99 protein-coding genes and 3 pseudogenes (1 of these 102 cut by a window edge) are annotated in these 114427 nt (G+C 70.8%); 42 read left to right on the top strand and 60 right to left on the bottom strand.

The genetic code is table 11. The annotated features are described in order from the left end of the window. Window positions 1-259: the 3' end of an AbfB domain-containing protein gene (locus ACFYNL_RS37205; RefSeq protein ID WP_388811955.1), read on the top strand. Its footprint begins 560 nt before the window's first position; 259 of the gene's 819 nt are visible here — the last part of the coding sequence; its start codon lies beyond the left edge, outside the window; it ends in the stop codon at window positions 257-259. Window positions 260-314: 55 nt separating this feature from the next. Here the strand turns inward: ACFYNL_RS37205 and ACFYNL_RS37200 are convergent, their stop codons facing one another. The 8 genes from ACFYNL_RS37200 to ACFYNL_RS37165 form a co-directional block, all read right to left on the bottom strand. Beyond that, entirely contained in the window at window positions 315-647 is a 333-nt protein-coding gene (locus tag ACFYNL_RS37200; RefSeq protein WP_004002168.1) for a metal-sulfur cluster assembly factor, read from the bottom strand. After that, window positions 644-1111, bottom strand: a complete 468-nt coding sequence (gene sufU, locus ACFYNL_RS37195; protein WP_388811952.1) for a Fe-S cluster assembly sulfur transfer protein SufU — start codon at window positions 1109-1111, stop codon at window positions 644-646. The genes ACFYNL_RS37200 and sufU overlap by 4 nt, the downstream gene beginning before the upstream one ends. Before the next feature lie 20 nt (window positions 1112-1131). After that, window positions 1132-2388 carry a cysteine desulfurase gene (locus ACFYNL_RS37190; RefSeq protein ID WP_388811949.1) on the bottom strand — a complete coding sequence of 419 codons (1257 nt, stop codon included), beginning with the start codon at window positions 2386-2388 and terminating at the stop codon, window positions 1132-1134. Further along, the gene (gene sufC / locus ACFYNL_RS37185) at window positions 2385-3149 is read right to left on the bottom strand and encodes a Fe-S cluster assembly ATPase SufC (RefSeq protein WP_388811948.1); all 765 of its coding nucleotides are present in this window, start codon (window positions 3147-3149) and stop codon (window positions 2385-2387) included. The genes ACFYNL_RS37190 and sufC overlap by 4 nt, the downstream gene beginning before the upstream one ends. 7 nt (window positions 3150-3156) lie before the next feature. After that, complete coding sequence (locus ACFYNL_RS37180; protein WP_388811946.1) at window positions 3157-3492, bottom strand: non-heme iron oxygenase ferredoxin subunit; 336 nt, start codon at window positions 3490-3492, stop codon at window positions 3157-3159. Further along, the gene (sufD, locus tag ACFYNL_RS37175) at window positions 3489-4673 is read right to left on the bottom strand and encodes a Fe-S cluster assembly protein SufD (protein WP_388811943.1); all 1185 of its coding nucleotides are present in this window, start codon (window positions 4671-4673) and stop codon (window positions 3489-3491) included. The genes ACFYNL_RS37180 and sufD overlap by 4 nt, the downstream gene beginning before the upstream one ends. A 92-nt stretch (window positions 4674-4765) precedes the next feature. Next, window positions 4766-6187, bottom strand: coding sequence for a Fe-S cluster assembly protein SufB (gene sufB, locus ACFYNL_RS37170; RefSeq protein ID WP_388811940.1), 1422 nt, complete (start codon window positions 6185-6187; stop codon window positions 4766-4768). Beyond that, window positions 6184-6954: a helix-turn-helix transcriptional regulator gene (locus ACFYNL_RS37165; protein ID WP_388811937.1), complete on the bottom strand. Its 771-nt coding sequence runs from the start codon at window positions 6952-6954 to the stop codon at window positions 6184-6186. Before ACFYNL_RS37165 ends, sufB begins: the two co-directional genes overlap by 4 nt. A 161-nt stretch (window positions 6955-7115) precedes the next feature. Between ACFYNL_RS37165 and ACFYNL_RS37160 the strand changes: the two genes are divergently transcribed. The 4 genes from ACFYNL_RS37160 to ACFYNL_RS37145 all read left to right on the top strand — a co-directional run bounded on the left by ACFYNL_RS37160 (window position 7116) and on the right by ACFYNL_RS37145 (window position 10774). After that, a complete protein-coding gene (locus ACFYNL_RS37160) occupies window positions 7116-7913 on the top strand; it encodes an aminoglycoside N(3)-acetyltransferase (protein WP_388811935.1) in 798 nt (265 codons plus the stop codon). 68 nt (window positions 7914-7981) lie between these two features. Beyond that, complete coding sequence (locus ACFYNL_RS37155) at window positions 7982-8905, top strand: ABC transporter ATP-binding protein (RefSeq protein ID WP_388811932.1); 924 nt, start codon at window positions 7982-7984, stop codon at window positions 8903-8905. A gap of 50 nt (window positions 8906-8955) precedes the next feature. Next, window positions 8956-9672 (top strand): ABC transporter permease, encoded by a 717-nt coding sequence (locus tag ACFYNL_RS37150; RefSeq protein ID WP_388812356.1) that lies wholly within the window; start codon window positions 8956-8958, stop codon window positions 9670-9672. A gap of 88 nt (window positions 9673-9760) precedes the next feature. Continuing rightward, window positions 9761-10774: a heme A synthase gene (locus ACFYNL_RS37145; protein WP_388811929.1), complete on the top strand. Its 1014-nt coding sequence runs from the start codon at window positions 9761-9763 to the stop codon at window positions 10772-10774. Between the two features lie 149 nt (window positions 10775-10923). Here the strand turns inward: ACFYNL_RS37145 and ACFYNL_RS37140 are convergent, their stop codons facing one another. The 3 genes from ACFYNL_RS37140 to ACFYNL_RS37130 form a co-directional block, all read right to left on the bottom strand. Beyond that, on the bottom strand, window positions 10924-12030 hold the full coding sequence (locus ACFYNL_RS37140) for an amidohydrolase family protein (protein ID WP_388811927.1): 1107 nt from the start codon (window positions 12028-12030) through the stop codon (window positions 10924-10926). Between the two features lie 104 nt (window positions 12031-12134). Beyond that, a complete protein-coding gene (locus tag ACFYNL_RS37135; protein ID WP_388811924.1) occupies window positions 12135-12467 on the bottom strand; it encodes a hypothetical protein in 333 nt (110 codons plus the stop codon). A 79-nt stretch (window positions 12468-12546) separates the two neighbouring features. Beyond that, window positions 12547-13509 (bottom strand): heme o synthase, encoded by a 963-nt coding sequence (locus tag ACFYNL_RS37130; protein ID WP_388811922.1) that lies wholly within the window; start codon window positions 13507-13509, stop codon window positions 12547-12549. Window positions 13510-13862: 353 nt separating this feature from the next. On the opposite strand from ACFYNL_RS37130, the gene tkt reads away from it, so the two are divergent. Genes tkt through pgl form a run of 5 tightly spaced genes read left to right on the top strand, consistent with a single transcriptional unit; the run spans window position 13863 to window position 20582 of the window. Continuing rightward, window positions 13863-15965 carry a transketolase gene (gene tkt / locus ACFYNL_RS37125; protein ID WP_388811920.1) on the top strand — a complete coding sequence of 701 codons (2103 nt, stop codon included), beginning with the start codon at window positions 13863-13865 and terminating at the stop codon, window positions 15963-15965. A gap of 34 nt (window positions 15966-15999) precedes the next feature. Continuing rightward, complete coding sequence (gene tal / locus ACFYNL_RS37120) at window positions 16000-17118, top strand: transaldolase (protein WP_388811917.1); 1119 nt, start codon at window positions 16000-16002, stop codon at window positions 17116-17118. A gap of 4 nt (window positions 17119-17122) precedes the next feature. Further along, complete coding sequence (zwf, locus tag ACFYNL_RS37115) at window positions 17123-18661, top strand: glucose-6-phosphate dehydrogenase (protein WP_388811914.1); 1539 nt, start codon at window positions 17123-17125, stop codon at window positions 18659-18661. Beyond that, window positions 18658-19803, top strand: a complete 1146-nt coding sequence (gene opcA / locus ACFYNL_RS37110; protein WP_388811912.1) for a glucose-6-phosphate dehydrogenase assembly protein OpcA — start codon at window positions 18658-18660, stop codon at window positions 19801-19803. The genes zwf and opcA overlap by 4 nt, the downstream gene beginning before the upstream one ends. Beyond that, window positions 19800-20582 carry a 6-phosphogluconolactonase gene (gene pgl, locus ACFYNL_RS37105; RefSeq protein WP_388811910.1) on the top strand — a complete coding sequence of 261 codons (783 nt, stop codon included), beginning with the start codon at window positions 19800-19802 and terminating at the stop codon, window positions 20580-20582. Before opcA ends, pgl begins: the two co-directional genes overlap by 4 nt. Before the next feature lie 66 nt (window positions 20583-20648). Here the strand turns inward: pgl and ACFYNL_RS37100 are convergent, their stop codons facing one another. From ACFYNL_RS37100 to ACFYNL_RS37075, 6 genes are all read right to left on the bottom strand, one after another. Next, window positions 20649-25532, bottom strand: coding sequence for a DUF3320 domain-containing protein (locus ACFYNL_RS37100; RefSeq protein ID WP_388811907.1), 4884 nt, complete (start codon window positions 25530-25532; stop codon window positions 20649-20651). A 164-nt stretch (window positions 25533-25696) separates the two neighbouring features. Next, window positions 25697-26536: a carbohydrate ABC transporter permease gene (locus ACFYNL_RS37095; RefSeq protein ID WP_388812353.1), complete on the bottom strand. Its 840-nt coding sequence runs from the start codon at window positions 26534-26536 to the stop codon at window positions 25697-25699. Between the two features lie 8 nt (window positions 26537-26544). After that, window positions 26545-27909, bottom strand: a complete 1365-nt coding sequence (locus tag ACFYNL_RS37090; protein WP_388811905.1) for an ABC transporter permease subunit — start codon at window positions 27907-27909, stop codon at window positions 26545-26547. Window positions 27910-27915: 6 nt separating this feature from the next. Further along, window positions 27916-29253, bottom strand: coding sequence for an ABC transporter substrate-binding protein (locus ACFYNL_RS37085; protein WP_388812350.1), 1338 nt, complete (start codon window positions 29251-29253; stop codon window positions 27916-27918). An 86-nt stretch (window positions 29254-29339) separates the two neighbouring features. After that, the gene (locus ACFYNL_RS37080) at window positions 29340-31019 is read right to left on the bottom strand and encodes a glycoside hydrolase family 13 protein (RefSeq protein ID WP_388811902.1); all 1680 of its coding nucleotides are present in this window, start codon (window positions 31017-31019) and stop codon (window positions 29340-29342) included. Between the two features lie 142 nt (window positions 31020-31161). Next, the gene (locus ACFYNL_RS37075; protein WP_388811900.1) at window positions 31162-32430 is read right to left on the bottom strand and encodes an ABC transporter substrate-binding protein; all 1269 of its coding nucleotides are present in this window, start codon (window positions 32428-32430) and stop codon (window positions 31162-31164) included. Window positions 32431-32554: 124 nt separating this feature from the next. Between ACFYNL_RS37075 and ACFYNL_RS37070 the strand changes: the two genes are divergently transcribed. Genes ACFYNL_RS37070 through ACFYNL_RS37060 form a run of 3 tightly spaced genes read left to right on the top strand, consistent with a single transcriptional unit; the run spans window position 32555 to window position 36255 of the window. After that, the gene (locus ACFYNL_RS37070; RefSeq protein ID WP_388811896.1) at window positions 32555-33070 is read left to right on the top strand and encodes a PadR family transcriptional regulator; all 516 of its coding nucleotides are present in this window, start codon (window positions 32555-32557) and stop codon (window positions 33068-33070) included. Between the two features lie 59 nt (window positions 33071-33129). Continuing rightward, a complete protein-coding gene (locus tag ACFYNL_RS37065; RefSeq protein ID WP_388811893.1) occupies window positions 33130-33921 on the top strand; it encodes an ABC transporter ATP-binding protein in 792 nt (263 codons plus the stop codon). A gap of 51 nt (window positions 33922-33972) precedes the next feature. Next, on the top strand, window positions 33973-36255 hold the full coding sequence (locus tag ACFYNL_RS37060; RefSeq protein WP_388811891.1) for an FtsX-like permease family protein: 2283 nt from the start codon (window positions 33973-33975) through the stop codon (window positions 36253-36255). 15 nt (window positions 36256-36270) lie between these two features. Here the strand turns inward: ACFYNL_RS37060 and ACFYNL_RS37055 are convergent, their stop codons facing one another. The 13 genes from ACFYNL_RS37055 to uvrC all read right to left on the bottom strand — a co-directional run bounded on the left by ACFYNL_RS37055 (window position 36271) and on the right by uvrC (window position 53088). Beyond that, window positions 36271-37341, bottom strand: coding sequence for a DUF3824 domain-containing protein (locus ACFYNL_RS37055; RefSeq protein WP_388811888.1), 1071 nt, complete (start codon window positions 37339-37341; stop codon window positions 36271-36273). Window positions 37342-37422: 81 nt separating this feature from the next. After that, window positions 37423-39078, bottom strand: coding sequence for a glucose-6-phosphate isomerase (gene pgi / locus ACFYNL_RS37050; protein ID WP_388811885.1), 1656 nt, complete (start codon window positions 39076-39078; stop codon window positions 37423-37425). A gap of 52 nt (window positions 39079-39130) precedes the next feature. Then, window positions 39131-40414 (bottom strand): MFS transporter, encoded by a 1284-nt coding sequence (locus ACFYNL_RS37045; RefSeq protein WP_388811882.1) that lies wholly within the window; start codon window positions 40412-40414, stop codon window positions 39131-39133. A 149-nt stretch (window positions 40415-40563) separates the two neighbouring features. Next, the gene (locus ACFYNL_RS37040) at window positions 40564-40899 is read right to left on the bottom strand and encodes an RNA polymerase-binding protein RbpA (protein WP_003957010.1); all 336 of its coding nucleotides are present in this window, start codon (window positions 40897-40899) and stop codon (window positions 40564-40566) included. A 201-nt stretch (window positions 40900-41100) separates the two neighbouring features. Continuing rightward, window positions 41101-41331 (bottom strand): preprotein translocase subunit SecG, encoded by a 231-nt coding sequence (secG, locus tag ACFYNL_RS37035; protein WP_009300451.1) that lies wholly within the window; start codon window positions 41329-41331, stop codon window positions 41101-41103. A gap of 104 nt (window positions 41332-41435) precedes the next feature. Beyond that, a complete protein-coding gene (gene tpiA, locus ACFYNL_RS37030) occupies window positions 41436-42212 on the bottom strand; it encodes a triose-phosphate isomerase (protein ID WP_388811880.1) in 777 nt (258 codons plus the stop codon). A 6-nt stretch (window positions 42213-42218) separates the two neighbouring features. After that, window positions 42219-43430: a phosphoglycerate kinase gene (locus ACFYNL_RS37025; RefSeq protein WP_388811877.1), complete on the bottom strand. Its 1212-nt coding sequence runs from the start codon at window positions 43428-43430 to the stop codon at window positions 42219-42221. A gap of 144 nt (window positions 43431-43574) precedes the next feature. Further along, the gene (gene gap, locus ACFYNL_RS37020) at window positions 43575-44582 is read right to left on the bottom strand and encodes a type I glyceraldehyde-3-phosphate dehydrogenase (protein WP_388811874.1); all 1008 of its coding nucleotides are present in this window, start codon (window positions 44580-44582) and stop codon (window positions 43575-43577) included. Between the two features lie 229 nt (window positions 44583-44811). Further along, a complete protein-coding gene (locus ACFYNL_RS37015) occupies window positions 44812-47763 on the bottom strand; it encodes a M14 family zinc carboxypeptidase (RefSeq protein WP_388811872.1) in 2952 nt (983 codons plus the stop codon). 150 nt (window positions 47764-47913) lie between these two features. Then, window positions 47914-48903 carry a DNA-binding protein WhiA gene (gene whiA / locus ACFYNL_RS37010; protein WP_190070616.1) on the bottom strand — a complete coding sequence of 330 codons (990 nt, stop codon included), beginning with the start codon at window positions 48901-48903 and terminating at the stop codon, window positions 47914-47916. Then, window positions 48894-49961, bottom strand: a complete 1068-nt coding sequence (yvcK, locus tag ACFYNL_RS37005; protein WP_388811869.1) for a uridine diphosphate-N-acetylglucosamine-binding protein YvcK — start codon at window positions 49959-49961, stop codon at window positions 48894-48896. The genes whiA and yvcK overlap by 10 nt, the downstream gene beginning before the upstream one ends. Then, window positions 49958-50974 carry an RNase adapter RapZ gene (gene rapZ, locus ACFYNL_RS37000; RefSeq protein ID WP_388811866.1) on the bottom strand — a complete coding sequence of 339 codons (1017 nt, stop codon included), beginning with the start codon at window positions 50972-50974 and terminating at the stop codon, window positions 49958-49960. The genes yvcK and rapZ overlap by 4 nt, the downstream gene beginning before the upstream one ends. Beyond that, window positions 50971-53088, bottom strand: coding sequence for an excinuclease ABC subunit UvrC (uvrC, locus tag ACFYNL_RS36995; RefSeq protein WP_388811864.1), 2118 nt, complete (start codon window positions 53086-53088; stop codon window positions 50971-50973). The genes rapZ and uvrC overlap by 4 nt, the downstream gene beginning before the upstream one ends. Before the next feature lie 579 nt (window positions 53089-53667). On the opposite strand from uvrC, the gene ACFYNL_RS36990 reads away from it, so the two are divergent. The 3 genes from ACFYNL_RS36990 (at window position 53668) to ACFYNL_RS36980 (ending at window position 57067) form a co-directional block, all read left to right on the top strand. Continuing rightward, window positions 53668-54624 carry a hypothetical protein gene (locus tag ACFYNL_RS36990; protein WP_388811861.1) on the top strand — a complete coding sequence of 319 codons (957 nt, stop codon included), beginning with the start codon at window positions 53668-53670 and terminating at the stop codon, window positions 54622-54624. 329 nt (window positions 54625-54953) lie between these two features. Further along, window positions 54954-56156: a LacI family DNA-binding transcriptional regulator gene (locus ACFYNL_RS36985; RefSeq protein ID WP_388811858.1), complete on the top strand. Its 1203-nt coding sequence runs from the start codon at window positions 54954-54956 to the stop codon at window positions 56154-56156. Next, the gene (locus ACFYNL_RS36980; protein ID WP_388811856.1) at window positions 56153-57067 is read left to right on the top strand and encodes a carbohydrate kinase; all 915 of its coding nucleotides are present in this window, start codon (window positions 56153-56155) and stop codon (window positions 57065-57067) included. The genes ACFYNL_RS36985 and ACFYNL_RS36980 overlap by 4 nt, the downstream gene beginning before the upstream one ends. A 137-nt stretch (window positions 57068-57204) precedes the next feature. Here the strand turns inward: ACFYNL_RS36980 and uvrA are convergent, their stop codons facing one another. Next, window positions 57205-60279 carry an excinuclease ABC subunit UvrA gene (uvrA, locus tag ACFYNL_RS36975; protein WP_388811853.1) on the bottom strand — a complete coding sequence of 1025 codons (3075 nt, stop codon included), beginning with the start codon at window positions 60277-60279 and terminating at the stop codon, window positions 57205-57207. A gap of 224 nt (window positions 60280-60503) precedes the next feature. On the opposite strand from uvrA, the gene ACFYNL_RS36970 reads away from it, so the two are divergent. Together ACFYNL_RS36970 and ACFYNL_RS36965 are read left to right on the top strand one after the other, a co-directional pair. Then, window positions 60504-61190, top strand: coding sequence for a maleylpyruvate isomerase family mycothiol-dependent enzyme (locus ACFYNL_RS36970; protein WP_388811850.1), 687 nt, complete (start codon window positions 60504-60506; stop codon window positions 61188-61190). Between the two features lie 66 nt (window positions 61191-61256). Next, a complete protein-coding gene (locus tag ACFYNL_RS36965; protein ID WP_388811848.1) occupies window positions 61257-61913 on the top strand; it encodes an MBL fold metallo-hydrolase in 657 nt (218 codons plus the stop codon). 272 nt (window positions 61914-62185) lie between these two features. Here ACFYNL_RS36965 and aroQ read toward each other — a convergent pair whose 3' ends face one another. Further along, a complete protein-coding gene (gene aroQ / locus ACFYNL_RS36960; RefSeq protein WP_388811845.1) occupies window positions 62186-62659 on the bottom strand; it encodes a type II 3-dehydroquinate dehydratase in 474 nt (157 codons plus the stop codon). 102 nt (window positions 62660-62761) lie between these two features. Here aroQ and ACFYNL_RS36955 point away from each other — a divergent pair, with 102 nt between their 5' ends. Continuing rightward, entirely contained in the window at window positions 62762-63808 is a 1047-nt protein-coding gene (locus tag ACFYNL_RS36955) for a S66 peptidase family protein (protein ID WP_388811842.1), read from the top strand. A gap of 62 nt (window positions 63809-63870) precedes the next feature. After that, window positions 63871-65175 (top strand): MFS transporter, encoded by a 1305-nt coding sequence (locus ACFYNL_RS36950; RefSeq protein ID WP_388811839.1) that lies wholly within the window; start codon window positions 63871-63873, stop codon window positions 65173-65175. Window positions 65176-65267: 92 nt separating this feature from the next. Here ACFYNL_RS36950 and ACFYNL_RS36945 read toward each other — a convergent pair whose 3' ends face one another. The 7 genes from ACFYNL_RS36945 to ACFYNL_RS36915 form a co-directional block, all read right to left on the bottom strand. Next, a complete protein-coding gene (locus tag ACFYNL_RS36945) occupies window positions 65268-66368 on the bottom strand; it encodes a calcium:proton antiporter (RefSeq protein WP_388811836.1) in 1101 nt (366 codons plus the stop codon). A gap of 103 nt (window positions 66369-66471) precedes the next feature. Then, complete coding sequence (locus ACFYNL_RS36940) at window positions 66472-66774, bottom strand: hypothetical protein (protein WP_388812347.1); 303 nt, start codon at window positions 66772-66774, stop codon at window positions 66472-66474. A gap of 139 nt (window positions 66775-66913) precedes the next feature. Further along, window positions 66914-67915 (bottom strand): TerC/Alx family metal homeostasis membrane protein, encoded by a 1002-nt coding sequence (locus ACFYNL_RS36935; RefSeq protein WP_388811833.1) that lies wholly within the window; start codon window positions 67913-67915, stop codon window positions 66914-66916. A gap of 224 nt (window positions 67916-68139) precedes the next feature. Continuing rightward, window positions 68140-70161: a TerD family protein gene (locus ACFYNL_RS36930; protein ID WP_388811827.1), complete on the bottom strand. Its 2022-nt coding sequence runs from the start codon at window positions 70159-70161 to the stop codon at window positions 68140-68142. A gap of 54 nt (window positions 70162-70215) precedes the next feature. Beyond that, window positions 70216-70794 carry a TerD family protein gene (locus ACFYNL_RS36925; RefSeq protein WP_388811824.1) on the bottom strand — a complete coding sequence of 193 codons (579 nt, stop codon included), beginning with the start codon at window positions 70792-70794 and terminating at the stop codon, window positions 70216-70218. 198 nt (window positions 70795-70992) lie between these two features. After that, entirely contained in the window at window positions 70993-73140 is a 2148-nt protein-coding gene (uvrB, locus tag ACFYNL_RS36920) for an excinuclease ABC subunit UvrB (RefSeq protein WP_388811821.1), read from the bottom strand. Between the two features lie 40 nt (window positions 73141-73180). Then, on the bottom strand, window positions 73181-74047 hold the full coding sequence (locus ACFYNL_RS36915) for an MHYT domain-containing protein (protein WP_388811818.1): 867 nt from the start codon (window positions 74045-74047) through the stop codon (window positions 73181-73183). Window positions 74048-74325: 278 nt separating this feature from the next. Between ACFYNL_RS36915 and ACFYNL_RS36910 the strand changes: the two are divergent. The 3 genes and pseudogenes from ACFYNL_RS36910 to ACFYNL_RS36900 form a co-directional block, all read left to right on the top strand. Continuing rightward, window positions 74326-75189: pseudogene (locus tag ACFYNL_RS36910) on the top strand (glycerophosphodiester phosphodiesterase); the annotation flags it as partial. A 71-nt stretch (window positions 75190-75260) separates the two neighbouring features. Beyond that, window positions 75261-75815 (top strand): methylated-DNA--[protein]-cysteine S-methyltransferase, encoded by a 555-nt coding sequence (locus tag ACFYNL_RS36905; RefSeq protein ID WP_388811816.1) that lies wholly within the window; start codon window positions 75261-75263, stop codon window positions 75813-75815. A 148-nt stretch (window positions 75816-75963) separates the two neighbouring features. Continuing rightward, window positions 75964-77253, top strand: a complete 1290-nt coding sequence (locus tag ACFYNL_RS36900) for an MFS transporter (protein ID WP_388812344.1) — start codon at window positions 75964-75966, stop codon at window positions 77251-77253. Between the two features lie 48 nt (window positions 77254-77301). Here ACFYNL_RS36900 and ACFYNL_RS36895 read toward each other — a convergent pair whose 3' ends face one another. Further along, window positions 77302-77730, bottom strand: coding sequence for a VOC family protein (locus ACFYNL_RS36895; protein ID WP_388811813.1), 429 nt, complete (start codon window positions 77728-77730; stop codon window positions 77302-77304). A 100-nt stretch (window positions 77731-77830) separates the two neighbouring features. On the opposite strand from ACFYNL_RS36895, the gene ACFYNL_RS36890 reads away from it, so the two are divergent. After that, window positions 77831-78739 (top strand): pseudouridine-5'-phosphate glycosidase, encoded by a 909-nt coding sequence (locus ACFYNL_RS36890; protein WP_388811811.1) that lies wholly within the window; start codon window positions 77831-77833, stop codon window positions 78737-78739. Window positions 78740-78909: 170 nt separating this feature from the next. Next, on the top strand, window positions 78910-79800 hold the full coding sequence (locus ACFYNL_RS36885; protein WP_388812342.1) for a carbohydrate kinase family protein: 891 nt from the start codon (window positions 78910-78912) through the stop codon (window positions 79798-79800). A gap of 240 nt (window positions 79801-80040) precedes the next feature. Here ACFYNL_RS36885 and ACFYNL_RS36880 read toward each other — a convergent pair whose 3' ends face one another. Continuing rightward, the gene (locus ACFYNL_RS36880; protein ID WP_388811808.1) at window positions 80041-80835 is read right to left on the bottom strand and encodes a methyltransferase domain-containing protein; all 795 of its coding nucleotides are present in this window, start codon (window positions 80833-80835) and stop codon (window positions 80041-80043) included. A 496-nt stretch (window positions 80836-81331) separates the two neighbouring features. On the opposite strand from ACFYNL_RS36880, the gene corA reads away from it, so the two are divergent. Further along, window positions 81332-82459 (top strand): magnesium/cobalt transporter CorA, encoded by a 1128-nt coding sequence (corA, locus tag ACFYNL_RS36875; RefSeq protein ID WP_388811805.1) that lies wholly within the window; start codon window positions 81332-81334, stop codon window positions 82457-82459. Between the two features lie 168 nt (window positions 82460-82627). Here the strand turns inward: corA and ACFYNL_RS36870 are convergent, their stop codons facing one another. Further along, window positions 82628-83065, bottom strand: coding sequence for a CBS domain-containing protein (locus ACFYNL_RS36870; protein ID WP_388811802.1), 438 nt, complete (start codon window positions 83063-83065; stop codon window positions 82628-82630). A 152-nt stretch (window positions 83066-83217) separates the two neighbouring features. Continuing rightward, window positions 83218-83877: a uridine kinase gene (locus tag ACFYNL_RS36865; RefSeq protein WP_388811801.1), complete on the bottom strand. Its 660-nt coding sequence runs from the start codon at window positions 83875-83877 to the stop codon at window positions 83218-83220. A 162-nt stretch (window positions 83878-84039) separates the two neighbouring features. Here ACFYNL_RS36865 and ACFYNL_RS36860 point away from each other — a divergent pair, with 162 nt between their 5' ends. The 3 genes from ACFYNL_RS36860 (at window position 84040) to ACFYNL_RS36850 (ending at window position 87329) form a co-directional block, all read left to right on the top strand. Continuing rightward, window positions 84040-84735, top strand: coding sequence for a DUF2293 domain-containing protein (locus ACFYNL_RS36860; RefSeq protein WP_388811799.1), 696 nt, complete (start codon window positions 84040-84042; stop codon window positions 84733-84735). Between the two features lie 420 nt (window positions 84736-85155). Next, window positions 85156-85635, top strand: a complete 480-nt coding sequence (locus tag ACFYNL_RS36855) for a DUF1772 domain-containing protein (RefSeq protein ID WP_388811798.1) — start codon at window positions 85156-85158, stop codon at window positions 85633-85635. Between the two features lie 206 nt (window positions 85636-85841). Then, the gene (locus ACFYNL_RS36850) at window positions 85842-87329 is read left to right on the top strand and encodes a glutamate synthase subunit beta (RefSeq protein ID WP_388811795.1); all 1488 of its coding nucleotides are present in this window, start codon (window positions 85842-85844) and stop codon (window positions 87327-87329) included. An 18-nt stretch (window positions 87330-87347) separates the two neighbouring features. Here ACFYNL_RS36850 and ACFYNL_RS36845 read toward each other — a convergent pair whose 3' ends face one another. Continuing rightward, window positions 87348-87830, bottom strand: a complete 483-nt coding sequence (locus ACFYNL_RS36845; RefSeq protein ID WP_388812339.1) for a carboxymuconolactone decarboxylase family protein — start codon at window positions 87828-87830, stop codon at window positions 87348-87350. 155 nt (window positions 87831-87985) lie between these two features. On the opposite strand from ACFYNL_RS36845, the gene ACFYNL_RS36840 reads away from it, so the two are divergent. The 4 genes from ACFYNL_RS36840 to ACFYNL_RS36825 all read left to right on the top strand — a co-directional run bounded on the left by ACFYNL_RS36840 (window position 87986) and on the right by ACFYNL_RS36825 (window position 94262). Beyond that, entirely contained in the window at window positions 87986-89464 is a 1479-nt protein-coding gene (locus tag ACFYNL_RS36840; protein ID WP_388811792.1) for a PLP-dependent aminotransferase family protein, read from the top strand. A gap of 409 nt (window positions 89465-89873) precedes the next feature. Next, on the top strand, window positions 89874-92513 hold the full coding sequence (locus ACFYNL_RS36835) for a PEP/pyruvate-binding domain-containing protein (RefSeq protein ID WP_388811789.1): 2640 nt from the start codon (window positions 89874-89876) through the stop codon (window positions 92511-92513). Further along, window positions 92510-93427, top strand: coding sequence for a hypothetical protein (locus ACFYNL_RS36830; protein ID WP_388811786.1), 918 nt, complete (start codon window positions 92510-92512; stop codon window positions 93425-93427). The genes ACFYNL_RS36835 and ACFYNL_RS36830 overlap by 4 nt, the downstream gene beginning before the upstream one ends. Window positions 93428-93557: 130 nt before the next feature. Beyond that, entirely contained in the window at window positions 93558-94262 is a 705-nt protein-coding gene (locus ACFYNL_RS36825) for a dual specificity protein phosphatase family protein (RefSeq protein ID WP_388811783.1), read from the top strand. 62 nt (window positions 94263-94324) lie between these two features. On the opposite strand, the gene ACFYNL_RS36820 is transcribed toward ACFYNL_RS36825, so the two are convergent. The 3 genes from ACFYNL_RS36820 to ACFYNL_RS36810 form a co-directional block, all read right to left on the bottom strand. Further along, window positions 94325-95140, bottom strand: coding sequence for an SAM-dependent methyltransferase (locus tag ACFYNL_RS36820; RefSeq protein ID WP_388811780.1), 816 nt, complete (start codon window positions 95138-95140; stop codon window positions 94325-94327). A gap of 101 nt (window positions 95141-95241) precedes the next feature. Continuing rightward, complete coding sequence (locus tag ACFYNL_RS36815; RefSeq protein ID WP_019757219.1) at window positions 95242-95496, bottom strand: DUF397 domain-containing protein; 255 nt, start codon at window positions 95494-95496, stop codon at window positions 95242-95244. Then, entirely contained in the window at window positions 95497-96357 is an 861-nt protein-coding gene (locus ACFYNL_RS36810; protein WP_388811777.1) for a helix-turn-helix domain-containing protein, read from the bottom strand. 248 nt (window positions 96358-96605) lie between these two features. On the opposite strand from ACFYNL_RS36810, the gene ACFYNL_RS36805 reads away from it, so the two are divergent. From ACFYNL_RS36805 to ACFYNL_RS36795, 3 genes are all read left to right on the top strand, one after another. Then, on the top strand, window positions 96606-97295 hold the full coding sequence (locus tag ACFYNL_RS36805) for an ATP-binding protein (protein WP_388811775.1): 690 nt from the start codon (window positions 96606-96608) through the stop codon (window positions 97293-97295). Further along, a complete protein-coding gene (locus ACFYNL_RS36800; protein ID WP_388811772.1) occupies window positions 97286-97711 on the top strand; it encodes a hypothetical protein in 426 nt (141 codons plus the stop codon). The genes ACFYNL_RS36805 and ACFYNL_RS36800 overlap by 10 nt, the downstream gene beginning before the upstream one ends. A gap of 245 nt (window positions 97712-97956) precedes the next feature. Then, window positions 97957-99819: an ABC transporter ATP-binding protein gene (locus ACFYNL_RS36795; protein ID WP_388812336.1), complete on the top strand. Its 1863-nt coding sequence runs from the start codon at window positions 97957-97959 to the stop codon at window positions 99817-99819. A 46-nt stretch (window positions 99820-99865) separates the two neighbouring features. On the opposite strand, the gene ACFYNL_RS36790 is transcribed toward ACFYNL_RS36795, so the two are convergent. The 3 genes and pseudogenes from ACFYNL_RS36790 to ACFYNL_RS36780 all read right to left on the bottom strand — a co-directional run bounded on the left by ACFYNL_RS36790 (window position 99866) and on the right by ACFYNL_RS36780 (window position 101976). Continuing rightward, entirely contained in the window at window positions 99866-100051 is a 186-nt protein-coding gene (locus ACFYNL_RS36790; RefSeq protein ID WP_388811769.1) for a hypothetical protein, read from the bottom strand. Window positions 100052-100193: 142 nt separating this feature from the next. Next, window positions 100194-100544: pseudogene (locus ACFYNL_RS36785) on the bottom strand (DUF899 family protein); the annotation flags it as partial. 67 nt (window positions 100545-100611) lie between these two features. Beyond that, on the bottom strand, window positions 100612-101976 hold the full coding sequence (locus ACFYNL_RS36780; protein WP_388811767.1) for an amidohydrolase: 1365 nt from the start codon (window positions 101974-101976) through the stop codon (window positions 100612-100614). A 388-nt stretch (window positions 101977-102364) separates the two neighbouring features. On the opposite strand from ACFYNL_RS36780, the gene ACFYNL_RS36775 reads away from it, so the two are divergent. Further along, window positions 102365-102940, top strand: a complete 576-nt coding sequence (locus ACFYNL_RS36775) for an SAM-dependent methyltransferase (protein ID WP_388811764.1) — start codon at window positions 102365-102367, stop codon at window positions 102938-102940. Here ACFYNL_RS36775 and ACFYNL_RS36770 read toward each other — a convergent pair. Next, window positions 102899-104821, bottom strand: a complete 1923-nt coding sequence (locus ACFYNL_RS36770) for an FUSC family protein (protein ID WP_388811761.1) — start codon at window positions 104819-104821, stop codon at window positions 102899-102901. The two genes, ACFYNL_RS36775 and ACFYNL_RS36770, sit on opposite strands and share 42 nt — an antisense overlap. 257 nt (window positions 104822-105078) lie before the next feature. Here ACFYNL_RS36770 and ACFYNL_RS36765 point away from each other — a divergent pair, with 257 nt between their 5' ends. Genes ACFYNL_RS36765 through ACFYNL_RS36755 form a run of 3 tightly spaced genes read left to right on the top strand, consistent with a single transcriptional unit; the run spans window position 105079 to window position 106762 of the window. Further along, window positions 105079-105873: a hypothetical protein gene (locus ACFYNL_RS36765; protein ID WP_388811759.1), complete on the top strand. Its 795-nt coding sequence runs from the start codon at window positions 105079-105081 to the stop codon at window positions 105871-105873. Then, window positions 105870-106307, top strand: coding sequence for a RidA family protein (locus ACFYNL_RS36760; RefSeq protein WP_388811756.1), 438 nt, complete (start codon window positions 105870-105872; stop codon window positions 106305-106307). Before ACFYNL_RS36765 ends, ACFYNL_RS36760 begins: the two co-directional genes overlap by 4 nt. Further along, a complete protein-coding gene (locus ACFYNL_RS36755; protein ID WP_388811753.1) occupies window positions 106304-106762 on the top strand; it encodes a GNAT family N-acetyltransferase in 459 nt (152 codons plus the stop codon). The genes ACFYNL_RS36760 and ACFYNL_RS36755 overlap by 4 nt, the downstream gene beginning before the upstream one ends. 220 nt (window positions 106763-106982) lie before the next feature. On the opposite strand, the gene ACFYNL_RS36750 is transcribed toward ACFYNL_RS36755, so the two are convergent. The 3 genes from ACFYNL_RS36750 to ACFYNL_RS36740 are packed head-to-tail and all read right to left on the bottom strand — an operon-like array spanning window position 106983 to window position 109366. Next, window positions 106983-107645 carry a 1,4-alpha-glucan branching protein gene (locus ACFYNL_RS36750; RefSeq protein ID WP_388811751.1) on the bottom strand — a complete coding sequence of 221 codons (663 nt, stop codon included), beginning with the start codon at window positions 107643-107645 and terminating at the stop codon, window positions 106983-106985. A 17-nt stretch (window positions 107646-107662) separates the two neighbouring features. After that, the gene (gene pip / locus ACFYNL_RS36745) at window positions 107663-108622 is read right to left on the bottom strand and encodes a prolyl aminopeptidase (RefSeq protein ID WP_388811749.1); all 960 of its coding nucleotides are present in this window, start codon (window positions 108620-108622) and stop codon (window positions 107663-107665) included. 18 nt (window positions 108623-108640) lie between these two features. Continuing rightward, window positions 108641-109366: a uracil-DNA glycosylase gene (locus ACFYNL_RS36740; RefSeq protein ID WP_388811748.1), complete on the bottom strand. Its 726-nt coding sequence runs from the start codon at window positions 109364-109366 to the stop codon at window positions 108641-108643. Between the two features lie 50 nt (window positions 109367-109416). On the opposite strand from ACFYNL_RS36740, the gene ACFYNL_RS36735 reads away from it, so the two are divergent. Beyond that, window positions 109417-109965: an RNA-binding S4 domain-containing protein gene (locus ACFYNL_RS36735; protein WP_388811745.1), complete on the top strand. Its 549-nt coding sequence runs from the start codon at window positions 109417-109419 to the stop codon at window positions 109963-109965. 62 nt (window positions 109966-110027) lie between these two features. Here the strand turns inward: ACFYNL_RS36735 and ACFYNL_RS36730 are convergent, their stop codons facing one another. Together ACFYNL_RS36730 and ACFYNL_RS36725 are read right to left on the bottom strand one after the other, a co-directional pair. Then, window positions 110028-110486 carry a DoxX family protein gene (locus tag ACFYNL_RS36730; RefSeq protein WP_388811742.1) on the bottom strand — a complete coding sequence of 153 codons (459 nt, stop codon included), beginning with the start codon at window positions 110484-110486 and terminating at the stop codon, window positions 110028-110030. A 102-nt stretch (window positions 110487-110588) separates the two neighbouring features. Then, window positions 110589-111512, bottom strand: coding sequence for an acyltransferase domain-containing protein (locus ACFYNL_RS36725; protein WP_388811739.1), 924 nt, complete (start codon window positions 111510-111512; stop codon window positions 110589-110591). Between the two features lie 64 nt (window positions 111513-111576). On the opposite strand from ACFYNL_RS36725, the gene ACFYNL_RS36720 reads away from it, so the two are divergent. Further along, window positions 111577-111897 carry a DUF6343 family protein gene (locus tag ACFYNL_RS36720; RefSeq protein WP_388812334.1) on the top strand — a complete coding sequence of 107 codons (321 nt, stop codon included), beginning with the start codon at window positions 111577-111579 and terminating at the stop codon, window positions 111895-111897. Window positions 111898-111929: 32 nt separating this feature from the next. Here ACFYNL_RS36720 and ACFYNL_RS36715 read toward each other — a convergent pair whose 3' ends face one another. The 4 genes and pseudogenes from ACFYNL_RS36715 to rpsA form a co-directional block, all read right to left on the bottom strand. Further along, a complete protein-coding gene (locus ACFYNL_RS36715) occupies window positions 111930-112310 on the bottom strand; it encodes a tetratricopeptide repeat protein (protein ID WP_388811738.1) in 381 nt (126 codons plus the stop codon). A 50-nt stretch (window positions 112311-112360) separates the two neighbouring features. Further along, on the bottom strand, window positions 112361-112996 hold the full coding sequence (coaE, locus tag ACFYNL_RS36710; RefSeq protein ID WP_388811735.1) for a dephospho-CoA kinase: 636 nt from the start codon (window positions 112994-112996) through the stop codon (window positions 112361-112363). 63 nt (window positions 112997-113059) lie between these two features. Continuing rightward, complete coding sequence (locus tag ACFYNL_RS36705) at window positions 113060-113998, bottom strand: PAC2 family protein (RefSeq protein WP_388811732.1); 939 nt, start codon at window positions 113996-113998, stop codon at window positions 113060-113062. Window positions 113999-114178: 180 nt separating this feature from the next. Continuing rightward, window positions 114179-114427, bottom strand: a pseudogene (rpsA, locus tag ACFYNL_RS36700) (30S ribosomal protein S1); the annotation flags it as partial.

Below are 114427 nucleotides of genomic sequence, written 5' to 3'. Positions count from 1 at the left end.
CACGGCCGACGGCAGCTACCTGCGCCACCGCGAGTTCGTCCTGCGCTCCGAACGCGATGACGGCTCCGCCCTGTTCGAGCAGGACGCCACCTTCTGCCCCCGCGGCTCGGGCCATTCGGGCGCGGTGATGCTGGAGTCCGTCAACTACCCGGGACGGTTCCTGCGCCACCAGAACTTCCAGCTGAGGCTGGCTCCGTTCCAGAACAGCTCCCTGTACCGGGCGGACTCCTCGTTCCAGCTGGTCGCGGGGCTGGCCTGAGAACGCGAACGGCGAGGTCCACAGGACCTCGCCGTTCTCATGTGGCTTGTCTGCCTCAGACGTTGAACCCCAGCGCCCGAAGCTGCTCACGGCCGTCGTCCGTGATCTTGTCCGGGCCCCACGGCGGCATCCACACCCAGTTGATGCGCAACTCGCTGACGAGACCGTCCGTGGCGGACTTGGCCTGGTCCTCGATGACGTCCGTCAGCGGACAGGCCGCCGATGTGAGGGTCATGTCGACCGTGGCCACGTTCGAGTCGTCGACGTGGATGCCGTAGATCAGGCCGAGGTTGACGACGTCGATGCCCAGCTCGGGGTCGACGACGTCCATCAGGGCCTCGCGGAGCTCCTCCTCCGAGGCCGGCTTCATCTCCACGGTGTCACTCATGCCGTCTTCCTTTCGGCGTCGGCTCCGCCCAGCACCTGGGCCGTCGCGTCCTTCCACGCCATCCAGCTCAGGAGGGCGCACTTGACCCGGGCCGGGTACTTGGAGACCCCGGCGAACGCGACCGCGTCCTCCAGGACCTCCTCCATCGCGTCGTCGGGCTCGATCTTCCCCTTGGACTGCATCAGCTCCAGGAAGGTCTCCTGGATCCTGCGCGCGTCGGAGAGGTCCTTGCCGACGAGGAGTTCGTTCAGTACGGACGCACTCGCCTGGCTGATGGAGCAGCCCTGGCCCTCGTACGAGACGTCCTCGATCTTCGTGCCGTCGTACTTCACACGCAGGGTGATCTCGTCGCCGCACGTCGGGTTCACATGGTGCACCTCGGCGTCGCCATCCCTCAGACCACGCCCGTGCGGGTTCTTGTAGTGGTCCAGGATGACTTCCTGGTACATCGAATCCAGCTTCATGCGTCGCTCGTCCCGTCCCGTCAGCCGAAGAAGTTCCGTACGTGCTCCAAGCCGTCCACCAGAGCGTCGATCTCGGCCGGCGTGGAGTACAGATAGAACGACGCTCGCGTGGTCGCAGGAATTCCGTACCGCAGGCAGACCGGCCGCGCGCAGTGGTGGCCGACCCGGACGGCGATGCCCTGCTCGTCGAGAACCTGGCCCACGTCGTGCGGGTGGATGTCGCCCAGCGTGAAGGAGATCGCGGCGCCGCGGTCCTCGGCCGTGGCCGGGCCGATGATCCGCAGGTCGGGGACCTCTCCCAGCCGCTTCACCGCGTACTCGGTGAGCGCGTGCTCATGGGCGAGGATCTTGTCCATGCCGATCGAGTTGAGGTAGTCGATCGCCGCGCCCAGACCGATCGCCTGCGAGATCGGGGGCGTGCCCGCCTCGAACTTGTGCGGGGCGGGAGCGTACGTCGACGAATGCATCGACACGGTCTCGATCATCTCGCCGCCGCCGAGGAACGGAGGCAGGTCCTCCAGCAGCTCCTGGCGGCCCCACAGGACGCCGATGCCGGTCGGGCCGCACATCTTGTGGCCGGTGAAGGCCACGAAGTCGGCCTGGAGCGACTGCACGTCCAGCGGCATGTGGGGAGCGGCCTGCGAGGCGTCGACGCACACCAGCGCGCCCACCTCCTGCGCGCGGCGCACGATGGCCTCGACCGGGTTGTGCGTGCCGAGGATGTTCGACACCAGCACGAAGGAGACGATCTTCGTCTTCTCCGTGATGACCTCGTCGATGTTGGACAGGTCCAGGCGGCCGTCGTCGGTGAGACCGAACCACTTCAGCTTCGCGCCCGTGCGCTGCGCGAGCAGCTGCCACGGGACGATGTTGGAGTGGTGCTCCATCTCCGTGATGACGATCTCGGTCTCGGAGTCCACCCGGTAGGGCTCGTCGGCCCAGCCGAGCATGTTGGCCACGAGGTTGAGCGACTCGGAGGCGTTCTTGGTGAAGATCACCTCGTCGCGCGACGGCGCGTTGATGAACTGCGCGACCTTGTCACGCGCGCCCTCGTACAGTGCCGTGGCCTCCTCGGCGAGGACGTGCACGCCACGGTGGACGTTGGCGTTGTGCTGCTCGTAGTACTCGGAGAGCACGTCGAGCACCTGGCGCGGGGTCTGCGAGGTCGCCGCGTTGTCCAGGTACACGAGCTTCTTGCCGTCGTGCAGGACGCGGTCCAGGATCGGGAAGTCCTTGCGGAGCGCCTCGGTGTCGAGGAGGCCCGGCAGCTGTGTCACGCGGATGCGCCACCCTTCGTGTATGCCTCGTAGCCCTCGTTCTCCAGCTTGTCGGCGAGCTCGGCGCCACCGGACTCGACGATGCGGCCGGCGGAGAAGACGTGGACGTAGTCGGGCTTGATGTAGCGCAGGATGCGCGTGTAGTGCGTGATCAGCAGCGTGCCGACCTCGCCGGTCTCGCGAACCCGGTTGACGCCCTCGGAGACGACGCGCAGGGCGTCGACGTCCAGACCGGAGTCGGTCTCGTCGAGGACCGCGATCTTCGGCTTGAGCAGCTCCAGCTGGAGGATCTCGTGGCGCTTCTTCTCACCGCCGGAGAAGCCCTCGTTGACGTTGCGCTCGGCGAAGGAGGGGTCCATGTTGAGGCGCTCCATGGCCTCCTTGACCTCCTTCACCCAGGTGCGCAGCTTGGGGGCCTCGCCGCGGACGGCGGTGGCGGAGGTGCGCAGGAAGTTGGAGACCGAGACGCCGGGGACCTCGACCGGGTACTGCATCGCGAGGAACAGGCCGGCGCGGGCGCGCTCGTCGACGGACATCTCCAGGACGTCCTCACCGTCGAGGGTGACGGAGCCGCCGGTGATCGTGTACTTCGGGTGACCCGCGAGGGAGTAGGCGAGGGTCGACTTGCCGGAGCCGTTGGGGCCCATGATGGCGTGCGTCTCGCCCTGCTTCACGGTGAGGTCGACGCCCTTGAGGATCTCCTTCGTGGCGTTGTCGGCCTCGACGGTGACGTGCAGGTCTCGGATTTCAAGCGTTGCCATGGGTGCCTCAGGACTCCTGGGTGAGGGAGACGAGAACGTCGTCCCCTTCGATGTGTACGGGGTATACGGGGACGGGGCGCGTCGCGGGAAGGCCGGACGGCTTACCGGTGCGGAGGTCGAACGCGGAGCCGTGCAGCCAGCACTCGATCTGGCAGTCCTCCACCTCGCCCTCGGAGAGCGAGACGTTCGCGTGGGAGCAGATGTCGTGGATGGCGAACACCTCCCCCTCGGTACGGACGACCGAGACCGGCGTGCCGTCGAGTTCCACCCGCTTGGGGGTGTCCTCCTCCAGCTCGCTCAGCCCACAGGCCCGGACGAAACGGGCACGGTCGAAGGTCGTCATGCGACCGAGGCCTCCAGCTCCTCTTCGATCTTCGCGATCAGCCGCTCCTCGATGTCCGCGACGCCGATCTGCTGGACCAGCTCGGCGAAGAAGCCACGGACGACGAGGCGGCGGGCCTCGTGCTCCGGGATGCCGCGGGCCATCAGGTAGAAGAGCTGCTCGTCGTCGAAGCGGCCGGTGGCCGAGGCGTGGCCGGCGCCGACGATCTCGCCGGTCTCGATCTCCAGGTTCGGCACGGAGTCGACGCGGGCACCGTCGGTCAGAACCAGGTTGCGGTTCATCTCGTAGGTGTCGGTGCCCTCGGCCTTGGCCTCGATCAGTACGTCGCCGATCCACACGGCGTGCGCGTCGTCGCCCTGGAGCGCGCCCTTGTAGACGACGTTCGACTTGCAGTGCGGGGTGTTGTGGGTGACCAGCAGACGGTGCTCCTGGTGCTGCCCGGCGTCGGTGAAGTACAGGCCGAACAGCTCGGCCTCGCCGCCGGGGCCGGCGTACTCGACGCGCGGGTGCAGGCGGACCACGTCACCTCCGAAGGTGACGACGACCGACTTGAAGGAGGCGTCACGGCCGACGAGGGCGTTGTGCTGGGCCACGTGCACGGCCTTGTCGTCCCAGTCCTGGACGGAGACGACGGTCAACTTGGCGCCGTCGCCCAGGATGTAGTCGACGTTGGCGGCCAGCACGGCGTCACCGGTGTGGTCGATGACGACGACGGCCTCGGCGAAGGCGCCCAGCTCGATCACCTGGTGGGCGAAGGCGGTGCCGCCCTCGCCGTGCACGGCGATGCGGATCGGCTCGGCCAGGACCGTCTCCTTGGGGACGGTGACCACGCCGGCCTTCTCGAACGCCGAGTACGCCTGGGCGGCGACGCGGTCCACCGGGGTGCCCGCCCTGCCGAGCCGCGCGTCGTCGCGGCCGACCGCCTCGACGGTGACGCCCTCGGGGGCCTGCACCTCGACCTTCAGGCCCTCGCCGGTGGCGACGGCGGTGCCGTCGTGCAGGCCGCGCAGGCGCTCCAGCGGGGTGAACCGCCACTCCTCCTCGCGGCCGTGCGGGACGGGGAAGTCCGCGACGTCGAAGGACGGGGGCGCGCTCATGCGCGAGACGACGGTCGACTCCGCGGCGACCGCGATCGAGCCGGCGGTGGTGGAGCCCACCGGGATGTTCTGAGCCTCAGCCATGGCTGTCGTAGTGCTCGCTTTCGTTTACGTGTCTGCGATCTTCGGCCCGCCCCGGAAGGCGGGCCGCCTGCTGCCGGACGGACGAGCGGGTCTCAGCCGACCGCGCCTTCCATCTGCAGCTCGATCAGCCGGTTGAGCTCCAGCGCGTACTCCATCGGCAGTTCCTTGGCGATCGGCTCGACGAAGCCGCGGACGATCATCGCCATCGCCTCGTCCTCGCTCAGACCGCGGCTCATCAGGTAGAAGAGCTGGTCCTCGGAGACCTTGGAGACGGTCGCCTCGTGGCCCATGGAGACATCGTCCTCGCGGACGTCGACGTACGGGTACGTGTCCGAACGCGAGATGGTGTCGACGAGCAGAGCGTCACAGAGCACGTTGGACTTCGCACCCGGGGCGCCTTCGCCGATCTCGATCAGACCGCGGTAGGAGGTACGGCCGCCGCCGCGCGCCACCGACTTGGAGACGATGTTCGAGGACGTGTTCGGGGCCATGTGGACCATCTTGGCGCCGGCGTCCTGGTGCTGGCCCTCGCCCGCGAAGGCGATGGACAGCGTCTCGCCCTTGGCGTGCTCGCCCATCAGGTAGACGGCCGGGTACTTCATCGTCACCTTGGAGCCGATGTTGCCGTCGATCCACTCCATGGTCGCGCCCTCGTAGGCGACGGCGCGCTTGGTGACCAGGTTGTAGACGTTGTTCGACCAGTTCTGGATGGTCGTGTAGCGGCAGCGGGCGTTCTTCTTGACGATGATCTCGACGACCGCGGAGTGCAGCGAGTCCGACTTGTAGATCGGGGCGGTGCAGCCCTCGACGTAGTGCACGTAGGCGCCCTCGTCGACGATGATCAGGGTGCGCTCGAACTGGCCCATGTTCTCGGTGTTGATCCGGAAGTAGGCCTGGAGCGGGATCTCCACGTGCACGCCCTTCGGCACGTAGATGAAGGAGCCGCCGGACCACACGGCGGTGTTCAGCGCGGCGAACTTGTTGTCACCGGCCGGGATGACGGTGCCGAAGTACTCCTTGAAGAGCTCCGGGTGCTCCTTCAGCGCGGTGTCGGTGTCGAGGAAGATGACGCCCTGCTCCTCCAGGTCCTCACGGATCTGGTGGTAGACGACCTCCGACTCGTACTGGGCGGCGACACCGGCGACGAGACGCTGCTTCTCGGCCTCCGGGATGCCCAGCTTGTCGTAGGTGTTCTTGATGTCCTCGGGCAGGTCCTCCCAGGACGCCGCCTGCTTCTCCGTGGAGCGCACGAAGTACTTGATGTTGTCGAAGTCGATGCCCGACAGGTCCGAGCCCCAGTTCGGCATGGGCTTCTTCTCGAAGAGCTTCAGGCCCTTGAGGCGCAGCTTGGTCATCCACTCCGGCTCCGACTTCTTGCCGGAGATGTCGCGGACGACGTCCTCGTTCAGACCGCGCTTCGCTGCGGCACCGGCCTCGTCGGAGTCGGCCCAGCCGTATTCGTACTTGCCCAGGCCCTCGAGCTCAGGGTGGGCAGTCTCCGTGGGGAGAGTCATGCGGGGTTCCTCCCGGCCGTGCTTGCAGATGCGTTGTCGCTGTGAACTTGCGTGTGGGAAATCTTGGGGATGAACGTCGTGCAGACGCCGTCGCCGTGCGCGATGGTCGCCAGCCGCTGGACGTGCGTCCCGAGCAGTTCGGCGAAGATCTCCGTCTCCGCCTCGCACAGCTGCGGGAACTGCTCCGCGACATGGGCGACCGGGCAGTGGTGCTGGCAGAGCTGCTCGCCTTTTTGAGGGAGGGGTGCGCTGCGCGCCGTTGCAGCGTACCCGTCCGCGCTCAGGGCCTTGGCCAGGGCTTCGGTGCGCTGGTCGGGGCTCACGGCCTCGATCGCCTTGCGGTACGCGCGCGCCTGGGCGGTGATCCGGGCGCGGGCGAAGGCGGCGACCGCCTCGCTCCCGCCCTCGCGCTCGGCGATCCACTTGAGGGCGTCCGCGGCGAGCGTGTCGTAGGACTGGTCGAAGGCGTCGCGACCGCAGTCGGTGAGCGCGAAGACCTTGGCGGGACGGCCGCGGGTGCGCGTGCCGTACACCCGCTGCTCCCGGGCCTGAACCACGTCGTCCGCGACGAGCGCGTCCAGATGCCTGCGTACGGCGGCCTGGGTGAGACCCAGCCGACCGGCCAGCTCGGCGACGGTCGAGGGCCCGTGGTCCAGGATGGACCGCGCGACCCGGTTGCGCGTCGAACGATCCGAGCGCATCCCGGCCGCGAGCTCCTCCTGAGGGGCCCCCATGGGGGTCTCCCGAGCCTCGCCGACGTTTTTCACAACGCCATTGTTGCGTAATTCCTCAAAGGCAGGCAAGCGGCGTCCGGCCGGACGGATGGTGCCCTGCGTCACTTAGGCATACCTAATCTGACCTGCGGAAACGATCTTTGATCGATCAAATCGGTGGCATGACAAGGCGGCGTCCTGGACACTCCCGAAACATGTCGACACCCCCTCCCACCGGCCCTCTTGTCACCCGCGAGACCCTCGCCGCACAGTTGCGCGAGCTAGGCGTCCGAAGCGGTGAAACGCTTCTCGTCCACTCCTCCCTCAGCTCCCTCGGATGGGTCTGCGGAGGGGCCGTCACCGTCGTCCGAGGGCTGCTCGACGCCCTCGGCCCGGACGGCACGCTCGTGGTCCCCACCCAGTCCGCAGACCTCTCCGATCCGAGCGTGTGGAGCAATCCGCCGGTGCCCGAGGAGTGGTGGGACACCATCCGGGCCACGATGCCGGAGTACGACCCCCTCGTCACGCCCAGCCTCGGCGTCGGCGTGATCCCCGAGACCGTACGGACCTGGCCGGGCGCCGTGCGCAGCGCCCATCCGCAGACCTCGTTCGCCGCTGTCGGGCCCCGCGCGCGGCACCTGACCGACGGGCACGCGACCGACTGCCGCCTCGGCGAGCGCAGCCCGCTGGCCCGGCTGGAGGCACTCGACGCGCGCGTGCTGCTGCTCGGTGCCGGCTACGACGCGTGCACCTGCTTCCATCTGGCCGAGTACAGGATCCCGTCACCGCTGGTGAAGGTGGGACGCCCGGGGCCCGCGGGATGGGAGGTGGTCACCGAGGTGTCGATCACCTCGGAGCGGTTCGACGAACTGGGCCATGACTTCGAGCGGGACCGTCCCGTCGTACGCGGGACGGCGGGCGCGGCCGACGTACGGCTGTTTCCGCTGGCCGACGCGGTGGCGTACGCGCAGCGGTGGCTGGCGATCCACCGGCCCCGCGCGGAGGAGATCTGACCCGATCGGGCCGGGAGAGGCGCACCCCGCCGTCCGGGTGACCGGCCGCCTACCTAGACTCTGGAGCCATGCGAACTGAGCCCGTGGTCGAAGTCCAGGCCCTGGTGAAGCGGTACGGCACGAAGACCGCGGTGGACGGCCTCGACCTGGTGGCCCGGGCGGGTGTGACCGCGGTGCTCGGCCCCAACGGCGCGGGCAAGACCACGACGGTCGAGGCCTGCGAGGGCTACCGCAAGCCGGACTCCGGCACGGTGCGTGTCCTGGGTCTCGACCCGGTGCGGCAGTCCGGCGAACTGCGGCCGCGCATCGGCGTGATGCTCCAGTCCGGCGGTGTCTACTCGGGAGCGCGGGCGGACGAGATGCTGCGCCATGTCGCCAGGCTGCACGCGCACCCCCTGGACGTCGACGCCCTGATCGAGCGGCTCGGGCTGGGCGATTGCGGCCGCACCACCTACCGCCGCCTCTCCGGCGGCCAGCAGCAGCGGCTCGCCCTCGCCATGGCCGTGGTCGGCCGCCCCGAGCTGGTCTTCCTCGACGAGCCGACCGCCGGTCTCGACCCGCAGGCCCGCCGGGCCACCTGGGACCTGGTCCGGGACCTGCGCGCCGACGGGGTCTCCGTGATCCTGACGACCCACTACATGGACGAGGCCGAGCAGCTCGCCGACGACGTCGCGATCATCGACGCGGGCCGGGTCATCGCCCAGGGCTCCCCCGAGGAGCTGTGCCGGGGCGGCGCCGAGAACACGCTCCGCTTCACCGGCCGCCCCGGCCTGGACGTGGGGTCCCTGCTGAAGGCCCTGCCCGCCGACTGCACGGCGGCCGAGCTGACGCCGGGGTCGTACCGGGTCGTCGGCAAGGTCGACCCGCAGCTGCTCGCGACGGTGACGTCCTGGTGCGCGCAGCACGGGGTGATGCCGGACCGTATCTCGGTGGAGCGGCACACGCTCGAAGACGTCTTCCTGGAGCTCACCGGCAAGGAGCTGCGCTCGTGACGACCACCGGCACCTACACCCCCCGGCCGGGCGCGGCGCCCCTGCCCCGCATGATCGCTGCCCAGGCGGCGCTGGAGACCAAGATGCTGCTGCGCAACGGCGAGCAGCTGCTGCTGACCGTGGTGATCCCCACCCTGCTGCTGGTGCTGTTCAGCTCGGTGGACATCATCGACACCGGTGCCGGAGAGGCCGTCGACTTCCTGGCCCCCGGCATCCTCGCGCTGGCCGTGATGTCGACGGCGTTCACCGGGCAGGCGATCGCGACGGGTTTCGAGCGCCGGTACGGCGTGCTGAAGCGGCTGGCCTCCTCACCGCTTCCCCGCTGGGCCCTGATGACGGCGAAGACGGTGTCCGTGCTGGTCACCGAGGTCCTCCAGATCGCCCTGCTCACGGCGATCGCCTTCGCGCTCGGCTGGTCGCCGCACGGCGGTCCGGCGGCAGTCGTGCTCCTGCTGGTCCTGGGGACGGCCGCCTTCTCGGGCCTGGGCCTGCTGATGGCGGGCACGCTCAAGGCCGAGGCCACGCTCGCCGCCGCCAACCTGGTGTTCCTGCTGCTGCTCGTCGGCGGCGGGGTGATCGTGCCGCTGGACAAGTTCCCGGCCGCCGCCCAGGACGTCCTCGCCCTGCTGCCCGTCTCGGCGCTCTCCGACGGGCTGCGGGACGTGCTCCAGCACGGGAGCGGGATGCCGTGGGGCGACCTGGGGATCCTCGCCGTGTGGGCGGTCCTGGGGCTGACCGCGGCCGGCAGGTTCTTCCGCTGGGAGTAGGGCCCCGGGTCCGGCACGACGGGCGGGAAGCCCCCGGTGCGGGACCCTCGTGAAAGCGTGCACAAGCGGCCCGCCTACGATAGGGCGCGTGCCAAACCTGACCCGCGCCGACGCCCTGGCGGTCGTACGCAACCCGCTCGCCTTCATCGCCGCACGCTGGACCCCGGACCCGCGGACGGTCCGACGCGCTGCCCTCACCGCGCTCGTGATGTCGGTGATCATCGTGGTCACCGGTGGCGCGGTACGGCTCACCGGTTCCGGGCTCGGCTGCCCGACCTGGCCCAAGTGCACCGACGACTCGCTCACCGCCACCCGCGAGATGGGCCTGCACGGCGCCATCGAGTTCGGCAACCGCCTGCTGACGTACGTGCTGTGCGCGGCCGTCGGCTGGGCGATCATCGCCGCCCGCTCGACCGAGCCGCACCGGCGCGGCCTGACCCGGCTGGGCTGGGCCCAGTTCTGGATCGTCATGAGCAACGCCGTGCTCGGCGGCATCGTGGTCCTGGTCGGCCTGAACCCGTACACGGTCGCGGCCCACTTCGTGGCGACGTCCGCCCTCATCGCGGTCGCGACGGTGATGTGGCAGCGCACCCGGGAGGGTGACGCACAGCCGCGTCCCCTGGTCGGCAAGGCCGTGCGGCAGCTGGTGTGGGTGATGGTCGGGGCCTCGGTGCTGCTGATCCTGGTCGGCACCGTGGTGACCGGCGCCGGTCCGCACGCGGGCGACTCCAGCGAGGTCGAGCGGATGCCGGTCGACTGGGAGAACGTCACCAAGCTGCATGCCGTGCTGGCGTGGATCGTGGTCACGCTGACGTTCGCCCTGTGGTTCGTCCTGAAGGCGGTCGACTCCCCGAAGGGGCCGCTGAACCGTACCCGCGACCTCTTCGTGATCCTCCTCGCCCAGGGCGCGATCGGCTACGTCCAGTACTTCACGGACCTTCCCGAGCTCCTGGTCGGCCTGCACATGTTCGGCTCGGCGGTGACGTGGATCGCGGTGCTGCGCGTCCTGCTGGCCCTGCGGGAACGGCCCGAGGAGTCGGTGCCCGACCTGCCGCCTCGGTCGTACGACGCCGCGAGCGCGTCGATGGCCGGGCCCAGGTAGTCCCGCGTCGGCCCGGCCCTGCGCGCCGCCCGCTCCCCGGTGGGCGGCGCGGTGCCGTCGTGGCCGGTCGACCTGTCGAGCGCGGCGTCCGTCGGCGTCCGTCGGCTTTCCGCCCCGTCCGTGCGGGGCGCCACCGCCGGTGAACCCGGTCACTCCAGCCCGTACACCCTTGTGGCGTTGCCCGCCGCGACCATGCCCGCCACGCGCTGCGCGTCCCCCAGCGACCACGCCCCCTCGGCCACCCAGCCCCCGAGCACCCTGGCGAGGGCCTCGCGGAACAGGCCGGCGCCGACGACGTGCAGTTCGGGCAGGCCCTGTGCGCCGCTGGAGAAGAGGATCTTGCCGAAGGGGGCCAGTTCCAGGATCTCGGCGAGGATCGTGGCGGCACGGGCGCCCGTGCGGATGAGCGCGGCGCCCGAGTCGGCGTAGACATGCGGGAAGACCCCGGCCAGGTGGGCGGCGTGGCGGTGGTACGGGTAGCCGTGCAGCAGGATCAGGTCGGTGCCGAGGCCGGCCGTGGCGCGGACGAAGTCGGTGAGCAGCACCGGGTCCGTGCGGTCGATCCGCACGCCGGGCTCGCCCAGCCCCGCGTGCAGCTGGAGCGGCAGCCCCGACGCCACCGCGATCCACAGCAGGTGCCGCAGCAGCACGGGGTCGGTCAGCTCACCGCCGACGCTGCGGGCCGCGAGCCAGCGCCCCGCCGCGCCTCGCACCTCCCCCGGCCCCGGCGGCTCGGGCGCGAGCGCGAGACCGTGCCGCACGCCCGCGACGGACGTGAAGGCGACGGCGTGCACGGCCGCGCCGTGCACCGATTCGGCGAGGTTGGCGAGGAAGGACTCGACGGTGCCGGAGGTGTCGGCGACCTGTTCGGCGAGGAGTTCGAGGCGCACGATCTCACGGGCCTCGGCGGAGGCGGCGGAGGCCAGCTCGGTGGGGCCGGTGAGGTCGCCGGGGACGCCGGAGTCGATCAGATAGGTGGTGATGCCGCTGCCGCGCAGCAGTCGCCGGCCCGCCTCGAACACCCCGAGTTCGCGGCGCCGGGCCAGGTAGCGGGCGGGCGGGCAGTGCGGTTCCAGCCCCAGGAGCGGAGGGCACCAGCGGCGTACGGCGAAGCCGGTCTGCGTGTCGAACAGGGTGGTGCCGGGCGCGGGCGGGCCCTCGGTGCGGGCCAGCTGGGCCTCGAAGGTGCCGAGGCCCAGCTCCGTCCTCAGTACGCCGTGGCAGTACTGGTCCACGAGGGACGGCGTTTCGATCATCCGGAACTCCCCGTTGCTGGACCGTGTAATCCCTACAGGTCCTAACGGGTGAACCGGGCTTCAGGTGTTGGTGTCACACACCCCGTGCGAAAAAACGACCGGTATCAGCCGTTGCTGGGTCCGCCGACCTGGATGCCCGCCATGCGGCTCCACTCGTACGGACCGGTTTTCACCTTCGCCGCGAACTCGCCGTCGAACGCCTCGTGGGCCGTGACCCCGGCCTTCGCGACGGCCTTCTCGGCGATCTCGTACGACGGTGCGACGAGGTCGCCCCAGCCGCCGTCCTCGCCCACGAGCACGATGCGGGCGCCGCGCTGCCCGATGTACGCGACCTGGGCCTCGGCTCCGCCGTGGGACTTGGCGAAGGTGTCGATCTGCTTGGCCAGCTTGGCCACCCTGCGCTCGGCCCGAGCGTCAACCTGCTGCGTGTCTGCCATGGCAGCGATGCTACTCACCAGTAGATCGCCTGGCGAGAGCAGGGCTCTGTGACCTACGTCAGTGCGGGGACGATGTGGCCTACGTCAGTGCGGGGACGAACGGGTCGACCGCCACGGCCACGAAGAGCAGCGAGACGTAGGTGATCGACCAGTGGAACAGGCGCATCTCCTTCAGCTTCGCGCCCGTCACCTCCGCCTTCGCCCGGTTCTGCAGGGCGTGTGCCTCCCACAGCCACCAGCCGCCCGCCGCCAGGGCGACGGCGGTGTAGAACCAGCCCGTGTAGCCGAGGGGGGTGAGCAGCAGGGAGACGGCGACCATCACCCAGCTGTAGATCACGATCTGCTTGGCGACCACTTTGTTGGAGGCGATGACCGGCAGCATCGGGACGCCCACGCGCGCGTAGTCGTCCTTCACCTTCATGGAGAGCGGCCAGTAGTGCGGCGGCGTCCAGAAGAAGATGACCATGAAGAGGATCAGCGGCGCCCAGGTGAGGGAGTTCGTCACGGCCGTCCAGCCGATCAGTACCGGCATGCAGCCCGCGATGCCGCCCCACACGATGTTCTGCGCGGTGCGGCGCTTGAGGATCATCGTGTAGACGACGACATAGAAGAGGAGCGCTCCGAGGGCGAGCCAGGCACTCAGCCAGTTGACGGTCAGCCCGAACAGCAGGGTGGACACGACCGCCAGCGTGATGCCGAAGGCCAGGCACTCGCGCGGGCTGACCATCCCGGTGACCAGCGGGCGCTGCGAGGTGCGGTCCATGAGCGCGTCGATGTCACGGTCGATGTACATGTTCAGCGCGTTGGCGCCGCCTGCCGACAGGTAGCCGCCGACGCAGGTCAGCAGGACCAGCGTCAGGTCGGGCACTCCCTGCTCGGCCAGGAACATCACCGGAACGGTGGTGATGAGCAGCAGCTCGATGATCCGCGGCTTGGTCAGCGCCACGAACGCCTTGACCCGGGCCCCGATCGGCCGCCGGCTCGGGCTCTGGCTCGTCCCGATAATCCCCGCTGGACGGGATTCAACGGCCGTCACGCACACCCCTGACAGAGACTCCCAGCGAGCCCTCCCCTGTGAAGTCCCGGTAAAGGCTCGCGCGTACCACGCCACTGTAGACGTTGCCCAGACCCGGACATTCGCGGGGGTCGGGTCGTGTTGAGGAGGGCCCTCGTCGGAGTCCCGCACGACTCGGTTGAGCACTCGGACGAGCGGCTGCGTATTCAGTTGCCGAATGCGCCTCCCGCCCAGTCGGGAGGCGGACACCGGAGACTCCCGGCAGTCTGGAATGACTCGAAAAGACGCACGTACTTACGGGGGTAGGCTCGACCACGGCCGGGCGCCCGATGCACCGGCATTCGACATGCGTGACATGTGGAGAGGAGCCCTGACCCAGGGTGAGCACCAAGCCGACCACCACAGACCTCGAGTGGACCGAGTTGGACCAGCGGGCCGTCGACACCGCCCGTGTCCTGGCCGCCGATGCCGTACAGAAGGTCGGCAACGGCCATCCGGGTACGGCGATGAGCCTGGCACCTGCCGCCTACACCCTCTTCCAGAAGGTGATGCGGCACGACCCGGCGGACGCCGACTGGGTCGGGCGCGACCGGTTCGTGCTGTCCGCCGGCCACTCGTCCCTGACCCTGTACACCCAGCTGTACCTGGCCGGCTTCGGCCTGGAGCTGGACGACCTGAAGTCGTTCCGCACCTGGGGTTCGAAGACTCCCGGTCACCCCGAGTACGGCCACACCACGGGCGTGGAGACGACGACCGGCCCGCTGGGACAGGGTGTCGCCAACGCCGTGGGCATGGCGATGGCCGCGCGCTACGAGCGTGGCCTGTTCGACCCGGAGGCCCCGGAGGGCACCTCGCCCTTCGACCACTTCGTGTACGTGATCGCCGGTGACGGCTGTCTGCAGGAGGGCATCTCCGCCGAGGCGTCCTCGCTGGCCGGCCACCAGAAGCTGGGCAACCTGGTCCTGCTGTGGGACGACAACCACATCTCGATCGAGGGCGACACCGAGACGGCCGTCTCCGAGGACGTCTGCAAGCGCTACGAGGCGTACGGCTGGCATGTGCAGCGCGTCGAGCCGCAGGCCAACGGCGACCTCGACCCGGCCGCCATCTACGACGCCGTGCAGAAGGCGAAGGCGGTCACCGACAAGCCGTCCTTCATCGCGATGCGCTCGATCATCGCCTGGCCCGCCCCCAACGCGCAGAACACCGAGGCCGCCCACGGCTCCGCGCTCGGTGACGAGGAGGTCGCGGCCACCAAGCGCGTCCTCGGCTTCGACCCGGAGCAGACCTTCGAGGTCGCCGACGAGGTCATCGCCCACACCCGGGGCGCCCTGGAGCGCGGGCAGGCCGCCCGCGCCGTGTGGGAGAAGGCGTTCCAGCAGTGGCGGGACAACAACCCCGAGCGCGCCGCCGAGTACGACCGGATCAGCAAGGGCGAGCTGCCCACCGGCTGGGAGGAGAAGGTCCCGGTCTTCGAGCCCGGCAAGGCGGTGGCGACGCGTGCCGCCTCCGGCAAGGTGCTCCAGGCCCTCGGCGCCGTCATCCCGGAGCTGTGGGGCGGCTCTGCCGACCTGGCCGGCTCCAACAACACCACGATCGACAAGACGTCGTCGTTCCTCCCGGCGGACAACCCGCTGCCGGAGACGGACCCGTACGGCCGCACGATCCACTTCGGCATCCGCGAGCACGCCATGGCCGCGGAGATGAACGGCATCGCGCTGCACGGCAACACCCGTATCTACGGCGGCACCTTCCTCGTCTTCTCCGACTACATGCGCAACGCCGTGCGCCTGTCGGCGCTGATGCACCTTCCGGTGACGTACGTGTGGACGCACGACTCCATCGGACTCGGTGAGGACGGCCCCACCCACCAGCCGATCGAGCACCTCGCGTCCCTGCGCGCCATCCCGGGTCTGAACATCGTCCGTCCGGCGGACGCCAACGAGACGGCGATCGCCTGGCGCGAGATCCTCGGGCGCTACACCAAGGAGTTCGGCAAGGGGCAGCCGCACGGCCTCGCGCTGACGCGTCAGGGTGTGCCGACGTACGAGGCCAACGAGGACGCCGCGCGCGGCGGTTACGTGATGTTCGAGGCCGAAGGGCCCTCCGGGCAGAGCACTGCGCCGCAGGTCGTCCTCATCGCGACCGGTTCCGAGGTGCACGTGGCCGTCGAGGCGCGCGAGCAGCTCCAGGCCGACGGGGTGCCGACGCGGGTCGTGTCCATGCCGTCCGTGGAGTGGTTCGAGGAGCAGGACCAGGGGTACCGGGACAGCGTCCTGCCGCCGTCCGTCAAGGCGCGTGTCGCGGTGGAGGCCGGTATCGGGCTGACCTGGCACAAGTACGTCGGGGAAGCGGGCCGCATCGTTTCCCTGGAGCACTTCGGTGCTTCGGCCGACGGCAAGGTCCTCTTCCGGGAGTACGGCTTCACCGCCGAGAACGTGGCCACCGCCGCCCGGGAATCCCTCGCGGCGGCCCAGCGCTGACGCTGATACACGAGACGTAGGAGTTTGATTTTCCATGACAGACGCACTGAAGCGCCTCTCCGAGGAAGGCGTCGCGATCTGGCTGGACGACCTGTCGCGCCAGCGCATCACGTCCGGCAACCTCGCCGAGCTGATCGACCAGCAGCACGTCGTCGGTGTCACCACCAACCCGACGATCTTCCAGAAGGCGATCAGCAGCGGTGACGGCTACGACCAGCAGGTCGCCGACCTCGCCGCCCGCAAGGTCACCGTCGAAGAGGCGATCCGCATGATCACGACGGCGGACGTCCGGGACGCCGCCGACATCCTGCGCCCGGTCTTCGACGCCACCGACGGCCAGGACGGCCGGGTCTCCATCGAGGTCGACCCGCGGCTCGCGCACAACACCCGCGCGACGGTCGCCGAGGCCAAGCAGCTGGCCTGGCTCGTGGACCGGCCCAACACCCTGATCAAGATCCCGGCCACCAAGGCGGGCCTCCCGGCGATCACCGAGGTCATCGGCCTCGGTATCAGCGTCAACGTCACGCTGATCTTCTCCCTGGAGCGCTACCGCGAGGTCATGGACGCCTACCTGGCGGGCCTGGAGAAGGCCAAGGAACGCGGCCTGGACCTGTCGCTGATCCGCTCGGTGGCGTCCTTCTTCGTGTCCCGGGTGGACACCGAGATCGACAAGCGCCTCGACGCGCTGGGCACCGACGAGGCCAAGGCCGCCCGCGGCAAGGCGGGTGTGGCCAATGCGCGCCTCGCCTACCAGGCGTACGAGGAGGTCTTCTCCTCCGACCGCTGGTCGAGGCTGGAGAACGCGGGCGCCCGCAAGCAGCGTCCGCTGTGGGCCTCCACCGGCGTGAAGGACCCGGCCTACAAGCCGACCCTGTACGTCGACGACCTGGTCGCGCCGAACACGGTCAACACGATGCCGGAGGCCACCCTCGTGGCCACCGAGGAGCAGGGCGAGATCACCGGCAACACCGTCGCCGGCACCTACGAGCAGGCCCGCGCCGACCTGGACGCCGTGGAGAAGCTCGGCATCTCCTACGACGAGGTCGTCCAGCTGCTGGAGGACGAGGGCGTCGACAAGTTCGAGGCGTCCTGGAACGACCTGCTCAAGTCGACCGAGGCGGAGCTCCAGCGCCTCGCCCCCTCGGAGGGCTGATCCCTTGTCACCCTTCACCGTCACGGAAGCGAATCCGCTTCGTGACGCCGCCGACCGACGGCTCCCGCGCATCGCGGGGCCGTCGGGCCTGGTGATTTTCGGCGTTACGGGCGATTTGTCACGTAAGAAGCTGATGCCCGCCGTTTATGACCTCGCCAACCGGGGTCTGCTGCCGCCGGGATTCTCGCTCGTCGGGTTCGCCCGCCGCGAGTGGGCCCACGAGGACTTCGCTCAGGAGGTCCACGACGCGGTCAAGGAGCACGCCCGGACCCCCTTCCGCGAGGAGGTCTGGCAGCAGCTCATCCAGGGCATGCGCTTCGTGCAGGGCACGTTCGACGACGACGACGCCTTCGAGCGGCTGCGGGCCACCATCGAGGAACTGGACAAGGCACAGGGCACGGGCGGCAACTTCGCCTTCTACCTCTCGGTGCCGCCGCGCTCCTTCCCGGTGGTCATCCAGCAGCTGAAGAAGCACGGCCTCGCCGACCAGACGTCCGGCTCCTGGCGCCGCGCGGTCATCGAGAAGCCCTTCGGCCACGACCTGAAGTCCGCCGAGCGGCTGAACAAGGTCGTCCACGAGGTCTTCGCCCCCGACCAGGTCTTCCGCATCGACCACTACCTGGGCAAGGAGACCGTCCAGAACATCCTGGCGCTGCGCTTCGCCAACACGATGTTCGAGCCGATCTGGAACCGGTCCTTCGTGGACCACGTGCAGATCACCATGGCCGAGGACATCGGCATCGGCGGCCGCGCCGGCTACTACGACGGCATCGGCGCCGCCCGTGACGTCATCCAGAACCACCTCCTGCAGCTGATGGCCCTGACGGCCATGGAGGAGCCCGCCTCCTTCGACGCGGACGCGCTGGCCGCGGAGAAGACCAAGGTGCTCGGCGCCGTACGGCTGCCGAAGGACCTGGGCCGGGACACGGTGTTCGCGCAGTACGCGGCCGGCTGGCAGGGCGGCGCGAAGGCGGTCGGGTACCTCCAGGAGGAGGGCATCGACCCCAAGTCGAAGACCGACACGTACGCCGCGGTCAAGCTGGAGATAGACAACCGCCGCTGGGCGGGCGTCCCCTTCTATCTGCGCACCGGCAAACGGCTGGGGCGGCGGGTGACGGAGATCGCCGTGGTGTTCCAGCGGGCGCCGCACTCCCCCTTCGACACGACGGCCACCGAGGAACTCGGCCAGAACGCGATCGTGATCCGCGTCCAGCCCGACGAAGGCGTGACGGTCCGCTTCGGTTCGAAGGTGCCGGGCACGTCGATGGAGATCCGGGACGTCTCGATGGACTTCGCCTACGGCGAGTCCTTCACGGAGACCAGCCCGGAGGCGTACGAGCGCCTCATCCTGGACGTCCTGCTCGGCGACGCCAACCTCTTCCCGCGCACCGAGGAGGTCGAGCTGTCCTGGAAGATCCTCGACCCGATCGAGGAGTTCTGGGACAAGCACGGCGCGCCGGCCCAGTACCCGGCCGGTACCTGGGGTCCGGTCGAGGCGGACGACATGCTGGAGCGAGACGGACGGAGCTGGCGCCGGCCATGAAGATAGACCTCACGGACACCACCGCCAGCAAGATCAACAAGGCGTTGGTGCAGGGCCGCCGAGCCATCGGCACACCGGCCGTGGGCATGGTGCTCACGCTGGTCATCGTGACCGACGAGGAGAACGCCTACGACGCCCTGAAGGCCGCGAACGACGCCTCCCGCGAGCACCCCTCGCGCACCCTGGTCGTCATCAAACGGGTCTCGCGCTCACCGCGCGACCGTACCCAGTCCCGACTGGACGCCGAGGTGCGGGTGGGCGCGGACGCGGGCACCGGTGAGACGGTGGTGCTGCGACTGTACGGCGAGGTGGCCGAGCACGCCCAGTCCGTCGTCCTGCCGCTGCTGCTGCCGGACGCGCCGGTGGTCGTCTGGTGGCCGGTGAACGCGCCGCTCGACCCGGCGAACGACCCGCTGGGCTCACTGGCCCAGCGCCGGGTGACGGACACCTACGCCGCCGAGCAGCCGGTGCGGGAACTGTCCGCCCGTGCCGAGACCTACACGCCCGGCGACACGGACCTGTCGTGGACCCGGATCACGCCCTGGCGCTCGATGCTCGCGGCGGCTCTCGACCAGGTGGTCTGCGAGGTGCGGGCCGTCGAGGTGGAGGGCGAGGAGTTCAACCCGAGCTGTGAGCTGCTGGCGATGTGGCTCGCCGACCGGCTGGACGTGCCCGTGAAGCGGTCGCTGTCGTCGGGCCCCGGTCTGACCGCTGTCCGCATGGACACCGACTGCGGCCCGATAGCCCTGGACCGGGCGGACGGCTCCCTGGCGACCCTCTCCATCCAGGGCCAGCCGGACCGTGCGGTGGCGCTGAAGCGGCGGGAGACCGCCGAGCTGATCGCGGAGGAGCTGCGGCGACTCGACCCGGACGACACCTACGCCTCGGCGCTGCGGTTCGGGGTGGGGCGGCTGGCCTCCGGATCGGTTCCCGCGGTGCGGGGCGCCGAGGCGGCCGTGGCCGAGGCCGCGCCGGCCGAGGCGTCGGCGCAGGCCGAGCAGGCGGGGCCCCGGGAGCCCGGGGACGAGGGGGGATCGCCGGCCAAAGGAGAGGCCGTCGAGACTCCCGTCGAAGCCGCTGCGAAAGCACCCGCGAAACAAGCGGCGGCACCGGAACCGGTGAAGAAGGCGGCGGCGAAGTGAGCACTCCGCAGCTGGTCGTGCACCACGACAAGGAGCTGATGGCGCAGGCCGCGGCGGCCCGGCTGATCACGAAGATCGTGGACGCCCAGGCCTCCCGGGGCTCGGCGTCCGTGGTCCTCACGGGTGGCCGCAACGGCAACGGTCTGCTGGCCGCGCTGGCGGCCGCCCCCGCCCGGGACGCCATCGACTGGGCCCGCCTCGACCTGTGGTGGGGCGACGAGCGCTTCCTCCCCGAGGGCGACCCCGAGCGCAATGTCACGCAGGCCCGCGAGGCCCTGCTGGACGCGGTGCCGCTGGATCCGAAGCGCGTGCACGCCATGCCCGCGTCGGACGGCCCGTTCGGCTCGGACGTGGACGCGGCGGCCGCCTCGTACGCGGAGGAACTGGCGCGGGCGGCGGGTCCGGAGAACCACGGCGCGGTGCCGACGTTCGACGTCCTGATGCTCGGCGTGGGCCCCGACACCCACGTGGCGTCCCTCTTCCCGGAACTCCCGGCCGTGCGGGAGACGGAACGCACGGTCGTAGGGGTGCACGGCGCCCCCAAGCCCCCGCCGACCCGCGTGACCCTCACCCTCCCGGCGATCCGGGCGGCGCGGGAGGTCTGGCTCCTGGCAGCAGGCGAGGACAAGGCGCGGGCCGCGGCGATCGCCCTGTCGGGAGCGGGTGAGATCCAGGCCCCGGCGGCCGGAGCGTACGGCCGTTCCCGGACCCTGTGGCTCCTGGACGCGGCGGCGGCCTCGCAGTTGCCGCGGTCGCTGTATCCGCCGGCGTCGCCCTGACCCAGCGAGTGGAGTCGGGGGCGGCGGGGGAGCTTCCTCGGACCCGTCGCCCCCGCCCGCTCCTTCTCAGCGCACCACGCTGACCAGCTCCGACCCGCCCTCAAGCCTGCCCTGCCTGCGCAGTTCCTCGATGTCCGCCACGAGGCAGTCACGGATGTCCTTGCCCATGCGGCGCCATCCGAAGAAATCGCACGCCTGCTTGATCAGCTCGTCCTCCGACATGCCGGGGCACTCGTCGGCCAGCTCGTACAGCGCCACGTGTCGCTCGGTCGGGGCGATGTGCATGACCTTGCGCACCGCCTCACCATCGGCGGGATGCCGGGCCTTCAGCGCACCGTCGCGCTGCGCGTCGAAGAAGGCGCCGTTCGAGGAGACAAGTCCGGAGCGGACCATGGCACGGGCCACCTCCCGGACGTTTTCCCGGATGCGGTTTCCGGCCCGGCCGACGCCCCAGGCCTCACGCGCGCGCTGCACCAACAGATCCTCGTGGATGGGTCCTTCGGCCTCTACGACCTGCGCCAGCAGCTTGCGCAACGCGGGCCGGGCCTCCGGTGTGTGCAGTTCATGGCGCGGACTGACCATGACCGCGGCGATCCGGTACGGGGCGCTCCACTCCCGTTCCGTACCGGCGTCGACCGGCACACGCTCATACTCCACCTCCGTCTGTGCCGGTACCCGCGGTGTCGCCCTGGACCGCGCTCCCGCATGGTCCGGGGTCGCCGCCGTCTCGGCCCACTCCCCGGCAGCGGAGGACGGCGGCGCCGCCTGCGCCACGACCAGCTGTCCCTGGGCAACGGCGCGTTCGACCGCCTCCCGCAGTCGTAGCTCCGCAGCGGCCCGCCCGCGATACCAGTCCGTGCCCCAGATTCGGTGAAGACGCCAGCCGAGCCCGTTGAGGACCTGCTCGCGCAGCCGGTCCCGGTCGCGGGCGGCCTTGGACGAGTGGTACATGGCGCCGTCGCATTCGATGCCCAGGGCGTACGCGCCGGGTAGCTGGGGGTGGCGCACCCCGATGTCGATGCGGTAGCCGGCGACGCCGACCTGCGGCTGCACGTGGTAGCCCCAGCCTCGCAGGACAGCCAGGACGGACTCCTCGAACGGGCTGTCCGGCTCGGCGTAGGACTGCACGACATCCTGGGCCAGGACGGAGGGGCCGTTCTCGGCGTACTCGAGATAGCGCTTGAGGTGCTGCACGCTCTCATTGGGGCTGTCGGGCAGGCTCGTGCCACGGAAGGAGGCCACGACCTCCATGCGATAGCGGGCGCGTGTCACCGCCACGTTGAGGCGACGCCACCCGCCGCCCTTGTTGATGGGGCCGAAGTTGAGCCCCACCTTGCCGTGTTCGTCGGGTCCGTAGCCGACGGACATGATCATCACGTCACGCTCGTCGCCCTGCACCGATTCCAGGTTCTTGACGAAGAACCCGTCGAGGCGGTCCTCGGTGAAGCAGTGGTCGAGGTCGGGACGCGCCAGCCTCGCCTGCTGCACGGCCTGGTCGATCGCCGAGGCCTGAGCCTGCGAGAGTGCGACGACTCCGAGGGTCCTTCCGGGGCGGGTGTCGAAGTGGTGGATGACGCGCCGGGCCACGAAGTCCGCCTCGGCACGGTTGTCGCGGCGCCCTCCCCGGTCGTAGACGCCGTCAGTCTTGAGGAAGGCGACGCCCACGTCGTTGCCCTCGTCGAGGGCTCCGGGGAAGGTCACCATCGAGTTGTCGTAGAACTCGCGGTTGCTGAAGGTGATCAGGTCTTCGTGACGGCTGCGGTAGTGCCAGCGCAGCGGCAGATCCCGCATGGCGCCGGCCTTGCAGGCGTGCAACAGAGACTCGAAGGAGTCCGGGACGCCCTCCACGTACTCGTCGGAATCGTCATCGACCGCGGAGTCGAAGAACGAGGTCGGTGGCAGTTGCTTGTCATCACCGGCGACGACGAGTGTGCGTCCCCGGTAGATGCAGTTGACGGCATCACCGGGACGGACCTGGGAGGCCTCGTCGAAGACGACCACATCGAAGTGGAAGTCGGGAGGCAGGAACTGGCTCACCGTCAGCGGGCTCATCATGAAGCACGGCTTGATCGACTGGACCACCTCGCGGGTCCGGCCGAGCAGTTCACGCACAGGCATGTGGCGGGTCTTCTTCTCCGCCTCGCGGATGATCACGGCGCCGGCACCGCCGTTGACCCGGCGCGGCCGTCGCTTGTTGCACGCCTCGATCACCGCACCGCCCGCCGCCGCGATCAGTCGGCGGTCGGCCTCCTGGAACTCGGCCACGCGCGCGTCGAGGTCCTCGGAGCGCGCGGTGCGCAGGCGCTTGTCCGTGGCGAGGATGCCGTCAGCCCAGGCACGCAGCAGCGCCTGCTCGACGACGTCCGACAAGCGACGCGGGTCGATGCCCCGCTCCGCCGCGCTAGCGACGAGGGAGTGCGCTCCGTGCCGGGCGAGTACGGCGAGGCCGTCGACGTAGGCGTGCCACACCTCGGGGCCCTGCGGGTCGGCGAGCAGGATGTCGATCACCTGCCGAGCCTGGTCCAAGGGGCCCAGCAGGGACGGTGAGAGCTGCGGGCGGCGGGCCGTGTCGAAGAGGTCGAGCAGGGCGGTCACGGAGCGGGTCCAGCGCTCGGCGCGGCCCATGGCGATCGCGCACCAGGTACTGAGGGAGCCCCGGACGTTCTCGGCGAGCAGGGCCGGGAAGTGGTCGGTGTCGGCGTCGTCGGCGAGGCGGTCCACGAGTTGTTCGCGTCGTTCGGCGCCGCGGCTCAGCTCGGCGATGCGGTCGGCCCTCGACAGGGCTCGGTCCAGCTCCGCGAGCGCCTCCTGAGTGCGCGGGGTGTAGCGGCCGAGGAGGGCAGCGTGCCGGTCGGCCAGGCCGGCCACTTCTGCGGCGGCATTGTGCCAGATCAGTGCCTGCTCCAGGCGGCCCACCAGTGACTTGTGCCAGGTGCCGTCGTGCGTGAGCGCGGCCACGGCCCCGCGGTCGTCCTTGTACTGGGCGGAGAAGCGTGCCCTCAGTCCGCGGTGTTGCTCGGCGAAACGGCGCACCAGTTGGGGCAGTTCGACGGCCTGGAGGACCTGCTCGCCGAAGACGTCCGCGGCCGCACCGCGCGCCGCGGTTTCGGCGGCCAGTGAGCGTCGCAGCTCCTCGGCGGCTGTGTGTGCCCGCTGCAGGACGTCGGTGTCGAACCAGCCACGCGGCGGACGGTGGTCTGCCGTCGTCAGATCGGCGAGCTCGCACAGGACGAACGCGGCATCGGCGTGGTCCGCCTTCGGCAGGCCGAACAGATCGGCAAGCTGGGCGAGTTGTGCGGAGACGTCTTCCGGCAGTGCCCCGGCCGCCGGGGCCGCATCGTCAGGGAGGCCCGCTCGCAGGGAGCGCACCAGCTGCTGGACTTCATGTACTGAACGGGGTTCGTCCTGGGTGGCGGCGAAGGGGCGACGCCCGGCTGCCGTCAGGAGGGCGCCCAGAGCCTCGGCTGCCTCGGAGACCACCTGGTGCGCGGAGGCACCGACCAGGCCACGCCAGGGGAAGGCCTCGCCTTCGGCCGCGGGTCGCCAGGCACGGCTGACCGCCTGGGAGGCGATGGCGAGTTCTTGCAGGGCACCCGCGGTGAGGTTACGGGCGATGTCGGCGTTTTCGGCGGCCAGCGGCAGATTCGGGATGCCGGACTGCTCCAGCAGCACGAGGCGTCCGAGGACGTCGTGCAGGGTGCGCTGCAGCGGCTCCCGGGTCTGGTTCATGGCAGCGGCGTAGGCGGACAGTTCCACGCGCAGCTTGCGGGCCCGCTCCAGTTCGTGCTCGGCGGCTCCGGTGACAGGTGCCTTCGTGGTCAGCACCCGCGCGAGTTCGCCGGCGACCGCCTTCTTGCTCGTGTCACCGCTGTGCAGTGCCATGACGAAGTCGCCGAGGCCCACGCCGCGCAGCCGGTTGCGTACGACGTCGAGCGCCGCGGCCTTCTCGCTGACGAACAGGACACTGCGGCCGGCGTGCATGAGCGTGGCGATCATGTTGGTGATGGTCTGGCTCTTGCCGGTACCCGGCGGGCCGCTCATCACGAACGACCGGTTGTCGAGGGCGGCGGCGATGCACTGCCGCTGCGAGGCGTCGGCGTCGAGGACCAGGGGTGTCCTCTCGGGCAGCTGGACGTCATCGATGCGGTCCAGCTCCGGGGGCTCGAAGGCAATCAGGTCATCGGGCAGTCCGGCGTCCGGGCCGAGGCCGACGGCCCGGACCAGTGGGTGGTCGAGGATCTGCTCCTCGTTCTGCTGAAGGTCCTGGTACATCGCCTCCCGGTGCGAGGCGAACAGACCGAGCACCACCCGCTCGTCCACCGACCAGGCCTTCAGTCCGGCCGCGACCGAGCGGGCGGCGGAAACCACCGCGGACAGGTCGCCGACGTCGGTGGCGGTCACCGGAGTCCAGTCGATGCCGAGCCGCTCCATTTTCACTGCGAGTGCCGGGTTGTGGATGCGGTCCTGCTCGTCGGCCAGGTGGAGGCGATACCGACGGTGACTGTCCCGGCGCAGTTCGACCGGGACCAGGACGAGGGGCGCGGAGCTGCTCTCGTGGGCATCGGCCTCGCGCCAGTCGAGCATGCCGACGCCGAGCCACAGCACCCACAGGCCGTAGTCGTTGTACATCTGGCCGGCCTTTTGGCGGAGCTGATAGAGCGAGGCGTCCAGCGACGCTTGGGTGGCCTTCTGGGTAACCAGCCCGGGACGGGCACGTCGGTCGACGTACCCGTCCCCTTCATCCGCCTGCTCGATGCCGGTGCCCTCCGTCAGGATCGGCGCGAAGTCCCAGCCCCTGGCGAGCTCCGAGAGGAGGACGCCGACATCGGGCGCAGTGATCTCGAGAGTGGCCGTTCTTGTGTGCCGGAAGTTCAGCAGTCGATTGCGCCCGCCCATGTCCAGCAGGGAGTTGCGCCAGCCGTCAAGGACGGCCTTCATCCGGTGGGACATGTGATGGATACCTCCTGAGCAGAACGCACAGGGGTAGCCACCCTCACAGGCCCCCCTGGAGGTATCTCCCTATCAGCTCACATGTCTTGACACACTGAAGATCGGCAACGCGGTATGTATTTGTTGTGAAGGATTGGAATGGATGGCATGGACTGACGCTCCGGTCACTTGACCGAACCCGCCATCACCCCCTGCACGAAGTGCCGCTGGAAAGCGAAGAACACCACCACCGGCACGACCAGCGACACGAACGCGCCCGGCGCCAGCACATCGATGTTGCTTCCGAACTGCCGTATCTGGGACTGGAGTTCCACGGTCAGCGGCTGTGAGGCACTGTCGGCGAAGAGCAGTGCCACCAGCATGTCGTTCCACACCCACAGGAACTGGAAGATGGCCAGGGAGGCGATCGCGGGGCGCCCCACCGGGAGCACCAGCCGTGTGAAGATCCGCCACTCGCTGCCGCCGTCCATCCGGGCCGCCTCCAGCATCTCCTTCGGCATCTCGGCGAAGTAGTTGCGCAGCAGGAACACCGCGAACGGCAGTCCGTACGCCACATGGAAGAGGACGACGCCGGGAATCGTGCCGAACAGCCCGAGCTGGCCGAAGAGTTTGGCGACCGGCAGCAGCCCGATCTGCACGGGCACCACCAACAGCGCCACCACGACCAGGAAGATCGCCTCCCGCCCGGGGAAGTCCAGCCATGCGAAGGCGTAGCCCGCGAGCGCCGCGAGGACGACCACCAGCAGGGTGGCCGGCACCGAGATCAGGACGGTGTTCCAGAAGGCCTGTGTGATGCCGGCGTTGCCCAGCAGGGCCGAGTAGTTGTCGAAGGACAGCTGGCCGGGGCTGGTGAACACCGTCCACCAGCCGCCTTTCGCGGTGTCCTCGGCGGACCGCAGCGACGACAGGAACAGTCCGGCGAGCGGTGTCATCCACACCAGTCCGACCACCACGAGGAAGGCCTGGACGAGTCCGTTGCCCAGTCCGCGCCGGACCGTGTTCATGGCCGCGTTCATCGCTGACTCCTTCGGAAACGGCGGACGTTGAAGACCATCGCCGGGATGACCAGGAGCAGCAGCAGCACACCGAGCGCGCTGCCCAGGCCCTGGTTGTTGCCGCCGCCGAACGACACCAGCCACATCTGCGTCGCGAGCACGGTCGCGTCCTCCTGCACCGGTCCGGGCGCGATGATGTACACGAGGTCGAAGACCTTCATCACGTTGATGACGAGGGTGATGAACACGACCGTGAGCACCGGGGCCAGCAGCGGCACCGTGATCCGCCGGAAGATCTGCCACTCGTTGGCCCCGTCCATCCGTGCCGCCTCCAGGGCGTCCCGGGGAAGGGTCGCCAGCCCGGCGCCGATCAGGACCATCGCGAAGCCGGTCCAGATCCACAGGTACGCCCCGATGATCGCCGGGGTGACGAGCGTGGGCCCGAGCCAGGAGATGCCCTCGTAGGGGGCGGCGAAGTTGGAGGCCGGCAGCCTGACCGTGTAGGACCCCTCGTCCAGGCCCTCGAAACGGAAGGAGCCGTCGGACGCGGTGGTCGTCGAGGCGACCGCCTTCCCGGCCCGTACCGCCTCGACCTCCATCTCCGGCAGCCCGCTCTCGCGCCGGTCGACCTTGCCCTGCTCCCCTCCCCCGCCGGGCGTGAAGTCGAGGTACACGACCCCGCGCAGCTCATCGGGCTTCGCCTTCGCCCCCGCCGCCGCGTACGCCGGCTCGGCTCCGTCGGGCACGTCGTCCGGGAGCACACCGACCAGGCCCAGCGTGACCGCCTCACCCGGGGACGCGCTCGCGTTCAGGCGGTACGAGCCGTCCGTCCCCTTCGTCAGTTGCTGCCCGTCGCGCGCCCGGGCCGTCGGGTAGGTCGACGAGCCCTGGAACACGTCGTGCACGGAGACGGCGGCGGCGTTCAGCACGCCCTTGTCCGGGTCCTCGTCGTAGGCGAGCCGGAAGATGATGCCGGCGGCGAGGAAGGACACCGCCATCGGCATGAACAGCAGCAGCTTGAACGCGGTGGCCCAGCGGACCTTCTCCACCAGCACGGCCAGGATCAGGCCGAGGCCGGTGAGCAACGCCGGGGCCACCACCACCCAGATCGTGGTGTTGCGGACGGCCTTGAGCGTCGCCGGGTCGCGGAACATCTCGGCGTAGTTCTCGCCGCCCACGAAACGGGTGCCGGAGGCGTCGAAGAGGCTGCGCCCCACGGAGAACAGCACCGGGTAGACGACCAGGGCGCCCAGCAGGAGCAGCGCGGGGAAGACGAAGAGCAGGGCGACGATCTTCCCGCGCCGCCGGGTGCGCCGGGAGCGCGCCTTGTCGGCGCCGGGGGCGGGCGCGGGGCCCGCCTCTTTCACAAGTGTGGCGGTCATGAACGGTCAGCCCTGGTCCTGGTACGCCTTGGCCGCCGCGGCCTCCAGCTTCGCCGCGGTCGCCTTCGGGTCGGACGGGTCGCGCAGGAAGTCCTGCAGGAGCTTCCACTCGCCCGCGCCCTTGGTGCCGCCGAAGGAGGCGGGGGCCTGGTCGGACATGTCGAAGCGGACCGAGTCCGAATCACCGGCCGCCACCAGGGACTTGGCGGTCGCACGGGTGACGTCGTCGCCGTAGGAGGCGGGGTCGACGTTCTTGTTGGGGGACAGGAAGCCGCCCGCCTCCGCCCACACGGCCGCGGCCTCCGGGGTCGCCAGGTACTCCAGGAGCGCCATGCCGGCCTTCTGGTTCTTGCCGTCCTTGAGGACGACGGCCGCGTCCCCGCCGCTGACCACGGGTGCATTGCCGCCGCCGACCGCCGGGAACGGGAAGAAGTTCGCGTCCTCGCCTATCGACTTGCCGAACTGGTCCTTGGCCACACCCGCGACGAAGTCGCCCTCGTAGACCATGCCCGCCTCGGGCTTCGGCCCGAACACCTTCTCCACGGAGCCCGGGAAGTCGGTGTTGAGGGCGCCCTTCTGGCCGCCGGCGATCAGCTGCTTGTCCTTGAACAGCTTGCCGAGGGTGGTGAGTGCGTCGACGACGGAGGCGTCGGTCCACTTCAGCTCGTGCGCGGCGAGGGCGTCGTACTTCTCGGGCCCGGCCTGGGAGAGGTAGACGTTCTCGAACCAGTCGGTGAGGGTCCAGCCGTCCTGCCCGGCGACCGAGAACGCGGCGAGCCCGGAGTCGGACACGGTCCGCCCGGCCTTCAGCATGGCGTCGTACGTCTTCGGCGGCTTCACGCCGGCCTGGGCGAGGGCGTCGGGGCTGTACCAGACGGTCGACTTGTGGGCGGCCTTGAAGTAGAGGCCGTAGAGGGCGCCGTCGACGCTGCCGTAGTCCTGCCAGACGGGGGCGAAGTTGGCGTCCACGGACTTCTGGACGGTCTTGGACAGCGGCTTGAGCCAGCCCTGCTTCGCGAACTGCTTGAGCACGCCGACCTGCGGGACCATCACCACGTCGGGGGCGTTGCCGCCCTCGATCTTGCTGCCGACCACGGTGGAGACGTTGTCCCCGGTGGACACGAACTGCGTCTTGGCGCCGGTCTTCTCGGTGAAGGCGTCCAGCACCTTCTGGAAGTTCTTCTGCTCGGTGCCGGACCAGACGCCGGCCACGGTGACCGTCTGACCGCTGAGCGCCTTGTCACCGCCGCCCGCGGAGACCGGTCCGCCGCCGCAGGCGGTCGCGCCGAGCGCCAGGACGAGTGCGGTGCAGCCGGTGAGCAGGGTGGTACGTCGTCGCATCATCATCGATGTCCCTTCGGGGAATGGGAGAACTGACGGTTGATCGGGCCTTGCGGACAGATGGGTCGGACGGGATCGGGCGGGCGAGGTCAGACGGCTTCGGGGACGGTCCCGTCGCTCATCCACCAGGCCGCGGTGGAGCCGGGCAGCACACCGGCCGGGCAGGGGCCGCTCGACAGCAGGGGGCTGCCGGAGGCGGGCGCGGGGACGGGCGCCGTACCGAAGTTGACGGCGCAGACGAGGCCGTCGCCGCGGACGAAGGCGAGGACACCGGGCGGGCTGTCCAGCCAGCGCAGCGTGCCCTCGCCCAACTGGGGCAGCGCGTGACGCAGTTGCAGTCCGTCGCGGTACAGGTGCCAGAAGGAGCGGGTGTCGGCGAGGGCGCGGTCGGTGGCGTACTCGGCGAAGTACTCCGGCTGCGGCAGCCACGGCTTGGCGCTCTCCACCCCGGAGGTGAAGCCGAAGGGGGACGCCTGTCCCGACCAGGGCAGCGGCACGCGGCAGCCGTCGCGGATGCGGGCGCGGCTTCCGGTGCGGCGGAAGATGGGGTCGGTGAGCACGTCGTCGGGCAGGTCGACGACCTCGGGCAGGCCCAGTTCCTCGCCCTGGTAGATGTACGCGGCTCCGGGCAGCGCCAGCATCAGCAGCGCGGCGGCACGGGCGCGCGCGGCACCGAGGCCGCTGCCCTCGGTCGCGGGTTCGCCGTAGCGGGTGACGGTGCGGACCTGGTCGTGGTTGTTCAGGACCCAGGTGACCGTGGAGCCGGTGCCGGCGATGTCCTGCATGGCCTCGGTGATGACCTTGCGGAAGGCGTCGGCCTCCCAGGGGGCGCTGAGCAGGTCGAAGAAGAACGCCTGGTGCAGTTCGTCGGCGCGGACGTACCGGGCGTGTTCGCGTGCGGTGGGCACGGACACCTCGCCGACCAGGAGCCGCTCCCGGCCGTCACGGCCGGTGTACTCCTCGCATATGGAGCGCCACCGGCGCCACACCTCGTGCACCTCGGGCTGGTTCCAGGCGAGCGGGTTGACCGAGTCGCGGGTGCGGGCGTCGGCCTCCGGGTCGTCGGAGTCGGGCAGCTCGGGGTGCTTGAAGAGGCCGGCGGCGACGTCGATGCGGAAGCCGTCCACACCCCGGTCCAGCCAGAAATGCAGGACCCGGTCGAACTCGGCACCGACCTGCGGGTTGCGCCAGTTCCAGTCGGGCTGCTCGGGAGTGAACATGTGCAGGTACCACTGACCGGCCTGGCCGTCGGCCTCGGTCACCCGGCTCCACGCCGGGCCACCGAACATCGCGTGCCAGTTGTTGGGGGGCTCGCAGCCGTCGGCGCCGCGGCCGTCGGCGAAGTGGAAGCGGGCGCGGGCCTCGCTGCCGGGTCCGGCGGCCAGCGCCTCCTGGAACCACGGGTGCTCGCTGGAGCAGTGGTTGGGGACGATGTCGAGCAGCACCTTGATGCCGAGCCGCCGGGCCGTCGCGACCAGCAGGTCGAACTCGGCGAGGTCGCCGAAGACCGGGTCGACGTCGCAGTAGTCGGCGACGTCGTAGCCGTGGTCGTGCTGGGGCGAGGGGTAGAAGGGGCTCAGCCAGATCCCGTCGACGCCGAGCTTCTTCAGGTACGGCAGTCCGGCCCGGACGCCGGCGAGGTCGCCGACGCCGTCACCGGTGCTGTCGAGGAAGCTGCGGACGTAGACCTGGTAGATCACCGCGTCACGCCACCAAGGGTGCCTGTTCAACCCATTGACCTGTCTCTGAGGAGGGCAGCTGTTATGCATGCATGTTAAGTAGCCGTGTCGCACAGGTGTCAATGAACTGGACGGAAGCTACTGACCGGTCGGGGCCTTATTTAGGCATTTACCTGCCCAAAACGACCTCAGAAGAGACCGTGGCGTTACTTAACAAGTAACTACGGAAGGATCAGCGCGCGATGCGGTCGAGCTCACGCGCCAGTCGACGCACGGCCACCGCGGGCGTCTGGCGCCCGCTCATCGCGTCGTGCACGACCGCCTGCACGACCAGGCTCACCTGGTCGTAGCGTGGGCTCTTGGGGCGCGGGGCGGCTGCCCGCACGCTCTCGCGCAGGGTCGGCAGGTACGGGAACTCCCGCACGAGTTCGGGATCTTCGTAGATGTCGGCCCGCACGGGTGGCAGCGCACCCCGCGTGAGGACCTGGCGCTGGACGCGCTCACTGGTCAGATAGGCGATCAGCCGGGCGGCCGAGTCGGGGTGCCGGGCGTGGCTGCTGACGGCGAGGTTGGAACCGCCCAGTACGCTCGCCCCCGGCCCGTCCGGACCCGGCAGCGGTACGGCACCGATCTTCCCGGCGACCGGTGAGCCCTTGGCCGACGCGCCTACGTAGGCGTACGGCCAGTTGCGCAGGAAGAGCAGGCGTCCGTCCTGGAAGGCACGCTTGGACTCCTCCTCCTTGTAGGTCAGCGCCTGTCTCGGGATCCAGCCCTCGCGCACCCCGCGGGCGAGGAAACCGATGCCCTCACGGGCGGCCGTCGAGTTCACGGTGACGCGCTCGCCCTCGTCGCCGAGGATCGTGCCGCCCGCCGAGTAGACGGCCTCGGCGGCGTTGACGGTGAGGCCCTCGTACGGCAGGAACTGGCCCGCGTAACCGTCGAGGCCGTGCTTGGGCGCGATCGTGCGCGCCGCCCGCTCCAGTTCCGACCAGGTGCGCGGTGGGTCGACGCCCTCCTCGGCGAGGATGTCCTTGCGGTAGAGGAGCAGGCCGGCGTTGGTGACGTACGGGACCGCGTACAGCTGCCCGTCGTAGGTCGCCGTGTCCACGACCCGGGGCAGGAAGGTGTCCAGGGGGAAGCGGTCACGGGCCAGCGGGCGGATCCAGCCGTGCGCCGCGAACTGCGAGGTCCAGCTGACGTCGATGTTGAGGACGTCGAAGCGGCTGCGGTCACCGTCACGCAGGTCGGTGGCCATCTGCGCCTGGGTCTCGTCCGCGGAGTCGGGCAGCTCGACGAGGGTGACCCTCTCGCCGGGGTGGGTGCGGTTCCAGCCCTCCAGGACGGAACCGAGATAGCCGGTGAGATCGCCGGCGGTGGCAAGGGTCAACGGGCCCCTGCCGTCCGCGGGACCCTCGTCGGAGCCGACGCCGGAGGCGACGTAGCCGGTCACGATCACGACAAGGACGAGAAGGCCCCTACCAGCGGCGTGGATCCACCGCATAGGTTCCTCCTTGCACACCGGCCCCAGGCACCTTCGCCCGGAGTCAGAGGCCATGTATACCTGTTAGGTATGCGCGATACTAGGCCTCGCAGCACATTACCCACGGGCGAGGAGGAGAGCACGAGTGCGGCTGCCCCTCCTGGCACTCCTGGCACGCGGACCGGCCCACGGGTACGAGCTCAAGCAGGACCTTGAGCAGACCCTGGGCTCCGCGTACCCTCAGCCGAACGTCGGCCAGATCTATGTGACCCTCGGCCGCCTCGAGAAATCGGGGTTGATCGAGGGCGAGGACGTGGAGCAGTCGAGCCGGCCCAACAAGAAGGTCTACCACCTGACCGACGCCGGGCGCGAGGCGCTGCGCGCCTGGTTCGAGGAGCCCGAGGACGAGCCACGGGTACGGGACGACTTCTTCATGAAACTGGCCCTCGCCCCGCAGACCGGTCTCGCCGACCAGGTCGCCCTCATCAACAAGCAGCGCCGTCAGTACCTGAACACCATGCGCCAACTGTCGAAACTCGCCGCCGCCGAGGACCGGGACAACCGCATCGCCCATCTGCTGATAGAGGGCGCGATGCTGCATCTGCAGGCCGACCTCGACTGGCTGGAGCGGTGCCAGGAAGAGCTGGAGGAGCTGGAGTGAACGACGATTCCACTCCCAGGCGGCGATCGGACGCCCCTGCGCCACCCGCGGAGGGCCCGGTGCGCGCCGAGAGCCCGGTGCCGCCCGCCGAAGGCCCCGTGCCGCCCGCCGAGGGCCCGGTGCTGCGTGCCCAGGGCCTGGTCAAGACGCATCACGGCGAGGGCGCCCCGGCACATGCCGTGCGGGGAGTCGATCTTTCCGTCCGGCAGGGCGAGTTCGTGGCCGTCACGGGTCCGTCCGGGGCCGGCAAGTCGACCCTGCTGCATCTGCTGGGCGGGCTTCAGCGGCCCGACAGCGGCAGCATCTGGCTGGACGGCGAGTGCGCCGACGGATGGAGCGAGGCCCGCTGGGCGGTGGAGCGCCGGAAGCGCATCGGGATCGTCTTCCAGTTCTTCAACCTGGTCTCCGACCTCTCCGTCGCCGACAACGTCGAGCTGCCCGCCCTGCTGGCCGGAGTATCGCCGAAGCGGGCGCGCGCCGAGCGGGCGGAGCTGCTGGGCGAGCTGGGCCTCACCGGCAAGGAGCGCAGCATGCCGGGCGAGCTGTCCGGTGGCGAGCAGCAGCGGGTCGCACTGGCCCGGGCACTGGTCAACCGGCCACCGCTGCTGCTGGCCGACGAACCCGCCGGCAGCCTGGACAGCAAGGGCACCCGCGAGGTGATGCGGCTGCTGTCCCGCTTCCACCAGCGCGGCCAGACCATCGTGCTGGTCACCCATGACGCACGGCTGGCCAGCGCCGCCGACCGGGTGATCAGCTTCTTCGACGGCCGGATAGCCGACGACGCCGTACTGGACGCGGGCACTGCGCCCCGCCGGCCCGGCATCTCCGGCGTGCTCGAACTCAAGGACTGACATGCGGGTGTACGACCACTGCCCGGCGCCCGGGCCGAGGGGCTGAGGCCCGTGCGAGCCACCCTGCGCTGGGCGCACTCCGATCTGCGCACGCACCGCGGCGAGGCGCTGTTCCTCGTGCTCGCCACGGCCGGGATCGTCGTCTCCCTGCTGCTGGCCACGGCCCTCTTCGGCTACGCCACCAACCCCTGGCAGCGGGTCTTCACCCAGGCTCACGGCGCGCACGTGTGGCTGCACACCGGTTCCGCGGCCGACACCGGGAAGCTGGGCGAACTGGACGGCGTCGAGTCCGTCGCGGGTCCTTACCCCACCGTGTCCACCACCCTGGCCTCCCAGGGCGCCCGCGCCTCCGTCGAGCTGCGCGGCACGCCCGACCAACCGGCCGTCGGCCGCCCGCTCCTCACCTCCGGCCACTGGCTGGACCCCGCCGCCCCGGACGGTGTCGTCCTGGAGACCCGCCTGGCCCGTGCCCTCCTGGCCATGCCCGGGGACACCCTCGCCCTGCCCGGCTCCGGCCGGACCGTGACCGTTCTCGGCACCGCCGACAGCGCGGAGCCGCGCTACCGGCCCGGCGAGCGGCCGGGGCTCGTCTGGACCCAGCCGTCGGCCGTGCCGGACCCGGGCGGCCAGGTGATCGGGCTGCGCCTGTCGGACCCGGAGGACACGGACTACGCCGTCCAGCGCGCCGTGACCGTGCTGGGCGCCGGCGCGGTCGGCGAGGTCTCCACGTGGCAGCAGGCGCGCGCCGAGGCGCAGGGCGACAACCGGCTGCTCGGACAGGTGCTGGCGCTGTTCGGGCTGGGTGCCCTGGTCGCCGCCGGGCTCGCGGTGCACGGCGCGATCGGCACCCGCATCCGGGGCCACCTGCGGGACATCTCGGTTCTGAAGGCGATCGGCTTCACCCCCGGCCAGGTGGTCCGGGTCTTCCTGCTCCAGCACCTCGCCTACGCCCTGCTGGGCGCCCTGGCCGCCGCGGCCGTCATCCAGGCCCTCGGCAGCCGGATCCCGGGGCGGCTCGGGGACGCGGTCGGGGTGTGGCAGGGGCTGCCCGGCCACACCGTCGCACTGGTCGTGGTGCCGGTGGGGGCGGTGCTGTTCATCGGCGCGACCACGGGGCTGGCGGCGTGGCGGGCGGGCCGGGTCCCACCGGTGCCGGTGCCGCGTCCGGCGGCTCAGTTCGGCGGGCGGCTGTCGGAGGTGGCCCGGCGGGCGCTGGGGCTGCGGCTGCCGCCCGCGCTGGTGCTGGGCGGGCACCGGGCGTTCACGCGTCGTCCTCGGTCGCTGGCGACGGTGGCCCGGCTCACGCTGCCGCTGCTGCTGATCGTGGTCGCGATGAGCGCGTGGACCACCATCGACCGTTTCGACAGCAGGCCCGAGCAGATCGGGCTGCCGACCGCCCTGACCGTCCACGCCGACTCCGGCCTGGCCGACCGGGAGACCCGCGCGATGCTGGAGCGCGATCCGCAGGTCGCCGCCGCCTACCCGGGCGTCGAGGTCGCCGCCCTGGTCCCCGGCCAGACGGCCACGATCGCCCTGCGCGGCCTCGGCACCCGGCAGGACCCGTACCCGTACGCCCTGGCGGAGGGCCGTGCCGCCCACGGCCGCGACGAGGCGGTGGCCGGGCAGGGGCTGCTGGACCTGCTGGACGTGAAGGTCGGCGACTGGGTGCGGATGACCGTCGGTGACCAGCCGCAGATCCTGCACATCGTGGGCCGCAGCATCGAGCCGGAGAACGCCGGCCGGGTCATCTCCACGTCCCTCGACACCCTCCGCGAGAACGACCCGGGCCTCGGCCCCACCCTCTACGAGCTGCGGCTCCTCCCGGGCGCCGACCCGGACCGGGTCGCCGACCGGCTGACCGAGGCCGGACGCGGGCACCTCGACGTGAACGCCGCGCCCGATCCGGCCGAGGGTCTGTCCCCGCTGCGCGGAGTCGTCGTGGGCCTGATCGTCGTACTGGCCCTCATCGGGCTCATCGAGCTGCTGACGGCGATCGGTGGCGCCGTCCGCGAGAGCGAGCGTGACCTGCTGGCCCTCAAGGCCATCGGCCTGTCCCCACGGCAGATCACCGCGATCACGATCATCTCCACCGGCTGCACCGCCCTGGCCGCGGTCGTCGTCGCCACGGTCCTGGGCGCACCGCTGGCGAGCCGGCTGATCGACGCCCAGGGCAGGTGGAGCGGCATCGGTGCCGGGATCGCGCAGGGGCCGTCCCCGGTGTTCCTGCTCCTCTTCGGCGCCGCCGCGGTCCTCGGCGCGGCCGCGCTCGCCGCGGTCCCGGCCTCCCGCGCGGCCCGCCGCCGGCTCGCGGACACCTTGAGCGCGGTGGCCTGACCGGCGCCCGCCGGATTACTGCGGGTGGTACGGGGGCGGCGGGTTGTGGGGCGGCCGCGGCGCGTACGGGTGCTGCGCGCCCGAGGCGTACGGGTCGCCCTGCGGCGGGGTGCCGTAAGGGTTGCCCTGCGGCGGGGAGCCGTAGGGGTCGCCCTGCGCCGGGGTGGCGTACGGGTTGCCCTGCGGGGGTGCGCCGTACAGGTTGCCCTGCGGGGGTGCGCCGTAGGGCTGCGCGGGTGGGGCGTACGGATGGTTCTGCGGTGGCACGAAGCCGCCGGGTGCGTACGACGGCGGATAGGTCGGTGTGGGTGTGGGTGTGGGTGCGAACGCCGGGAGCGGCGGCAAGGTGGCCGGGTGTGCCGCCAGCCGGATGCCGTACCTGCTCTTGAGGCGACCCATCTCCAGCAGGGCGATGGCGGTGACCGTCAACGGGGCACCCAGGATGAAGACCACGCCCATGGCGAGGCCGAGGCCGTGCAGGTCGCCCGTGACGAGATCGGGGATGGCCATGAGCCATGTCGTCACCGTGGCGAGCAACGGCGGCAGACAGCGGTGCACCGCCGCCGTGCCGAAGAAGTTCCCCGAGATCCGGTAGGCGCCGGCCATCACGAAGAAGGCCATCCACAGGCCGACGACGCTGACCAGCAGCCCGCCGAGGGTCCCGAAGGCGTTCCCCATCCGGAAGGTCAGCACCGTCCCGAGCGCCGAGCCGATGAACAGCAGCAGCAACTTGAGCGACCTGACGAGCGGTGTCCTCAGCTGCCCGACCGTGCCCCCGCCGGAACGCCGCCACACATAGAGCATCGCGGCGACCGTGAGCGGTGTGACGAACAGCAGCACGAGGCAGGCGGTCGCCGCGTTGTCGAGCATCTCCTCGAAGGCGAACCCGCCCTCGACGAAGGTGTACACCCCGAACGCCGCGACCGCTCCCGCGATGACGCGCGCCTTCTTCAGCGCGTCCACGGACGGATCCAGCGGCTGCGGGATCCAGGCCGGATGGAATACCGCCTTCGCCGCCTGGTGGGGCTTGAGGAACGACCGGGCGGTCGGCGTGCCGCCGGTCCAACTGCCTTGCGGATACGTCAACTTGCACTCCCCCGAGTGATCGTCGTCTGATCGGCGAGGGAGTCTACGGGAAGCGGGCGGCGCCCGCTTCCCGTATCGGCGTCACCGCCGTCCGCGCAGCTCCCGGTACTCGGCGACGAGCGCCTTCGTGGACGCGTCGAGACCCGGCACCTCGGTGCCCTCGGTCAGCGCCGGCTCCACCCGCTTGGCGAGGACCTTGCCGAGTTCCACCCCCCACTGGTCGAAGGAGTCGATGTTCCACACCGCGCCCTGCACGAACACCTTGTGCTCGTACAGCGCGATCAGCTGACCGAGGACCGACGGGGTCAGTTCGCGCGCGAGGACGGTGGTCGTGGGGTGGTTGCCCTTGAACGTCTTGTGGGCCACCAGTTCCTCCGGCACCCCCTCCGCACGCACCTCCTGCGGCGTCTTGCCGAACGCCAGCGCCTGCGTCTGGGCGAAGAAGTTCGCCATCAACAGGTCGTGCTGTCCCTTGAGTTCCTCGCTCATCTCGGCCACCGGCTCGGCGAACCCGATGAAGTCCGCCGGGATCAGCTTGGTCCCCTGGTGGATCAGCTGGTAGTACGCGTGCTGCCCGTTGGTGCCCGGCGTGCCCCACACGATCGGCCCCGTCTGCCAGTCGACCTCCTGTCCGTCCCGGCCGACGTACTTGCCGTTGGACTCCATGTCCAACTGCTGCAGATAGGCGGTGAACTTCGACAGGTAGTGGCTGTACGGCAGCACGGCATGCGACTGGGCGTCATGGAAGTTGCCGTACCAGATGCCCAAGAGGCCGAGCAGCAGCGGCACATTGGACTCGGCGGGGGCGGTACGGAAGTGCTCGTCCACGAGCCGGAAGCCGTCGAGCATCTCGCGGAAGCGGTCAGGGCCGATGGCGATCATCAGCGCCAGTCCGATCGCCGAGTCGTACGAGTACCGCCCGCCGACCCAGTCCCAGAACTCGAACATGTTCGCCGTGTCGATGCCGAAGTCGGCGACCTTCTCACCGTTCGTCGACAGCGCGACGAAGTGCTTGGCGACGGCCTCGGGGCCCGCCTTGAGCTCGCTCAGCAGCCAGTTGCGCGCCGAGGTCGCGTTGCTGATCGTCTCGATGGTGGTGAAGGTCTTCGAGGCGATGACGAACAGCGTCTCGGCCGCGTCCAGGTCACGCGTGGCCTCGTGCAGGTCGGCGCCGTCGACGTTCGACACGAAGCGGACGGTGAGATCGCGGTCGGTGAAGCTGCGCAGCACCTCGTAGGCCATCGCCGGGCCGAGGTCGGAGCCGCCGATGCCGACGTTGACGACGTTGCGGATGCGCTTGCCGGTGTGGCCGGTCCAGACGCCGGAGCGGACCCGGTCCGCGAAGTCGGCCATCTTGTCGAGCACCGCGTGCACACCCGGCACGACGTTCTCTCCGTCGACCTCGATCACCGCGTTCCGAGGGGCCCGCAGCGCGGTGTGCAGCACGGCGCGGTTCTCGGTGGTGTTGATCTTCTCGCCGCGGAACATGGCGTCCCGCAGTCCGAAGACGTCCGTCGCGGCGGCCAGCTCGCGCAGCAGCCGCAGTGTCTCGTCGGTGACCAGGTGCTTGGAGTAGTCGATGTACAGGTCGCCGACCCGCAGCGTGTACCCCGCGCCGCGATCCGGGTCGGCGGCGAACAGCTCCCGCAGCTGGACCTCGCCCAACTCCTCGCGATGCCTGACCAGCGCGGTCCACTGGGGCGTCCGGTTCAGCCTGGTACGACCGTCTGCGTTCATGTCCGACTTCAGCCTTCTTTCGTGCCTGATGGGGCTGTTCCAACCTAGTTGATCAGCGGGTGACGTGAGCTGTCGTCCCGTCGTCGTCCGGTGAAACGGCGGGCGACGCGACAACAGGTACGTCCGGCCCGGCGCCTGGTATCAGCGCGAGGACCGACAGGACGAAGAAGGCGGCCGTGAGCAGGGCGGGGGTGTTCGGGCCCCAGGCGGTGGCGGCGGTACCGCCGAGCAGGGCTCCCAGCGGGGCCCCGGCGACGGCCAGCGTCCGGAAGGCGGAGCTCACCCGGCCCAGCATGTCGACGGGGGCGCGCTGTTGCATCAGGGTCGTGGTGTTGACGTTCCACACCATCCCCAGGAATCCGAAGACGGCCAGGGCGGCCGCCAGGGCGGTCAGGCTCCGTACCGTGCCCATGACGACGAGGGCGCCGGTCTGTACGCATCCGGCGAGGAGCACGGCCCGCGCCGGTCCGAGCCGGGCGGTGACCCACCGGTTCCCGAGTCCCCCGGCCAGGCTGCCGACGGTGTACGCGGTGGACGCGGCGGCGAATCCGGCGGTGCCCGCCTCCAGCCATCCGGTCACCAGGACGACCAGGGTGGCGATCAGGGCCCCCATCCCGATGTTGCACAGAGCCGTCGCGGCGCACAGCCCGCGCAGCGCCCGGTCACGCCACAGGGTGCGCAGCCCGTCCGCGATGTCCCGGCGCAGGGTGCGGCCGGACTGTTTCGGCGTCTGAGCGGGCGCCGCGGGCCGCAGTGAGGCGATCAGCGCGGCGGCCAGCACGAAGGTGACGGCGTCGGCCGCGAAGGGAACGGCCGCTCCCGCGGCGAGCAGCAGGGGCACCGCGGGTGCCCCCAGCAGCCCGCCGGCGATCCGCTGTCCGGTCATCAGCCGGGCGTTGGCGCTGCCCAGCGCCTCCGGGTCCACCACGTGGGGCAGCAGGGCCGTGGCGGCGTTGTCGAACAGGGTCTGCGCAGCGGTCAGGACGAAGGCCAGCGCGATGAGGAGGCCGATCGAGGCGTGGCCGAGTCCGACGGCCACCGCGAAGGCACCCATCAGCAGACCCCGTGACGCGTCCACCGCCCACATCGCGCGCCGCTGATCCACCCGATCGGCCACGGCGCCGCCGAGCAGCCCGAACAGCAGCCACGGCAGATAACCGCAGGCGGTGACCGCGGCGATCAGCAACGGCTGGTCCGTCAGCGTCACCGCAAGCAGCGGCAGGGCGGCCGTACGCAGGGCGTCACCGAAGCCGGACAGCACGGCCGCGCTCCACAGCCGCCCGAATCCCCCACGCCAGGCGGGTGCACGCGCACCCACCACCTCAGCCGCCGCCATGGCTCCCCCTCCGGACACCGATGCACAAGATCGATGGACACACCGTAGAGGGCACCACTGACAATCGGCCTGACAGCGGGAGTCCGCCCCGGTCCGAGCCGCATACAGGACCAGCCGGGCACCCGAAGGCGCCCGGCCGGTCCCAACTCCTAGATCTCGCCCCGCAGTTTGGCGAGTGCCTCGGCGAGGATCGCCTCGCCGTCAGCGTCGCTGCGCCGTTCCCGTACATACGCCAGGTGCGTCTTGTAGGGCTCGGTGCGCGGCGGGTCCGGCGGGTTGTCCCGGTCCTGTCCGGCGGGGAAGCCGCAACGCGGGCAGTCCCAGGTGTCGGGAACCTGCGCGTCGCTGGCGAAGCTGGGCTGCGTCTCGTGCCCGTTGGAGCACCAGAAGGAGATGCGGAGACGCGGCGCGGACTCGCCGCGCTCGGCCTCGCCCATCGGCCCCGCCCCGACCCGGCTTCCTCGGATCGCGTTGCCACTTGCCACGGTCGTAACTCCCTGCGTGATGGTGCCGCGAAGCGAGTCGGCGTTCCGCTTCGCCGCGAGCGCCTCAGTCTACGTAAGGCCCAACGCGCGTCCAGTGATTGGAGTTACAGAACCCTCACACCAAGACGCAAGCCCCATGATAGGCCGCGCTCAGCTGCGCGTACCGAACATGGGGCCTTGCGTAGGGATTGTGCGTGCCGGTCAGTTGTTCACCTTCATGAGGATGCCGAGCACGACAATGCAGGCGAACCAGAGCAGACCGACCACGACGGTGATCCGGTCGAGGTTGCGCTCGGCGACCGAGGAGCCGCCGACGGACGACTGCATGCCACCACCGAACATGTCGGAGAGACCGCCGCCCTTCCCCTTGTGCATCAGCACCAGCAGCATCAGCAGCAGGCTGAAGACGATCAGGGCGATCGAGAACCCCAAAACCACGGCTGGACCAACTTCCTCGGACTTGTATGGACGACGGGGGCACGGTGGTAGGCCACCATGCCCCCGCAAGGGTACGACGTATCGCCGCTACCGCATACTCACTGGTCGCGGAAGCGCACGATCTTGACGAACTCGTCGGCGTCCAGCGAGGCACCGCCGACCAGGGCACCGTCGATGTCGGCCTGCGCCATGATCTCGGCGACGTTGCCGGACTTCACGGAGCCGCCGTACTGGATGCGGACCTTGTCGGCCACGTCCTGCGAGTACAGTTCGGCGATCTTTCCGCGGATGGCGGCGCAGACCTCCTGGGCGTCCTCGGCGCCGCAGACCTTGCCGGTGCCGATGGCCCAGACGGGCTCGTAGGCGATCACGATGGTCTCGGCCTGCTCGGCGGGCAGGTCCTTCAGACCGCCCTCGACCTGGGCGAGCGTGTGCGGGACGGCGTTGCCGGCCTCGCGGACGTCCAGCTCCTCGCCGACGCACATGATCGGGGTCAGGCCGTGCTTGTAGGCGGCCTTGACCTTGCCGTTGACGATCTCGTCGGTCTCGGCGTGGTACTGGCGGCGCTCGGAGTGGCCGATGGCCACGTACGTGCACTTCAGCTTGGCCAACATGGGGCCGGAGATCTCGCCGGTGTAGGCACCGGAGTCCTGCGCCGAGATGTCCTGGGCGCCGTACTTGATCTTCAGCTTGTCGCCGTCGACCAGCGTCTGCACGGAGCGCAGGTCGGTGAAGGGCGGCAGGACGGCGACCTCGACGGCCTCGTAGTCCTTGTCCGCGAGGGCGAAGGCGAGCTTCTGGACGTGGGCGATGGCCTCAAGGTGGTTGAGGTTCATCTTCCAGTTGCCCGCCATCAGCGGCGTGCGGGTGCTCATAAAGGGTCAGTCCTCCAGTGCGGCGAGGCCGGGGAGCGTCTTGCCCTCAAGGTATTCGAGGGAGGCGCCGCCGCCGGTCGAGATGTGGCCGAATGCGTTCTCGTCGAAGCCCAGGGTGCGCACGGCCGCGGCGGAGTCGCCGCCGCCGACCACGGTGAAGCCCTTGGAGTCGACGAGGGCCTGGGCGACCGCCTTGGTGCCCTCGGCGTAGTCGGGGTGCTCGAAGACGCCCATGGGGCCGTTCCAGAAGACGGTGGCGGCGTCGGCGAGCTTCGAGGCGTACAGCTTGCGGGTCTCGGGACCGATGTCCAGGCCCTCCTGGTCGGCGGGGATGGCGTCCGCGGCGACGGTCGTGGGGTTGGCCGGGGCCTTGGTCTTCAGGTCCGGGAACTCGGTGGCGACCAGGACGTCGACCGGCAGCACGATCTCGACGCCGTTCTTCTCGGCGCGCTCCATGTACTCGGTGACGACCGGGATCTGGTCCTCCTGCAGGAGGGAGATGCCGACCTCGTAGCCCTTGGCCTTGAGGAAGGTGTAGGCCATGCCGCCGCCGATGAGCAGACGGTCGGCCTTGCCGAGCAGCTGGTCGATCACGGCGAGCTTGTCGGAGACCTTGGCACCGCCGAGCGCGACGACGTACGGCCGCTGCACGTCCTCGGTGAGCTTCTTCAGGACGCCGACCTCGGTGGCGATGAGGTAGCCCGCGTAGTGCGGCAGACGGGCCGGGAGGTCGAGGACCGAGGCGTGCCCCCGGTGCACCGCGCCGAAGCCGTCACCGACGTACACGTCGGCGAGGGCGGCGAGCTGGTCGGCGAAGGCGCCGCGCTCGGCGTCGTCCTTGCTGGTCTCGCCGGCGTTGAAGCGGAGGTTCTCGACGACCGCGACCTGCCCGTCGGCGAGGCCGGCGACCGTGGCCTGCGCGGACTCGCCCACGGTGTCCGTGGCGAACGCGACCTCGGCGCCGAGGAGTTCACCGAGGCGGGCGGCGGCCGGGGCCAGGGAGAAGGCGGGGTCCGGGGCGCCCTTGGGACGGCCCAGGTGCGAGGCGACGACCACGCGGGCGCCCGCCTCGGCCAGCGCCTTGACGGTGGGCAGCACGGCACGGATACGGCCGTCGTCGGTGATCGTGGTGCCGTCCAGCGGCACGTTCAGGTCGGCGCGGACGAAGACCCGCTTGCCTGCGACGCCTTCGGAGAGAAGTTCGTCGATCGTCTTCATGAAGGGGACTCCTGAGAAGGGCTCGTGATCGCTCGGAAACGCTCGTGATCCAACAGGTCTGACCTGCACGTGAGTCAGGGCTCGGACGGCGCGTCCCTGCGCCGCCCGAGCCCTGCACTCACAACGATGTGCCTGCTCTGGATATCAGAGCTGGTTACCGACGAAGACCGTCAGGTCGACGAGACGGTTGGAGTAGCCCCACTCGTTGTCGTACCAGCCGATGACCTTCACGTTCTTGCCCTCCTGGACCATGGTCAGGGAGGAGTCGAAGGTGCAGGACGCCGGGGCGTTGACGATGTCGGAGGAGACGATCGGGTCCTCGGTGTACTCCAGGATGCCCTTCAGCTCGCCCTCGGCGGCCTTCTGGAAGGCGGCGTTGATCTCTTCCTTGGTGACCTCGCGGCCGAGCTCCAGGACGAGGTCGGTGACCGAGCCGGTCGGGACCGGGACGCGCATCGCGATGCCGTCCAGCTTGCCCTTGAGCTGCGGCAGGACCAGCGCGGTCGCCTTGGCGGCACCCGTGGTGGTCGGGATGATGTTCTCGGCGGCGGCACGGGCGCGGCGCAGGTCCTTGTGCGGGAAGTCCAGGATGCGCTGGTCGTTCGTGTACGCGTGCACCGTCGTCATCAGACCCTTGACGATGCCGAAGTTCTCGTCGAGGACCTTCGCCATCGGCGCCACGCAGTTGGTGGTGCAGGAGGCGTTGGAGATGACGTGGTGGTTCGCCGCGTCGTACTTGTCGTTGTTGACGCCCATCACGATGGTGATGTCCTCACCGGAGGCCGGAGCCGAGATGAGGACCTTCTTGGCGCCGCCGGCGATGTGCTTCTCGGCGTCGGCCTTCTTCGTGAAGATGCCGGTCGACTCGATCACGATGTCGACACCCAGCTCGCCCCACGGGATGTCCGCGGGGTTGCGCTCGGACAGGACCTTGATGGTGTGGCCGTCGACGGTGATCGTGTCGGCGGTGTGGGTGACCTCCTGCTTGAGGCGGCCCAGGATCGTGTCGTACTTCAGCAGATGCGCGGTGGTCGCGGTGTCACCCAGGTCGTTGACAGCCACGATCTCGATGTCAGCACCCTGCTCCAGCAGCGCGCGGAAGTAGTTGCGACCGATACGACCGAAGCCGTTGATGCCTACGCGGATCGTCACGAACCGATCTCCTCGTTGGTACGCCGGCCATGCGGTGCCGGCGAGCTCTGTTTGGGATGTCCCCGACCGCCTACGACCCTACCTCCCTGAGGCCGCCGTGGTGACATCCAGATGCCTCATACACGGCAGGGCGGTCCGTACCCGCCAGTAGGGGTACGGACCGCCCCGCCCGGAAGCCCGGATCACTCGATTCGGTCACTTTGCGTTGCGCGAAGTTGACCTCGGCGTGTCAGTCGTCAAGTGAGTCGAGGGCCTTTCCGATGAGCGCCTTGCGGTCCGCCGCCGAGGTGAGGTGTTCCAGGCCGAAGCCCAGCAGCACGGTGTCGCCCGTGGTGACCGCACCGTACGTCTGGAACAGCGCTCCGGTGCGTGCCCAGTTCTTGACGACGGCCGGGCTGCCCGCGGGCGGTCCGGTCACGCTCCACGCGCCGAGCGAGGTCTCGAAGCCCTCCGTCTCGGTGGCCGTGCCGCCGACGACGAGCGAGGCCTGGTCGGCGAGGACGCCGCGTCCGCCGAAGCCCGGGTCGGAGACGTAGCTGATCGAGATCTCGACCGACTTGCCGGCGTACGCGCTCAGGTCGAACTCGACCTGCTTCCAGCCCGCGGAGGCGCCGGTGAGGGCGTTCCACGAACCGCTGGTGCCGGACGCCGTGCAGCCCGCGGCCGACTGCGTCAGGTAGTGCGCGAGCCAGGGGTGCTCGGCCATGTAGAACCCGGCCTCGCATTCCGCCGGCACGCTGTTGCTGCTGGCGCCGCCCAGTTCGGGAAGCGTCGTCCAGTCGTCGGCCCCGGTGTGGGCCTCGATCAGGACGTTGTCGTAGCCGGGCTCGACGTCCCACAGCAGCTGGGTACGCAGCGTGGGCTTCTGCGCCGCGGTCACACCGGTCAGGTCGACGGTCCTGGTGAGCCGCTTCCAGGCGTCGTCGGTGTGCACGGCGGCCGCCATCCAGGAACCGGCGTACGGGCCGTACGGATTGACGGTCCCGGCGAACTGGCCCGCGCCCGCACCGGCGAACTGCGGGTACTTGTCGGCGGGCAGCTGGTCGGAGGTGAGGCTGTAGTTCCCGGCCTTGTCGAGCGGGTTGCCGGTGGCCTCGCCGAGCGCTCCGGTGAAGCCGCCGAGCTTGCCGGAGCCGGTGAAACCGGTGGCGCCGGAGAGCGCGGTACGGGTGTAGGCGCCCAGGTAGTACTGGCTGAAGTCGTTCGACAGGGTGCCGCCGCCGAGGTCGACGCTGCCGCCGGCCTGCTCGCCCGCCTCCACCAGCTTGCCGCCCTCGTTGAGGTGGGCGCGCAGCTGGAGCTGAGTGGCGTTGCCGGGGGTGTTCGCGCCGGTGTAGTGGACGACGGTGTCGAAGTGACTCAGCACGCCGAGCGCGTCCGGCGCGCCCTGAGCGGCGACGTCCCAGACGATCGCCCGGTGGCCGTTGGCCTTGAGCGCGTCCACGTACTTCTGCGCATGGGGGGCGCCGACGCCTTCCTCGGCGACCACGAGGACGTCCGCGCGCGGACGTTCGGCGACCGTGTACGTGAAGTGCTCGCTGGAGACCTTCTTCCCGCTCCTGGTCTCGCCGGTGAACCACACCTCGACCTTGTCGCCCGGGTCGCCGTCGGCGACCTTGGCGCGGTACTCGTCGAAGTAGAGGTTGTCCTCACCGCCGTACCTCTCACCGCCCTTGAAGGGCTTGAGCCGCATGTCCTCCGTACGGCCGCCGTTGACGCGGTACTTGAGCTCCTTGTCGCGCACGGACTTGCGTACGACGACGGAGACCTCCTGGTCGGCGCCGCGCGAGTACGAGGTGGTGAACGGGGCCGGCGTGAAGTCGGCGGCCTTCAGCCCGACCGCGGACGACGGCTGGTCGGGGTGCTTGGCGGACTCGGCCACGGAGAGCGCGAACGGGATGTTCTTGGCGAACTCCTGCTGGATCAGCTTCTCGTCGTCCGGGAAGTTGAAGACCGACTGGCAGTCGGCCGCGTTCCACTGGTCGTTCGGGTCGAGGTTGGACACGGTCTGGCAGGTCGACATCTCCGGCGTGAACATCGCGATGCCGTTGACGTTCGAGGCGTGTCCGTCGGCCTCGCCGTTGGTCGTGTACAGCTCCGAGGAGACCTGCGGGTGGTAGCCGGGGACCGCGGGCTTCTCCGGTGTGCCGGCCAGCGCCTTGTACAGGACGTCGTCCGGGGTCTCGGTCGCCACCTGCCAGCCGACGCCGTAGAGGATGAGTTCGGCCGCGGAGTGGTAGTTGATGCCGTACTCGAAGCCGATACGGCGCTGGAAGGCGTCGATCGCCTTCGTCTCCGGCTCGGACCCCGGGGAGGCACCGCGGTAGGTCTCACTGGTGGCGTTGGGCGACGAACCCTCGTCGTCGTAGCCCCACTTGTAGGGGAAGTTGCGGTTGAGGTCCACGCCGTCGCCGGTGCTGATGGTCCCGTCGCCGTTGTTGTCACGCAGGTTCTTGCGCCACAGGCGGTTGCCGGGGTCCTGGAAGGTGTGGTCGTAGCCGTCGGGGTTGGCCGAGATGACGAACCACAGCTCGGTCGAGTCGACGATCTTCTTGACCCGCTTGTCCGTCTTGTAGTTGTCCAGGTAGTAGTGCATCAGACGCCGCGTCATCTCCGGCGTGATCCACTCGCGCGCGTGCTGGTTGGAGAGGTAGAGGACGGACGGCTTGGCGCCGTCCTTCGTCTTCTTGGCGTTCTTGGTGAGCTTGAGCGCCAGGATGTCCTGGCCGCGCACCGTCTTGCCGATGGAGACGACCTTCGTGAGGCCGGGATTGTCCTGCCCGGCCCGGACCATCTCCTCCTTGAGCCCCCCGCTGCCGCTGTACGGGCGGAACACGCCCTCGGCGGCCTTCTCGGTACGGGCCTGCGCCCTGGCGGAGAGGTTGTGCTCGGTGAGCTCGACGCCCTGTTTCTCCAGCTTCTCGGCCTGGTCGTCGGTGAGGTAGACCTCGACGGTGGCCTTGCCCTTCTCGGGCGCCTGCTCGCTGAGTTCGTGGCCGTCCTGGCCGGCCGCCAGCAGCAGGGGTACCTGCTTCTTGGTGACCTCGGCGCGGAAGACCTTGACTTCGTTCGGGTCGGTTTCTTGTGAACTTCCCGGTTGTGCCTGGGCGATGGGTGCAATACTCGCTCCACCTATGAGGAGCGCGCCGGCAGCGAGGATCGATCTCGCTCTGGGTCTCATGAACCCCCCTAGCAGTGTTTCGCCACAGTGACGAATGACTGCCAGGCTCATGCCAACATCACGCCCAGTCAAGAGCGGCGCAAAGACTGACAAACACCGGTGCCGATGCCCCAAGTGGACACCGGCACCGATTCGTTGACGTCCCTCACATCATCCGGCGAGGTTGTCCGCGAGTTCCTCGCTGAGGTTGGCCTCCGTACCGGGGATGCCGAGGTCCTGGGCGCGCTTGTCGGCCATGGCGAGCAGTCGGCGGATACGGCCGGCGACGGCGTCCTTGGTCAGCGGCGGGTCGGCGAGCGCCCCCAGCTCCTCCAGGGAGGCCTGCTTGTGCTCCATGCGCAGCCGTCCGGCGGCGGCGAGGTGCTCGGGGACCTCCTCGCCCAGGATCTCCAGGGCGCGCTGGACGCGGGCCCCGGCCGCGACGGCCGCGCGGGCGGAGCGGCGCAGGTTGGCGTCGTCGAAGTTCGCGAGCCGGTTCGCCGTGGCGCGGACCTCGCGGCGCATCCGGCGCTCCTCCCAGGCCAGCACCGACTCGTGTGCCCCGAGCCGGGTCAGCAGGGCGCCGATGGCGTCGCCGTCACGGACGACCACGCGGTCCACGCCGCGCACCTCACGGGCCTTGGCTGCGATCGACAGCCGGCGCGCGGCACCGACCAGGGCGAGCGCGGCCTCGGGGCCCGGGCAGGTCACCTCCAGGGAGGAGGAACGGCCGGGCTCCGTGAGCGAGCCGTGGGCGAGGAAGGCGCCGCGCCAGGCGGCCTCGGCGTCGCAGGTCGCCCCGGAGACCACCTGCGGGGGCAGGCCGCGGATCGGGCGGCCCCGCCCGTCGACCAGACCGGTCTGGCGGGCCAGCTGATCACCGCCCGCGACCACCCGTACGACGTAGCGCGAACCGCGGCGCAGCCCGCCCGGCGCCATGACGATCAGTTCGGAGCTGTGACCGAAGATCTCCAGGATGTCCCGCTTGAGCCGACGAGCCGCCATCGCGGTGTCCAGCTCCGCCTCGATCACGATGCGTCCGCTGACCAGGTGGAGGCCGCCGGCGAACCGCAGAATGGCGGAGACCTCCGCCTTTCTGCAGCAGGTCCGGGTGACGGGAAGCCGGGAGATCTCATCCTTCACCGCTGCCGTCATCGCCATGGGCCGATCCTTCCATGCATCCGAAAAATACGGTCGTACGCGGCGGCGAGCAGCTCCGGGTCGTGCCGGGGCGTCCCGTCCGTCCGGGCCACCGGCGCCAGCTCGACCGCGGCACCGAGCCGCTTGGCGGCCTCGGTGAGCACATCCCGGTCCGGCACGGCGGCCTCGTCGGCCAGCACCACGTCCAGGGCGAGTTTAGGGGCGTGTCGTCCCAAAACCTCCAAATGACGCTGCGGGGAGAAGCCTTCGGTTTCTCCCGGCTGCGGGGCGAGGTTCAGCGAGAGTACCCGGCGCGCCTTCGTCTCGGTGAGGGCGTCCAGGAGTTCCGGGACGAGCAGGTGCGGGATGACCGAGGAGAACCACGACCCCGGTCCCAGCACCACCCAGTCCGCGTCCCGGACGGCGGCGACGGCCTCCGGCACGGCCGGCGGGTCGTGCGGCACGAGGTGCACCGACTGCACCTCACCGGGGGTGAGGGCGACGGTGGCCTGGCCGCGCACGGTGTCGACGTCCTCGGGCCGGTCGGGGTCGTGCCCCTTGACCAGTGCCTGCAGCTCCAGGGGCACGGCGGACATGGGCAGCACGCGCCCATGTGCCCCGAGGAGCCTGCCGACCAGGTCGAGCGCCTGGACGTGGTCGCCGAGCTGCTCCCACAGGGCGACGATCAGCAGGTTGCCGACCGCGTGGTCGTGCAGGTCGCCCTGGGAGTGGAAGCGGTGCTGGATGACGCGGGACCAGGTCTGGCCCCAGTCGTCGTCGCCGCACAGCGCGGCCAGCGCCTTGCGCAGGTCGCCGGGCGGCAGCACGCCCAGCTCGTCCCGCAGGCGCCCGCTGGACCCGCCGTCGTCGGCGACGGTGACGACGGCGGTGAGGTCGCCGGTGATCCGGCGCAGCGCGGCGAGCGAGGCGGACAGGCCCATGCCGCCGCCCAGGGCGACGACCTTGGGCTGGGCGCCCCGGCGGCGCGGCCGGCCGCCACGGGTCTCGACGGGCCGGTCGGCGCGCGACTCGGGCAGCGCGCGGCGCAGCCTGCTCAGCCGCGGAGTACGTCCCGTCATTCGCGTCCCATGTCCCGATGCACGACCACCGTCTCCACGCCCTGGGAGGCAAGGCGTGCCGCGAGCTTCTCCGAGGTGGCGACCGAGCGGTGCTTGCCGCCGGTGCAGCCGACCGCGATCGTCACGTACCGCTTGCCCTCGCGGCGGTATCCGGCCGCGATCAGCTGGAGCAGCTCGGCGTAGCGGTCGATGAACTCCTTCGCGCCGGGCTGGTTGAAGACGTACGCCGAGACCTCCTCGTTGAGGCCGGTGAAGGGACGCAGCTCCGGGACCCAGTGCGGGTTGGGCAGGAAACGCATGTCCACGACCAGGTCGGCGTCGACCGGAAGGCCGTACTTGAAGCCGAAGGACATGACCGTGGCCCGCAGCTCGGGCTCCTCCTCGCCCGCGAACTGGGCGTCCATCTTGGCCCGCAGCTCGTGCACGTTCAGGCTGGAAGTGTCGATCACCAGGTCGGCGTCACCGCGCAGCTCGCGCAGCAGCTCGCGCTCGGCGGCGATGCCGTCGACGATCCGGCCGTCCCCCTGGAGCGGGTGCGGACGACGCACCGACTCGAAGCGGCGCACCAGGGCGTCGTCGGAGGACTCCAGGAAGACGATCCGGCGTGTCACGCCCCTGGTGTCCAGGTCGGAGAGGGACTCCCTCAGGTTGTCGAAGAAGCGACGGCCACGGACGTCGACGACGACCGCGATCCGCGCCACGTTGCCCTGGGAACGGGCACCCAGCTCCACCATGGTGGGGATCAGCGCGGGCGGAAGGTTGTCGACGACGAACCAGCCGAGGTCCTCCAGACACTTCGCGGCCGTCGAGCGGCCCGCCCCCGACATACCGGAGATGATCACCAGCTCGGGGATGGTCGCCTCGGGGGCCCCGGCTGCCTCGATGCCCGTACTCACCTGTGCTCCGTCTTCCTGGGGTGTGTCCTGCCGGGTGAGGTCCTCGCCGGTCTCCTGGTGGGTTTCCCGGGCGCGGCGATCTCGCTCGGCCGTGGGTTGTGTCTCGTGCTCGCTCATCTCTCCTGCCCCCGTCGTTCGTCCGGGGCGCCCGCGGACACGGGCTCCCCCGAGGTCTCCGTCGTTGTCGCGGAGTCCTCGTCTTCCATGATCTCTCCCGTCGCCGTGTTCACGGCGGGTGCGGCCGGGGCCGCCTGGGCGAAGGCCGCGGCGATGGTCTCGGCCGTCTTGCGACCTATGCCGGGAACCTCACAGATCTCCTCGATTGTCGCGGATCGCAGCTTCTTCACCGAACCGAAGTGCTTGATCAGCGCCTGTTTGCGGGTGTCCCCGAGGCCCGGGACCTCGTCCAGCGGGCTCGACCGGAAGCGCTTGGCCCGCTTCGTGCGCTGGTAGGTGATCGCGAAGCGGTGGGCCTCGTCGCGGACGCGCTGGAGCAGGTAGAGGCCCTCGCTGGTGCGAGGCAGCACGACAGGGTCGTCCTCGCCGGGCAGCCAGACCTCCTCCAGGCGCTTGGCCAGGCCGCAGACGGCGATGTCGTCGATGCCGAGCTCGTCGAGGGCCCGCCGGGCGGCGGCGACCTGCGGCCGGCCACCGTCGACGACGACGAGCTGCGGCGGGTAGGCGAAGCGCTTGGGACGGCCGTCGTCGTCCTTGAGGCCGACTTCGAGAGGGGCGGAGCCGGCCTCCGTGAGGGCGTCGGAGGTGTCGGAGAGCGGGGCGGACGAGGTGTCGGAGAGGGCGCCCTCGCCGTCGCTCCACTCCCCCGTCCTCTCCTTCTCGGCGAGGTAGCGCTTGAAGCGGCGGGTGATCACCTCGTGCATGGAGCGGACGTCGTCCTGCCCCTCGAAGCCCTTGATCTGGAAACGGCGGTACTCACTCTTGCGCTGCAGTCCGTCCTCGAAGACGACCATGGAGGCCACGACGTCGTCACCCTGCAGGTGGGAGATGTCGTAGCACTCGATCCTGAGCGGGGCGCTGTCCAGGTCCAGGGCGTCGGCGATCTCCTCCAGGGCACGCGATCGCGTGGTCAGGTCGGAGGCGCGCTTGGTCTTGTGCAGCACGAGGGCCTGCTGGGCGTTGCGCTCGACGGTCTCCATGAGGGCGCGCTTGTCGCCGCGCTGCGGGATGCGCAGCGACACGTTGGCGCCGCGGCGCCCCGACAGCCACTCCTGCACGGGCTCCAGCGGGTCGGGCAGGGCGGGGACGAGAACCTCCTTGGGGACGGCGTCCCCCGTCTCCTCCCCGTAGAGCTGCTGGAGCGCGTGTTCGACGAGGGCTCCGGTGGTGATCTCCTCGACCTTGTCGGTGACCCAGCCGCGCTGCCCGCGCACCCGCCCGCCCCGGACGTGGAAGATCTGCACGGCCGCCTCGAGCTCGTCCTCGGCGACCGCGATGAGGTCGGCGTCGGTCGCGTCGGCGAGCACGACCGCGTTCTTCTCCATGGCCTTCTTCAGGGCCTCGATGTCGTCGCGCAGGCGGGCCGCCCGCTCGTACTCCATCTCCTCGGCCGCCTCCATCATCTGCTTCTCCAGGCGGCGCAGGTAGGTGCCCGTGCGGCCGGTCATGAAGTCACAGAACTCCTCGGCCAGTTCCCGGTGCTCCTCGGCGGAGACGCGGTCCACGCAGGGGGCGGAGCACTTGCCGATGTAGCCGAGCAGGCAGGGGCGGCCGGTCCGGCGGGCGTTCTTGAAGACGCCGGCCGAGCAGGTGCGCACGGGGAAGACGCGCAGGAGGAGGTCGACGGTGTCACGGATCGCCCACGCGTGCGCGTACGGACCGAAGTACCTGACGCCCTTCTTCTTGTGACCGCGCATCACCTGCACACGCGGGAACTCCTCGCTCATCGTCACCGCGAGGTACGGGTAGCTCTTGTCGTCGCGGTACTTGACGTTGAACCGGGGGTCGTACTCCTTGATCCAGGAGTACTCCAGCTGCAGCGCCTCGACCTCCGTGGACACGACGGTCCACTCCACGGAGGCGGCCGTGGTGACCATCGAGCGGGTGCGCGGATGGAGGCCCGCCAGGTCCTGGAAGTAGTTCGCCAGGCGCTGGCGCAGGCTCTTCGCCTTTCCGACGTAGATCACCCGGCGGTGCTCGTCACGGAACCTGTACACCCCGGGAGAGTCCGGGATCTGTCCCGGCTTGGGGCGGTAGCTGGAGGGGTCGGCCATGTCTCACACCCTACTGGCGAGGGCTGACAGTCCGACGAGGCTGTGGACAACCATGAGCACCGGTGCCGGCCCCGCCCCCGGCGCAGCCCCCGTGGCTCACCCGTGCGGCTGCGGCCCCTCGTACGCGCGCCCGTGACCGTGAGAACCCGGTGCCGTGGGACCGGGTGCCCGACGTCGGTGTGAGCAGGCCGACACCGACGGGCGAGGTGATCCGGAAGTGGGGCCGATGGCGCTCGCCGCCCTCGTCACGCACAGCGCCTCACCGCCGCTCGCGCTGCCGCACGGCGCACCCCACGGGCCGACCCGGGATGCCCGCAGCCGTGTACGCGCAACGCCCTGACGTGCGGGGCCGCTTGAGGATCTCGCTCGCACGACGGCATCAGGACTCGGCCAGACCTGCTTCGCGTTGGGCATCAGGTGTTGTCGGGGATTGGTCAACACGCTTCAATGCGGAGGAACTCGGGGCCGTGAACGACGGCGTACGGACGTGAAGAACCTCTGCCGCGCCCACGGGGTGGCCCCGAGCAGCCGCGCGAACGGTCCGACCAGCCGTTGTGAACACCACAGAAAGGCCCCTGCATGCCGCACGCCACTCAGCACGCGGACATCCCCGCCCCAGCCACCGCGGAACTGGACACGGCCCTGCGGGGCGGCCCCTTCCACGTCGCTCTGCGCGCGGCGATAGCCGCCCGGGGACTGCCGCTGCAGCGTGTGCAGCACCATCTGTCCCGCCGCGGTGTGAAGGTCGGCGTCACCAGCCTGAGCTACTGGCAGCAGGGGGCCCGCAGGCCGCAGCGGCCTGAGTCACTGCGAGCCGTACGGGCGCTGGAGGAGATTCTCCAGTTGCCGGAGGAGTCCCTCATCCGGCTGCTCGAGGACCCCGACGACCACCCGGCCCTTCAGCGGCCCGCAGCTCGCTCCTACCGTTCCCTGGTGGAGGCCTCGGGCGTCCTGGAGCAGCTGCTCGCCGACCTCGACTGTCCGGTGGACAGCGGCGTGCACACGCTCGCCCACCACGAGCGGGTACGCATCGGCGCCCTCCGCGAACTCGCCGGACGCGAGTCGCATCACATCGTTCGGGCCCACAAGGACGGCGTGGACCGCTTCGTGGCCGTCCACCACGGCGACCCGGGATGCGTACCGGAACGCATGGCGGTGCACGCCCTGGAGAACTGCCGCACGGGACGCATCCGCCGGCACCACGACACCGGAGTCCTCGTCGCCGAGCTGCTCTTCGGCACACGACTGCGGGCCGGGGACACCTACCTCTTCCGCTACGCCGTCGAGGACGGCACGGCCGACGTGTCCCGCGAGTACGCCCGCGGCTTCCCTCTCGCGGGCGGCCAGTACGCCCTGCAGGTCCGCTTCGCCGAGAACACCCTCCCCGTCCGTTGCCACCGCTTCTCCCAGCACTCCCCGGCAGCGCCCCGCAGCGGACGCCAGGGGCTGGCCCTCAGCGGGCTGCACCGTTCGGTGCACCTCGTGGAGCCACGAGTGCGCACGGGCATCGTGGGCATCGGGTGGGACTGGGAGTGAGCATCCTCCCTGAGGGTCTCTTCCCCTGACGCTCTCCTCCCCTGAGGGTCTCTCCCCTGACGCTTTCCTCCCCTGAGGCCTTCCTCCCGAGGCCTTCCTCCCGAGACCTTCCGTCGGAACCCTCCCGTGGCCTGACGGAACCCCCTCGCCTTCGACCGTCTCTCTCTTCTCCTCCTCGCACGAGAGCCGGATCCCAGTGGTCGCACCGCGGACGTAAACGATTGCGCAAACGTTTACGTCCGGCTCCGAATGAGATACCTTCCCGGCCAGAAGGCCCACGGCGCCCCGGGGAGGGACGCGGTGCGGGCGGAGACGGGAGGGGACCGACGATGACAACCATGGCCGACGTCGCGCGGAGCGCCGGCGTGTCCGTGGCGACCGTCTCGCACGTGCTGAACGGCACCCGGCCGGTGCTGCCCCACACCCGCCAGGCGGTGCTGGACGCGATGGAGGAACTCGGGTACACCCCCAACACCCTCGCTCGTTCTCTCGTGACATCTCGCACGCGGTCCATAGGGCTGGCGGTGTCGGCGATCAGCAACCCGTACTTCACGGAGATACTCCAGGGCGTCGAGGCCGCCGCCCTCGAACACGGCTACAGCCTGCTGATAGCCGACCCGCACGACGATCCGGAGCATGAACGCAAGGTCGTCCAGCTGCTCCACGAACGCCGTGTGGACGGCATGATCGTCGCTCCCTCGGCCGATCCGCGCGAACTGATCGCCTATCTGGGGCGCCACAAGGTGCCGACCGTCCTTCTCGACCGCGTGGTCGGCAGCTCGTCGGACGAGTCGACACAGTTCGACCAGGTCTGCGCCGAAAGTGCCGAGCCCATGGCGCAGCTGGTCACCCACCTCGCCGCCCTCGGCCACCGCCGGATCGCGCTGGTCGCCGGACTGCCAGGACTCAGCACCACCAGTGAGCGCCTCACCGGCTACCGGGACGGCTTGGCGGCCGCCGGGATCGGGTACGACGGTGACCTCGTCGTACACGGCGACTCCGCGTCGGCCGGCGCCGAACGGGCCACGGCCGCGCTCCTGTCGCTCCCCTCGCCGCCCACCGCACTCGTCACCGCCAACAACGCGATGACCATCGGCGCCCTGCGTGCCCTGCGTGACCGGGGTCTGTCCGTGCCCCACGACATCGCGCTGTGTTGCTTCGACGACTTCGCCTGGGCCGATCTGTTCTCACCCCGGCTCACCGCGATCGCCCAGCCCAGCAAGGACATCGGCGCCCGGGCGGTTCGTGTGCTGCTGGACCGACTCGATTCGCCGGACCGGCCCGCCAGCACCCTGCGACTCCCGTGCGCGTTCGTCCATCGAACCTCGTGCGGCTGCGAGGAACAGCCCCCAGGACCCGAGCAATCCGTGAGGTCCGGTGATCCGGCGAGGGCGGAGCGAGCGGTGCAGCGCGAGCAGCCGGTGCAGCGCGAGCAGCCGGCCGGGCCCGGGAAACCCGGCGGTAGGGCCGAGCCCTCGGCCTTGGACAGTCCTACTCAGTCCCTGACGTCCGTGAAAGGAACCGTCTCGTGATCGTCGTCGCCGGTGAGGCCCTGATCGACTTGGTACCGCAGGGCACGGGCGCCCTGGCCGGCCTGAAGCCGGCGCTCGGCGGCGGCCCCTACAACACCGCCGTGGCCCTCGGCCGCCTCGGCTCCTCGACCGCCTTCTGCTCCCGCACCTCCCACGACGCCTTCGGCGAGGCCCTGCTCGACGGGCTACGGGAGGCTGGGGTGGACGTCTCGGCCGTGCAGCGCGGCACGGAGCCGACCACCCTCGCGGTCGCCACCATCGACGCCGGCGGCTCGGCCGCCTACTCCTTCTATGTGGAGGGCACCGCGGACCGTCTCTTGACGGCACCGCCGAAGCTCCCTGCCGCGACTCGCGCGGTGTCCTTCGGTACCTGTTCACTCGTCCTGGAACCTGGAGCGAGTGCCTACGAGGAACTGATGCGCACCGCGGCGGCGCGGGGGGTGTTCACCGCACTCGACCCGAACATCCGGCCGGTGCTGATCCCGGACCCGGACGGCTACCGGGCACGGTTCAAGAGCTGGCTGCCTTCGGTGTCGCTGCTCAAGCTCTCCGAGGAGGACGCGCTGTGGCTGGGCGGCACCCCTCATGAGTGGCTGGCCGCGGGACCTGCGGCCGTCGTCATCACTCACGGCGGGGACGGGCTGACCGCCTACACCCGGGACGGTGGGGTGCACTCCGTGCCGGGTGAGAAGGTCGACGTCGTGGACACGATCGGCGCGGGCGACACCGTGAACGCGGCCCTGCTGCACGGACTGGACGCCCAGGACGCCCTGTCCGCCGAGGCGCTCCTGGGACTGGGCGCCGAGGACTGGACACGGCTGCTGCGGTTCGCGGCGCGGGCTGCCGCGATCACCTGCTCCCGGGCGGGCGCCGAACCTCCGTACGCCTCCGAACTGGGGGAGTTCCGGTGAGCGTTCCGTTCTCTTTCACTGTGTTTAGCAGTCAAGGTGCGTCTCAGCCGCGGACATCGGGCGGCTGAAGAGGGAACGAGCGGTGCCCCGCGGGGAGTTCCCGCGGGGCACCGCACATGTCGGATCTCCGGCAGACCTCAGGCCTTGCGCGCCCGCGTCGTCTTCTTCGCGGGTGCCGCCTTCTTCGCGGGTGCCGCCTTCTTCGCCGCTGCCGTCTTCTTGGCGGCTCCGGCCGCCTTGTCGGTGGCCTTGTTGTTGACCGTCTTCGCGGTCCTGGCCGTCGCCGTCCTCCTCGTCGCCGTCCCTGCCGCGACCGTCTTCTTGGCCGCCGCCTTGCGCGGGGCCTTCACCGAGGACGCATCGCTGATCCGGTCGGCGCCGAGGATCTCGCGCAGGAACTTGCCGGTGTGGCTGGCCGGGACGGCGGCCACCTCCTCCGGCGTGCCCTCGGCGACGACGAGGCCGCCGCCGGCGCCGCCCTCGGGGCCCATGTCGACGATCCAGTCGGCGGTCTTGATCACGTCGAGGTTGTGCTCGATGACGATGACCGTGTTGCCCTTGTCCACCAGTCCGGAGAGGACCTTCAGCAGCTTGCTGATGTCCTCGAAGTGCAGACCGGTCGTCGGCTCGTCGAGGACGTAGACCGTGCGGCCGGTGGAGCGCTTCTGGAGCTCGCTGGCGAGCTTCACACGCTGGGCCTCACCACCGGACAGGGTGGTCGCCGACTGGCCGAGGCGGACGTAGCCGAGACCGACGTCCTTCAGCGTGTTGAGGTGCCGTGCGATGGCGGGGACTGCCTCGAAGAACGAGGTCGCCTCCTCGATCGGCATGTTCAGGACCTCGGCGATGGACTTGCCCTTGTAGTGGACCTCCAGGGTCTCCCGGTTGTACCGGGCGCCGTGGCAGACCTCGCACGGGACGTACACGTCCGGCAGGAAGTTCATCTCGATCTTGATCGTGCCGTCGCCCGCGCAGTTCTCGCAGCGGCCGCCCTTGACGTTGAAGGAGAAGCGGCCCGGCATGTAGCCACGGACCTTCGCCTCGGTGGTCTCGGCGAACAGCTTGCGGATGTGGTCGAAGACGCCGGTGTACGTCGCCGGGTTCGAGCGCGGGGTGCGGCCGATGGGCGACTGGTCGACGTGCACGACCTTGTCGACCAGGTCGTCGCCCTCCACGCGCGTGTGCCGCCCTGGGACGTTGCGGGCGCCGTTGAGCTCGCGGGCCAGGTGCGTGTACAGGATGTCGTTGACCAGCGTCGACTTTCCGGAGCCCGAGACGCCGGTGACCGCGGTGAACACGCCCAGCGGGAAGGAGACGTCGATGTCCTGGAGGTTGTTCTCGCGGGCGCCGTGCACCGTGAGCTGCCGGGACGGGTCCTGCGGGCGGCGGATGTCCGGCAGGGGGATGGACTTCTTGCCGGACAGGTACTGGCCGGTCTGCGACTCGGCGTTGGCCAGCAGTTCCTTCAAAGAACCGCTGTGCACGACCTTGCCGCCGTGCTCACCGGCACCGGGGCCGATGTCGACGATCCAGTCGGCGGTCTTGATCGTGTCCTCGTCGTGCTCGACGACGATGAGCGTGTTGCCCATGTCGCGCAGCCGCACCAGGGTCTCGATCAACCGGTGGTTGTCGCGCTGATGCAGACCGATGGACGGCTCGTCGAGGACGTACAGGACGCCGACGAGCCCGGAGCCGATCTGGGTGGCGAGGCGGATGCGCTGGGCCTCGCCACCGGAGAGCGTGCCCGCCGCACGGTTCAGCGAGAGGTAGTCCAGGCCGACGTCGACCAGGAACCGCAGCCGCTCGTTGACCTCCTTCAGCACGCGCTCGGCGATCTTCTTGTCGCGGGCGTTGAGCTTCAGCTCGCCCAGGAAGTCCGCGCAGTCGCTGATGGACATCGCGGAGACCTCGGCGATCGACTTCTCCATGATCGTGACCGCGAGGACGATCGGCTTCAGGCGGGTGCCCTCGCAGGTGGGGCAGGGCACCTCGCGCATATAGCCCTCGAAGCGCTCGCGGCTGGCGTCGCTCTCGGCCTCGCTGTGCCGGCGCTTGACGAAGGGGACGGCACCTTCGAACGGCGTGGTGTACACGCGCTCGCGACCGTACCGGTTGCGGTAGCGGACCTCGATCTGCGTCTTGTGGCCGTTGAGGAGCGCCTTCTTCGCGCGCTGCGGCAGGCCCGCGAAGGGGATGTCCGTGCGGAATCCCAAGGCGTCCGCGAGGGCGCCGATCAGCCGGCCGAAGTAGTCCTTGGTGTGGCCGTGCGACCAGGGGTGGATAGCACCCTCGTCGAGCGACTTGTCCTCGTCCGGGACGATCAGCTCGGGGTCGACCTCCATGCGCGTACCGATACCGGTGCACTCGGGGCAGGCGCCGAACGGTGAGTTGAAGGAGAAGGAGCGCGGCTCCAGCTCCTCGAAGGAGAGGTCGTCGTACGGGCAGTACAGGTGCTCCGAGTACATCCGCTCGCGCTCGGGGTCGTCCTCCGGGAGGTCGACGAAGTCGAGTACGACCATGCCGCCGGACAGGCCGAGCGCGGTCTCCACGGAGTCGGTGAGGCGGCGCTTGGCGGAGTCCTTCACGGTGAGGCGGTCGACGACCACCTCGATGGTGTGCTTCTCCTGCTTCTTCAGCGTGGGCGGGTTGGACAGCTGGATCGTCTCGCCGTCCACACGCGCGCGGCTGTAGCCCTTGGTCTGGAGGTCGGCGAAGAGGTCGACGAACTCGCCCTTGCGCTCGCGCACCAACGGCGACAGCACCTGGAAGCGGCTCCCCTCCGGCAGCTCCAGGACCTTGTCGACGATGGCCTGCGGCGACTGGCGCGAGATCGGGCGGCGGCACTGGGGGCAGTGCGGCTTGCCGATGCGCGCGAAGAGCAGACGCAGGTAGTCGTAGACCTCGGTGATGGTGCCGACCGTCGAGCGCGGGTTGCGCGAGGTCGACTTCTGGTCGATGGAGACCGCCGGGGAGAGGCCCTCGATGAAGTCGACGTCCGGCTTGTCCATCTGGCCGAGGAACTGCCGGGCGTACGACGACAGCGACTCGACGTAGCGCCGCTGGCCCTCGGCGAAGATGGTGTCGAAGGCCAGCGAGGACTTGCCCGACCCCGACAGGCCCGTGAAGACGATGAGCGAGTCGCGCGGCAGGTCGAGCGAGACATTCTTCAGGTTGTGCTCGCGCGCGCCACGGACGATGAGACGGTCGGCCACGCCGGTCCGCACCTTTCTTGAGAGAAGTGACAGGGGCGAGGCCCCCGTGCTTTCTCAGACTAGGGGGAGCCACTGACAACGCCGGTCGGATTACCGAATGGGACAACAATCCCGGGCCATCCAGCATGCCCGACGCCACGTCCGACCCTATAGCACGCGCATTCGATTTACGGCACCCGTTCACCACCTTCACCCGAAGGTGTGGCGGGGCTAATGTCAGCACCATGATTGATCACGCTCGTGACCTGGTGTCTGTACATGACGCGACCGAACGACTGCTCACCGCAGCGGCCAAACTGGACAACGCCTCGGTGGCCGAGCCGTCACGGCTCCCCGGCTGGAGCCGCGGCCACGTCCTCGCTCATCTCGCCCGCAACGCGGACGCCCTCGTGAACGTCCTCGAAGGGCGCCCCATGTACGCCTCGGCCGCCACCCGGGACGCCGACATCGAGCGTGACGCCCCGCGCCCCCTCGACGTCCAGCTCGCCGACGTGCGCGAGAGCGCCGCACGTTTCCAGGAGACGGGCGCCGCTCCCGCGGACTGGTCCCGCACGGTGGAGCTGCGCAACGGCGTCACCGACGCGGCGGCCCGGGTGCCGTTCCGGCGTTGGGTGGAGGTGGAGCTGCATCACGTGGACCTCGGTGTCGGGTACGAGCTGGAGGATCTGCCGGCGGAGTTCGTGGAACGGGAGATCGACTTCCTCACGGAGCGGTTCAGCGGGCACCCCGACGTACCGCCGACCCGGCTCACGGACGGCACGCGCGCGTGGAGCACGGGGCGGGAGGCGGACGCCGCCGAGGTCGCGGTCCGCGGGTCCGCGCCCGATCTGCTCGGCTGGCTCGCCGGGCGCCGTGACGGGTCCGCACTGAGTGCGCAGGGCGGTCCGCTGCCGTCGCTTCCGCCGCTGTAGCGCCCGCCTCTCCCCCTCGGACGCCTGGACGGTCCGTGGACCGCTGTGCCGCTATAGGCTGCCGACATGACCTACAGCGGACAGGTGACGGTCGGTGGCCCCGCCGACGTGCACGAGCTCAAGGACCTGATGATCACCAAGATCGCGGTCGGCCCGATGGACAACAACGCCTATCTGCTGCGCTGCCGGGCCACGGACGAGCAACTGCTGATCGACGCCGCGAACGACGCGGACGCGCTGCTGGGCATGATCGGTGACGACGGCATCGCGTCCGTCGTCACCACACACCAGCACGGCGACCACTGGCAGGCGCTCGCCGCGGTCGTCGAGGCCACCGGCGCGCGAACGTACGCCGGCCGGCACGACGCCGACGGCATTCCGGTGCCCACCGACGTTCTGGTCGACGACGGCGACACCATTCGGGTGGGGCACGTGGACCTCACCGCACGCCACCTCGTCGGGCACACGCCGGGTTCGATCGCCCTGATCTACGACGACCCGCACGGGCACCCCCATGTGTTCACCGGGGACTGTCTGTTCCCCGGCGGTGTGGGCAACACCCGCAAGGACCCCGACGCGTTCGCCAGCCTGATCCATGACGTCGAGACGAAGATTTTCGACGCGCTGCCGGACGAGACCTGGGTCTACCCGGGACACGGCAACGACACGACCCTGGGCAGGGAACGGCCGCATCTGCCGGAGTGGCGCGAGCGCGGCTGGTGAGCGCGGATCCGGTGGCGCGCGTTCACAGAGCGCGCGCCGGGCGCGCATTCGCGGCCGTGCGCCGTACACACCCCGTGTGAACCGTTCGCACACGCCGGTGTCCTGCGCGCGCTCCCGGCGGACGTTGTTGCGCAGTCAACTGGAGTCAGCCCCGCGCAGGATGACGGCTCCTGAGCGGTACGGGCCGCCGGTCCCTCAATCCCCGCCCTCGACCGGCGGCCCCGGCGGCTGCCCGGACGACACCGGCGAGGCTCCTGTCGCCAGCCCGTACGTCAGGTGTCCGCTCGCCCCGCCCCGGCCAGCGCCGCGACCCGCTCCACCCCGAAGACGTACCCCTGCACACCGCACCCCGCGATGACGCCGTCGGCGCGCAGCGACACGTACGAGTGGTGCCGGAACGACTCGCGCTTGTGGATGTTGGAGATGTGGACCTCCACCACAGGAAGCCCGTCGCAGGTGTTGAGCGCATCCAGGATCGCCACGGAAGTGTGGGAGTAGGCGCCGGGGTTGATCACGATGCCGCAGTGGTTCAGCCGCGCCTCGTGGATCCAGTCGACCAACTCACCCTCGTGGTTGGACTGCCGGAAGTCGATCGTGCCGCCGTGCGCGGCCGCCGCCTTGGCGCACAGGGCCTCGACGTCGGCCAGGGTCTCGGAACCGTAGATCTCCGGCTGGCGCTGGCCGAGCAGGTTCAGGTTGGGGCCGTTGAGGATCATGATCGGGGCGTTGGCCAGGCTGCGGGGCACGGTTCCTCCGGTCCGTTCGGGGTGGTCGGTCCGTGGAGGACCGCTGCTCGGACCCGGTCTATCACGGTGCGCGCAGGGCACCTCGGGTCCTACCCTCCGCAGATGACCATGATCTCGTATCCGCCCAAGCCCTCCCCCGGGGACCGTATCGCCGTCATCTCGCCCGGCGCCGGCCTTCCCGAGCTCTACCCCCGGCCCTACGAACTGGGCCTGGAACGACTGCGCACGGAGTACGAGCTCGAACCCGTGGAGTATCCGACGACCCGCAGGATGGGAGCGTCACCGAAGGAGCGGGCCGACGACATCCACGCCGCGTTCGCCGACCCGGACATCAGGGCCGTCATCGCGTCGATCGGCGGCGACGACCAGATCACCGTGCTGCCGTGGCTGGACCGGGAGTTGGTCCGGGCGAACCCGAAGCCGTTCTTCGGGATGAGCGACAACACCAATCTGCTCATGTTCCTGCGCAACAGCGGCATCGTCGGCTTCCACGGCGCCACCGTGATGTGCGAGCTGGGCCGACCCGGCGCCATGAACCCGCGGACGGCCGAGTCGCTGCGCGCCGCCCTGTTCACGTCGGGCGCGTACGAACTGGAACCGGCCGAGCGCTGGAACGACGTCAACCGCGACTGGGCCGATCCGGCGACGTTCGGGGCGGAGCCGAGGATGCGGCCTGCCGACGCCTGGACCTGGGTCAACGCCGACCGGGTGGTGGAAGGGCCGACATGGGGCGGCTGTCTGGAGATCCTCGGCTGGCTGCTGATGGCGGACCGCGAGATCGCGCGGGACCTCTCGGAGTACGACGGCGCCGTCTTGCTGCTGGAGACGTCGGAGGCGCTGCCGAGCGCCGACGAGGTCTTCTGGACGCTCCGGAGCATGGGCGAGCGCGGGCTGCTCCGGCGTTTCTCGGCGCTGCTGATGGGCCGTGCGCGAACCTGGTCCTTCGAGCGCCCCAACGGCCCGAAGGAGGCCGCTCGTTACGCCACCGAGCAGCGCGAGGCCGTCCTGCGCGCCATGCGGACGTACGCCCCCGAGACCGTGATCGTCTTTGATGTCGACTTCGGGCACACCGACCCCCAACTCGTGATCCCTTACGGCGGCGCCGTCCGCGTCGACGGCCCCGCCCGGCGCATCACCGTCACATACTGACGCTGACCGACCACCCCCGCGCGCCCCCGTAACCGACGGTCACGGTGGGTAGTTGACGCGGCATGCAAGACGTACGCACCGTAAGGGCGCCCTCCATGCTGCGGCTCGCGGCGGCCTCGCTCGCCGGCACGGCCATCGAGTTCTACGACTTCTTCGTCTACGGGACCGCGGCCGCTCTGGTTCTGGGACCGCTGTTCTTCCCGACGTTCTCCCCGGTGGCGGGCACCCTGGCCGCGTTCGCGACGTTCGGCGTGGGCTTCGTGGCGCGGCCCTTGGGCTCGGTGCTGTTCGGACACATCGGCGACCGGCACGGGCGCCGGCCGGTTCTCGTCGCCTCGCTGCTGCTGACCGGCGCCTCCACGGTCGCGGTCGGCTGCGTACCGACGTACGACACGATCGGCGTGACCGCTCCCCTGCTGCTGCTCCTGCTGCGTTTCCTCCAAGGGCTGGGCCTCGGCGGTGAGTGGGGCGGCGCGGTCCTGCTGACCGTGGAGCACGCGCCGGCCGACCGGCGCGGTCTGTGGTCGAGCTTTCCGCAGGTCGGGCCGGCGCTCGGTTTCCTGCTGGCCAACGGGGTGGTGCTCGCACTGTCGGCGACCCTCTCCGAGGCGCAGTTCGCGCAGTGGGGCTGGCGGGTGCCGTTCTGGGCGGCGGGAGTCCTGGCCCTGGTGGGGCTGTGGCTTCGGTCGTCGCTCACGGAGAGCCCCCGGTTCCTCGAACTCGACAGCCACGCGCGCGTGCCGCTCGTCGAAGTCGTACGTGACCACTGGCGGCTTCTGCTGCTCACGGCCGGAGCGCTGTCGGTCGGATACGCGATCTTCTACACCGTGACGACCTGGTCCCTCGCCTACGGCACGGAGCGGCTCGGGGTGAGCCGCAGCGTCATGCTGACCTGCATCATGGCGGCGGTGGTGGTGAAGGGCGCGCTCACGCCGCTGGCCGCGCTGCTCGGTGACCGGTACGGGCGTCGGCCGCTGGCCCTGATCGGATGCGCTGCCGCCGCGCTGTGGATGTTCCCGATGGTCGCGCTTCTCGCCACGGGTGCGCCGCTGCCGATGTTCCTGGGTTTCCTCGGGGCGATGGTCGCGTTCATCACCATGTTCGCCGTGATCGCCGCGTATCTGCCGGAGTTGTACGAGCCCCGGGTGCGCTGCACGGGCGCCGCGGTGGGCTACAACCTCGGTGGTGTCCTCGGGGGCGCGCTCACGCCCCTCGTGGCGACGGCGCTCGCCGAGCAGGGCGGCCGGGTGCCCTGGGCCGTGGGGGCGTATTTGACGGGGGTCGCGCTGCTCAGCCTGGGGTGCTTCGCGCTGCTGCCGGAGACACGTCTCGCGCCGGCCGCGACGGCGGAGCCCGCCACGGGGTGACGGGCCCCGGAACACCGTGACCATGCCGGGTGCGGCAGCGCCTACGGTGTTCCCGTGCGGCGGTTCGCCTGCCCGGCAGGCCGCCTGTCCGGCTACGGATTGATCGCGAGTTCCAGGTAGGCCGCGAACAGCACCAGGTGGACGCCTCCTTGGAGTGGGGTCGCCCTCCCCGGCACCACCGTCAGCGAGCTCACCACCACCGTCAGGGCCAGCAGCACCATGTGGGTGGGGCCGAGGCCGAGGACCAGCGGGCCGGAGAGCCACAGGGAAGCCAGGGCGACCGCGGGAATGGTCAGACCGATGCTGGCCATCGCAGAGCCGAGCGCGAGGTTCAAGCTGGTCTGCACCCGGTCCCGGCGCGCGGAGCGCAGCGCGGCGATGGTCTCGGGCAGCAGCACGAGCAGGGCGATGACCACGCCGACGACGGCGTGCGGCAGATCGGCCGCCGCCACCCCGGACTCGATGGTGGGCGACACCCCCTTGGCCAGGCCCACCACGCCGATCAGTGCCAGGCCCAGCAGTCCGAGGCTGATCAGCGCGGTGCGGGCCGTGGGGGCGTCGGCATGCTCGTCGGCGGCGATCACCTCGCCCTGCCGGGTGATGGGGAGGAAGTAGTCGCGGTGCCGAACGGTCTGGGTCGCCACGAACAGGCCGTACAGGATCAGCGAGGACACCGCGGCGAACGTCAGCTGCACGGTGGAGAATTCCGGCCCGGGCTTGCTCGTGGTGAAGGTCGGCAGCACCAGGCTGAGCGTGGCCAGGGTGGCGACGGTGGCGAGCGCGGCCCCGGTGCCCTCGGGGTTGAAGACCGCCGTCCGGTGCCGCAGCGAAGCGACCAGCAGGCACAGGCCGACGATGCCGTTGCAGGTGATCATCACGGCGGCGAAGACCGTGTCCCGGGCGAGGGTGGAGCTCTTGTCCCCGCCGTCCGCCATCAGGGTCACGATCAGGGCGACCTCGATGACCGTGACGGCGACCGCGAGGACCAAGGAGCCGAAGGGTTCACCGACCCGGTGAGCAACCACTTCGGCGTGGTGCACGGCGGACAGCACGGCCCCAGCGAGAACCAGCGTCACCACGGCTACGACCGCGCCGGGCAGGTCCCGCCCCCAGGTGAAGGCGAGCAGGACGACCGCGAGCACCGGCACGAAGGACGTCCAACGCGTCGTGAGCGGCCTCAGCCGAGCGATCATGGAGCGATCGTCGCAGAGCCCTTGAGGGTCCGCATTCCGGTCCGCGTGATGGTCGAGCGGCCCCGAGCCCTCGGGGTGCGGGGCCTTGGTGCGGTGTGTGTCGCTACGCGAAATCGGTCATCTCCTGTACGTCACAGTCCGTGAAGGACGGCGGCCTGGTGCACAGCGCGGCCATCTGCTCCGCGAACTTGGTCGTCTCTGGGTCGTCGCTGTTGCGCATGGCGTCCTCGTGGGAGTCGAACTCGACCATCACGAGGTACCTGTTGGGCCGGCCCCGGTCCTTGAGGACGAGGCGGCGCCTGGGGCCACCGCTGCGCCCGGCAAGGCGTTGCTCGGTCTCCTCGGTGAGTTCCCGCATATCGTCGATGCGCTCGGTCTCGAAGTCGATGATCTGCACGAACTTCATGGGTGCGTCCACAGGTGCCTCCACCCGGCCGTGGTGTCCCCGACGGGAACACCCCAGCACCCAAAGAAGCACCGGGAGCGGTGCTCGGCAATTCGCTGGGCACCACTCCCGGTGTTGGTTCTTTCTACGTTCGACGGGGTCAGACGTCGATGCTGTCCTTCGGAGCGCTTTCGCTCTTCTCCTGCGCCGCCTCGGCCGCCGCCTGCTTCCTGGAAGCCCTCAGGCTGGTGATCGTGGTGATCACCAGGACCGAGCAGATCACGCCGAGCGAGACCGGAATGCTGATCTCGGGGACGTGGACGCCGGACTCGTGCAGCGCGTGCAGCACCAGCTTGACGCCGATGAAGCCCAGGATGATCGACAAGCCGTAGCTGAGGTGGACCAGCTTCTTCAGCAGGCCACCGATCAGGAAGTACAGCTGCCTCAGTCCCATCAGGGCGAAGGCGTTGGCCGTGAACACGATGTACGGGTCCTGCGTCAGGCCGAAGATCGCGGGGATGGAGTCCAGGGCGAACAGCACGTCGGTGGTGCCGATCGCCAGCATCACGACCAGCATCGGGGTCATGACCCGCTTGCCGTTCTCCTGGATCCACAGCTTGGTGCCGTGGTAGCGGTCGGCGACGCCGAACCTGCGCTCGGCCGCCTTGAGGAGCTTGTTCTCCTCGTACTCCTCGTCCTCCTCATCGGCCCGCGCCTCCTGGATGAGCTTCCAGGCGGTCCAGATCAGGAAGGCGCCGAAGATGTAGAACACCCACGAGAAGCTGGCGATGATGGCGGCGCCCGCGGCGATGAAGATGGCGCGCAGTACCAGGGCTATGAGGACACCGACGAGCAGCACCCTCTGCTGGTACTGGGACGGCACCGCGAACTTCGCCATGATCAGGACGAAGACGAAGAGGTTGTCGACGCTCAGCGACTTCTCGGTGATGAAGCCCGCGAAGAACTCTCCGGCGGGCTGTCCGCCTCCGAAGAACAGCAGGCCCAGCCCGAAGAGGGCGGCCAGGACGATCCAGACGACCGTCCAGATACCTGCTTCCTTGATCGACACGTCATGCGGCTTGCGGCCGATGAAGAAGTCGACCGCGATCAGGGCGGCAAGGCCCACGATGGTCAGGACCCATAGGGTCGTGGAAACTTCCACTGCGCCTCCGGCAGTCGTAACGGCAAATGTCAGCGTCGTCGCGCGCCGGAGGTCTCTTCCACCCACGATGGGCCGACGCCCCGGGATCTGGCCGGATCCGTATTGACGGGTACGTCGCACTAGACAGGGAGTACTCCCCTCCGTGGGATGAACACTACCCCAATCACCAAGGAAAGGTAAAGTGCTTGGCAAAAGAAGGGCCAAGTGTGCTGGTCAGAGACGCTTTACCTGTACTTGGCCCGAGCCTCGGCGACCTGCCTGAGCACCTGCTGGAGGACCTGGCTGCCGGGCGGCACGAGCGAGGGCTCGTAGGTCCAGGCATGCCCCACCCACGGGTCGGCCAGATGGTCGTCGGGCACGGGGGTCAGTCGCAGCAGCGAACGCCACAGCGGGTCGAGCAACGGGCCGTAGGCGGCTGCTTCCTCGCGGTCCGCGACCATCATCAGGTGGACACCGACGGCGGGTCCCTCGTCCGCGAGGTAGCGCAGCTGATTGACGGCCCGGTCGTCGAAGCCGTGCGGGAAGTCGTTGACGATCAGGAGCTGCTGGGAGGTGTCGAAATCGGGCGGCAGCGAGTCGGGGGCACCGGCGCGCAGCGCCATCTGCACGAGGTCGACGCGCTGGGTGAGTCGCGCGAGGACGTCGGCCACTCCGCCCGCGCCCACCGCGGGCGGACCCGCGAGCGCGCCGCTCTGCACGAGGGGGACGAGCGCCTGTGCTCCCGAACCGGCCGGGTCGGCGACATGCACGGTGAACTCGCCCGCCGGGTGGACGGCGAGCAGCCGGGCCGCGTGCGCCACGGCCGTTTCCATCGCGAGGCGCCGCAGGTCGTGGGCATCGGTGAACGAGCCGTCGATCGAACCACTGCGACCGCTGTCGATCCACAGACCGCGCTCCAGCGGCAGCCGGATCAGCATCGGTATGCGCAACTGGGTGCTCTCGGGCAGGTGGAGGTCGCCCAGGCGCACGGCCATGGGGATCTCCATCGGTACGCGGTAACCGTGCCACACGGGGTTGTCCCAGCGTGCGTACGCGGGCGGCAGCGCGGGTTCGACGACCTCGGCCTCGGCGGTGAGCTGGGCGAGGTCCCGGTCGAGCGTCGCCCTCGCCTGGCTGACGAGCTGGGCGTGCTTGGCCTCGGCGGCCTCGCGAGCGGCGTCGCCCTGTCCGCCGATCCGGCTGCGCGGGTCCGACAGGACCTGGTCGAGCTCCTTGTCCATGCGGGAGTCGGCGAAGTCGACCGCGCTGCGGTAGGCGGCAGTCGTGCGAGCCAGGTCCTCGAACATGCCCCACACCTGGTTGTACAGCCGCTCGTCCATGGACCAGCCGGTGGCGTCACCTGCGACGGGCTGTGCCGGTTGCCCGGGCTGGGCCGGAGGCGCGGTCGGCGGAGGTGGCGGGGGAGCCGCGTTCCGGCGTCGGGGGTGGCTGTAGTCGATCGGGCCGCCGGAGGTGGGCGTCGACGGCTGGGCGGGGTCGCCGGTGCCGGTCGGACCTTGATACGGCATCTGCGGCGCCGACTGGCCGGGCGCGCCGGGCGTCTGGGTGCCGTAGGGCGACGTCGGCTGCTGGGGTACTGCCCCGGAGGAGCTCTGCGGTGCGGAGCCTCCCTGCTCGGGGCCGAGTGCGGGTGCGGCGGCCTGCCGGGAACGGTCGCCGTCCGTCCGTGCGGAGGGTGCCGGCACGGAGCGGGCCATGCCCTGGGCCACCGCTTCGTTGATGCTGCCGGCCAGCTGGTGGGCCTGGGACAGGCCCTGGTCGGTGAGGAGGTCGGCGAGACCACCGGCGTAGCCCTGGCCGATCGCACGCACCTTCCAGGCGTCCTGGCGACGGTAGAGCTCCAGGGCGACCACGGCCGACTCCGCCTCAAGGCCGGTGATCGTGTAGCTGGCGACCTCGGTGCCGTCCAGGCCGGTGACCGCGACGAAGGGGGTGGCCACGGCGCCGAAGCGGGTCGGACCGCCGACCCCGGCGGGCAGGGCGAGCAGCACGCTGACGCGGTGGACGGACTCGGGCATGGCGTCCAGGTCCACCGCAAGACGGTGGTCGGCGGCCGCCTGACGTGAGACCTCGAGGCCGGGCAGGGTCGGGGCGCCCGGGTGGGCCACCCATTCGACCCCGTGGATCCTGCCCTCGTCGTCGCCGAGCGTGGCTCCGGCCACGATCGGCGTTCCGGCCGAGACCCGGATCTCCAGACGGGTCTGGGAGAGCGGGTGGTTCTGCCCCCGCACCAGCTCGGCCGTCATGACTTCGTCCCCCTGTGTCGCTTGTCTTGTCGAGTGCCGCTCGCCGGGCGGGCCTTACAAGGTCGGCAGGATCGCCGGCATCAGGTCCTGGAACGTGCGGCCGTTGGCCGGGGCACCGAGGGCCGTCATCGACCAACCCGGGCCCGAGCGGTGCACCTTCGCCATGATCTGCGCCGTGTAGGCGCCACCACCCGCGAGGGTGTAGCGGGCCAGTTCCTGGCCGTTGGTCTCGTCGACCAGGCGGCAGAACGCGTTCTGCACCTCCTGGAAGGTCTGGCCCGTGAAGGAGTTCACGGTGAAGACGATCTGGTCGATGTGGACCGGGACGCGCGCGAGGTCGACAAGGATCGCCTCGTCGTCGCCGCCCTGGCCGACACCGCCGACGAGGTTGTCACCGGTGTGACGGACGGAGCCGTCGTCGCTCACCAGGTGACGGAAGAAGACGACGTCCACGGGCTGCTTGTCCGCGAACAGAACGGCGGACGCGTCCAGGTCGACCTCCCGAGTGCGGGAGCCGAACAGGCCGCGCCGGGGAGCCGCCTGCCAGCCGAGACCCATGCGTACCGCGGTCAGGCTGCCTCCGTCGTTCTTCTGCAGACTGATGGCCTGACCCTTGGTCATGTTGACGGTCACGTGCTGAATCCCCTCTCGAGCTGTCCCCTGTTGGCCGCGGACTCCGCGGATGACCAGAACCCTACGCAGGAGCACTGACAGTGACGTACCCCGGTCCGCACTTTGTGTCGGTCTTGCAACACAGCGCGTGCCCAGCCGGGCGGTGCAGGCCGTTCGAGGGCGCCGGTCCCGGGCTCGGTGACCGGCGCCCGTGGGCTGTCAGGCCAGGCCCGCCTCCTTCATCTGGCGCAGTTCCTTCTTCATCTCGGACACCTCGTCGCGCAACCGGGCCGCGATCTCGAACTGCAGGTCCGCGGCGGCGGCCCGCATACGCGCCGTCAATTCCTCGATCTGCTCGGCGAGCTCGGCCGCCGGGCGGTCGGTCGGCACCTTCTCCGCGGCCTTGCCCTTCGCCGACCTGGACGCCTTCGCGCCCTTGGCCGCCTTGTCTCCGAGGGAGGGAACGGGAGCCTTGGTGCCCCGGCCGTCCTTCTTCGCTCGGTAGCCGCTGCCCAGCAACTGCTCCGTGTCGACGTCCTCGCGCGCGATCTGCGCGACGATGTCGTTGATCTTCTTGCGCAGCGGCTGGGGGTCGATGCCGTGCGCCTTGTTGTAGGCGACCTGCTTCTCCCGGCGCCGGTTGGTCTCGTCGATGGCCTTCTCCATCGCCGGTGTGATCTTGTCGGCGTACATGTGGACCTGACCGGACACATTGCGCGCCGCGCGGCCGATGGTCTGGATGAGGGAGGTCCCGGAGCGCAGGAAGCCCTCCTTGTCGGCGTCGAGGATCGCGACCAGGGACACCTCCGGAAGGTCGAGCCCCTCACGGAGGAGGTTGATGCCGACGAGGACGTCGAACTCGCCGGAGCGCAGCTCGCGCAGCAGCTCGACCCGGCGCAGCGTGTCGACGTCGCTGTGCAGGTAGCGGACCTGGATGCCGAGTTCCAGGAAGTAGTCCGTGAGGTCCTCGGCCATCTTCTTGGTGAGGGTGGTGACCAGGACGCGCTCGTCCTTCTCGACGCGTGCGCGGATCTCGTGGACCAGGTCGTCGATCTGCCCCTCGGTGGGCTTGACCACGACCTCCGGGTCGACGAGACCGGTGGGCCGGATGATCTGCTCGACATGGCCGTCCGAGCGGGAGAGCTCGTAGGTGCCCGGGGTCGCCGACAGGTAGACGGTCTGCCCGATGCGCTCCTGGAACTCCTCCCACTTCAGGGGACGGTTGTCCAGGGCGGAAGGAAGTCGGAAGCCGTGGTCGACCAGGGTGCGCTTGCGGGACGCGTCGCCCTCGTACATGGCTCCGATCTGCGGCACGGTGACGTGCGACTCGTCGATGACGAGCAGGAAGTCGTCCGGGAAGTAGTCCAGCAGGGTGTTGGGCGGGGAGCCGGGCGCGCGGCCGTCGAAGTGCATGGAGTAGTTCTCGACGCCGGAGCAGGTGCCGATCTGGCGGAGCATCTCCAGGTCGTAGGTCGTGCGCATCCGCAGGCGCTGGGCTTCCAGCAGCTTGCCCTGCTTCTCCAGTTCGGCGAGCCGCTCCCCCAGCTCCTTCTCGATGTCGTTGACGGCCCGCTCCATGCGCTCGGGGCCGGCGACGTAGTGGGAGGCGGGGAAGACGTACAGCTGCTGGTCGTCGCTGATGATCTCGCCGGTGAGCGGGTGGAGTGTGGACAGGGCCTCGATCTCGTCGCCGAACATCTCGATGCGGACGGCGAGCTCCTCGTAGACCGGGAAGATCTCGATGGTGTCGCCGCGCACGCGGAAGGTGCCCCGGCTGAAGGCCAGGTCGTTGCGTGTGTACTGGATGTCCACGAAGCGGCGCAGCAGCTCGTCCCGGTCGATCTCCTCGCCGACCTTGAGGGGGACCATCCGGTCCACGTACTCCTGCGGGGTGCCGAGTCCGTAGATGCAGGAGACCGAGGCGACCACGACGACGTCACGGCGGGTGAGCAGTGAGTTGGTCGCGGAGTGCCGCAGGCGCTCGACCTCCTCGTTGATCGAGGAGTCCTTCTCGATGTAGGTGTCCGACTGCGGGACGTAGGCCTCGGGCTGGTAGTAGTCGTAGTACGAGACGAAGTACTCGACGGCGTTGTTCGGCAGGAGCTCGCGGAATTCGTTCGCCAGCTGGGCGGCCAGAGTCTTGTTCGGCGCCATCACCAGGGTGGGGCGCTGGAGCTTTTCGATCATCCACGCCGTGGTGGCGGACTTTCCTGTGCCGGTCGCGCCGAGCAGGACGACGTCCTTCTCGCCGGCTTCGATGCGCCGGGCGAGCTCGGCGATGGCCTGCGGCTGGTCGCCGCTGGGCTGGTAGGGGCTGACGACCTCGAGGGGCGCCACCGTGCGTTCGATCTGGGAAACGGGCCGCATGGAATCCACCGTACGACCCCCCACTGACAACGCGTCCGGATCAGTGGTTCTGCGGAGCTCGGGACCCGCGTCGGTCCTGGTTGGGGCGGACGCGCAGCCGGGGCCGGTGAGCCCGGTGCGGGACGGCGGTGCGGGCCGGGACGCCCGGTTTGGGATCGGCGGGGGGCGTTGAGGGCTTCCCTGCGACGATCCACGGGTCGAGGAGCACGACCAGGCCCGCGAGCAGCAGGAAGGCGAGCGGGCCGACCAGCATCGGCGCGAGCAGGGCGGCGGGTGAGTCGCCCGCGGTGGGGACGTCGGTGTCGTGGAGATGGACGCTGAGGGCGGCCATGCCGGTGTAGTGCATGCCGCTGACGGCGAGTCCCATCACGAGGCTCGCGCCCACGCTCCAGAGAAATCCTCTGACCTGTCCTGCGGCCCACAATGCGGCGGTGGCCGCCACCATGGCTATGACCACGGAGACGGCCACGGTGAAGGTGTTGTATTCCAGCCTTCCGCCCAGTCGCATCCCGGCCATGCCGAGATAGTGCATGGAGGCTATGCCCAGACCTGTGATGGTGCCGCCGGTGAACAGGGCCGTTCCACGGGCGCCCTTGTAACCGACGATGAAGATCCCGATGCCCACCATGACGATGGCGACGGCGAGGCTCGCGAACGTCATCGCTTTGTCGTAGTGGATGGGCGTCTCCTCGACGGTGAAGCCCATCATCGCGATGAAGTGCATGGTCCATATGCCGGAGCCGATGGCCGCCGCCGCCAGAGCGAGCCACCCCGGGCGGCAGGACTGCGGGACGAGCATCGATCTGGTGGTGCAGCGCAGACCGAGCGCACCGCCGAGGCAGGCCATCAGGTAGGCCACCAGCGGTGTGACGAGTCCGTAGCTGAATCCGTCGATCGTGCCCTGCATACGCAGCTGCCCTTCCCGCCCTCTTACGTCCCTGAAATCCGTGAAATGCGCCCCCTCCCAGGACCGCCCGGGCGGTCGGGGTTGAGGCAGAGAGTAACTCCCACCGGAATGGTCGAACGATTTTCCGGCAAAGAAACACGGCCTTGCCCCAGTTGTGCGGCACGAGTGAGCGGGCCCGGGCAACTCCATTCATTCTGTGGCCATTCTGTACTCCTTCACCGTTGACCGACTGCTGTCACAGTTGAACCGTCTGTGATCGTTCGACGCGAGGAGTACGCATGCACGCGCGCGCTGTAGCCGCAACGACGACCGCGCTCCTGGGAACCGCCGCGCTTCTGCTGCCCGCCTCCGACGCCCGGGCCCGCGCCGACGTGCCCACGGTCGTCGCCCACCGGGGGGCTTCGGCCTACGCTCCCGAGAACACGCTGGCCGCCGTGGACAAGGCCGCCGATCTGGGCATCAGCTGGGTCGAGAACGACGTGCAGCGCACGAAGGACGGTGAACTCGTAGTCCTCCACGACGACAACCTCAAACGCACGACCGACGTGGAGGAGGTCTTTCCCGATCGGGCGCCCTGGAAGGTGAAGGACTTCACCGCCGCCGAGATCGCCCGTCTGGACGCGGGCAGCTGGTTCGGCCCCGGCTACGCGGGCGCGCGTGTGCCGACGCTGGAGCAGTTCATGGACCGTGTGGAGCTGCACCACCAGAAGCTTCTTCTGGAGATCAAGAACCCTGATCTGTATCCCGGCATCGAGCGGCAGACCCTCAGGGTCCTGGACGACGAGGGCTGGCTGGACCCGGAGCACCTCGCGAGCCGGCTGATCGTGCAGAGCTTCAGCGCCGACACCGTGCGAACCGTCCACGAGCTGCAGCCCGACGTCAAGACCGGTTTCCTGGGGACACCTCCGGAGGAGGAGGTCGGCGGGTACGCGGCCTTCGCCGACCAGATCAATCCCTCGTACGGCTCCATCTCCGCGGACTACGTCGACTCCGTCCACGAGTTCACCGGGCCGCACGGCAGGCCGCTGGAGGTCTTCGCGTGGACCGTGAACGACGCGATCACCGCTCGGCTGGTCGCCGGGTACGGCGTGGACGGCATCATCACCAACCATCCCGACGTGGTGCGGGACGCGCTGACCGGGAGTGCGTTCCCCGCCGAGGAGCCGACGCCGGTCGCCGGGGCGTTGTCAGTGGCGGGCCGTACGGTGGGCGCATGGACAGCCATGGGCAGTACGAGCAGCAGGTCGTATGGGCCGTCGTCGGTACGAACATCGGTCCGCTGATGCTGGCCGCGACCCGCGAAGGCCTGGTCAGCGTCGTGTTCCACGCCACGGACGAGGTGCGCGACAAGGCGCTCGACCGCCTGGCGGCCCGGTTGGGCGGCGCGCCGGTCAAGGCACCCGACTCCCCGCTGCTGACCGAGGCGATACGCCAGGTGGAGCAGTACTTCTCAGGCGCCCGCCGGGACTTCGACCTGCCGCTGGACTGGTCGCTCATCTCCGGCTTCAACCGCCAGGTGCTGCGCGAGCTGGCCGCCGGTGTCCCGTACGGCACGGTCGTCGGGTACGGCGATCTGGCGGGGCGGGTCGGACAGCCCGGCGCGGCACAGGCCGTGGGGATGGCGATGGGCGCCAATCCGCTGCCGGTCGTCGTGCCCTGTCACCGGGTCGTGGAGAGCGACGGCGGCATCGGCGGGTTCGGGGGCGGTCTGGAGACCAAGCGGAAGCTGCTCGCGCTGGAGGGGGTGCTGCCGGAGCCGCTGTTCTGAGACCTCCGACACCAAAACGGGTTGGGCGGACGAGCGACGAGGGGGAGACTGCGCCTGTGACGACACCTTTCACCCACCTGTACGCGGCCACTGCGGTGCGCTGCCCCGTGTCGGCCCCTGCGAAGCGTCCCGTGCCCGGGTGCGCGTCGTGACCGCGGTCCAGCGGAAGGTCGTCGCAGCCGTGCCGGCGGACCGGTTGCCGGCTCTGCGCCGCCGTGTCTCGGCCGTACTGATCGCGACGCAGATCCTCGGCGGGCTGGGCGTCGCCACCGGCATCGCGCTCGCGGCCGTCCTCGCCACGGAGGTGAGCGGCACCGAGTCACTGTCCGGACTGGCGCCCACCGCGACCGTCGCCGGTACGGCGATGCTGTCGGTGCCCCTGGCCGCGTTGATGACCGCGCGCGGGCGGCGTCCCGGGCTCGTCCTCGCCTACCTCATCGGCGCCGTGGGCGCAGGTGTCGCCGTGGTCGCGGCCGCGGTCGGAAGCTTCCCCCTGCTGCTGGGCGGGCTGGCCGCGTTCGGTGCGGCCTCGGCAGCGAATCTGCAGGCGCGGTTCGCGGCCGCCGATCTGGCCGAGCCGGAACGGCGGGCCCGGGCCATCTCGCTCGTCGTGTGGGCGACGACCATCGGCGCGGTCCTCGGACCGAACATCGCCGCGCCCGCGGGTCGCAGCGTCACGGGCCTCGGGATACCCGCCGCGGCTGGTCCGTTCCTGTGGGCAGCGGGGATCTTCCTGATATCCGCGGTCGTGGTGGCCGTACTGCTGCGGCCGGATCCGCTGCTCACGGCGCGGGCGCTCGCGCCGACCGAGGACCAGTCGCCCGCGGCCCGTTCGCTGCGCGCCGGGCTGGCCGCCGTGACGGCGTCGTCGCGAGCCAGGCTCGCGGTGGTGACGGTTGCCGTGGCGCACACGGCGATGGTCTCGGTGATGGCCATGACTCCGGTCGACCTCGCGCACCACGGCGCGGGCATCGACCTGATCGGGCTGGTCATCAGCGTGCACATCGCGGGCATGTACGCGTTCGCACCACTCATGGGGCGGCTGACGGACCGGTTGGGGCGGCTGTCCGGGATCGGGCTGGCGGTGGGGCTGCTGGCATGCGCCGTGTTCCTCGCCGGCACGGCCGGCGCCAGTCACTGGCAGACGACCGCCGGGCTCTTCGTGCTGGGGCTCGGCTGGTCGGCGGGGCTCGTCTCCGGTTCAGCGCTACTCACGGACTCCGTGCCGCAGCCCGCGCGGGCCGCCGCGCAGGGGCTGTCGGATCTCGTCATGAACGCCTCGGCGGGCGTCGGCGGGGCGATCGCCGGTCTCGTCGTCGCCAAGGCGAGCTACGGCTGGCTGAACTTCACCGCCGCGTGCCTGCTGATCCCGTTGGCGGCACTGGCCCTGTTCACCCGGGGCAGGACACGGGCGAAGAGCGCCGACGCGGACGTCTGAGGCCGGCCCGAGTTCCTTCTGCCGGCCCAAGTTCCTTCCGTCGGCTCGCTAGTCGTAGTGCCGGGCCTCGAAGACGTTGCCGTCGGGGTCGCGGAAGTAGAAGCTGCGCCTGGCCTTGCCCCGAGCCCCGAAGGCGTCGTACGAGTAGTCCGAGACGGGGACGTCCTGCTCCTCCAGGTGTGTGCGGAGCTTGTGGAGATCGGTTTCCGGCAGGGACAGACAGACGTGGTTGACCGGGTGCCCCGCGCTCCGGGCCGCCCCGGGCAGCATCTTCATGCGCTCCACCATGGTCATCGGCATGAGGTCGAGGATGGTCTCGTCGTTGACGCGCACCGAGGGGAACGGCGCCTCGCCCGCGATGAACTCGGCGAGCCTGACGGGGGCCAAGCCGAGCGTCTTGTCGTAGAACTCGGCCGACGCGACCGGGTCGCGCACCCAGAGGACCACGTGGTCGAGACGTGTCGTGTTGTCGGTCATGCCTCCAAGGCTGGTGTCCTCCCCCACAGGCCGCAAGGGGTTTGATCGGGCGGGCCACCCGCCAGAGATGAGGGAAGACCGACAGACAGGAGGCAGTCGCGTGGTGCTGATGGTGTCCCAAGAGGTGCGAGAGGCGATCGACGCGGGTCGACCCGTGGTTGCTCTGGAGTCCACGATCATCGCGCACGGGCTGCCGCGGCCGCGCAATCTGCAGGTGGCACTGGAGCTGGAGGACGTCGTACGGCGGGAGGGCGCCGTTCCCGCGACGATCGCCGTGCTGGACGGGCGGCCTCTAGTAGGGCTGGACAAGGAGCAGCTGGAGCGGATCGCGAACGAGGACGGGATCCGCAAGCTGGGGCACCGTGATCTGCCGCTGGCGATGGCCTCGGGGGCGAGCGGGGCGACCACGGTGTCGGCCACCGCTCAGCTGGCGGCCCTCGCGGGAGTCCGCGTCTTCGCGACGGGCGGGCTCGGCGGCGTGCACCGTGAGTGGACGGTGACACAGGACGAGTCGGCCGACCTGGGGCTACTGGCGCGCACGCGGATCACGGTGGTGTGTGCCGGGGTGAAGTCGATCCTGGATGTCCCGGCGACCCTGCAGCGGCTGGAGACGCTGGGCGTCGCCGTGGCCGGCTATCGCACGCAGCGCTTCCCTGGCTTCTACCTGTCCGACTCAGGACATCCTGTGGACTGGACGCTGCGGTCGCCGCAGGAGGCGGCCGAGGTGATGCGTGCTCAGGACAGGCTCGGTGGACCCGAGTCGGCGCTGATCGTCGCCAACGCGGTGCCGGAGGCGGAACAACTCGATCCCGAGCTGCACGCGCGCGTGCTCGCCGACGCGCTGCACGCCTGCGAGGAGCAGGGCATCAGCGGTCAGGGGGTCACGCCGTTCCTGTTGGACTACCTGGTACGCCACACCGACGAGGCCTCCCTGAGCGCCAATCTCGCGGCGGTCCGCGGCAACGTACGGCTGGCGGCGCGGATCGCGGCCGCATGGGCCGGGGCGTGACCCGGACGGAAGCAGGCAGGCGGACCTGACCGAGGCGGAGGCACGTGGGACCGGGAGCGGACTTGGGTGAGGCCGGGGCGCACGGAACCGAAGGCGGTGCGAGCGGGCATCGGTCCGGGAGCGCGGCGAGCGGGGGTGGGCCGGGCCTCGGTGGCGCTCGTGGCGGCGCGCTGCTGGTCGTCGGGGATGTGGTGACGGACGTCATAGCTCGTCACCGAGGACCCCTCGCGTCCGGAACGGACACGACCGCGGCGATCCGTACGGTGCCGGGCGGCGCGGGAGCCAATGTGGCTTGCTGGGCCGCCCATGGGGGTTGTGCGCATGTCCGGTTGCTGGGACGGGTGGGCGCGGACACGGCCGCCTGGCACGAACGGGCACTGATCGGGAGCGGGGTGCAGCCACACCTCGTCGTGGACCCGCAGGCGCCGACCGGCACCGTGATCTGCCTGGTCGACCAAGGTGCTGCGGCCGAGCGCACCTTCCTCACCGACAGCGGCGCGTCCCTGCGGCTCGAACCGGCCGACTGGTCGGACACGGTGCTCGACGGCGTCGCCCGGCTGCATCTCTCGGGCTACCTGCTGTTCTCCGAGCCGAGCCGGGCGCTGGTGGCGGTGGCTCTCGCGTCGGCACGCGCGCGTGGGGTGCCGGTGAGCCTGGATCCGGCTTCGGCGGGGTTCCTGGTGGAACTGGGCGTCGACCGTTTCCTGGCGCTGGTGGAGGACGTGGACGTCCTGCTGCCGAGCCGCGACGAGGCGTGCCTGCTCACCGGGCTGTCCGACCCGGCGGACGCGGCGGCCCGCCTGAGCCGTCATGTGCCTCTCGTGGTCGCCAAGCAGGGTGCGGAAGGCGCGCTGATCGCCCGGTCGGGCACCGTGATCGCCCGTGTCCCGGCCGTGCCGACGGCACCGAGGGACACGACGGGAGCGGGTGACGCGTTCACGGGTGCTTTCTTGGCATCCCTCCTAGCCGGTGCGGGGCCTGAAGACGCGGCGCGGGAAGGGTGCAGGGCCGGGGCTCTGGCGGTGGCGCGGGTGGGGGGAAGGCCGCCGACGTCACGGTGACGGTCGCTCACGCGGCAGCTGCACATGGCTTCTCCGCGGCTACGTGACGCCGGAGACCTGGGCCGCGTGCTCGGCGAACGCCGCCGCGTGCGGGGCGTCCACGCCGCGGCCAAGTGATGCCGCCGCGCCCATGGCGCCACGCCGACCGCGCCGACACGGGCGGTTGACGACATGGGCGGCAGGTGGGCAGCGACCGGCTTCTCTCCGGGCCTTGCCCGACGCTGAGGGTTGACGGCCCCTCTACGGCTTGCGCCCCCATGCCGAGATCATCGGTGCCGCGGCCAGGTCCATGCCGTCGGCGGCCACGTTGGCGAGGTGGCGGTCGATGTCCTGGTGCGTGGCATGGCCCGAGGTGACGAGCTGATCGCGGAGTGCGCGGATCGTGGCCGACTCAAGCGCGGCGCAGGCGGGCGAGGCGAGGGGGAAGTACGCGTCGGCCGCGACCCGGAGGAGTCCGGCATCGCGGAGCAGTCGGGGCAGTCCACGGCCGAAGGAGAGTTCGGAGCCGTTGTCGGCGAGGAGGCTGCGGACACCGTCGCGGAGACGATTCGCGAGTTGCTGTGCGGGACCGTGCTCATCGGGGCACAACAGGGGTTGCAGCGCGAGATCGGTGTCCTCGATCAGAAGTCGACCGCCGGGGGCCAAGGCGTCGATCATCGCCCGCAACGCCCGTCGGCGGTCCGGGACATGAGCGAGAACCATCCGTGCGTGCACCAGGTCGAACCCCTCCCCCGGCGGCTCCTCGGTCACCACGTCGTGGACACGGACCTCGACCGGCGGGCGGGCGGCCGCGACGAGCCTTGAGGTGTCGAGGTCGGTCGCGATCACTTTTCCGGTCGGTCCGACCTTCTTGGCCATCCAGGAGACCACCGAGGTGCCGCCCGCGCCCACCTCCCAGCAACGCCAGCCGGGTCCGATGCCGAACCCTTCGAGGTGCCTGAACGTCGTGGGGTCGAAGAGGGGGCCCACGGCGTCGCCCTGCTCGCCCGCCGCGGACTGCCGGTTGTCGAGGAGATACCCGTCGGTTCGCATCATGCGGAGATCATCCCAGTTGTCCGGCTTGTCGGGAATGGTCGACGCTCGGCGGGGCCGTCTCGAATTCCACGCCACGCTCTGCACCCACGTCCCCTCCGCATCCACGCCCCCTCCGCATCCATGCGACAGCCCTCTCCAGTCACGCCGGCCGGTCCGCGCCGACTCCCTCCGGCCGCGCGCACCCTTCTTCCACCGCGCCTCCAGTGCTCCATCCGCAGCCCCATGAGCTCCCGCCGCGCCCACCGTGCGTCTCCTACGCCCTCCGGTCCCCCCAGCGCCACCCCTCCTCCCCGCAACGCCACTCCCCACGACTCCCACGCCACCTGCTCTCCCTCTTCACGCGGCCCGATCACACTTGGACCCGCTTTCATCCACAGGCGGGAACAAAGCGGAATGCGCTGCTCCCACAGGCTTACCCGCGGCTCACCCTCAACTGGCAAACTGGCGGGCCAGGGCGCAGAGATGCGGCACGAGGGAGCCAGGCGAGGAGATCCAGATGTCCATGGCAGGCAATCTGCGAAAGGTCACCGGCCTCAGCAAGGTCGGCGGTCTCCGCAAGGTGGCACGGCTGACTCGACGGCCCCCCCGCGTCGACCTCAGCCATCCTGCCCGGTCCCCGCTGGGCTCTTCGGTGGTGAACTGCGTGAGATACCGGGACGGCGTGCGGGTCCCGGAGAGCGACGATCTGGTCGACGTACTGCAGAAGGTGCGCAAACGCGGGGACGAATTCCTCTGGCTCGGCCTTCATGAGCCGACGGACCAGGAGTTCGCGGGCATCGCGGAGTTGTTCGCCCTGCATCCGCTGGCCGTGGAGGACGCCGTCGAGGCACATCAGCGACCGAAGCTGGAGCGCTACGACGACACGCTCTTCGCGGTGTTCAAGACGGTCTGTTACGTCGAGCACGAGGAGCTCACGGCGACGAGCGAAGTCGTGAACACCGGCGAGATCATGGTGTTCGTCGGCCAGGACTTCGTGATCACCGTGCGGCATGGACGGCACGGATCACTCGGCCCGTTGCGGGAGGAGCTGGAGTCGACCCCGGAACAGCTCGCCAAAGGGCCGGCGGCGGTGCTGCACGCGATCGCGGACCATGTGGTCGACGAGTATCTGAACGTCAGCGGCTCGGTCCAGGAGGACATCGACCAGGTGGAGACGGATGTCTTCGCCGAGAACGGCGCACGGGCCGATCCCGGGCGGATCTATCAGCTCAAGCGCGAACTCCTGGAGCTGAAGCGGGCGGTGGTCCCGTTGAGCCGCCCGCTGGAGGAGCTGGCCACCCGACCGATCCGGGTGGTCGAACCGGAGATACAGGCCTACTTCCGCGATGTCTCCGACCATCTGCTGCGGGTCAAGGAGCAGATCTTCGCCTTCGACGAACTTCTGAACTCGATCCTGCAGGCGCACCTGGCCCAGGTCACCGTGGCGCAGAACGAGGACATGCGGAAGATCACCGCTTGGGCAGCGATCATCGCCGTACCGACGATGGTGTGCGGTGTGTACGGCATGAACTTCGATTACATGCCGGAGTTGCGCTGGACGTTCGGTTATCCGCTGGTCATAGCCGTGATCTCGGTGGCGTGCGTGGTCTTGTACCGCGGCTTCCGGCGCAACGGCTGGCTCTGACCCACGGCTGGCGACGACGCACGGCTGGTTCTGACGCTCGTCACCGCCTCAGTGGCCGGCCCGAGTCCGCCCGCCTCCTCTCCCCTCCTCGCCCGCCCTCGCACGCCCTGGTCGGGTATACGAACGAGGACGGTAGGAGAGGCGGAGCCGGAGTGGGGTCCCGCCGGGTCAGCGCGTCGTAGGCTCCGTGGTCCTGGCGTAGACGCTCTCCGCCCAGTGGGCGACGTCGCTCTCCGGCAGGTTCCGGGCCAGATCGGCCTCGCTGATCATGCCGACGAGGCGCTTGTTGTCGATGACGGGAAGCCGACGGATCTGGTGCTCCTTCATCTCCCGCAGCACATCGCTGATGTCGGCGTTCGCGTCGATCCAACGCGGGGTGCCCTGGGCCATCTCACCGGCGGTGACCCTGCTCGGGTCGTGTCCCATGGCCACGCAGCCGACGACGATGTCCCGGTCGGTGAGGATGCCGCAGAGCCGTTCGTTCTCGTCGCTGATGGGCAGGGCTCCGACCCCCAGGTCGCGCATCAGCTGGGCGGCGCGGTCCAGGGTCTCGTGGGCCGGGATCCACTGGGCGCCACGGTGCATGATGTCTCCGGCAGTGGTCATGGAGTACCTCCCGATGCCGGACGGCCGGCGCGGCGCGGGACGCACCGCTAGTCCCGGCGCCCTTCATTCTCGCCGCGCCACCCGGCACATGCACCTGGAGCCGAGCGGGCCCACCCACCCCGGTCAGGCGGTGCCCCGGATCGCCTGACGGATCAGCCGCTGTCAACGGATGCTCCGTTCCACGCCGGGTGCCGCGGATCGTCCGCGCGCACCAGGACGTCGGCCACGCCGACCGGGTCGGTCTCGTGCTCGTAGCGCTCGAAGGCAGGGAGGGTCCAGTGCTCGGCTTCGGGGGTACGACGGCGCAGGGCTCCGGAGGAGAGGAGGACGTGGACGGTCAGATCGAAGGGCAACCAGTGACGCAGCAGGAGGGGACCGTGCAACAAGAGGACACCGCCCGGCGGCAGTTGGGCATAAGGGCTGCGGGTCGCCCGGTCGGTGGCCGGGTCCCACAAGTCGGGCAGGACGCGGCCGTTGCCGCCGGGCTCCAGAGGACCGAAGACCTCACGCCAGAGGGCGCCGGTGTCGAACCAGCCGTCGTAATAGGCGTCCACGTCCTGGTGGCCGTACTCCAGACGGAGCGAGGCGGGGCGCAGGAAGCCTTCCGTGCCGACGGTGAGGGAGGCGCGGCCTCGTATACGCAGCGCCTCGCCGACCCGGGCGGCGAGGTCTCCCGGGCGGGCCGCCGGAGCGCCGTCGAAGGCGACGCGCGGCCAAGGGCTGCCGTCGGCCGGCTTCAGGTCGAGCAACCGCTCGGCCAACAGGTCGCCGAGCCGGTCCCAAGTGATCGCTTCGAGTCGCACACGGCCCATGATGCGACAGGCACGGTCGGGAGGAGCGCGCTCGCACCCGTGCCCCTGCCCGCGCCAGTGCCTCCGCCTGCGTCAGAGAGGATCAGCTCACAGACAGGCAGACCGTGCGGTCGGGCCCGGTCCGGCAGTTCTCCAGGCTCTCTCCGCGGGGAAGAACGCCCTATGGCGCACCTTGCAACTCCCCCGTCCCGCACCGGCCTTCTCGTCGTCCAGCCGCTCAAGCGACGGCACTGTGCAGAGTGTCATGCGGGACCGTTGCGGATGCTGGTGCTGGAGGAGGGTTCGCCGCGCTGCCTGGACTGTGCCGACCTCGGGCATCTGGTGTTCCTGCCACGTGGGGACACGGCGTTGACGCGTCGGTCACGGGAGGAGAGCGCGCTGTCGGCGGTGGTCGTGCGGTTCAACCGGCGCAAAAGCCGTTACGAACGACAGGGCGTCCTCGTCGAGGAGAAAGGGCTCGCCCGGGCCGAGCAGCGGTGCCTGGCGGACGCGGAGGCCAGGCAGCGGCGCCGGGTGCGGGACGCCCGGCGGCGGGCGCGGGAGGACGTGCGGTTCACGGAGGCGTTCGCGGCGGAGATACGGAGGCTGTTCCCGGGGTGTCCGGCGGACCGGGCATGGGACATCGCGGCGCATGCGTCGCTGCGGGGCAGCGGGCGAGTGGGACGGAGCGCGGCGGGGCGGGCGTTGTCGGAGGGGGCGGTGATATCGGCGGTCGTGGCGTCCGTACGGCACCTGGACACGCCGTACGACCAGCTGCTGATGAGCGGGGTGCCGCGTCATGAGGCTCGGCGGCGGATAGCTGCGACGGTGGAGACGACGTTGCGGGCGTGGCGGACGGAGGGGGCGGAGGTCGGCTGACGGCAGGGCCGGGCGAGGGCCTGGGAACACGGTGGCACGTGGTGCGGACCGACCGGGCGTGCAAGGGACACGGCGACGGCACCACTGCTGGGCTCGGGCATCGCGCGGCTGCGGCGTTGGGCGCGGCGCGGCGCGTACGACGCGGCGGGCAGGACCCGACAGCGTGCGGCACGGCACTGCGCGGGGCGGGCGCGGGGTTCAGCGCCGCCGATGCCGTGCGGCCCGGCGCCCGACCATTCGTCCGGCCATCCAGGTGCCACCACCAGACCTGTCCGGCTGACCTCCGCCCGCCGCCGCTCTGGACGGTCGCGTATGTGGTCGCGTCGATCGGCCATGGTGACCGCTCTCGTTCAGGATTTCACTTGTGGTGACGGCAGGGGCCGAGGAGGATCTTCGGCGGAGCGCGGGAGTGACGTTGAGATGATTGATGGACCGTACTTCGTACTGGTCGTGATGGGAGTGGTGGGGACGGGCCTCGTCGCCGGGGTCTTCTGCGCCTTCTCGACCTTCGTGATGCGCGGGCTCGCCGCGCTGCCGCCGGCGCAGGGTGTCGCCGCGATGCAGTCGATCAACGTGGCGGCATTGGGGCCGGCGTTCATGCTGGTGTTCATGGGGTCGGCGGTGCTGTGCGCGGTGGTCGCCGTGGTGACGTTCGTGCTGTGGCCGGACGAGGGGACGGTGGAGCTGCTGCTGGGCAGTGGGCTGTACCTGTTCGGTTCGTTCGGGGTGACCGTGGTGGCGAACGTGCCTCGCAACGAGACGTTGCTCAAGCTCGACGCGGGCACTCCGGAGGCGACCGACTACTGGCCGACGTATGTGCGCGAGTGGACGGTGTGGAACCACGTCCGCACGGTCGCCTCGGGCGCCGCGGCGGTGGCCTACGTGCTGGCCCTCAGCTGACTCCCTCCGCGGCACCGGCACCGGCACAGGCACAGGCCCAGGCACCGGAACCGGCACCGGCACTTGACACACCCGGCCGGAGGACGCGAGAAAGCGCTGTCCCTCCGCTCTGCGCACGGGGCGCGCGGGACGTATCGTTGCCGGAAGAGTGCCGCTCGATGACGCACGGCTTCAGCACGTCGCACGCGCACGCGAGGAAGACGGCCATGGCCGATCCCAAGGGTTTCATGAAGACCCCCCGCCAGGACTGGCCGCGCCGGCCCGTCGGAGAGCGGGTGCAGGACTGGGACGAGGTGTACGTCCCCGGGGCTCTGCTGCCGATCATCAGCAAGCAGGCCGACCGTTGCATGGACTGCGGCGTACCGTTCTGCCACGAGGCCTGCCCACTGGGCAATCTGATCCCCGAGTGGAACGACCTCGTGTCGCGGGAGGACTGGCGGGCGGCCGCCGACCGGTTGCACGCGACGAACAACTTCCCCGAGTTCACCGGGCGGTTGTGCCCCGCCCCGTGTGAGGCCGGGTGCGTGCTGGCGATCAACCAGCCCGCCGTCACCATCAAGAACGTCGAGTGCGCCATCGCCGACCGCGCCTGGGAGGAGGGCTTCGCGCCGCCGCGGCCGCCGGACCGGCTGTCCGGGCGGACGGTCGCGGTGATCGGGTCGGGTCCCACCGGGCTCGCCGCGGCCCAGCAGCTGACGCGGGCGGGGCACACGGTCGCCGTGTACGAGAAGGACGACCGGATCGGCGGGCTGATGCGATACGGCATCCCCGAGTTCAAGATGGAGAAGCACCATCTGGAGCGGCGCATCGAGCAGATGCGGGCCGAGGGGACCAGGTTCCGTACCTCGACGACGGTCGGGCGGGACGTCGGCGCGGCGGAGCTGCGGTCGCGCTACGACGCCGTGGTGGTGGCGACGGGCGCCACGGCGTGGCGCGAACTGACGGTTCCGGGGCGGGAGTTGCTCGGGATCCAGCAGGCGATGGAGTATCTGCCGCTGGCCAACCGGGTGTGCGAGGGGGACCTGGAGAGTTCCCCCATGTCCGCTGCCGGAAAGCACGTCGTCATCGTCGGTGGCGGGGACACGGGGGCCGACTGCCTGGGCACGGCCGTCCGGGAGGGTGCCGCGTCCGTGACCCAGCTGGACATCTACGCCCAGCCCGGTACCGCGCGGGACGACGACGCCGAGCCCTGGCCGACGTACCCGAAGATCTACCGCCTCTCGGCCGCGCACGAGGAGGCGCGCGACCTGGAGACGGCGCCCGCGGCTGATGCGGACGCGCGCCTGTTCGCGGCGTCGACGCTCCGTTTCACGGGGGACGCCGACGGACACGTACGGTCGTTGCACCTGGTCGAGGTGGACGCGCAGCGCCGCCCGCTCCCGGGCACCGGGCGTTCGCTGCCGGCCGACCTCGTGCTGCTCGCCCTCGGCTTCTCCGGACCCGACCGGGCCGACGGGCTGATCGATCAGCTGGGACTGGAGCTGGAGCCACGGGGCACGCTCGCGCGGGACGCCGGCTTCGCCACCAACGCCCGCGGGGTGTTCGCCGCCGGGGACGCCGCCCGCGGGCAGTCACTCATCGTCTGGGCCATCGCGGAAGGGCGGGCGGTGGCGGCAGCCGTCGACCGCTATCTGACGGGGAGTTCGCGGCTGCCGACGCCGATATCGCCGTACGACCGGCCCATGGCCGTGTGACGTGCAGATCGCCGCTGGTCAGCGCCGCTCGTCCGTCCCGGCCACCTTTCCCGTCGCCAGGGCCACCCGGTTCCAGGTGTTGATCGTGAGGATCAGGGACAGTACGTGTGCCAGTTCCTGCTCGTCGAAGTGGGCCGCGGCCCGGGCGTAGACCTCGTCGGGGACGCCGCCGTCGGCCACCAGGGTGACCGCCTCGGTCAGGGCCAGGGCGGCCTGTTCCTTCTCAGTGAAGAAGTGCCGGGCCTCGCGCCAGACCGCCACCATGTGCAGCCGGTCCTCGCTCTCGCCGGCCTTGCGGGCGTCGTTGGTGTGCATGTGGAGGCAGTAGGCGCAGTGGTTCAGGTGCGAGGCGCGGATCTGGATCAGTTCGACGAGTGCGGGGTCCAGGCCCTCGCGGGCGGCCGCGTCGAAGCCGACGATGGCCCGGAACACCTTCGGGGCCGACCTCGCGAGGTCCAGTCGGGTCCTGGCGGCGTCGGCGGCTTCGATCGCGGAGTGCATCGTGGAGTTCGTCGCGGACCTCCCCGAAGAGCCCGCTCCGAAGCCCGTCCCGGCGTCCGGGGAAGCGAGGGCGGAAGCAGCGTGCGCAGCAGTCGTGTTCGTCGTCATGCGCTCCACGCTACGGGCCGGAAAGACCGGCTGTAGGGTGCATTTCCATGGCGAAATCGTGGGTCAATCACGCGGAGCGGATCGGTGCCGACCTGCATCTCGACCTCTCGGAGCCGTCCGGGCCGGGCGGGCGGCGGGCCGCGCTGACGCGTGCGCTGCGCGAGGCCGTGCGCAGCGGGCGGCTCGCGCCCGGCACCCGGCTGCCGCCCTACCGTTCGCTCGCCGCCGACCTCGGAATCGCGCGCAACACCGTGGCCGACGCCTACTCCGAACTGGTCGCCGAAGGCTGGCTCACCGCCCGCCAGGGCTCGGGGACCCAGGTCGCCATGGGGGTGGCGCACACACCCTTCAGGCACCGGGGGAAGGCCGAACCACCGCCGGGTTCCCGGCAGGCGGCACCGCCCGAGGCGCCGTCACGCGCGCGTGGACCTCTGCACGACCTGCGCCAGGGCGCCCCGGACGCGTCGTCGTTCCCGCGTACCGCGTGGCTCGCCTCCTGTCGGCGGGCACTCCAGCGGGCGCCGAGCGAGGCCTTCGGGCCCGGTGACCCCGCCGGCCGTGTGGAACTGCGTGAGGCGCTCACCGAGTACCTGGCACGCGCGCGCGGCGTGCGCACCGAGCCGGACCGGATCGTGATCTGCTCCGGCTTCGCGCACGCACTGCGGCTGCTGTTCGGCCAGGACAAGGGCGGGGGCGGCGGAGTGCTCCGCGGTCCGCTGGCCGTCGAGGCGTACGGGCTCGGCTTCCACCGGGAACTCCTCGCCGCCGGGGGCGTACGCACCGTACCGCTCCCCCTCGACGAGCACGGCGCCCGCGTCGAGCGGCTGACGCGCGAGCGGGCCGTGCTGCTCACTCCCGCGCACCAGTTCCCGACGGGAGGACCGCTGCACCCCGAGCGCCGCGCCGCGGTGGTCGACTGGGCACGCGCGCGTGGCGGCGTGATTCTGGAGGACGACTACGACGGCGAGTTCCGCTACGACCGCAAGCCCGTCGGCGCCCTCCAGGGCCTCGACCCCGAACACGTGATCTTCATCGGTTCGGTCAGCAAGAGCCTGTCGCCGGCGGTGCGGCTGGGGTGGATGGTGCTGCCGGAGCGGTACGTCGGCGACGTCCTCGCGGTCAAGGGCGAGCGTGAGGCCTGGGCGAGCGTTCTCGACCAGCTGAGCCTCGCCGACCTCGTCGCCTCCGGGGCGTACGACCGTCATGTCCGCAAGATGCGGCAGCGGTACCGCAGTCGTCGGGACCGCCTCGTCGCGGCGCTCGCCGCGCATGCCCCGCACATCGAGGTCACCGGTGTCGCCGCCGGACTGCACGCGGTGCTGCGGCTGCCGCCGGGCACCGAGCGGGCCACGGTGGAGGCGGCCGCCGGGCAGGGCATCGCCCTGGAAGGCCTCGCCGAGTTCCGCCACCCGCAGGTGGCAGAAGCGGACATGCCGGTACGCGACGGCCTCGTCGTCGGCTGCGCGACACCGTCGGAGCATGCCTACGGGGCGGCGCTGGAGGCGCTGTGCGGGGCGCTGCCGTGAGGCGCACCGCCCGCCGCAGCCGCCGCGCGGCACCCACCTGCCGCCCCTGAGCCGCCTGAGCCGCCCCCGGACCCACCCGGCTTCGCCGGACCCGCCGGATCCTGCTCGCGGACGAGCCGCCCGCGCCGGATCCTGCTCGCGGACGAGCCCTGATGTGCGCCCCTCGGACGAGGCACCCGAGCACGGCTCCTGCCCTGTCCGGATTTCTCGTCCCATGCACCTGAAAAGTGACCTCCGGACTACAGGTATGCGAACGGGAGTGGGATCATCGAACAAGGAGGCGCGCTGTCGTCGTACCCGGGCCGGGGCCCGGATCGGCAGCGGCTCGCCCCCATCCTTCGTTCCGCCGTCAGGCGCAGGGCCACCCCCGCGCGTCCCCCCTGTTGGCGGCCGGTCCTGGAGGGTGCTCATGACGACGCTCTACGAACGTCACGGAGAAAGTGCACGCGGCGGTGAAGAACACCGGGGCGACGTCAAGACCGGCCGGGCCGAGACGTACCGACCGGCCATCGTCCCGCTGGACCAGCCCGGCGTCGCACTGCCGCGCCTGATCGGTTCCAAGGCCGCGAACCTCGCCCGCGCGGCCCGCGCCGGCCTGCCCGTGCTGCCCGGTTTCGCGATCCCGCCCCGCGCGGGCGGCGACACCGTGGCCCTGCGACGTGCCTGGGACGAGCTCTCCGACAGCGGCGCCCGCCCACTCGCCGTACGGTCCTCCTCACCGCAGGAGGACACCGAGGAATCTTCGCTGGCGGGCCAGTTCGCCTCGGTACTGGACGTATCCGGCTGGCGCGCCTTCCGTACGGCCGTGCGGACCGTGCTCGACTCGGCACACCGTCCCGACGGATCAACGGCGCCGATGGCGGTGCTGGTGCAACCGATGCTCACGGCGCGGGTGGGCGGGGTGATGTTCGGGGCCGACCCCGTCGAAGGACGGGCCGACCGGATCCTGGTCAGCGCGGTGCGCGGTGGGCCGGACAGCCTGGTCAGCGGTGCCCGGACCGGCACCGACTACTGGCTGAGCGGACAGGGACGGCTCCTGCGGACGGAGGTCTCGGAGAACAGCGCCACGGAGGTCGTCAGGGCAGTGCCCTCGGGTGACGTCCGCGCCGCCTCCCGGCAGGCCGGCCCCTTGCTCACGCGCCGTGAACTGTTCCGGTTGGCGCGGCTGGCGCGGCAGGTCCGGCGGGTCTTCGGCGGACCGCAGGACATCGAGTTCGGCTTCGACGACGACGGGAGGCTCTGGCTCTTCCAGAGCCGGCCGATCACCGCGATGGCGCCGCGGCCCGCGCGCGGGGCGCGGCTGCTCGGGCCCGGACCGGTGGCGGAGACGCTGCCCGGACAGTTGGGGCCTCTGGAGGAGGACCTGTGGGTGGCACCGATGGCCCGTGGGCTCGCCACCGCGCTCGACCTCGCGGGCACCGCGCCGCGTCGGCTGCTGAGGTCGGTGCCGGTGGTCACCACGGTCGCCGGACGCGCCGCCGCCGATCTGCGCCTCCTGGGTACCGTGCCACCGCGGCATCGCTGGCTGGCGCTGCTCAACCCGGCGCCGGGCGCCCGGCGGCTCACCGCGGCCTGGCGGATGGGGCGCCTCGCGTCCTCCCTGCCGGGGCTGGCCGCCGATCTCGCCGCCGATGTCGACCGCCACCTCGCCGAGATTCCCTCGCCCAGCGGACTGTCCGGTGCCGCCCTGGCCGATGAGCTCCGCTGGACCCGCCGGGCCCTGGCCTCCCTGCACGCCCAGGAGGCCCTCGCGGGAGCCCTCCTCCAGGAACCGCCCCGGAGCCGCACAGCCGCCGGTACGGCTCTCGCCGCCCTGGCCGACGCCCGCGCCCGCGGCGTACCAGAGGACTGGCTGATCACCACCGATCCCGTGATCCTGGCCCTCACCGCCCCAAGCCTGCGAGATCGCGGACAGCGGCAGGGCACCCCGGAGGCAGCGACCTTCACGGGCACTGCCCCGCCCACGAGCACAGGGACGCCCGCGGCCACGGCTACGGCCCCCACCGCGTCTGCGGCCACGGCCACGGCCACCAACGCACCTGCGGCCACCCCCACGCCCGCAACCACGACGACACCCGCGCTCGACGAGGCGACAGCCCTGCCACGGCCGACCAACGGCACAGCCCGCCCCGGACGCGACGGCAGCAGCCACCCGACCGCCCCGCGCCCACCCGCCCTCGAACGGACCCAGCGGATCCGACCGGCCAAGCCAACCCACCAGACTCAACGGACCCACCAGACCCAGCGGACCCACCAGACCCACGAAACCCACAAGCCCCAGCAGACTCAGCAGATCCTCCAGACCCACCCGACCCACCGGACCCACTGGACCCAGCCTCCCCACCCAGGCCCCCTCCTCGCCACCACCCCCTCAGCCCACACGACCCCCCACCCACTCACCCCGACAACACAACCCCCCGCCACTCACGCCATCCCCACCACCCCCACCACCCCCACCTCACCCCTCACCCCCCTCCCACCCCGCGAAGCCCTCCGCCTCCGCATCCGCTGGGTGCAGGAACTGCAGGTGCGGATCGTCCGGGACGTGGCGCGGCGGGCAGGGCTCGACGTGGAGCGTCTCGGACTGCTGCGCTGGGTCGAGCTGGCCGCCGTGCTGGACGGCGCGGATCTGCCCGCCGACCTCCCCGCGCGCGTGCCCCGGCCCCGGACACCGCCGCTGCCGGACGTGTTCCGGCTCGCGGAAGGCGAGGTCGTCGTGGCCGAGCGCGGCGCACGTCGGGGCGACGGCATGCGGGGCGTGTCCGCCGGGCGGGCCGTCGGGACCGCATGGGACGGGGCGGGTCCCCGGCCGGCGGACGCCGTGCTGGTCGTGCGGACGCTGGCCCCCGCGCTCGCCCCCCTGCTGCCGAACCTCAGCGGCCTGGTCGCCCAGACCGGCAGCCCGCTGTCCCATCTGGCCGTCCTGGCCAGGGAGTACCGGATCCCCGCGGTCGTCGGCGCCGCTGACGCCGTACGCCGCTTCCCGCCCGGTTCCCGGCTCACCGTCGACGGGACCGCCGGTGACGTGCGACCGGGGGGCGCGCCATGAGGAGGGTCGCGTACGTCTTCGCAGCGCTGGCCGCCGCCGGGGCGGGTACCTACCTCGTCATCTACCTGTACCGGTGGCAGTGGCAGCGGGCACTGATCTGCGGGGTGCTGCTGCTGGTGGTCGAGGTGCTCCTGTTCGGTCTGGTGACCCTGGGACGGCTGAACCGGATCGAGGAACGGCTGCGCGACTCCGACCGACGGCAGCGCGAGTGGGACGCCCGCCAGGAGGACGTACTGACACGGCTGCGCGAGCCGGAAGCGGCGCGCGAGGAAAGGCGGTTCCGCTGGCTGGACGACCCGGCGGACCGGGCGTACGTCTTCGTGCCGGTCCTGATGGTCGCCGGAGTGCTGCTGTCGGCGCTCGCCTGGGTGGTGCAGAAGGTCGCCTCGGCCACGGCGAGACCGGCCGAACGTCACCTGGCCGGGCGGCTGGCCGTCCTCGCCGCGCCGGATCCGGCGGTGTCCGGCGACCTGGAGGATCTGCCTCCGCTCGGCGGAACCCGGTGGCGTACGGCACGGCTCGCCGCCGTCACCACGGTCTGCGTCGCCCTGCTCGCCACGCTGGTGGTGGGGCTCGCCGATCTGACCCAGACCAGAAAGGGGGAGGCCAACGGGCACGAGGCGACCTCGGTGCTGCTCCGGGTCGATCTGCGGGAGCCGCGCGTGTCGGCCGAAGGCCGAGCGCTGGCCGCACGGCAGATCTGGGAGAGCTGCCGGCACTCCACGTCCGCGCCGCTGCGGCACGCCCCGCTCGGCGACCTGGGGAACGGCATGTTCGCCGGGGTCGTCCGGCCCGCGCTCAGGGATCACGACGTCATGCGACTGCGCGGCTGCCTGGAGGACGCGACGCTGGAGCGCGCCCACCTCACGGTGGTCACCGTCAGCGACATGGAGTCGAGCGACGACTCGGGGTGACGGAGACCAAGGGAGCGGCCCGCACGGGAAAATGAGACATAGTGCACATAATCTGACTTAACACTCATTGATCACAGACCGGGGGGTACTCTTCCAAGGCGCCCTCGTCCCCTAGTCCCCCGGGTCACCCATGGCTGTCATCTCTGCCACCCTGCCCCGCCCCGCCTTCCGCGAACGCCCGCTCTCCCGGCGTGCCCTGCGCGTCCTCCTCGGTCTCCTCATCGGCTACCTCGTCCTTTGGGGCGCCGGTGCCGGCGGTGTACTGGGCCTGTCGTATCTGGCTCGGACGGAGACCCCCGCGCCCACCGGAACGCGCAGCGTCCAGGGCGTGAACCACTTCCAGCCCGTGGACTCCGACGGTCGGCTGTGGCGCGGCTCCGCCCCCTCCCCCGCCGGTTACCGAGCGCTGGCGGGCATGGGCATCACCACCGTCGTCGACCTGCGCGCCGAGCGGATGAACGCCACGCAGCTCGCCGAACCGGGCAAGGCCGGGCTGAAGGCCGTACGCATGCCGATCCGTGACGGGCAGACGCCGTCGCCGCAGCAGGTGCAGCGCTTCCTCGGCGTCGTCTCCTCGACGTCCGGACCGGTGTTCGTGCACTGCGGCGCGGGCGTCGGCCGTACGGGCGCGATGGTCGCCGCGTACCTGGTGCACACCGGCAAGGAGTCGCCGTCGCAGGCGGTCCGGCGCAACCTCGCGGTCGGACCGCCCTCCCTGGAGCAGATCTACTACGGGCTGAACCTCAGCCCCGCCAAGGCCGAGCAGCCGCCGCTGCCGGTGGTGATCGTCAGCCGGCTCGTGGACGCCCCGCGGCGCATGATGTCGTACCTGTAGCCCCGGCCCCGCTGGGCGCGTGCGGCCAGGGCGTCCGGGCAGCCCTTCGTGCCTGAGCCCCGCTACGGCTTGCGCGCCACCGCCCCGTACCCGGGGATGACCCCGTCGTCCTGTCCGGGTACGGGCTCACCCAGTTCGGGGTGCCACCGGTGCGGGATCTCCACGCCGGGCTCGACGAGTTCGAGGCCGTCGAAGAAGCGGGTGAACTCCGCGCGGGAGCGCAGCGCCAGCGTGACGCCGGCCGCCTCCAGTTTCGCGGTGGCCTTCGCGGATTCCGCCGGCGTGAAGTCGGCGGTGGCGTGGCTGATCACCAGATAGCTGCCGGAGGGGAGTTCGGCCAGCAGTCGCCGGACCAGGTCGTGGGCACCGTCGTCGTCGGAGACGAAGTGCAGCAGCGCGATGAGGGAGAGAGCCATCGGGCGGTCGAAGTCCAGGACCTTCCTGGCGCCTTCGAAGACGGTGCGGGGGTCGCGCACGTCGGCTTGCAGGTACTCGGTGACACCCTCCTCGGTGCCGCGCAGCAGGGCCGCCGCGTGGGCCAGCACGATGGGGTCGTTGTCGCAGTAGACGACGCGCGCGTCGGGGGCGACCCGCTGGGCGATCTGGTGGAGGTTCGGCTCGGTCGGGATCCCGGTGCCGATGTCCAGGAACTGGCGTACGCCGTTCTCGGCGAGCCAGCGCGTGGCCCGCTGCATGAACGCCCGGTTGACCCGCGCCATCACCGGGACGCGCGGGTCGAGGGCCAGCATCTGCCGTGCCATGGCCTCGTCGACGGGGTAGTTGTCCTTGCCGCCGAGGTACCAGTCGTACATCCGGGCGGGATGGGGCTTGCCGGTGTCGATCTCGACGGGGTCCGGCCCGGTCATGACGAACTCCATGGGGCTCTGGGGTGGTGAGAACGGAGCGTTCTCAACTCGGCACCAGGGTAAGGGAATTGGCGGGCGGGCAAGGAGCGGAAGGGCTCAGGGATCCGGTGCGATCAGGACAACAGGAAGTCCGCCTCCCCGGCCTTGGCACCCTCGATGAACGCCGTCATCTCGTCCGTGGTGTAGATCAGCGCCGGCCCGTCCGGGTCGGTCGACTGACGGACGGCGATACGGCCGTCGGCGAGCTTCATCGCCTCCAGGCAGTTGCCACCGTTGCCGCCGCTCCACGGCTTGTGCCAGCCCTCGCTGCCCAAGTCCCGCGCGGGCATGCCGTTGTAGACGCGTATGCGCGGCTTGATGCGATCCATTCACAGCTCCTTGCGGAGATCCCGGAGGATCTCCTTCGTGCGATGTGCCGTAGCGGCCTGCGCCGCCATGCGGTCCATGACCTCCAGGTGGGTCGCCACCTCGGCGCGCGCGTCGAGATAGACGGCGCCGGTCAGGTACTCGCTGTAGACCATGTCCGGCAGTTCTGACATGGCAAATCGGAACAGCACGAAGGGCCCGTACGTGCCGGGATGCGGCCCGTTCGCGAACGGGGCCACCTGCAGCGTCACGTTGGGCAGCTTCGTGGCGTCGAGCAGCCGGTCGATCTGGGCACGCATCACCTCCGGGCCGCCGACCGGGCGGCGCAGCACGGTCTCGTCCATCACGACCCACAGCCGGGGCGCGTCCTCGCGGGTGAGCAGTCTCTGGCGTTGCATGCGCAGGGCCACATGGCCCTCGATGTCGTCGGGGCTGGTCTGGCCGATCGCGCCCGATCTCAGCACCCCGCGCGCATAGTCCTCGGTCTGCAGCAGGCCGGGCACGAAGTGGGGTTCGTACGACCGGATGAGGCTGGCGGCACCCTCCAGGCTGACGTACATCGAGAACCAGCCCGGCAGGATGTCGTGGAACCGCTGCCACCAACCGGGCTGGTTGGCCTCCTCGGCCAGTTGGACGAAGGCCTCGGCCTCGTCGTCGGGGATGCCGTAGGCCTTCAGCAGCAGTTGGAGGTACGGGATCTTGAGGGAGACCTCGGCCGTCTCCATACGGCGGACGGTGGCGGGGGCGACGCGCAGGATGCGGGCGGCGTCCTCACGCTTGAGCCCGGCGCGTTCCCGCAGGTCCAGCAGGCGTCGCCCGAGGACGACCTGACCGACCGTCGGCGCGGACCGCGGCTCGCTCACGCTCCACCTCCACGAATGAGTCCCACCTGATTGCCGGCAGACCGATTGAACCCCGACAGGCCGACGGCGCCATTCGAAGACCTGCTCGAAGACCTCGGTAGAACCGGCGGGTCCTCGCGATCCCAACTGGCGCCGTTCGACATGCTGTTGCGAGCAGTGTGCCACGGCCTTCCAGAGAGTCACACAGCACTCTGCAATTTTCAGAGTGACACTTGCCAAGTGTTCACGCCGGGGAGATAGTGGCAAGCGTGATTCCGTCCCCGCCCTTAGGAACAGACGCCGCCGCGCTCCCCCACGACCTCGGCGCCCCGGCCGTCGGCCCCCAGCGGGGCGATGCCGCCGAGCGCCGGTTCCGCTTCGAACTGGCCGCGCATCCGGGTTCTCCCGGGCAGGCCAGACGTCTGACCAGGGCGCGACTGAGCGGCTGGACGGTGTGCGAGGACACCTGCGACACGGCGGCTCTGGTCGTGTCGGAGCTGGTCACGAACGCGATCGTGCACACCGCCAGCGAACACATCGTGTGCGAGCTCCAGGACGGCCCCGAACTGGTGCGCATAGCCGTACGTGACGAGGGATGCGCGCCCGGTGAGCCGCACCCGCTGGCGGCCCGTCCCGAGGAGGAGCACGGCAGGGGACTGCTCCTCGTCGACGCGCTGTGCCATTCGTGGGGCGCCCACGAGCAGGGCTCCGGGCTGGTGGTCTGGGCGGATCTGCCCCGCGGGGACGTGTGCTGGGACGCTTCCCGAGGCGACATCGAGCCTTGTGGCGACCTCGGCTGGGGGTCTCGGCCCAAGCCGGGCCCGGCCGGGGGTTCCGGTGACGAGGACGAGGCACAGGCGCGGTACGACGCGACGCAGACGCGGTGCGACGCGACGCAGACGCGGTACGACGAGGCACAGGCGCGGTACGACGGGGAGACGGGGGCCGCATGGCAGTGAGCGGCGCGTCCGGCGGGGGCCAGGTGCTGAGCCTGGACACGTTGGTCCGGCTCCGTCGCGGCCTCACCGCTCCGCCGCGGCTGACGCTTCCCGAGGGGATGACCACACCGCTGGGCTGCGACGCGGTGGGAGTGCCGGCGCGGTTCGGCCCGTCGGTCCTGCCCCGGCTGCCCCGGGTGGGGTGTGTGTACGCCGACGACGCGTACTGGTGGTGGATCGTGCCGTCCGACTCCGATTACGCGCTGGAGTGGCCGGACGGGGTGCGGTACTCGACCGGGGCGGCGGTCCTGGACACGCCTCGGCTGATCCATAGGCCGGACGGGACCGTTCCCTACACGCCACCGATTCCGCTGTATCTGGTGTTGTGCCGGGTGACGGGCACCACGCCTTCCTGGTCGCACCCGCTGAGCGCATGACACCTCGCCTCCGCTGAGGGCTGCCGCCCGCCGACAGGCCGGCGCCCCGTCCCCGCCGGGTACGCCCGCGCGCACCGCCCAGCTCCCCGTACGCCCTCCCCCACACGCGTTCGCCCGGCCATAGTGGCCCTCCGTCACGAGTGGCGGGTCGGGGGAGGCGGACGGTGGGGAAGAAGCGCGGGACGGATGAGGGCGGGGTCTCCGAGTCGGAGCGGCTGCTGTTCGGGGGCCCGCTGCGGTACGACATGGGGTGGAACCAGCACCGCGACGCCTATCTGGAGCTGAGCCTGCGGGCCATGGTGGCGCGGTTGCCGTCGCTGCTGGGCTGCAGTTTCCGGCTGGCCTGGCAGGCCGATCGGCGTGCCGCGCGGACCGTGCTGGTGGCCGAGGTCGGCCGGGGGCTCGCGCAGGCGGTCGGGCTGCTCGCCGTCAACAGTGTGCTGGGGCGGCTGATCGGCGGCGGGGCGCTGGAGGAGCGGCTGCGCGAGGCCGTCCCGGCGCTCGCCGCCATGGCCGCCGTGATGGTGGTCTCGACGCTGCTGCGGGCCGCGTCGACGTACGCCACCGGACGGCTGGAGCCCAAGGTGGAACGGGTGGCGACCGAGCTGTACCTGGAGCGGGCGGCGGCCGTGGAGCTGGCCGCGATCGAGGACCACGCCTTCCACAAGCTGCTGGACACCGCGCAGTACGGCGCCGCCTCCGCCCGCCGCATGATCTCGTACAGCACACGCGTGGTGAACGCCGCCATCTCGCTGATCGCGGCCGCGGGCGTGCTCGCCGTGCTGCACCCCGCCCTGCTGCCGCTGCTCGTCACGATGACGCTGCCCAGCGCCTGGAGCGCCCTGACCAACGCCCGCCGCCGCTACGAGTCCTTCCACACCTGGGTGCAGCACTCCCGCGCCGGCCATCTGATCAGCGGGCTGCTGACCGAGCCGGCCGCCGCGCCCGAGATCCGGCTGCACGGTGTGGGCCCGTTCCTGCTGCGCCACTACCGGGCGATGTCCGAGGTGGCGGAGGCGGAGCAGGCCCGGCTGGCCCGGCTCGCCGCGCGCACGGGACTGATCGCGGCGGCGTGGACAGGGCTCGCGACCGTGGCGACGTACACGACGCTCGGCGCTCTGCTGCTCGCCGGCGCCATGGCGCTGTCCGTGGCGGGTACGGCCGTCATCGCCATCCGCACGGGCTCGTCGAGCCTCGACACCCTCGTCCTGGAGGTCAACGCGCTCCACGAGGAGGCCCTCTTCGTGGGTGACCTTCAGCGGCTGTACGTGGAGGCGGCCGAACGGGCGATCCCGGTGGGCGGAGCCGCGCTGCCCGAGGACCCGGAGGAGATCCGCTTCGAGAACGTCAGCTTCAGCTACCCGGGGGAGTCCGCCCGTCCCGCCCTCGACGACGTCACGCTCACCCTCCCCCTCGGCCGGATCGTCGCGCTGGTCGGCGAGAACGGATCCGGCAAGACGACCCTGGTCAAGCTGCTGGCGGGGCTGTACACCCCGGACCGCGGCCGCATCCTGTGGGACGGTGTCGACGCGGCCGGCGCCGACCGGCGGCAACTCGCCGAGCGCATCGCGATGGTGGCCCAGGACTTCAAGCGCTGGCCGTTCACGGCACGGGTCAATGTCGCCGTCGGCCGGTCCTCGGCGCCCCTCACCGAGGAACGTCTCGCCGCCTCGCTCGCGGAGGCGGGGGCCGAGCACGTGGTGGCCGATCTGCCGCGCGGCCTGGACACCCTGCTGGCCCGGCAGTTCAGCGGCGGGCACGAGATGTCCGGGGGTCAGTGGCAGCGGCTCGGGATCGCCCGGGCCGCCTACCGGCGGGGCCGCATCCTGATCGTGGACGAGCCCACGGCAGCCCTGGACGCCCGGGCCGAGCTGGAAGTGTTCGAGAAGATCCGCGCGCTGGCCTCCGGCGGCCAGACGGTCGTCCTCATCACCCACCGGCTGGCGTCCGTACGCCATGCCGATCTGGTGCACGTCCTCGACCAGGGCAAGCTCGTGGAGTCCGGCACACCGGACGAGCTGCTGGCCACCGGCGGCATCTACGCCGAGCTGTACTCACTGCAGGCCGAGCAGTTCACCGCGCGGGTGCCCGCCCCCGAGGCGGGCTGATCGACGCCGCGGCCCGACCGGAAGGCGGCCCGAGCGGACCCCCGTCTCACGCGGCCGCGTCGGCCGTGGCCTCTCCCCGGACGATCACCAGGAACGTGTCCGTCGCGAGGTCCATGACGACCTCGGCGGCCAGGCCCTCCATCCGCCGTGCGTGCGCGAACTCCTCCGCCGGCCACGATCCCCGCGGCCCTCCCGCGGGAAAGCGTTCGAGCACTGTTCGCCCGTTCACCATCCTGCACCTCCAGTAAGCGTCGTGCTTGTAGGAGTTAACGCCCGCCGGAGGTGAATCGCCTCGCCCGGTGACGGGACTGAGACGTAGTTGACACTCGTTCACCGCTCTGGGTGAATGCTCGCTCACTCTTGAGGGTCAAACACTACGTTCGGTGCCAGTCCTCGTACTCGTCGTGATACCGGAGGCGCTCACTTCCCGCAGGCGCCCCAAGAGCCGACGCGCGCCCCTTGGGTTCCTCCCACTCCTCCTGCCGACCCAGCGCGGTGAGGTCGAGGAAGCCGGCGGTCGAGCTGAGCCCGTCCAGGCCGCGCCCGCCCGTCGAGTACGTGTGGAACACGCGCTCCCCGTCCCGCGGGAAGCAGCTGACGCCGGGCCGTTCCACCAACTCGCCCTCGTGCTGCAGGGTCACCTCGAAGTCGTGGTCGAACTCGCTGCCGTACGACGGGTACCAAGGCATGGTCCACCCCATGCATGTCCCGAAGGGACGAATCTTCTCCTCGACCCGCACTCGACGGCCGGCCACCCATCAGCCGTGTCAGCGACCTCGCGGGTCCGTACACCTAGGTGTCGTACTCCTGGATCCGCCTGCCGTGGCCGCGGTCGAGCAGGGCGGGCATGCGCTCCTCCAACTCCGCCACGACCGCGGGGACGTCGATCGTCAGCAGCTCCCGGTCCCGCATCAGGATCCGTCCGTCGACGATGGTCGTGCGCACGTCGCAGGAGCGGGCACAGTGCACGAGGGTGGCGGCGAGGTCGTGGACGGGCTGGGTGTGCGGGCCGGTGAGGTCGACCAGGACGAGGTCGGCGCGCCGGCCGGGAGCGATGCTGCCGAGGCGGTCACCGAGCCCGACCGCGCGGGCGCTCTGGAGGGTGGCGTGATGCAGGGCCTGACGGGAGGTCAGCCAGCGGGGGTCGCCGGTCGTCGACTTCTGGACGAGGGCGGTGAGGGCCATCGCCTCCCACACGTCGAGGGAGTTGTTGGAAGCGGCACCGTCCGTGGCGAGGCCGACGGGGATGCCGATGTCGTGCAGGGCGCGTACGGGTGTGGTGGTGGGCCAGGCGAACTTGAGGTACCCGCGGGGCGCGGTGGCCACGGCCGTGAGGCCGGCGGCGTCGCGCAGGACCGGCAGGTCGCGGGCGAGGATGCCGGTGCCGTGGGCGATGAGGACGTCGACGTCGAGGAGCCCGGTGCGCTTCAGGACCTCGACGGGGGTCACGCCGTGGCGGGCGAGGCTGGTGTCGGTCTGGTCGCGGTTCTCGGAGGCGTGGATGTGGACGGGGAGGCCGTGCTCGCGGGCGAGTTCCGCGGTGGCGGTGAGGTCGGCCTCGTCCACGGTGTAGGGGGCGTGCGGGGCGAGCGCGGTGGTGATACGGCCGTCTGCGCCGCCCCGATGCCGGAGCGCGAAGTCCAGCGACCTCTCCCGTCCGCCGGGTCCCTGGGAGGAGAAGAACGCCTCACCGAGGTGGGCCCGCATCCCGCACTCGGCGACGACGGCGGCGACCGCGTCCATCGAGAAGTAGTGGTCGGCGAAGCAGGTGACGCCGCCCCGGATCATCTCGGCGCAGGCGAGCCGGGCCCCCAGCTCCACGTCCTTGTCGGTGAGGTTGGACTCGACGGGCCAGACGACGTCGTTGAACCACTCCTCGGTGGGCAGGTCCTCGGCGACGCCGCGCAGGGCGACCATGGGGGCATGGGTGTGGCAGTTGACGAGGCCGGGGAGGGCTACCTGGCCGGGCGCGTCGAGGCGTTCGAGGGCGGGCCGGCCGCGCACGGCGTCGGCGGTCGTGACGGACTCGACGACTCCGTCGCGTACGACGACCGCGGCGTTCTCCTCGAACCCGATCCGCTCGTGATCGTCGTGCACGAGGACGGTGCAGCCGGTGATGATGAGGTCGGCGGGAGCCTCTTCTGGAGAAGGCGTCATCCCGTCAACGTACGGCGGGGTCGTCGGCTCGCGTGGGCCGAACCGGCGCATTCGCGCCGCGGATCCGCCGCACCCGCCCGCACCCCTTGCCCGCCGGCCCACCGCACCCCTTGCACGCCGGCCTCACCACCGCACCTCGCAGACTCGACCGCCACGGCACCGGGAAGGGGCCCGACATGCCCCTCGGAACCGTGAATCCTAGGAACCGGACATTCTCGGCCGTCCCGGCACCGGATGCGGTCCGCGGGAGCGACGGGGCGTGACGGGGCCGGACCCGGCGGCCCGAGTACGGGGCGGGAGCGGGGCCGGGGCCGGGGCCCACGGTGACGGCCGGGGACTCGGAACCGAGCCGGAAGGAAGAGCGGCGGGATGAAAGGGGAGACGGGTCGTGGGTGACGTTCCGGAGCGTCTGACCTGGGCGGTCGAGAACCTGGACCTCTCCCCCACCGACCGGGTGCTGGAGATCGGCTGCGGCCGGGGAGTCGCGGTGGCCCTGGTGTGCGAGCGGCTGACCTCCGGCACGGTGACGGCGATCGACCGCTCGGAGACGGCGCTACGGGCGGCACGGCTGCGTAACGCGCCTCGGGTCGCGGCGGGCCGGGCGGTCCTTCACCGGGCGACCCTTGAGGAGGCCGACTTCCCCGTCGCCGCGTTCGACAAGGTCTTCGCCGTCAATGTGAACCTGTTCTGGACCCACGCCCCGGACGAGGAGGCCCTCGCCGCGGTGGCCGCCCTGCGGCGGTGGCTGGCGCCCGGCGGTGTGCTGTGCCTGTGCTGGGAGCCGCCGAAGGGGCGCAGGGCCGAGGAGATCGCCGGGAAGGTGGAGCCGGTCGTGGCGGCGCAGGGGTTCGCGACCCAGGTGCGGGCGGGAATGACGGCGGCGGGCGGACAGCTGGTGGCCGTACGTGCTGTCGCGCCCGTCTCAGACGGCGAGGGGGAGGTCGGGGGGCGCGGGGAACCGTAGCCCGTACCGGCCGCGTCCCTTCTCCAGCTCCTCCAGGAGACCGGCCAGCTGGCCGGTGTCCGCGGGTGTGAGCCGACCGGAGTCGTCGAGGTGCACGGCGGATGCGGTCGTCGCGTCGACGAGCCGTTCGAGGGTGGCGACGACCTGGTCCGCGCCCTCCGTGTGCCGGGCGAGCGCGGGCAGTTCCGCGGAAGCGAGGGCGATGGCGCCACGGGCCTCGGCGAGCGCACGGTAGGCCTCGCGGCGCAGGGTCCAGCGGACGGCGCGGGCACCGGGGGCGGCGGGGTCGGGGTCGTACGGCAGGTCGGCGGTGTTCCCGGCCCCGGACTCACGCAGCACGTGGGCGAGGTAGGCGTATGTGGCCCGGGCGGCCGCCGTGAGGCGTGACCGCACGCCCCCGCCGCGCTGCCCCGGCATCGGGATGTGCCCCACGACGAGCACGAGCGCGCAGGCCAGCAGGGTCTCCCCGATGCGGCTCGCGGACGCCTGCGGTTCGCCGCCCACCATCACCAGGGCGAGGACGAGGAGGGTCACCACCAGGGTCTGGGCGGCGAAGTGCCGCGTGGCCACGGGGATGAGGGCGCCGCTGAGCGCCACGAGAGCGATGAGCCCTTCCGGCCGGGGCAGCACGGCCGCGAACGCGGCGAAGAGCAGGGCTCCCAGCACGGTGCCGGCGGCCCGGCACAGCACCCGGGACACGAGGGGTCCGAGGTCGGGCTTGACGAGGAAGACGGTGGTGGCCGGGAGCCAGTACCAGTGGTCGTGCTGCCCGTACCACTGGGCGTGGTGCAGGGCCTGGGCGATGCCGACACTGGCCCCGAAGCACAGGGCGACCCGCAGGCCGTACTCCCGTCCGCCGACCCCGAACACGCCTCGGAACAGGTCTGCGGCCGTATGCCGCCGGGTGTGCAGGTCGCTTCCCTTCCCCCGGTCGAAGGCCTCGGCGGCATGCAGCAGGGCGTCGTCGAGGGCACGCAGGGCGGGCGCCGAGCGGTGGGGCGCGGGGAGCGGGCCGGGATGCGTGTTGGCGCGTACGGCCGCGGCGAGCCGGCGGGGCCCCGCCGAGGCCCGGGCGGGCACGACTTCCCCCGTCCAGGCGAGCGCGGTGGCGGCCTCGCCCAGCGGCAGCGCGGCGGCGTACTGCGCATGCAGCCGACGTTCGGTGGACGAGGAGGCGTACCGCCGCAGCCGGGGCCCGGTGAGGGCGTCCTGCGCGTGATCGAGGGCCGCGGTGAGCGCGGCGCGGCGGGCGGTGGCGTGCGGGCCGCCGGCGGCGTCGAGGAGGTCCGCCACCGCGTCGTACACGTCGGCGACGGCTTCCCGCTCCCCGTCGAACCGGAAGTCCCCGGCGAGCGAACCGGGCGTGGGCAGCGCGAGGCGCAGCGCGAGCAGCCACGCGGCCCCGGCCAGATAGCCGAGCGCCCGCTGCCATCCGGGCTCGGGCAACGGCATCCCGGCCCCGATGGCGGCGGCGACGAGAAGCTGCGTACCGGCGGCGGAGGCCACGGGTCCGACGGCGCTGATGCCCCCGGCGAGGAGTCCGAGGCCGGTGAGCAGGACGGTCAGCGGAACCGCTCCGACGTGTTCCCCGGCGTACGTCCCGGCGAGCACCCCCGCCGCTCCCGCCAGCGCGGGCGCCCCGAGCCGATTGACGGAGGCACGGCGGCTGCCGGGACGGTCGTTGACGCCGGCCAGCATGGCGGCGATGGCGGCCACGACGCCCAGGGTGGTGTGACCCGTGGCCACCCCGAAGGACAGCAGCGGTCCGGCCGCCAGTGCTCCCCGGACGACCGCGCTCCAGGGCACGGGGCCGCCTTGGGTGCGCAGGGCATGGGCGAGCCAGGGAGGGAGGGCGAGGAACGATGGTGCGGGGCGGGACACGGGGCTCCTGTCGTCTCGTCGAGGGCGAGGGGTGGTGCCTTCGGGCGACGGCGGCCGGGGCTGTGGGCTGTGCTGTCCACGGTAGAGCGGGTTGCCGGAGACGGGAGGACGTGAACGTTTCGGGGATGTGACGATGCTTGAAAACGCCACGTTCTTTATGAACGCAACCACGAAGGACCGACCGCTCACCGCGTTGTCAGTGCCGCGCGTTATCAATGAACTCGTCACTCAGAGTCACGACGACGGGGGAAGCGGTCATGGCGACGCACGAGAAGGGCCCGCGGGAGACATACGAGAAGGGCCCGCGGGAGCAGAGCGAGGAGCGGCAGCGGCCTGCCCGCGCGTATCTCTCCGCCGCCAACCTGCGCGCCCGCGGGTGGACCGTGGCCATGGTGCGCCAACTGCTCCGTGGACCGGATCTGTTGCGGGCGAGTCCCGTCTCCCGGTCGGCCCCGCCGACCCGCCTCTACCGCATCGAGCGCGTCGAAGCCGCCGAGCGAAGCGAGGAGTTCCGGGCCCTGTCCGCCGTCGCCGCACGGCGCTCCCCGGGCGTGCGGGCCGCGTCGCAGCGCAGGCGGCGTGAGGTGTCGGCGCGGGTGGCCGCGGAGCCCTTGGACGTGCCCCGGCTGGCACCGGCCAGGCTCACGGTGCTCGCCGTCGCGCATCATGAGCGGCGGACCGCGGAGAGCGGGGAGCCCACGGGTAGCGGGGCGGCCACGGGTAGCGGGGCGGCCGGGATCCTCGACCGCTGGAAGGTCGACTATCTGCGCCACCGGCTGAGCCGCTACGACGACATCCTCGCCGACCTGCGCGACAGCGCGGGACGGGCGGCGGCCGAGGAGGTGTTGCGCCGCAGGGTCTACGCGGCCATCGCCGAGGCGTACCCGGAACTCGCCCGGGAATGCGAACGACAGCTGTGTGAACTCCGAGGGCGCGACGGGACCCGCGGGGTGGCCGGCGCGGGAAAATCGGATGCGCGGGCCGGTGCCGGCACTCATGATCGGCGGGTCGACCGCCGCGAACTGCACCCCGGCCCTCAGGAGCCCGCATGACCGCCCGTGCCGCCATCCGCCGCGTCACCTCCCCCGCCCTCTTCCCACCCCCCACCTACTCGCACGCCTCCGTCGTGGAGGCCGGCACGAGGCTCGCCTTCCTCGCCGGTTCGGTGCCCCTCGACGCCGACGGGAACCTCGTCGGCGAGCAAGACCCGGTGCGGCAGACCGAGCAGGTGATCGCCAACTTGGCAGAACAACTGCGCGCGGTCGGAAGCGACTTGGCACACGTGCTGTCCACCGACGTGTACGTCGTCAGCGCTGACACGACGGTGCTGTCCGCCGTCTGGGACGTCGTCGAGGCGTCGGGGCTGAGTGCCGGTCCGCACGCGTCCACGCTGCTCGGGGTCGCCTGCCTCGGGTACCCGGGGCAGTTGGTGGAGATCACGGCCACCGCCGTCGTCCCGGACGCGGGCCGGGAGCCGCGGTCGTGACCCCCGTGGCGCTGCGCCGGGCCGTCGCGACCGACGCGGGCGCCGTCGCCGACGTCTGGCTGCGGTCCTTCGCCGCCGCGCTGCCGACGGTCGTGCGGCCCCGTTCCGACGACGAGGTGCGGACGTACTTCCGGGAAGTGGTGGTGCTGTTGCGGGAGACCTGGGTCGCCGAGGCCGCCGACCGCGTCACCGGCCTCATGGTGCTCGACGGCGACCAGCTCTCCCAGCTCTACCTCGACCCCGACTGGCGCGGCCGTGGCATCGGCGACCGCTTCGTCGACCTCGCCAAGCGCCGCCGCCCGGACGGGCTGAGCCTGTGGACCTTCCAGGTCAACACACCCGCCCACCGCTTCTACGAACGCCATGGCTTCGTCGCCGTCGAGCGCACGGACGGCAGCGGGAACGAGGAGCGGGAGCCGGACGTGCGGTACGTCTGGCTCCCGGGCCGGAGGTGAGCGGTTCCCCTCGGCCGCCCTTCGTCGGAGCGACCGACCGGTTGGGCCACCCTCCACAGGAGCGACCCAACCGATGGGCCCCGCAGGGGTGATCAACCGGTGCGCGCCCGGGCCCTGGAACCGCGCGAACAGCACCGCACACCGCGCCCACCCGAACGGCCACGACCGCGCCCACCCGGACGGCCACGACCGCGTCCCCGGACGGCCACGCCAGACCCCGTCAGGGTCGCGGGCCCGCACTCAAGGTGGCGAACAGCCCGCGGACGCGGGTGCCGTCCGGCATGGACCAGGCGCCCGCGACATGGCCCGTCGAGCCCGGCTCCGGGAGGGGCTGACCGTCCGGGGCGGGCCGCAGGACGCGGTGCAGGTGGAGGGTCACGCCCTGCGGTGCGGTGAGTTCGGTGCCCTCAGGGTCGTCGGTGATCGTGGCGAAGGCCGCGGGAAGGGCATCGTCACCGGCGTGGGAACGGGTGACCTCGTGGTCGGGTGTGTCGCTGACGCTCTGCGCCTGGGCGTGCACCCGGCCCTCCAGCAGGGCCGCCAGCTGGGCGAGCAGCACCGGGTCGTGGCAGCCGTCGTACACCCAGCGCGGGCCCAGCACCCCGTGCTCCATGGTGCCGACCAGGGCGTGCTCCGCGCCGTCGAGCGGTGCGCCGCGGTAGGTGAGCGGTACCAGGTACGCGTGAGGGCTGGGGCCGGACGTGTCGGTGACCACCATGAACTCGATACCGACCTCGCCCGCGGGGTCGTCCAGCCGGAAGCCGCCCGCCTTGGTCAGCTGCGGTTCGCCCGTGCCGCCCGCGTACCAGGGGCGGGTGGGCAGCCAGGAGGTGAGGAGTTCCACCTTCGTCGGCTTCAGGGTCGTGTGGTGAATGACTGCCATGGGAACGAGTCTCCTTGTTAACGCGCGTACTTGTCCGTCGCCGCGATCAGCGCCTCGGTCATCCCGGGCGCCCCCGCGTCGTGCCCGGCCTCGTCGACGACGATCAACTCACTGCGCGGCCAGGCATGATGGAGGCGCCATACGGTGCCGAGGAGGTTGCCGAAGTCGAGGCTGCCCTGGACGAGGGTGCCGGGAGTGCCCTTGAGCAGGCCCGCGTCCCGCAGCACCACGCCTTCGTCGTTGCCCTCACCCAGGAAGCAGCCGTTGCCCCAGTAGTGCGTGACCGTCCGGGCGAACCCCATGCGGAACTCCGGGTCCTCGAAGCGCCGGACCGAGCGCGGCGGGGCGGGGATGGTCGCCGTCTCCCAGTCGGTCCAGGCCCGCGCGGCGCGCTCCCGCACGGCGGGATCGGCGGACTCCAGAAGGCGGTTGTACGCGGCGGCGAGATCGCCCTCCCGCTCGTCGGCGGGCAGTTCGGCGAGGAACCGCTCGTACGCCTCGGGGAAGATCCTCCCCAGTCCCCTGGTCAGCAGCGTGTGCTCCGCGTCCGCCCCGGTGGCGACCAGGGTCAGCACCAGCTCGGACACCGCCGCCGGGTGCGTCTGCGCGTACCGCAGTCCGAGCACCGAACCCCACGAGGCGCCCCACACCAGCCACCGCTCGATCTCCAGATGCCGCCGCAGCAGTTCGAGGTCGGCCAGGAGACGGTCCGTCGTGTTGACGCTCATGTCGGTGTCGTACGCACCGGCGTGCGGCGTGGAACGACCGCACCCGCGCTGGTCGAGCAGCACGATCCGGTAGGCGGCGGGATCGAACAGCCGCCTGAAGTACGGCGTGCAACCGGATCCCGGCCCGCCGTGCAGCACCACCGCGGCCTTGCCTCGGGGGTTTCCGCAGGTCTCCCAGTGGATCCGGTTGCCGTCGCCGACGTCGAGCAGGCCGTGGTCGTACGGCTCGATCTCCGGATAGAGGCCCATTCGATCAACGTAACGTCCCTACGGCGACCGCGTCGCCTCGATTTCGAGCCCGGCCGCACCCGCCGCCGTACGCAGCACCTCCCGCAGCATCGCGGGCGTGAGCCTGCCGGTGAAGGTGTTGCGCTGGCTGACGTGGAAGCACCCGAAGAGGTCGAGCCGGTCGCGGCCGTCGAGCCCGTCCAGCGCGACCCGCGTCCCGTGCGCGAAGGCGGGCCGCGGCCGGGGCACGCTCCATCCCGCCTCCGCCAGCGCCGGCAGCGTCGCCTGCCAGCCGAACGCCCCCAGGACGACGACCGCCCGCAGCGTGGGCCGCAGCAGCCTGAGCTCCTGAAGCAGCCAGGGCCGGCACGTCTCCCGCTCCCCCGGCGTGGGCTTGTTGGCGGGCGGGGCGCAGTGCACCGGCGCCGTGACACGGACGCCGGACAGCTCCAGGCCGTCGCCCACCGCGACCGAAGTGGGCTGGGAGGCGAGGCCGACGTCGTACAGCGCCTGGTACAGCACGTCCCCGGAACGATCTCCGGTGAACATCCGCCCGGTGCGGTTGCCCCCGTGCGCGGCCGGGGCGAGCCCGACGATCAGCAGCCGGGCGTCCGAGGGGCCGAAGCCGGGTACCGGTCGGCCCCAGTACGTCTGGTCGGCGAAGGCGGCGCGCCTGGTGCGGGCCACCTCCTCACGCCAGGCCACCAGCCGCGGGCAGGCCCGGCAGTCCGCGATCCGGCGGTCGAGAGCGGCGAGGGCGTCCACAGCTCCACCGTACGGCCGCCCCGGCCCGGTCCGCGGGCTAAGGTCGGAGCATGGCTTGCGAGGATGACGAGGAGAGGGCCGGCAGCATGGCCGAGGGCCGACCGGACGCGGCGAAGGCCGAGCGGCCCGCCGTCGAGCCGAAGACCGCCGCCGACCCGAAGATCGCCGCCGCCGTGGCCGCGGCCGAGGCCGCCGGTCCGCAGAACGGCGAGTCCGTCCGGGTCGACAGCTGGATCTGGGCCGTACGTCTGGTGAAGACCCGCTCCATGGGCGCCACCGCCTGCAAGGGCGGGCATGTGCGCGTGAACGGCCAGAGCGTGAAGCCCTCCCATTCCCTGCGCGTGGGCGACGAGGTGCGCGTCCGGCAGGAGAACCGGGAGCGGATCGTCATCGTCAAGCGGCTCATCCGCAAACGGGTCGGTGCCCCGGTGGCCGCCCAGTGCTACGTCGACAACTCGCCACCTCCGCCGCCTCGCGAGGCCGTCGCCCCGGCCGGTGTCCGCGACCGCGGCACGGGCCGGCCGACGAAACGGGACCGGCGCGAGATGGAACGCCTGCGCGGCCTGATGGGCGGCGCGGGGCGGCCCCCCGGACCGTGACGTACGACGGTGGCGTCCGGCGGGCGACCAGCCCCGTTCCGGACGCCACCGATGCCGTCGGCTCACCCACGCCGTCGCAGCAGCCGCAGCAGATCGGCGTTGGAGCTCCGCCGGGCCCAGGCGATCAGGGCGAGCGGCACGATCAGGATGAGCGGTGTCGCCGCGTTCTCGCCCTCGAAGGCCGTGATCGTGACGACGAAGGCCCCCACCATCAGGGCGCTCAGCGCCATGGCTGCCACGGACTGCAGCACCGGGATCAACAGCGCGACGGCACCGGCGAGTTCGAGCGCGCCGATGATGTACATCCCCGTGCTGCCCCAGCCGAGCTCCTCGAAGCCCTCGACGGCCGACGGGTGCGCGATCAGCTTGGGCAGGCCGCTCGCGACGGCGTAGAAGAGGGCGAGCAGTATCTGCAGGCCGCGCAGGGCGATGCGGGCCCGGCGGCCGCGCGGGGTCGCGGACTCGGCGATGACGGTGCCGGACGGGGCGGAGGCGGTGATGGACGCGGTCGTCTCGGACATGGGGGTTCTCCTGTGTGAGCGGTGGTCCGTGGTGCTGTCACAGGGGTAGACCCGGCTTCGCGGCGGAACTCATCGCTGAACGACGGGAGTTCCGGCGGTTTTTCACGCAGGCCCGTCCCACGGCAGCCAGCCGTGCCCGATGTACCAGTGTCCGCCCGCCCGTAGATGGTCTCCGACCGCCCGCTCCAAGGCCGTTCGGCGCGGCAGACCGTCGATGGGCAACTCGGGGTCGCCGAAAACGAATTGGACCGGCTCGGTGTCGGTGGGTTCGCCGCCCTGCTGGGCCACGCGCCAACGCGTCTGGAACCGGACGATGTTGGAGTCCTCGGGGAGGTACTCGGCGAGCTGCGGGTCCAGCAGCCAGGAGTGGCAGGTCGCGGCCGCGTACCGCTCCTGCGGGAAGTGCCGCGGGAAGAACTCGCGGGCGAGCGCCAGCGACCGGTCGACGGCGGCCGGGGAGAGCGGTCCGTGGAAGTCGGGGATGTGCAGGTTCAGACAGGGCGTGCCCGGGCCGGTGTCGAGCCCGGCCGTCGCGAGCGCGGCCGTGGTCCGCTCCCCGAGCCGCGTCCGCTCGAACTGGAGCCGCCCCAGCTGATACAGCTCGCCGCGGAAGTGACGGACGAGCCACCACGGGGCCTGGACCCCGGTCCGGCCGTACCGCCTGCGGTGCACGGCCATGTTCCGCCCGAGGTCGGCGAGGGTACGCCGGGAGACCTCCGCCGGGATGCCGCGCTCGCGGTGGTACGCGCGCGTGTACGGCAGTGCCGCGACGAACACGTACACGGGGAAGCAGCGCCGCAGCGACCCCGAGGGCCAGTCCAGGTCCCAGTCCAGGTCGGACCGGCCCGCCGGGTCGCCGACCTCGCCCAGCCCCCGGACCAGCTCGTCGACGAACCCCTCCAGCAGCCGACGCAGTTCCGGGTCGTCGGTGACGCGTCGGCTCATCCGCACGAGGTCGTTGACGTCCTCGTGGGTCACCTGGAGGTCGAGCAGCACCTCGGCGAGGTCATCGGTGTCCGGCAGCACTGAGCCCCCTGCAAGGAATCCGGCGGGTACGAGGAGTACCTTTCAAGAAGGAGTGGTGATGCGGATGCGTACGGGCAGCGAGCCGACGACAGCACGCAGTGCGTTGCGGGTCCGCTTCTGGCTGTGCGTGTGGGGTGTCGTCTGGACGGTCTTCGGTACCGTCGCGTTCGCGGTCGTCGGCCGACCCGGCTGGGCGGCGGCCTGCGGGGCGCTCTGGCTGGTGATCACCGTCGACCTGGCGATGGTCCTGCGGCACATCCGTCAGGGCCCGCACTACCAGCCGGGCCGTGACATCCCGCCGTACAGCCCGCCCGACAGCCGTCCCCACCGGCCGCCGTCGCCGAACCGTCCGTACCCGCCGGCCCGGGGGGACCACCGCCGGTAGCCGGCCCCTCGCTCCCACCTCGGGGTCGTCGCTCACGCGTCGAACCGAGCCGCCTTCAGGTACTCCGGATTCGGGTCGAGTGCCGCCGCCAACCGGAAGTGGCGCCTGGCCTGCTCGGGTCTCGCCTGGCGCTCATAGGTCCGGGCGAGCGCGAAGTGCGCGAACGCGTTGTCCGGTTCACGCTCCAGGACGATGGTGAACTCCAGCTCCGCGGGCCGCAGTTGAGCGGCGGCGAAGAAGGCACGCGCGCGCAGCAGCCGGGCGGCGGTGTTCTCGGGGTGCGCGGCGATGACCCCGTCGAGCAGCTTCACCGCGCCCCGCGGGTCCCGTGCGGCGAGCAGTTGCTCGGCGGCGCGGAAGTCGATGACATGCGTCTGTGGAGTACGTCCGGTCGAACCGCTGGTCTCGGGCACGGCACAGTCCTTCCCTCACTGGGACGGTTCAACGCGCGAACACCGAGCCGCTATTCCTGGGGCGGCTGGGGCGAGGTGGTGTGCTGAGCCCCCTGGGCCCGGCGCACGAGCTCCGCCCACACGTCCTTGACGCGCCGCTGAAGCGCTTCCAGGGGGACGTCGTTGTCGATGACGATGTCCGCGATCTCCAGACGCTCCTCACGCGCGGCCTGCGCGGCCATACGCGCCCGCGCGTCCTCCTCGGCCATGCCGCGCAACCGGACCAGCCGGTCGAGCTGGGTCTCGGCGTCGGCGTCGACGACGATCACGACGTCGTAGAGCGGCGCGAGGCCGTTCTCCGTGAGGAGCGGGACGTCGTGGACGACCACGGCGTCCTCGGCGGCGGCCTCTTCGAGCGCGCGGGAGCGGGCACCGACGAGGGGGTGGACGATCGAGTTCAGTACGGCGAGCCGGTCGGGGTCGGTGAAGACGATCGAGCCCAGCTTGGGCCGGTCCAGACTGCCGTCCGCGGCGAGCACGTCCTCGCCGAAGGCCTCGACGACGGCCGCGAGACCGGGCGTGCCGGGTGCGACGACCTCACGCGCGATGCGGTCCGCGTCGATCAGCACGGCCCCGCACTCCACGAGCAGCCGCGACACCTCGCTCTTGCCGGCACCGATGCCGCCGGTCAGGCCCACCTTCAACATGTGCCGAAGCTTAGGCCCTGCCACCGACAGCGCGCCCGGCAGGACCGGCCCCCTCGGCTGCCGTCAGCTGTCGCCCTCGCGCTCCGCCAGGAACCGCTCGAACTCACGGCCGATCTCGTCGGCCGACGGGATGTCGACCGGTTCGGCGAGCATGTTGCCGCGGCTCTCGGCCCCGGCGATCGCGTCGTACTGGTGCTCTAGGCCCTCGACGAGGTTGGTCAGCTCGTCGTCGCCCTCGCGGATCTGGCGGTCGATCTCGTTCTGCGTGCGGTGGGCCTCGGTGCGCAGGGAGTGTGCGATGCCGGGCAGGACGAGTCCGGTGGCCGCGGTGACGGCCTCCAGGACGGTCAGGGCCGCGTCCGGGTACGGCGAGCGGGCGATGTAGTGCGGAACGTGCGCGGCGACGCCCAGGACGTCGTGCCCGGCCTCCATCAGCCGGTACTCGACGAGGGACTCGGCGCTGCCGGGCACCTGGGCCTCGTCGAAGGGGCTGCGGTGGCCCGGAACGAGCTCGGTGCGGTTGCCGTGCGGGGTGAGGCCGACCGGGCGGGTGTGCGGGACGCCCATGGGGATGCCGTGGAAGTTCACCGACAGGCGCACGCCGAGCCGCTCCACGATCTGCTGCACGGCCGCCGCGAAACGCTCCCACTCCACGTCCGGCTCGGGCCCGGACAGCAGCAGGAAGGGCGCCCCGGTGGCGTCCTGGACGAGCCGCACCTCGATGGCGGGCTCCTCGTAGCCGCTCCACCGGTCGCGCTTGAACGTCAGCAGCGGACGGCGGGCCCGGTAGTCCACCAGCCGGTCGTGGTCGAAGCGGGCGACGACCTGGTGGGGCAGCGAGTCGAGGATCCGCTCGACGATCTGGTCGCCGGTCTCACCCGCGTCGATGTATCCGTCGAAGTGGTAGAGCATGACAAGACCGGCCGACTCCTGGGCCAGCGCCATGTCGACGACCGCCAGACCCTTCGGCTCCCATGCGTACAAACCCTGCGGATCAAGCACTGTGACCGCCCCTCCTTGTGTCCGTACGTGACAACGCCCTTACGGGCGTGGGCATTCCCGGGACAGGGCGACTCACGATCTTTACGGATCGGACGCTGGTCGGCCGCCCCCGGACACGGCTGAGGGGCCGCACCTCGAAAGGTACGGCCCCTCAGTCAGGAGCTACTGCTCAGCGAGCGTTCAGCTCTGGCCGCCGGCCAGCTTCTCGCGGAGCGCGGCAAGCGCCTCGTCCGAGGCCAGCGCGCCGGAGTTGTCCGGGCCCTCGGAGGAGTACGAGCCGCCACCGGACGCGGCCGGAGCCGCAGCCTCGCCGCCCTCGGCCGCGGCAGCGGCGTCGGCCTCGCGGGACTTGATGACCTGCTGCTGGTGCTGCTCGAAGCGGGTCTGCGCCTCGGCGTACTGGCGCTCCCACTCCTCGCGCTGCTTCTC

Origin of the sequence: Streptomyces sp. NPDC007808 (genome assembly GCF_042868655.1) — a bacterium.
Classification (GTDB): domain Bacteria; phylum Actinomycetota; class Actinomycetes; order Streptomycetales; family Streptomycetaceae; genus Streptomyces.
The sequence above is the reverse complement of the archived record's forward strand: the minus strand, read 5'-3'. Positions and strand labels throughout refer to the sequence as shown.

Bases quoted from the DNA above. Each gene is read 5' to 3' on its own strand.
- ACFYNL_RS37200 (WP_004002168.1), bottom strand. From the start codon at position 647: ATGAGTGACACCGTGGAGATGAAGCCGGCCTCGGAGGAGGAGCTCCGC.
- sufU (WP_388811952.1), bottom strand. From the start codon at position 1,111: ATGAAGCTGGATTCGATGTACCAGGAAGTCATCCTGGACCACTACAAG.
- sufC (WP_388811948.1), bottom strand. From the start codon at position 3,149: ATGGCAACGCTTGAAATCCGAGACCTGCACGTCACCGTCGAGGCCGAC.
- ACFYNL_RS37180 (WP_388811946.1), bottom strand. From the start codon at position 3,492: ATGACGACCTTCGACCGTGCCCGTTTCGTCCGGGCCTGTGGGCTGAGC.
- sufD (WP_388811943.1), bottom strand. From the start codon at position 4,673: ATGGCTGAGGCTCAGAACATCCCGGTGGGCTCCACCACCGCCGGCTCG.
- sufB (WP_388811940.1), bottom strand. From the start codon at position 6,187: ATGACTCTCCCCACGGAGACTGCCCACCCTGAGCTCGAGGGCCTGGGC.
- ACFYNL_RS37160 (WP_388811935.1), top strand. From the start codon at position 7,116: ATGTCGACACCCCCTCCCACCGGCCCTCTTGTCACCCGCGAGACCCTC.
- ACFYNL_RS37155 (WP_388811932.1), top strand. From the start codon at position 7,982: ATGCGAACTGAGCCCGTGGTCGAAGTCCAGGCCCTGGTGAAGCGGTAC.
- ACFYNL_RS37150 (WP_388812356.1), top strand. From the start codon at position 8,956: ATGATCGCTGCCCAGGCGGCGCTGGAGACCAAGATGCTGCTGCGCAAC.
- ACFYNL_RS37140 (WP_388811927.1), bottom strand. From the start codon at position 12,030: ATGATCGAAACGCCGTCCCTCGTGGACCAGTACTGCCACGGCGTACTG.
- ACFYNL_RS37135 (WP_388811924.1), bottom strand. From the start codon at position 12,467: ATGGCAGACACGCAGCAGGTTGACGCTCGGGCCGAGCGCAGGGTGGCC.
- tal (WP_388811917.1), top strand. From the start codon at position 16,000: ATGACAGACGCACTGAAGCGCCTCTCCGAGGAAGGCGTCGCGATCTGG.
- opcA (WP_388811912.1), top strand. From the start codon at position 18,658: ATGAAGATAGACCTCACGGACACCACCGCCAGCAAGATCAACAAGGCG.
- ACFYNL_RS37100 (WP_388811907.1), bottom strand. From the start codon at position 25,532: ATGTCCCACCGGATGAAGGCCGTCCTTGACGGCTGGCGCAACTCCCTG.
- ACFYNL_RS37095 (WP_388812353.1), bottom strand. From the start codon at position 26,536: ATGAACACGGTCCGGCGCGGACTGGGCAACGGACTCGTCCAGGCCTTC.
- ACFYNL_RS37090 (WP_388811905.1), bottom strand. From the start codon at position 27,909: ATGACCGCCACACTTGTGAAAGAGGCGGGCCCCGCGCCCGCCCCCGGC.
- ACFYNL_RS37085 (WP_388812350.1), bottom strand. From the start codon at position 29,253: ATGATGCGACGACGTACCACCCTGCTCACCGGCTGCACCGCACTCGTC.
- ACFYNL_RS37080 (WP_388811902.1), bottom strand. From the start codon at position 31,019: ATGCATAACAGCTGCCCTCCTCAGAGACAGGTCAATGGGTTGAACAGG.
- ACFYNL_RS37075 (WP_388811900.1), bottom strand. From the start codon at position 32,430: ATGCGGTGGATCCACGCCGCTGGTAGGGGCCTTCTCGTCCTTGTCGTG.
- pgi (WP_388811885.1), bottom strand. From the start codon at position 39,078: ATGAACGCAGACGGTCGTACCAGGCTGAACCGGACGCCCCAGTGGACC.
- ACFYNL_RS37045 (WP_388811882.1), bottom strand. From the start codon at position 40,414: ATGGCGGCGGCTGAGGTGGTGGGTGCGCGTGCACCCGCCTGGCGTGGG.
- tpiA (WP_388811880.1), bottom strand. From the start codon at position 42,212: ATGAGCACCCGCACGCCGCTGATGGCGGGCAACTGGAAGATGAACCTC.
- ACFYNL_RS37025 (WP_388811877.1), bottom strand. From the start codon at position 43,430: ATGAAGACGATCGACGAACTTCTCTCCGAAGGCGTCGCAGGCAAGCGG.
- ACFYNL_RS37015 (WP_388811872.1), bottom strand. From the start codon at position 47,763: ATGAGACCCAGAGCGAGATCGATCCTCGCTGCCGGCGCGCTCCTCATA.
- whiA (WP_190070616.1), bottom strand. From the start codon at position 48,903: ATGGCGATGACGGCAGCGGTGAAGGATGAGATCTCCCGGCTTCCCGTC.
- yvcK (WP_388811869.1), bottom strand. From the start codon at position 49,961: ATGACGGGACGTACTCCGCGGCTGAGCAGGCTGCGCCGCGCGCTGCCC.
- rapZ (WP_388811866.1), bottom strand. From the start codon at position 50,974: ATGAGCGAGCACGAGACACAACCCACGGCCGAGCGAGATCGCCGCGCC.
- uvrC (WP_388811864.1), bottom strand. From the start codon at position 53,088: ATGGCCGACCCCTCCAGCTACCGCCCCAAGCCGGGACAGATCCCGGAC.
- ACFYNL_RS36990 (WP_388811861.1), top strand. From the start codon at position 53,668: ATGCCGCACGCCACTCAGCACGCGGACATCCCCGCCCCAGCCACCGCG.
- ACFYNL_RS36985 (WP_388811858.1), top strand. From the start codon at position 54,954: ATGACAACCATGGCCGACGTCGCGCGGAGCGCCGGCGTGTCCGTGGCG.
- ACFYNL_RS36970 (WP_388811850.1), top strand. From the start codon at position 60,504: ATGATTGATCACGCTCGTGACCTGGTGTCTGTACATGACGCGACCGAA.
- ACFYNL_RS36965 (WP_388811848.1), top strand. From the start codon at position 61,257: ATGACCTACAGCGGACAGGTGACGGTCGGTGGCCCCGCCGACGTGCAC.
- ACFYNL_RS36955 (WP_388811842.1), top strand. From the start codon at position 62,762: ATGACCATGATCTCGTATCCGCCCAAGCCCTCCCCCGGGGACCGTATC.
- ACFYNL_RS36950 (WP_388811839.1), top strand. From the start codon at position 63,871: ATGCAAGACGTACGCACCGTAAGGGCGCCCTCCATGCTGCGGCTCGCG.
- ACFYNL_RS36945 (WP_388811836.1), bottom strand. From the start codon at position 66,368: ATGATCGCTCGGCTGAGGCCGCTCACGACGCGTTGGACGTCCTTCGTG.
- ACFYNL_RS36940 (WP_388812347.1), bottom strand. From the start codon at position 66,774: ATGAAGTTCGTGCAGATCATCGACTTCGAGACCGAGCGCATCGACGAT.
- ACFYNL_RS36930 (WP_388811827.1), bottom strand. From the start codon at position 70,161: ATGACGGCCGAGCTGGTGCGGGGGCAGAACCACCCGCTCTCCCAGACC.
- uvrB (WP_388811821.1), bottom strand. From the start codon at position 73,140: ATGCGGCCCGTTTCCCAGATCGAACGCACGGTGGCGCCCCTCGAGGTC.
- ACFYNL_RS36915 (WP_388811818.1), bottom strand. From the start codon at position 74,047: ATGCAGGGCACGATCGACGGATTCAGCTACGGACTCGTCACACCGCTG.
- ACFYNL_RS36905 (WP_388811816.1), top strand. From the start codon at position 75,261: ATGGACAGCCATGGGCAGTACGAGCAGCAGGTCGTATGGGCCGTCGTC.
- ACFYNL_RS36895 (WP_388811813.1), bottom strand. From the start codon at position 77,730: ATGACCGACAACACGACACGTCTCGACCACGTGGTCCTCTGGGTGCGC.
- ACFYNL_RS36880 (WP_388811808.1), bottom strand. From the start codon at position 80,835: ATGATGCGAACCGACGGGTATCTCCTCGACAACCGGCAGTCCGCGGCG.
- corA (WP_388811805.1), top strand. From the start codon at position 81,332: ATGTCCATGGCAGGCAATCTGCGAAAGGTCACCGGCCTCAGCAAGGTC.
- ACFYNL_RS36870 (WP_388811802.1), bottom strand. From the start codon at position 83,065: ATGACCACTGCCGGAGACATCATGCACCGTGGCGCCCAGTGGATCCCG.
- ACFYNL_RS36865 (WP_388811801.1), bottom strand. From the start codon at position 83,877: ATGGGCCGTGTGCGACTCGAAGCGATCACTTGGGACCGGCTCGGCGAC.
- ACFYNL_RS36860 (WP_388811799.1), top strand. From the start codon at position 84,040: ATGGCGCACCTTGCAACTCCCCCGTCCCGCACCGGCCTTCTCGTCGTC.
- ACFYNL_RS36855 (WP_388811798.1), top strand. From the start codon at position 85,156: ATGATTGATGGACCGTACTTCGTACTGGTCGTGATGGGAGTGGTGGGG.
- ACFYNL_RS36850 (WP_388811795.1), top strand. From the start codon at position 85,842: ATGGCCGATCCCAAGGGTTTCATGAAGACCCCCCGCCAGGACTGGCCG.
- ACFYNL_RS36845 (WP_388812339.1), bottom strand. From the start codon at position 87,830: ATGCACTCCGCGATCGAAGCCGCCGACGCCGCCAGGACCCGACTGGAC.
- ACFYNL_RS36840 (WP_388811792.1), top strand. From the start codon at position 87,986: ATGGCGAAATCGTGGGTCAATCACGCGGAGCGGATCGGTGCCGACCTG.
- ACFYNL_RS36835 (WP_388811789.1), top strand. From the start codon at position 89,874: ATGACGACGCTCTACGAACGTCACGGAGAAAGTGCACGCGGCGGTGAA.
- ACFYNL_RS36830 (WP_388811786.1), top strand. From the start codon at position 92,510: ATGAGGAGGGTCGCGTACGTCTTCGCAGCGCTGGCCGCCGCCGGGGCG.
- ACFYNL_RS36825 (WP_388811783.1), top strand. From the start codon at position 93,558: ATGGCTGTCATCTCTGCCACCCTGCCCCGCCCCGCCTTCCGCGAACGC.
- ACFYNL_RS36820 (WP_388811780.1), bottom strand. From the start codon at position 95,140: ATGGAGTTCGTCATGACCGGGCCGGACCCCGTCGAGATCGACACCGGC.
- ACFYNL_RS36815 (WP_019757219.1), bottom strand. From the start codon at position 95,496: ATGGATCGCATCAAGCCGCGCATACGCGTCTACAACGGCATGCCCGCG.
- ACFYNL_RS36800 (WP_388811772.1), top strand. From the start codon at position 97,286: ATGGCAGTGAGCGGCGCGTCCGGCGGGGGCCAGGTGCTGAGCCTGGAC.
- ACFYNL_RS36795 (WP_388812336.1), top strand. From the start codon at position 97,957: ATGGGGTGGAACCAGCACCGCGACGCCTATCTGGAGCTGAGCCTGCGG.
- ACFYNL_RS36790 (WP_388811769.1), bottom strand. From the start codon at position 100,051: ATGGTGAACGGGCGAACAGTGCTCGAACGCTTTCCCGCGGGAGGGCCG.
- ACFYNL_RS36780 (WP_388811767.1), bottom strand. From the start codon at position 101,976: ATGACGCCTTCTCCAGAAGAGGCTCCCGCCGACCTCATCATCACCGGC.
- ACFYNL_RS36765 (WP_388811759.1), top strand. From the start codon at position 105,079: ATGGCGACGCACGAGAAGGGCCCGCGGGAGACATACGAGAAGGGCCCG.
- ACFYNL_RS36760 (WP_388811756.1), top strand. From the start codon at position 105,870: ATGACCGCCCGTGCCGCCATCCGCCGCGTCACCTCCCCCGCCCTCTTC.
- ACFYNL_RS36750 (WP_388811751.1), bottom strand. From the start codon at position 107,645: ATGGCAGTCATTCACCACACGACCCTGAAGCCGACGAAGGTGGAACTC.
- pip (WP_388811749.1), bottom strand. From the start codon at position 108,622: ATGGGCCTCTATCCGGAGATCGAGCCGTACGACCACGGCCTGCTCGAC.
- ACFYNL_RS36735 (WP_388811745.1), top strand. From the start codon at position 109,417: ATGGCTTGCGAGGATGACGAGGAGAGGGCCGGCAGCATGGCCGAGGGC.
- ACFYNL_RS36730 (WP_388811742.1), bottom strand. From the start codon at position 110,486: ATGTCCGAGACGACCGCGTCCATCACCGCCTCCGCCCCGTCCGGCACC.
- ACFYNL_RS36720 (WP_388812334.1), top strand. From the start codon at position 111,577: ATGCGTACGGGCAGCGAGCCGACGACAGCACGCAGTGCGTTGCGGGTC.
- coaE (WP_388811735.1), bottom strand. From the start codon at position 112,996: ATGTTGAAGGTGGGCCTGACCGGCGGCATCGGTGCCGGCAAGAGCGAG.